The following is a 115343-nucleotide window of genomic DNA, read 5'->3' as shown; positions in this document are numbered from 1 at the left end:
CCGAAGCCGGCGTTCCCCGCCAGGTTCAGGTGCTCGCTGTAGGTCTTGTTGAACAGGTTGTCCACGCCCATCGACAATTGCACCTGCTTGTTGACCGCGTAGCCGCCGTTGATGGAGAAGATGCCGAAACCCGCGCTGGGGCCGAAGTCCTTGCCGACGACGTTGCCTTCGTTCAACGCGTAGCGCTTCTGCGCGGCGACGATGCGCCACAGCGCGCCGGCCGACCACGTACCGTCGTCGTAGGCGGCGCTGAGCTTGGCCTCCAGCGGCGGCATCTGGGGCAAGGCCCTGCCGTCGCTGCGGTTCTGCCCCCAGGCGTAGGCCAGCGTGGCGCCCAGCTTCCAGCTGGGCGCGATCTTGTAGGACGCCCCGAACTCGCCGCCCGCGATCCTGGCATTGACGTTGGTCGCCTGGGACGAAGCCCCCATCATGCCGCCTGAGGTGTAGTTGAACAGGATGTAGTCATCGATGTAGCCGGCATAGCCCGAGAACCAGGCATCCAGCGTTTCGGTCTTGTACTGCGCGCCGAAATCCAGCTGCGTCGTCTTCTCGGGCTTCACGCCCTTGAAGGCATTGGCGGATCCGGCCGGCCCCCGGTCCGGGGAAAACAGCTCCCAGTAATCGGGAAAGCGCTCTACGTGCCCGATGCCGACGTAGACCGTGGCGGGAACGCTTTCCAGGTCATGCTCGTACCGCAGGAATCCGCTGGGCAATGTATCGTTGCGGCGCTCGCCCGCCGTCGGGTTGGGCATGGGCATGGGCATCATCATCCCGCCATCGTCCTGGCGGAAATCCTTCGCGGAGGCCCAATCCACGCGTGCCCCGCCGATGACGCGGCTGTCGCGCGCCGCGCGCCAGGTCAGTTCGCCGAACAGCCCGGTATTGGAAAAGTCCGCGTCCTTGACCCAGGGCTGGCTGCGATACGAGACGGGGCCCATGCCGCTGCGGGACCGGTGGCGGCTCTGCTGGAAATCCAGGCCGGCCACGAGATGGACGTCCGCGGACAGGTTCCACGTGCTGGCGAAGCGCCCTCCCCAGGTTGCGCGGTCGACGTCGGAAGCCATCGCCATCGGCATCGCGCTCATCGGATCGGGCGCGCGCAGGGTGTAGTTGTCCATCACGTGGTCGGCGTAGTTGTAGTACAGCTGCGCTTCGATCTTGTTCAAGACGGCGCCGATGTTGCGCTTCTCGAACCGCAGGCCGAAGCTCTCGCGCTTGAACTGCGATCCGTCCATGCCGCGCCCGGCGTAGCGCGCCTCGCCGTCGCCGGTGCCCGCCGTCAGTTCGTAGACGGTATCGGCATCCGGGGTGAAGCCCAGCGTGACATCGGCGTTCCATTTGTCCCAGCGCGAAGGCACCTTGTTGCCGTCGCCGTCCTCGTAATCCTGCGAATGGGAGTGATTGGCCGTGATGCGCGTGTACACCTTTTCATTGCCCACGGTGAGATCCGCAGCCTGGTCATTGCGGCCGAAGGAGCCGCCAAGCAGGCTGCCGTCGAAGCGGACGCCTGCTTCGGTGAACCTTGGCGTGTCGCGATCGAATTTGATCGTGCCGGCCGAGGCGCCAGGCCCCCACAACACCGTCTGCGGCCCCTTGATGACCGTGAGCTGATCGAAGTTCTCGGGGGAAATATAGGAGCTGGGCGCGTCCATGCGGGCGGGGCAGGCCCCCGGCATGGAGGTCCCGTTGGTCAGCAGGTTCAGGCGCGAGCCGAACATGCCGCGCAGGACCGGGTCGCCGTTGGTTCCGCCGTTGCGGATCGAGGAAAAGCCCGGAATGGTCTTGAGGTAGTCGGTGCCATCGCTGGCCGGCAGGGGCTGGCGCGGGATCTTCGGGTCCGTCGTGAAGGTCAGCGGCGCGCTGGGCGCTACGCCGGTGATCACCACCGGATCCATCGTGGCGACGCCGTTGGCGCCGGCCGCCTGCGGCCAGGCGGGAAAGGAAACGGCCAACGCGGCCGCAAGGCAGGTCATCCGCAGAAAGTCATTTTGCTTGTACATGTCGGGATTCTTGGAAAGGTTCTTGACGCGCACCCGCCGCCGACCGCAGCGCCCGCGGGGCGCTGTCGCTGATCGACGGTGGTTCCGGAATGCGAAATCGGTCTGCGCCGCGCCGGCGTCGCCAGTACCCAGTCCGCCGCCCGGGCTAGGGCCGCCCGGGCTGGGGCTGAAAGCGGACTGGCGCGTGGCGATCCGCGCGCGGCCGCTGGCCGCGCACTCGGCGCACCGATAACGTTTGGAGAGGGTCAGGCCAGGAGAGGCGGCGCGCGCGATTTCTGCGGCAGTCGAGCCAGCGCGCTGGAGAATGGAATCTCGATGTTCGGCCGCGGCAGGACGGGCGTCGCCGCGGGCAGGAGCCAGGCAAGAACGAACAGTTCCGGAAGCGTGGAGCCGCCCAGCATCGCGCAGCCCGCGGTGCAACAATGCGGCAGGGCTCCGCTATGCTGCTCCATGTCCTGCCCGGGGGCCTGGATGTCGAGGGTAACGACGCGCGGCCCGCTGGCCGTGCAGATGATGGTGGTGGCGCCCGCCTTGCCCGATGCAAGGCCGGACGAGGCCAAGGCGGAAGAGGCGATCAAGGCCTGGAAGACGAACAGAAGCGCTGCGGCTAGCGCGACACATCGTCTCCTGGCGTTGGCTCCCGTGTACATTTGTATCCTTTGATCGGCGCAGATGGTATCACGCGAAAGCGGACCAGACGCCCCGCAAGCCGCCGCTGCGGGGACGAATTGGGCGTGACCATGATCTTCGACAATAGTCGGCCGCGCCAAGGCGATCGAGGCCGCGTTTGAGCCCCGGCCAGCCGCCTTTTACTATCCGTCTCACATCCGCGGCGATAGCCGCAACCCTGCCATCAGCCAATGGCAGTCCTTGTTTCCTGCTCCGGAGGCCATCTTGCTCCGTTCGTTCGAACGTCTTCTCGACCCTTTCCCGCCAGACGAGGCGCCGCCCCCGCCCAAGGGCCTGGCCTCTTTCCTCTGGGCCTGCACACGCGGGGCGCGCCGCTATATCGCCGCCCTCGCAGTGCTCAGCGCCTGCGTGTCCATCTACGAAGCCTGGCTGTTCTCCTTTCTTGGGCAGATCGTGGACCTGCTGACCGCCTGGCGCGCCGGCCAGGACGCTGCCGGGCATGAGCGCAGCGTGCTGTGGGGCATCGGCATCGTGCTGGTGACAAGCATCGTGCTGGTTGCGCTGCGCACCATGGTGCAGCATCAGGTGCTGGCCATCAACCTTCCTTTGCGGCTGCGCTGGGACTTCCACCGGCTCATGCTGAAGCAGAGCCTGTCCTTTTTTTCCGATGAATTCGCCGGACGCGTCACCACCAAGGTCATGCAGACGGCGCTGGCCGTCCGCGAAGTCCTGCTCACCTTCGTGGAGATCGCGCTCGGCATCGGCGTGTACTTCATCACCATCATCGCGCTGGCGGGCGGCTTCGATCCGCGGCTGATGCTGCCCTTCATCGCCTGGATCGCGCTGTTCGGGCTTGCCATGCTGTACTTCGTTCCGCGCCTTGGGAAAGTCGGACAGGAGCAGGCCCATGCCCGCTCTTCCATGACGGGGCGCGTCACCGACGCCTATACCAACATCACCACGGTCAAGCTGTTCTCGCACACCAAGCGCGAGGCTCACTTCGCCCGCGCGGCGATGGAGGATTTCAAGGAAACGGGCTTTCGCCAGATGCGCCTGGTGAGCCAATTCGAGATCGTCAACCAGGCGCTGGTGGTCGCGCTCATCCTGGCGGCGGGCGGCTATGCGCTGTGGCTCTGGGACGCGGGCGAAGTCGGCACCGGCGCCGTGGCCGCGGTCACGGCGATGGCGTTGCGGATCAATGGCATGTCGCACTGGATCATGTGGCAGATGGCCTCGTTGTTCGAGAGCATCGGCACGGTGCAGGACGGCATCGCCACGCTGACGCGCGCGGCCAAGGTACAGGACGCGCCGGGCGCGACCACGCTGGCGGTCACCCATGGCAAGGTCGAGTTCAGCAATGTCCATTTCAACTACAACGGCGAACGCCAGGTGCTCGACGGCCTGGACCTCACGGTCCGCCCCGGCGAGAAAATCGGCCTGGTGGGCCGCTCGGGCGCTGGGAAATCCACGCTGATCAATTTGCTGCTGCGCTTTTATGACCTGGACGACGGCCAGATCCGCATCGACGGGCAGGACATCGCCCAGGTCACGCAGGACAGCCTGCGCGGCGCGATCGGCATGGTCACCCAGGACACTTCCCTGCTCCACCGTTCGATCCGCGACAACATCGCCTACGGCCGCCCAGATGCCACCGACGAGGAAATCCGCAAGGCCGCCACGCACGCCCAGGCGGACGGCTTCATCCGCGAATTGAGCGACCCGCAAGGCCACACCGGCTACGACACTCTGGTAGGCGAGCGCGGCGTCAAGCTGTCGGGCGGGCAACGCCAGCGCATCGCCATCGCGCGCGTCATGCTCAAGAACGCCCCTATCCTGCTGCTGGACGAGGCCACCAGCGCGTTGGACTCGGAAGTGGAGGTGGCCATCCAGGAAAGCCTGGACGAGATGATGGAAGACAAGACCGTGATCGCGATCGCTCACCGCCTGTCGACCATCGCCGCCATGGATCGGCTCATCGTCATGGATCAAGGGCGCATCGTGGAACAAGGCACCCATGCCGAACTGCTGGCGAAGAACGGCATCTATGCGCGGCTGTGGCGGCACCAGAGCGGCGGCTTCCTGGGCGAAGAAAAGGACGAGGCGCTCGACGCGCTGCGGTGAGATCGCGCGTCTCGAAGCGCAACACATGGCCGCGCGCCAGCGCGCGGCCATGACGGAGCCTTCCTCAGGGCGTCACGATGTTGAACCAGAACTCGAAATTGTCGAGCGCGGCGAACATGTCCGTGATCTGCTGCTGGTCGCCCGTCACCTTCACATCCCCCTTGGCAATGGCGTCCTTGAGCGTCATTTCCTTGAGCATCATGCGATTGAGGGTATCGCGGCTGAGCGTCATGCTGGCCGTCGGCTCCTTCGACTGCTTGCCTTCGGTGTGGTTGAGCACGCTGTTCACCATTTCCAGCATGTACTTCTGCTGGGTATCGGTGAAGTCGAGATTGAGGACGACGTGCTTGCCCGCGGCCTTGTCGCGGTTCAGGCGCACTGCGAAGTAATCGAACAGCATGTCGAGCGTCATCGCGCGCACCGTGTCCGGGCTGGCCGTATCCGGAACGGGCAGCTTCTGCACGCCTTCGCGCAGCTCTTTGGCTCCGGTCAGGTAGAAATTGCGCCACGGCCCGCTTTCAGCCTGGTATCCCATCTGCTCCAGCGCGTCGGCCTGCAGATTCCTGGCCTCCTGGTTGTTTGGGTCGGCGAAAACCGCGTAATTCACGACTTCGGCCACCCAGCGGTATTCGCCCTTCTTGTAGTACTTGCGGGCTTTCTTCAGGATGGCCGGAATGCCGCCCATCATGTCCACGTAGCGCTTGGAAGCCTCCTGGATGGGCAGCGTATGCAGCGTGGCCGGGTTGCCATTGAACCAGCCGAGATAGAGCACGTAGGTTGCGCGCACATCATGGTTGACCGAACCGTAGTAGCCCCGGTTGGAGAACTTGGTGGCGATGGCCTCGGGCAGCTTGACCCGTTCGGCGATCTCCTCCTTGTTGTAGCCCATGTTGGCCAGGCGCAAGGTCTCGTCGTTGATGTAGCGGTACATGTCGCGTTGCATGCCCAGCTGCTCCTGGACCTCCTTCTTGCCCCACACGGGCCAATGGTGCATGGCGTACATCACCTCGACGTCGTCGCCCCACAGGGCCAGCGCTTCGTTCAGGTACTTCGACCACGCCAGCGGATCGCGGATCTTGGCGCCGCGCAACGAATAGGTGTTGTGCAGCGTATGGGTGGAGTCCTCGGCCGTGTTCAGCGCCTTCTTTTCCTTGATGTAGTACAGCATCTCGGCAGGCGCCTCGCTGCCCGGCGCATACAGGAATTCGTATGTGAGTCCGTCGATGGTGCGCGTTTCGCCCGTCTTCTCGATGATGTCCGTGGGCGGTATGAGCGTGACCGTGCCGGCGGAAGTTGTGGTGCCCAGGCCCGCGCCGACCTGCCCCGTGGCGCTGGGCGGCAGCAGGTTGCCGTACATATAGCTGGCGCGGCGGCTCATCGCGGTGCCCGCCATGACGTTCTCGGCCACGGCATGCTCCAGAAAGCCCAGCGGCGCGTAGATCTTGACCTTGCCAGCCTTGACGTCCGCCTCGTCCACCACGCCGCGCACGCCGCCGTAGTGGTCCACGTGGCTGTGCGTATAGATCACTGCCACTACGGGCTTCTTGGGACGGTGCTGATAGTAGAGATCCAGGGCGGCCTTGGCCGTTTCGGTGGAAATGAGCGGATCCATGATCGTCAGGCCTTCCTTGCCTTCGACGATGGTCATGTTGGACAGGTCGTAGTTGCGCACCTGGTAGATGCCGTCGGTGACCTGGAAGAGCCCCGAGATATTCAGCAATTGGGACTGCCGCCACAGGCTGGGATTGGCGGTGTCGGGAGCCGGCGCGCCCTCCTTGATGAAATCGTATTTGGCCGGATCCCACACCAGGTTGCCCTGCGCTCCCTTGATCATGCCCGCGGGCAAGGGAGCGATGAAGCCTTTGTGCGCCAGCTCGAAGGAGGTCTTGTCCGAGAACGGCAGCGCCTTCAACAACGCCGCGTTGGCATCCTTGGTCGCGGTCTCGGCGGGTTTGGGTTGCTCTGCCGCCCACGCGCCGGCTGCCATCGATACCGCGAACGCCGTCAGCGCCGCTTGCGCCAGCCGGTGCCTCGGCGCCTTGGCGCAAAGGGATCGGCGCGCCTGGAATTCGGAAGGGACGTACGCACTGCGGGGGGGCTTCATCATGACTTGCCTCCAGACGGGGGTTTGGATAAGCGGCGCGGTAGGGCCGCTCAGTCAGGCAATGAGGTCACGCGTATGCAGAAGGCTGTGCGCCTGGCCATTGCGCGAAACGCCCGGCGATGCATAAATCCTACACAAGTTTTCGATGGTATCAATCATGGATGCTACAAATGCAACTGCGCCCATGCGCTGCGCCAGCGTCGAATCGCTGCTGGCGGACCTGAGCCACGGCGCCTTCAATCCTTCGATGCAAGTCCAATGCGGGAGCACCGATGACCGGACAGCCAGGCGGGACATCCAGCGGCAGGCGCAAGGTCGGCCTGCTTGCCGTACTGACCGCGCTTGCGGTGCTCAGCGTCTCGGTGGGCTTCGTCAACGCCCTGTACTCAGGCTATCAGGTGCAGAAGGCGCAGGTGATCGCGAATTCGCTGGCGTCCAACCGCGCCTATGCCGAAAAGCTCGCCGAGGTCGTGAATATCTACGTTGGCGCGGTGCACCGGCTGTTGCACGCGGGCGCGCAGCGCCTGGCAGCGCAAGAGCACGATGCGCCAGCGCTGCAAGACGAATTGCATCGCCTGGCCAGCCAGGCGGATGCCGTGGACTCCGTATGGCTCGCCGACGGCGCGGGCCGCATCGCCGCAAGCACCGCACAGGCCGCAGCGCCAGAGGGCGGCATCCGGCGCCTTGCCGACCTGGGCGTGCGCGAGCTGCGCGCGGGCGAATGGGTGACGCGGCTCCCCGGCGATGCTGGCCCAGCCCTGATCCTGGTCGAGCCGGTGGCGCACGGGCCCGGCGGCTCCCCGGGCTTTTTGGCCATGCTGGTCGCCCTGGACGACGGCAGCGGCATGGACCGCGTGATCAGCGGCCAGGCGCCCACCGACGCTGCCTCGGTGTTCCTGGTCAGCAACACCGGCGAAGTGCTGTATCGCAGGCATGAAGCGCACACGGCGCTCGTGCTGGCCAATCTCGCTCCAATCCGGCAAGCCGGCGCGGCGTCCCTGGAGGATGCCGAGGGCAACACCATACTCACCGGTTACGCGCCCCTGGAAAAGGGCAATTGGGCGATCGTCACCCAGCGAACGCTCGACCAGGTTCTCTCCCCGGTTCGCGCCCTGCTGGCGGAATCGCTGCGCTTCTCGATACCGGCCTTCGTGTTCACGCTGGCGCTGGTCTGCGCCCTGGCCTATGCGATCGCCCGGCCCTTGTCGCGGCTCACCCGCGCCATGGCGGCCGGCAAGAATGCCGGCCAGGACCTGAACCGGCTCAATGCCTGGTACACGGAGGCCGACACGCTGCGCGAGGCGGTCAAGGCCAAGTTGGCGCAGCACCGGCGCGAAGTGGGACGACTGAACCGGCAGACGCTGACGGATCCGATGACCGGATTGATGAACCGCCGGGCCTTGGACGAAGCGCTCGCGGAGTATGCCGACAAGCAGACGCCCTTCGCGGTCATTGCCCTGGACCTGGACCATTTCAAGCGCATCAACGACACCTATGGCCACAGCATCGGCGACGAGGTGCTGATCGCGCTGGCGCATGCGCTGCGGGGCGGACTGCGCGGCCAGGACCGGCCCTTCCGGGTGGGTGGCGAGGAGTTCATCGCCTTGCTGCCTACCGGATCGGCCGAGCTCGCCGCCGAGGTCTCCGAACGCCTGCGCGCGGCCGTCGCGGGGCAGGAAATGCCAGAGGGCGTGGGCCGGGTTACGGTGTCGATCGGCGTCGCCTTGTGGCCCGCGGATGGCGCCACGAGCGCAGCCGTGATCCAGCGCGCCGACGAGGCGCTGTATGCGTCCAAGCAGGCCGGGCGCGATCGCGTCACCTTGTGGCGTGCGCCTGCCGGCGCGCCGCCCGTTCCGTGAGGCGGCGCGAGCGCCGTGGCCCCCATGTTGCAGGCGGGCGACAGCGCGCGCCGCGCGACAAAGTAACGACTGGTTGCCCTCTCTGCGGACGTCTTGCCGCCTCGGCCAGTGACCGCATATTTCGGCGCATCCATTTCTCAAGGAAATAATCCGTCACATATTACGAATGATTTCAATCCATAATCGACGCAAGTAAATGCCACTGGCGTTTGGAGGGCCGCTCTCGCGATGCAAGTCCTTTCCCTATTTGGCACGCGCGCCCGTGACGCACTTCAGCCCGGAGCCTCCATGCCCAACGCCTCCCATTCCTCCGCTGCCCGTACTCTCCGCCGCGCCTTGATGGCCGCCGGGCTGCTGCTCCCGTTGGGGGCCTTGGCCAGCCCCGCGGGCGATGCCTTGCGCCGCTTGCAGGACGACGGCTGGGTTACGCGGGACGTCAGCCTGCAAGACCTGGGCATCCGAGAGCCCGTGGTGCTGAGCAATAGCGATGCGCGCCAGGAGTTCTACCTGCCGGTGCCGCGCGGCGTGCCGATCTCGGACGCCGCTCTCAGTTTCGACGCCCGATACACCAAGGGCGAGCCAGGACGTACCAGCATGGTGCTGTGGGTGGACGGCGTGCCTCAAGCCGCGCAGCGCATCGCCGACGGCGAAGGCTCGGTCGCCCGCAGCCTGAACGTGGAACGGCGCAGCCGAGAAACCGGCTTCCTGCGCCTGGGCGTCGATTGGCAATCGGAGATCGCGTTGCGCCGCTGCGAGAGCAACCGCGCCACCGCCAACGCGCTGACGATTTCGCCGCGCACGCACTTGAGCTACCGCTACGACGCCTCGGCGATCGACAGCCTGGACGACGCCTGGGGCATGCTGCCGGGCAAGCCGGTGCTGATGGTGTCGGGCAACAAGCTCGATCAGCAGGCTTTCGACAGCGCCTGGCGCATGGGCGTGGCCATGGAGCGCAGCGGCAAGCACGTGGCGGTCAGGGGGTTTCCCGCCGTCGGCGACGAGATCGACACGCGCGGCCTCCAGGTCCCGAACGGGCTGGGGCAGGTTCCCGCATTTGCCGCGGTGGCTGGCAACGAAAAGCACAAGCTCGCCAATCCCGCCGAGATCGGCGCGCTGCTGGTCATGGGCGCCCCCGCCGTCAGCGGCGATGTGGTGATCGCGGACGCCAACCTGCGCGCCCGCTACAACGAAGCGCTGGACGCATTGCAGGCGCAGCTGGCGGCGGATGCCGATGCAGCCGAAGCCTTCAAGGCTTGGCGCGGCCGGCGCATGCCGCTGGCGGGCCAGGACCTGCAGTCCAGGGAAATCCGCGTGCTGCCGCTGGGCCGCCAGGCGGTTATCGCGGTGGCGGGCGATGCCGGGGCGCAGGCCGCCGGGGCCTTCGACACGGCCTGGCGCCGTATCCTGGTGACCCGCCAGGTGCAGGTCCACGCCGCGACGGCGCCGCAGGCGTTCGAGGACGGCGGCCTGCGGCTGACGACCCTCGGGGGCTCCCCGTCCAGCTTCGACGTGGTGGCCCGCGGCGACTGGAACATCACCTTTCCGCTGGCGGCCGTTTCCGCCGACGGCAACATGCCCGACGAGCTGGTCATGGACCTGGCGGCCGCGCCCGGCGCGTCGGCCACGCGCCCCGTGGCCTCGGTATTCTGGAATGGCGTTCTGCTGGCCGCCAAGCAGCTGGAGGCAACAGGCAAGCCCGAGCGCCTAACCGCGCGCGTGCCCGGCTATGCGCTGGGCGTGGCCAACGCCGTGCGGGTCACGTTCCAGCGCCAGCCGGTATCGGTGGACTGCAACGAGATCCCGCAGGGCTACCCGGTGAACGTGCTGCCGACCAGCTACGTGAAGTCCGGCAGCGCGGAGCCCGACGGCACCTTCGTCGGGCTGCTGCCGCTGCTGGCGGGCAATCCCCAGCTGATCGTTCCCGACAGCTACCTGGCCGACGCGCCCGGCAATATCAAGCGGGTCATCGGCATCGCCTCGGCCAGCGGCCTGTCGGCCACCCGCGCCCAGTTGTCCCTTGCGCCCGCCGGACAGGCGGCCAAGCCCGGCCGGCCGTTCCTGGCGATGGAGGTGGCGCTGGACGGCGCCAAGCCCTTGGTCAAGGTCACGGATCGCAAGCAGCTGACGGTGGACGGCAAGAACGCGCCCTGGCTGGATATCTCTGGCCTGGACCATCTGAGCACGGCCGAGGTCGTGAGCGCGGGAGGCCAGAGCGGCGTGCTGTGGCATGCGCTGGGCCAGCAGCCCGGCGTGCTGGACGCCCCCTTCGTGCTGAACCGCGGCAATGTCGCGATCATCGGCGCGGCGGGGCCGCTGGCCTGGATCGACAGCGCCAATCCGGCCGCCAGCCATCCGCCCGGCGCGGGCGAAAGCGCCTTCTTCGAATGGCGCCGCTACCTTTCGTGGAGCGTGCCCGCGATCAGCATCGGGCTGCTGGTTCTGCTCCTGATCCTGATCGTGGCCCTGCGGGTGAACCGCAAGAACAACAAGGAAAACAAATAACCCGGAGGCGCCGGCGCCATGTCCTCGCTCTACTGGCCCTACTTCGTCGCCGACTACTACCGCGGCCTGGAGATCGTGACCGCGGTGGTCGGCGTGATCATCCTGCTGTCGAGCCTGGACGACCTGTTCATCGACGGCTGGTACTGGTTCCGCCAACTGCGCCGGTCGCTGACGGTCAAGCGCCGCTACGCCCCGCTGACGGCCGAGCAATTGCGCGCCAAACCGGAGCAGCCGCTGGCGATCATGGTGCCGGCTTGGCTGGAGTACGACGTGATCGCGTCGATGCTCGAGACCATGGTGTCCACGCTGGAATACAAGAACTACATGATCTTCGCCGGCACCTACCAGAACGACGAGCGCACGATCAGGGAGGTGGAACGGATGCGGCGCCGCTACCGCCAGCTGATACGCGTGGAGGTGCCGCACGACGGCCCGACCTGCAAGGCCGACTGCCTGAACTGGATCGTGCAGGCCATCTTCGCGCAGGACGCGCGGCAGCCCGCGCCCTTCGCCGGGGTGATCCTGCATGACAGCGAAGACGTGCTGCACCCGCTGGAACTGAAGTACTACAACTACCTGCTGCCGCGCATCGACTTCATCCAGCTGCCCGTGACGTCGCTGGAGCGGCATTGGTACGAGCTGGTCGCCGGCACCTACATGGACGAATTCGCGGAATGGCACACCAAGGACCTGGTAGTGCGAGAAAGCCTGTCCAAGATGGTGCCTTCCGCCGGTGTGGGCACCTGCTTCTCGCGCCGGGCCCTGACCGAACTGGCGGCGGAGACCGACAACCAGCCCTTCAACACCGACACCCTGACGGAAGACTACGACATCGGCGCCCGCCTGGCCCAGCGCGGCATGCGCCAGATCTTCGGCAAGTTCCAGGTCGAGTACGTCACGCGGCGCCGCTCGTGGTTCGGCGCCGGGCCGGAAAAGATCTCGACGGTCGCGATGCCGCTGGGCGTGCGGGAGTACTTTCCCAATACTTTCCGCACCGCTTACCGGCAAAAGGCGCGCTGGACCCTGGGCATCGGCCTGCAGGGCTGGCAGCAGGTCGGGTGGACCGGATCGCTGGCCACCAAGTACCTGCTGTTCCGCGACCGCAAGGGGCTGGTCACCTCGTTCATCGCGATCCTGGCCTATCTGCTGCTGGCCAACTTCTTCGTCTTCTATCTGGCGGATCTCTTCGGCTGGTGGACGGTGTATTACCCGTCGTACTTCCGGCCGGGCGGCTGGCTGGTGACGCTGATGTGGGTCAATGCCGTGGCGCTGCTGCTGCGGGTGGCGCAACGCGCCTATTTCGTCCACCGCATGTACGGCTGGGAACATGCGCTGCTGTCCATGCCGCGGATGATCGTGGGCAACTTCATCAACGCCATGGCGGCGGCGAGGGCCTGGCGGCTGTTCATCGGCCACCTGATCACAGGCAAGCGCCTGGCCTGGGACAAGACCATGCACGACTTTCCCTCCACGGACCAGTTGACGCAGCAGCGCCAGCGCCTGGGCGATCTGCTGCTGTCCTGGCAGGCGATCGACCACGCCATGCTGGAGCGGGCGCTGGAGATGCAGGCGCGCGAGAAGCGGCCCTTGGGCGAGATCCTCATGGAGCAGGGCTGGCTCGATGAAAGCACGCTGCGCGAGGCCCTGTCGTTCCAGCAAGGTGCGCCGGCGCAGGGCGCGCCCTCCGCGGACCCGCTATCGCACAGGCCATCCCCTCCATGACCGCTCTTTCCCGCTCGCTGGCATTCGCCGCCCTGCTGACGTGCGCGGCAGCGGCGCCCGAGGCGGCCGCGCAAGCCAAGGCCGCCGCCGAGCGCCCGCTGGAAGGCGATGCCTACCAGCTCGCCGACCAGGCCTACAAGCAATACGACGCCGGACATTACGAAACGGCGCAGGTCATGGCCGAGAACGCCATCCGGCTGCGGCCCGACGTGGCACGACTGCGGCTGCTGCTGGTGTATTCCCTGGAAAAGCAGGGCAAGCGCCAGGAGGCGGCGCGCGCGGCCGACGCGGCGATCGCCGACGGATTGGGCACTTCCGAACTGCGCCAGGCCCAGGCCAACCTGCGGCGCCCGCCGGCCACGGCCGGCGCCGCGCAGCCTTCCCCGCCCGCGCCGCAAGCGGCTTCGAAGCCTGCCCCGAAGCCGGCGCCGAAAACCGCTTATCAGCGGGCCTATCCGATGGCGGCGCGGGCCTATGCGGACTATGCGCGCCAGGATTACGCGGCGGCGGCAGCCGGCGCCGAGCGGGCCTTCCGCGCCGCGCCCACGCAAGGCGAATGGGCGCTGCTATGGGTCGAATCCCTGGGCGCCCAGCATCAATACGAGGCAGCCAGCCGCGCGGTCGACAGCGCGCTGGCGCTCGGAGCTCCCAACAAGACCGCGCTGCTCTCCCGGCAGCAGGCGTTCGAGCGGCAGACCGAAGCAACCCGGGCGGCTTCAGCGGCTGCAGCGCCCGCCGCGGGCAGCGAAGCCGCCGCCGGCGCCTACGCAGCCTATGACAAGGGCGAGTTCCAGGGCGCGATCGCCCTGGCGCGCCAGGCCGTGGCGCAGGCGCCGGACAATGAGGGCTACGCCCAGTTGCTGACGACCACGCTGGCCGCCGGCAACCTGACCCAGGCCGCCGAGGCGGAAACGCGGCTCGACGGCGAGATTGCCCGCCAGCCCGGATCGGCGCAACTGCTGGCGCAACGCGGCTATGTGCGCCAACGCCTGGGCCGGCCCGATGCGGCGGCGGCCGACTTCGCCGCCGCGCGCGCAACGGGCCAGGCGCCGCCGCGCCTTATCCTGGACCAGGCCTATGCGCAATCGGCAATGGGCGACAACCGGGCCGCGACAGAGTCGCTCAAGCAGGCGATCGACCAGGACGATGCCGGCCAGATGGGCCTGACGCCGCTGGAACGCTACAACACACGCAGCGCCGTCGCCAATCTGTCGCGTGAATGGGGCGCCTCGTTTTCCGCGTCGTACCGCGGCGCGCGTCCAGCCAGCTCCAGCCTGGGCGGAGCCGCCATCAATACGCCCGGCGACGTGGTGTTCAGCACCGCGGAAATCTTCTGGCGCCCGCCGCAGCTGAACAACCGCTGGGGCATGCTGGAAGCCTATGCGCGCAGTTCCAACACACTGCACGACAGCGGCAGCAGGTACGAATCGCGCAGGAACGTGGACCCCTGCACCGGGCTGAGCACGCCCGACGAGCGCGACGACGAGGAGCGCTTCCGCGACAATCGCACGGCCTCCGGCATTCCTAGCACGATCGGCGCGCTGGGCCTGCGCTACCTGCTGGCCGATACCGGCGTGACCTTCGGCATCGAACGCCGTTTCTACCTGGGGTCGGGCACCCGCCAAGGCTATGCCTATCCAGAGTCCAGCGCGGTGCAGTGCAACGCGCAGCGGGCCTTCCACGACGCTTATCCGAACCTGCAGGACCAGAGCGCCGTGGCGCGCTACAAGCTCAACGGCAACGCCGGCGGCTGGATGACCTACATCACCTACGGCTACTACCAGGGCCGCGAACTGCGCGTGGACGTGCCCAGCTGGCTCACCATCGAAGGCTATGCGCAGGCCGGTTACGCCTGGGACGACAATAGCGCCCGCTACACCGCCTACTCGGTGGACTCCAAGGGCGACCGCCAGCAGGAACTGGGCAGCGCCTCCGGCCGTCTCAAGCGCGACCAGGCCTTCCTGTCCGGCGAGCTGCGCGTGGGCCGCAGCTTCCGCGCCACCGGCATCAGCGACAAGCTGGTCCTGTTCCCCTATGCGGTCATCGGCGCCGACTGGCTGTGGCAGAAAGACGTGGCCAAACTCAACGACCTGCCCGTCTACGGCAACCAGTCCGTCGTCCTTTCCAGCCACGACAGTTCCTGGTCGCTGGGCGTAGGCCCCGGCTTCAACGTGCGCTACTGGTTCCGCGAAGACCACTACAACGCGCCGCGCTCCTATCTGGACCTTGGGGTGCAATACCGCACCAGCATCGGCGGCGGCGCGACGGACCGCGCGAAGGGCTGGTTCATGAACATGACGCTGTCGTACTGAGCGGCAGATACACATCATTACATGGATTCATAAGCCTATAACAATGAATCGGGCATAGTGCTCCGCGCCACGCAGGCAGTGCGATCGCCGGGCGTGCAACCCCGATCCCTCTTACCGCGTTGGAGATTGAATTGCCGATTCTCAAACAAGTTCGTATCGCCCTGGCGGCCGCCACCCTGACCCTGGGCGGCGGCGCGCTCGCCCAGCAGGCCATGCCGGGCCAAATGCCCAACCTGGCCGCGCTGAGCGGCCAGATGCATGCCGCCGCCGAATACTGCAACGCCTACACGGCGGCGCAGCTCGAGCAGATGAAGCAACAGCAGAAAACCGCGACCGGCGCCCAGGGCATGTCCGCCGCGGACTTCGACTCCGCCTTCTCGCAGTCATACGGCGAGACGAAGGCGCAACTGGGCACGCTGAGCGCGGCCGACAAGGAAAAGACCTGCGCGCAGCTCAAGGCCATGGCGGCGGCGCAGCCGCGCTAAGGCCTGTCTACACGAACTGGAGCTTGAAGGCCTCCTATGGCGGCCATTCCCGCCTCAAGCGCTCGGCCTCGGGCGTAGGCCCGATCAGCCAGGGATCCGCGGCAAACGCGATCACGCTTTGCGCGCGGTAGCGCCGCGCGATGAGTAACTGGCGGCGCACGCGCGCAGCATCGGCCGAGCGCGCATTGAAGGTGGTGCCGTCTTGGCGTTCGGACGGCAGCTCCTCGAACAGCTCGACGACCAGGTCGAACGGCGCGCGCCGCGCCAGCAGCATGCGATGCAAAGGCGCCAGCGCCTCATATGCCGCCATGCCGGACACGCCCACCCCATCCTGCAGCATGGGCCTCAGCCTGACGGCGTCCAACAGTCCGCTCCACAGGTCGGCCAGGCTCAGCGCTCCCGGCAATTTGCTGTGATACGTGGAGATGGCGGAGGCGCGGCCGGTCTGTTGCGCGAGCGGATCGGACAGCGCGCGCAGCCATTGCGCAAGAAGCGACTGCCGGCCGGGTGCGGCCCAGCTGTGCTGCTCGATTTCGTAAGGGATGTACCAACCGCGGAACGCGGCGCGCCCTGTGGCGCCCGAGGCCTGGGCGTAGGCCAGCGCCTGCGACTGCGCGGCCCGTAGAAAGGCGGCCAGCGCGGCGTCGTCGGGATCATCCAACTGCCGCCACCAGCGCTCATCGTAGGGCAGGCCCAATTGCAGCCCCATCCCCAGGCGCTCAGCCTCGTCGAAGATCAGCGCCAGCGTGGACGCGGGCAACTGCCAAGGCTGGGAGCCGCCGCTCGTCCCCACCCATTGGATGATGATTTCGCGGAATCCCAGCCCATGCATGGCGGCAATGCGTTCACGCCACGCTTGCGGCGAGAGCGAGAGATGGCTGGACCACAATTGCCAGAACGTGCTTTGCACCGACCAGGGCGGCGCGCACGCGGACAGGCCGGCGGCGACCGCCGCCATGCCCAGGCCGCGCAACAGGCGCCGCCGGCCAGGGGAAGCAGGCGCTGGCGCCTGCACGGGCCGCCGGGCGATGGGTATTACCCTGCGCGGTTGCCGAACAGGCCCGACAACGAGGCCAGCAGGTCGGCCGGGTTGAACTGGGAATTCGACGGCACGGCGCCGTCGGGCGTGGCCTGGTCAACCAGCTGCGGCAGCAGCGAGGACAGCGAACCCAGCAGCGAATCCGAATCCTGGCCGGTCTTGGCCGCCAGTTCGTTCACGACGCCGGGATCCAGCACGGAACCCAGCTGGTCGGCGCTGACGGGCAGATTCTGGCCCGTGCCCACCCACGAGGCCACGATCTCGCTCAAGCCGCCCTTCTGGAAGCTTTCGATCAGGCCGGAGAGGCCGCCCGGGTACTTGTTCAATTGCTCGATCAGCGCGGGCAGCAGCGATGCCGAGCCCCCTTGCTGACCACCGCCGGCCATCGAGGCCAAGGAATCCAATAGGCTCATCATCGTGCTCCTGAAAAGTCGGAGGATCAGTATAGGCCCCTGCCCGCGGCCGTGGGCGTCATCCGGCGGCCCGGACGGCGGATCTTTGCAAAGCTTGTCCTTGTGCGCCGGTTCAGTCCGCCGCCTTGCCCGCAGTGCCGGCCTGCAGCGCTTGCAGCGACTTCAGCCCGGCCCGGCCGTCCGGGCGCAAGCCCAGCTCGCGCTGCGCCGCCTGCAGGGCGGTCCGCGTGCGGGCGCCGATCATCCCATCGGGTTCGCCCACGTCATAGCCCCTGGCAATCAGCAGCCGCTGCAGCTCGCGCCGCTGGGCCCGCGACAGGCCGGGGTCGTCGGTCGGCCAGGCCTGGACCAGCGGTCCGGCGCCGCGCAGCCGGTCCGACAGGTGAGCGATGGCGAGCGCATAGCTTTCCGCCGCGTTGTAGGAATACAGGGCGTCGAAATTGCGCGTGACCAGGAATGCGGGGCCATTCTTGCCCGCCGGCAGCAGCAGGCCGGCCGGGATGTCGCCCGCGGGCAAAGGCTGGCCGTCGGCGCGCGCCACGCCCTGCTTCATCCAATAGGACATCGGACGCTTGTTCTTGCGGCCTGCCCCGGCCGTGTCGAGCCCCGCGGGGAGCCTGACTTCGTACCCCCAGTCCAGCGCGCTGTTCCATCCTGCGCGCTTGAGGAAGTTGGCGGTGGACGCCAGCGCGTCGGGCACGCTGTCGACCAGGTCGCGACGGCCGTCGCCGTCGAAATCCACCGCCAGCCGCAGATAGGTCGACGGCATGAACTGGGTCTGGCCGAACGCGCCCGCCCATGAGCCCAACAGGCGGTCCGGCGCCAGGTGTTCGTCCTGGATGATTTTCAGGGTGGCGTAGAACTCGCCCCGGAAATAGGCCTGGCGGCGGCCGAAGCAGGACAGGGTCGACAGCGACGTCAGCAGCGGCCTGCCGCCCAGCGTGCGGCCGTAATTGCTTTCCACGCCCCAGACGGCCACGACCGTGGCCGGGTCCACGCCGTAGCGGGACGCCGCCCGGCCCAGTTCGGCCTGCCAGCGCGCCATGCCCGCCTGGCCGTCCGCCACGCGCTCATCGTCGACCAGGCCAGCCATGTAGTCCCAGATGGGCGTCTTGAATTCCGGCTGCGCGTCCAGCAGGCCGATCACCGCCATGTCCGGGACCAGGCCCGCGGTATGGGCATCAAACGTAGCGCCCGACACCCCGGCCTTGAGCGCCGGCCCGCGCAACTGCGCCAGGCACGCGGCTAACGGTTCGGCGGCTTGGGATGCCTGCGCCAGCAGCGCTAGCGCGACGCTTGCGAGCAAGGCGCCGGTATGGAAGGGAATAAGGATGGCCATGGTCTCAACCCGCCTGCAGCGCTGCGAGCTCGTCGTCGTCGAATCCTGCCGCCCGGCGCGCCTCCAGGTTGAAGGGGCCGCGCAGCCGGGGCGCATCGTAGCGCTGCGCTAGTTCAGCATAGCAAGCAACGGGGTCCTTGCCCGCCTGCGCGCATAGCTGCTTGTACCAGTGGTTGCCGATGGCTACATGGCCGATTTCATCAGCCAGGATAATGTCGACGATGGCGGCGCTGTCCGTGTCGCCTGCCCCCGCCAGCTTGGCGCGGATCGCGGGAGACGCATCCAGGCCGCGCGCCTCCAGCGTGCGCGGCACCAGCGCCAGCCGCGCCAGCAGGTCGTCCTGCGTGCGTTGCGCCATGTCCCATAGGCTGTTGTGGGCGGGAAAATCGCCATAGGCGTGGCCCATCGCGGCCAGACGCTGCCTGAGCAGATCGAAGTGATAGGCCTCTTCACGCGCCACGCGCAGCCAGTCGCGGTAAAAAGCTTCAGGCATGCCGGCGAAGCGCCACATGATGTCCAGCGCCAGATTGATGGCATTGAATTCGATGTGCGCCAGCGCGTGCAGCAGCGCCGCGCGCCCTTCTTGCGTGGCCATGGAGCGCTGCCGGACCTGGGAAGGCGCCACCAGCTCAGGCAGCGGCGGACGGCCCGGCAGGACGGCGGACGGCGCGAAGGTCTTGCCGCAATCCAGCGCGGCGGCATCGGAGATGGCCCGCACGCCAGCCAGCTTGTCCTGCCACGCCGTGGCAGCCAGCGCCGCCAACGCGAGTCCGCGCAGGCAGTCCTGCCCCTCTCCGCCCGAAGGCGGGACCGTCTTCATGTCCATGCTCGATTCCCTGCCGGGGGCGGCTCCCCGATAAAAACCGCAACGGCGTCAACACCGCGCAACCACGGAGACTTTATCATTCGCACATGGATTCCCTGAGCCTGACCATAGAAACCGACCTGTCCCGCATCGACGCCCGGCAATGGGATGCGCTGGCGGGCGACCAGCCCTTCCTGCGCCATGCCTTCCTGCGCGCGCTGCATGAAACCGGCTGCGCGGCCCAGGAAACGGGATGGGCGCCCCACTACCTGGCTCTCTGGCGCGACGACGCGCTGGCCGCGGCGGCGCCGCTCTATCTGAAATCCCACTCGCGCGGCGAATATGTGTTCGACTACGCCTGGGCCGACGCCTTCCAGCGCCATGGGCTGCGCTATTACCCCAAGCTGCTGTCGGCCATCCCCTTCACGCCAGTGACGGGGCCGCGGCTGCTGGCGCGCAACGACGAAGACCGCGACACCCTGGTTCGCGGGCTGGTCGCCTTCGCGGAGCAGATCAACGTCTCGTCGCTGCACCTGCTGTTTCCCGCGGACGCGGATATGCGGGCGCTGCGGGAGGCCGGTTTCATGGTGCGCGAAAGCGTGCAGTTCCACTGGACCAATCCGGGCTATGCGGACTTCGACGCTTTTCTTTCCGCCATGAGCCACGACAAGCGCAAGAAGATCCGCCAGGACCGCAAGAAGGTCGCGGCCGCCGGGCTGGCGTACCGCTGGCTCCGCGGCGCCGAGATCGGGGCCGACGAACTCGGCTTCTTCTACGAGTGCTATTGCCGCACCTATTTCAGCCATGGCAACCCGCCCTACCTGAGCCGTGAGTTCTTCGAACGCGCGCATCGCGAGCTGCCCGAGGCATTCGTGCTGATCCTGGCGCAGCGCGGCGATCGGCCGGTGGCCGCCGCGCTGAACCTGGCAGGAGGTGATGCGCTCTATGGCCGCTACTGGGGCGCCACCGAATATGTGCCGGGCCTGCATTTCGAGACCTGCTACATGCAGGCCATCGCCTATTGCATCGCGCACGGTTTCGCCCGCTTCGAGGGCGGCGCGCAGGGCGAGCACAAAATGGCGCGCGGCCTGCTGCCCACGCCTACATGGTCGGCGCACTGGGTCGCGCACCCGGGATTCGCCGATGCGATCCGGACGTTCCTGGACGAGGAGACGGAGGCGGTGGCGGACTATCTGGGAGAGCTGGAAACGCACACGCCGTTCAAGCGGCCCGCCGGGGATTGAACGGGCCAGGCCGTGCCTACAGGAAGCGGTCGAGCAGCTTGCGGCTGTGCTTGTCCAGCGACTGGATGTCGCGCACCAGGTAGAAAATGCCGTGGCTGTCGGCGATCAGCAGCGTCTGGGGGCTCAGGCGGCGGATGTCTTCTTCGCCGCGCAATATGAACGAGGTGGGCCCCCGGTCGGTATCGACCTTCCAGGTGCTGGGCGTGGCAAAGGTGGACACGCTGGCCAGTTTGCGGATCTCGGGCATGAACTCCCGGCTTTCCAGCTCTTCCTCGATCAGCGCGCGCTGCGGCGCGGGCACGTCGGACAGGCGTTCGATCCAGACCAGTTCGCGCCCGTCGGCGGTCACCAGGGACAGGCCGCGGCCCGCCTCGCTGATAGGAAACGCACGCACGGGGATGACCCCTTCATGGATGTCGCCGTCGGCAGCCTGGAATTCCAGGCGCCCGAAGGCATTGCGGCGCAGCTGAAAGGACGGCAAGGTCATGACGATAATCCTGGTTCCGCGTCAGGCCACGGCGGCCATGTCTTCGCTGCCCGACGCCTGCGCGTCGGCTTCGGCCTGGCGCGCCTGCGCCTGGTAGAGCCGATAGTAGGCGCCCTCCCGGGCCATCAATTCTTCGTGCGGCCCTTGCTCGACGATCTGGCCTCGGTCCAGCACCACCAGGCGGTCCGCCTTGCGCAACGTGCTCAGTCGGTGGGCGATGGCGATCGTGGTGCGTCCGCGCACCAGGTTGTCCAGCGCCTTCTGGATTTCCTTTTCGGTCGTGGTGTCGACCGACGAGGTGGCCTCGTCCAGGATCAGGATGCGCGGATCGATCAGCAGCGCTCGCGCGATGGAAATGCGTTGGCGTTCGCCGCCCGACAGCGCCTGGCCGCGTTCGCCGACCAGGGAGTCGTAGCCATGCGGCAGCCGCAGGATGAATTCGTGCGCGTGCGCGGCGCGCGCCGCGGCCACGATCTCGTCGCGCGTGGCGTCGGGCTTGCCGTAGGCGATGTTCTCGGCGATGGTGCCGAAGAACAGGAACGGCTCCTGCAGCACCAGCCCGATGTTGCGCCGGTAGTCGGCCACGCGCACCGACCGAATGTCGGCGCCGTCCACCAGCACAGCGCCTTCCGACACATCGTAGAAGCGGCAGATCAGGTTGATCAGGGTGCTCTTGCCTGAACCGCTGTGGCCCACCAGGCCGATCATCTCGCCCGGGGCGATATTCAGGTTCAGGCCGCGGATGACCTGGCGGTTGCCGTAGCGGAAACCTACGTCGCGCAATTCGATGCGGCCATTGATGTGCGGCAGCCTGGCAGGATTCTGCGGCTCCGGAACGCTGGAAACGTGATCCAGGATATCGAAGATGCGCTTGGCGCCGGCGGCCGCCTTCTGCGTGACCGACACGATGCGGCTCATCGAATCCAGCCGCATGTAGAAGCGCCCGATATAGGCGAGGAACGCGGCCAGCACGCCAACGGTGATCTGCTTTTGCGATACCTGCCAGATGCCGAAGATCCACACGACCAGCAGCCCGACTTCGGTGAGCAGCGTGACCGTGGGCGAGAACAGCGACCACGTGGTGTTGACGCGGTCGTTGACTTCGAGGTTGCGGTTGTTGGCCTCGCGAAAGCGCGCGACCTCGCGCTTTTCCTGCGCGAACGCCTTGACCACCCGGATGCCTGGGATCGTGTCGGCCAGCACGTTGGTGATCTCGGACCAGATGCGGTCGACCTTTTCGAAGCCGTGGCGCAGCCGGTCGCGCACGGCGTGGATCATCCAGATGATGAAGGGCAGCGGCACGAGCGTGACCAGCGCCAGCCAGGGGTTGATGGACACCAGGATGACCGCCGTCATGGTGATCATCAGGATGTCGGTGGCGAAATCCAGCAGGTGCAGCGAAAGGAACACGCAGATGCGGTCGGTTTCGCTGCCGATGCGCGAGATCAGGTCGCCGGTGCGCTTGCCGCCGAAATACTCCAGCGAAAGCTGCTGCAGGTGTTCGTAGGTGGTGGTGCGCAGGTCCGCGCCGATGCGCTCGCTGACCCAGGCCAGGATGTACGTCCGGGCCCAGCCCAGCCCCCACGCCAGGAAGGCCGACGCCAGCAGGCCGCCCAGATAGAGGCGGACCTTGTCGTAGTCGATGGGAGCGCCGTTCTGGAACGGGATCAGCACGTCGTCCATCAGCGGCATCGTCAGGTAGGGCGGCACAAGCGTGGCCGCCGTGCCCATCAGGGTCAGCAGGAAACCGGCCAGCAAGGGGCCGCGGTAAGGCCGCGCGAAGCGCCACAGGCGCAGCAGCGCCCAGGTCGACGACGGCGCCGCCTGTTCCTGGTTGCACGCCGGGCACTCTTCGGCGCCCGCGGGTATGACGTTATTGCAGATCGTACAGTGGCGCTGCTCCGGCTCTTGCGCCTGCAGGCCGGACAGGCGGATGGCCTGTTGGGCTTCGAACTGCGCCAGCAGGCGCAGCGCGGCGGGGTTCCGGGCGAGAGTGAAGCGCCACACGCCCAGGCGGGCGGAATCGTCGTGCAACTCCAGTTGCGCGGCGCCCGCATGGTCGGTCAGGCTGAGCCTCAATTGGGGGCCGTATGGCCAGGATTCCCAGCCGGCATCGTCGGGCCGCCGGGCCAGCAGGCGGCGGTCGGTGGCGGCAACCAGGCCCGGCTGGAACTTCAGGCGCTGATCCAGGTCTGTTTCAACCGAGGCCAGCAGTGTTTCGCCATCCGCCAGTTCGGCACGGATTTCATCCCGCCAGCGGGCAGGAAAGGCTTCGGCAAGGCCGGAAAGCAGGTGTGGTTTTTTCATTGGAACGCATACCGGGCCAGGACTCTGCCCTACGAGGCAACCGGTTCGCCACCGGGAGGGGCGGGAAACGTGTCCCTTCCTTACAACACAACGAGTTCACGCCCTGAAGGCGTCGTATAGTATCAGCCGATTTTTCTAATTAGGAATATCTGGGATCCCCCACTCGTTGGCATTATTCTAAAGTCGCAACCCCAATAAATTCGCGGTATTGCATAGGGGCGTCCGCGCGTGCCAACCTGCTTCTTCAGCAAATTAAAACATGAAAAAGAAAGACATTGAATTTCTCGATGTCGTGGCTTTGCGCGGCCCGAACATTTGGACGTATCGCCCGGTCCTGGAAGCATGGGTGGATATCGGCGAGCTGGAGGATTACCCTTCCAATACCATTCCCGGCTTCTACGAACGCCTGACCGAATGGTTGCCGACGCTGATCGAGCATCGCTGCAGTCCGGGGGTGCGGGGCGGGTTCCTGTCGCGCGTCAAGGAAGGCACCTGGCCGGGCCACATCCTCGAACATGTCACGCTGGAGCTGCAGAATCTCGCGGGGCTGCGCGGCGGGTTCGGCAAGGCCCGGGAAACGTCCGTCCGCGGCGTCTACAAGGTGGTCGTGCGCGCCTGGCAGGAACAGGTCACCCGCGCAGCCCTGAACGAAGCGCGCGACCTGGTCATGGCCGCCATCGAAGACCGCCCGTTCGACGTGCCCGCCACCATCGCGAAACTGCGCGGCCTGATCGACAGGCATTGCCTGGGCCCCAGCACCGCCTGCATCGTGGATGCGGCGGACGACCGCGACATTCCCTATATCCGGCTGTTCGAAGGCAACCTTGTGCAGTTCGGCTACGGATCGGCGCAACGCCGCATCTGGACCGCCGAAACCGACCGCACCAGCGCCATCGCCGAGGGCATCTCGCGCGACAAGGACCTGACCAAGGAACTGCTGTCGACCTGCGGCGTGCCCGTGCCGGAAGGCCGCCTTGTCGAGAACGAGGAAGACGCCTGGGAAGCCGCCGAGGACATCGGCCTGCCCGTGGTCGTGAAGCCGTATGACGGCAATCACGGCCGCGGCGTGTTCACCAACCTGACGACCCGCGATGAAGTGGTGTCGGCCTACCGCGTGGCGGTGGACGAAGGCAGCGGCGTGATCGTCGAGCGCTTCGTGCTGGGCAACGAGCACCGCCTGCTGGTCGTCGGCAACCGCATGGTGGCCGCTGCGGCCGGCGAGCCGGCCTGGGTGACGGGCGACGGCAAGTCCACCATCACCGAACTGATCGACAGCCAGATCAATACCGACCCGCGCCGCGGCCGCACCGAGAACCACCCGCTGAACCCGGTGCGCCTGGATTCCGCCGCCCGGCTGGAAATCGCGCGCCAGGGCCTGACCGAAGACGGCGTTCCGGCCGAAGGCCAGCGCGTGCTGGTGCAGCGCAGCGGCAACGTCGCCTTCGACGTGACCGACCGCGTGCATCCCAGCGTCGCCGCCACGGTGACCCTGGCAGCGCGCATCGTGGGCCTGGACATCGCCGGCGTGGATCTGGTGGCCGAGGACATCACCCGTCCGCTGGACGAGCAGCGCGGCGCCATCGTCGAGGTCAATGCCGGCCCCGGCCTGCTGATGCACCTAAAACCGGCCGACGGCACGCCGCGCCCCGTGGGCCGCGCCATCGTCGACCATCTGTTCCCCGACGGTGACACCGGCCGCATCCCCATCGTGGGCGTGACCGGCACCAACGGCAAGACGGTCGTGGCGCGCCTGGTGGCCCGCCTGCTGCACCTGTCGGGCAAGCGCACCGGCCTGGCGTGCAGCGAAGGCCTCTACCTGGACCGGCGCCTGGTGCAAAAGGGCGACCGCGCCGATTTCGATTCGGGCACCCGCCTGCTGATGAACCGCAACCTGGACGCCGCCGTCATCGAAAACGATAGCGGCGTGATCCTGGGCCAGGGCCTGGCCTACGACCGCTGCCAGGTGGGCGTGGTCACCAATATCGACGACGCCGACCATCTGGGCGACTTCGACATCAATGAAACGGAGCGCATGTTCAACGTGTTCCGCACTCAGGTGGACGTGGTGCTTCCGACCGGCGCCGCCGTGCTGAATGCGCGCGATCCGCGCGTCGTGGAGATGGCCGAGCTGTGCGACGGCGCCGTGATCTTCTTCGGCATCGACCCTGCCCTGCCCGCCATCGCCGAGCACCTGCGGCAGGATCGCCGTGCCGTGTACGTGCGCGACGGCAGCATCGTCCTGGCGCAGGGATCCCGCGAAGAAAAACTGGCCGCCGTGGCCGCCATTCCGCTGACCCACGGCGGCCGCGTGGCGTTCCAGGTCGAGAACGTGCTGGCCGCGGTCGGCGCGGCCTGGGCGCTGGACATCCCGGTAGAGCTGATCCGGGCCGGGATCGAAACCTTCGACATCGACCAGGCGGATGCGCCCTGGCAATTCACGCTGTTCGAACGCAACGGCGCCACCGTCGTGGTGGACGACGTGCACAACGCCTCGGCGCTGCGCCCGCTGATCGCCGCCATCGACCAGTTCCCGTCCACCGTGCGCGCCGCCGTCTATTCCGCCGGCGCCGACCGCCGCGACGAAGACCTGATCGAACAGGGCAGGCTGCTGGGCGACGCATTCGACCGGGTCGTGCTCTACGACGATCTCACCGTGCGCAGCAAGCGCCCTGCCGGCCAGGCTCGCGCGCTGCTGCGCCAGGGCCTGGAGCAAGGCGCCCGCGTGAAGGACATCCAGGACGAGCCCGATCACGGCAAGGCCATCGAAAGCCAGCTCGGCGGCATAGCCGCGGGCGACTTCGTGCTGCTGCAATCGGACGAAGCGTTCTCCGGTCCCACCATCGATCTGGTCCGCCGCTGGATTCAGCAATACTGACAATATCCGCGCGCCCTGCCCGAGCGCGGGCGCGCGTGAGCTAGACAGGAATACCTGCCATGGAAGTTTCCCGTATCCGAGCATTGCGCGGCCCCAACCTGTGGAGCAAGAACACCGCGATCGAGGCCATCGTCTCTTGCGCCGACGCCGAATGCTCCATCGACAACCTGCCTGAATTCGAAGCGCGCCTGCGCGCGCGCATGCCGCAACTCGGACTGCTGCGCCCCGAAGGCCACCAGGACGCGGTGTCCATCGCCCACGTGCTGCAGATCGTCGCGCTGACGATGCAGGCGTATGCGGGCTGCCCCGTCACGTTCGGCCGCACCGCCTCCACCATCGAACCCGGAGTGTTCCAGGTCGTCGTCGAATACAGCGAGGAGGAAGTGGGCAAGCTGGCGATGGAGCTGGCGCAAGTGCTGGTGCGCGCCGCGCTGGACGATGCGCCGTTCGACCTGGCCGACGCCCTGAAGCGCCTGCGCGAACTGGACGAGGACGTGCGCCTGGGGCCCAGCACGGGCTCCATCGTGAACGCCGCCGTCGTGCGCAACATTCCCTACCGCCGCCTGACGCAAGGCAGCATGGTGCAGTTCGGCTGGGGCAGCAAGCAGCGCCGCATCCAGGCCGCGGAAACGGACCGGACCAGCGCCATTTCGGAATCCATCGCGCAAGACAAGGACCTGACCAAAATGCTGCTGGACGCCGCCGGCGTGCCGGTCCCGATGGGACGTTCGGTGACCACCGCCGAGGAAGCCTGGGCGGCGGCGCAGGAACTGGGCGGCCCGGTCGTGGTCAAGCCGCGCGACGGCAGCCAGGGACGCGGCGTCGCCGTCAACATCGAAACGCGCGAACGCGTGATCCAGGCGTTCGAAGCCGCCGAGGAGATCAGCTCCGAGGTCATCGTGGAACGCTACATTCCCGGCCATGACTTCCGCCTGCTGGTGGTGGGCGGCGCTTTGGTGGCGGCGTCGCGCCGCGATCCGCCGCAGGTCACGGGCGACGGGCAGCAGACCATCCGCCAGCTGGTGGACCAGGTCAACGCCGATCCCTTGCGCGGCGACGGCCATGCCACCTCGCTGACCAAGATCCGCTTCGACGACATCGCGCTCGCCACGCTCAAGAAACAAGGCTTCGACGCCGACTCCGTGCCGCCCGCGGGCACGCTGATCTTCCTGCGCAACAACGCCAACCTGAGCACCGGCGGATCGGCCACCGACGTGACCGACGAGGTGCACCCCGAAATGGCGGCGCGCGCGGTATCCGCGGCCCGCATGATCGGACTGGACATCTGCGGCGTGGACGTAGTGGCCGAGAGCGTGCTGTATCCGCTGGAGGACCAGCATGGCGGCGTGGTGGAAGTGAACGCCGCGCCCGGCCTGCGCATGCATTTGAACCCCTCGTTCGGCAAGGGCCGGGCGGTGGGCGAAGCCATCATTTCCGCCATGTACGCGGATGGCGACGATGGCCGCATTCCCGTGGTGGCCGTGGCCGGCACCAACGGCAAGACGACCACCGTGCGCTTGACGGCCCACATCCTGGGCGCGGCGGGCAACCGTGTCGGCATGACGAACTCCGATGGCGTATACGTGGACAATCTGCGCATCGACACCGGCGATTGCAGCGGCCCGCGCAGCGCCCGCAGCGTGCTGATGCATCCGGACGTGGACGCGGCCGTATTCGAAACCGCCCGCGGCGGCATCCTGCGCGAAGGCCTGGCCTTCGACCGCTGCAACGTGGCCATCGTCACCAACATCGGCATGGGCGACCACCTGGGCCTGGGCTATATCAGCACGGTGGAAGACCTGGCCGTGGTCAAGCGGGTGATCGTGCAGCACGTGCACCCCGGCGGCACCGCGGTCCTGAACGCGGCCGACCCGATCGTGGCCGAGATGGCCGCCAGTTGCCCCGGCTCGATCACCTACTTCGCCGAGGACCGGAACCATCCCGTGATGGCCACGCACCGCGCGCAAGGCCTGCGCGCCGTGTATCGCGATGGCGATGCGATCGTCGCCGCGCAGGGCGCCGACGAGACCCGCTATCCGCTGTCCGCCATACCCCTCACGCGCAACGGCGCGATCACCTTCCAGGTCGAGAACGCCATGGCCTCGATCGCCGCCGCATGGGCGCTGGGGCTGGACGAGGACGTCATCCGCCGCGGCCTGGCCTCTTTCGTCAACGATGCCCAGACCGCGCCCGGACGCTTCAACGTCTTCGACTATCGGGGCGCCACCGTGATCGCCGACTACGGCCACAACCCCGACGCCATCCTGGCCCTGGTGCGCGCGGTGGACGCCATGCCCGCCAAGCGGCGCTCCGTGGTGATCAGCGGCGCGGGCGACCGGCGCGACGAAGACATCCGCATGCAGACCGAGATCCTGGGCGAGGCGTTCGACGAAGTGGTGCTCTACCAGGACCAGTGCCAGCGCGGCCGCGCCGACGGCGAGGTGCTGGCCCTGCTGCAGCAGGGCCTGGCCAACGCCACCCGCAGCAGGCGCATCGAAGAGATCCATGGCGAGTTCCTGGCGATCGACACCGCCCTCGCCCGCCTTGCGTCCGGCGACCTGTGCCTGATCCTGGTGGATCAGGTGGAAGAGGCCCTCGCGCACATCGCGAGCCGGATCGCGCAGGGCTGACCGCCCCCGCGGTTCAATGGAAACGGGGCGCACAGGCGCCCCGTTCCGTCTTCAGGCTACGGCTGGCGGCTCAACTGGTGGCCGACACCGCGGGCGCCACCGCCTGGTACCTGTCCGTCACATTCGTGCATCCCACCGCCGCCATGGCGGCCAGCGTCAACAAGATCGCGCTGCAAAGTCGTTGCGTCATGCGTGCCCCTCTCCTTTTCGTCATGATCGAACCGCGAGGATTCCTCACGACGACTATACCTTCGCGTCCGGGCCCGGGCCAGCCGCCACGGACAAATCGCGCGTGGCGCCTGTCCGCAGATCCCGTTACCAGCCTCCCGCAAAAGCCGACAAGACATTGCTGGAATGTAACTTCCGCCGCTAGTGCGCCTGCAACCCCTGCCGCCGGAAATCCGGCCATCCCGCCGCGCTGGCGCCGTTACATTTGTCCACAGCAAGGTTTGACAGGCCTTGCCGGCGACTCGTACGTTGAAGACATGGCCTGCACGACAGCATCCGCTACGCAGGCAGGCCTGGCTGATCGATGTCCCATTCAACCGCGGGGCCGGGTTTGCAAGCCACAAGCCCTCCTCGCACGCAAACGGAGAGATCACCATGAACAACGACGTTATCGCGGGCAAATGGAAGCAACTGGCAGGCAAGGCCAAGGCTGCCTGGGGCGAGCTCACCGACGATGAGCTGACCCGCACGGAAGGCAACGCCGAACGCCTGGCAGGCCTGATCCAGGAGCGCTATGGCAAGACCCGGGAGCAGGCGGAAAAGGAAGTCCGCGACTTCTTCGACCGCAATCCCTGATCCAGGCAACCACCAGGAGAAGCTGACATGCTGCACTACGCCGTAGTTTTCTTCGTCATTGCCATCATCGCGGCTGTCCTGGGTTTCGGCGGCATCGCCGCCGGCGCTGCGGGCATCGCCAAGATCCTGTTCTTCGTCTTCCTGGTACTGGCGCTGCTGTCCATATTGGGCGGCGCATTCCGCAAGAAATAGAACCCGTACCCAGGAGTTTCCCGAAACCCGTTGCGTCTCGAACGCGCCGAACCACACCAACAAGGAGCATGACTATGGAATTTCGCAAGCTGATCGCCGCCGCTGCGCTGGGCACGGGCGCCGTCTTCACTTCCATCGCCTTTGCCGCCGACGACGGCAAGCCGAAACAGTCCGTGGGTGAATATGCGTCCGACGCCACCGTGACCACCAAGGTCAAGGCCGCCTTCGTGGCCGACAAGCAGTTGAGCGCGCTGGACATCGCCGTGGAAACCAATGCCGGCGTCACGACGCTGACCGGCACCGTGGGGACCGCCGCCGAGGCCGATCATGCTGCCACCGTGACGCGAGGTGTCGAAGGCGTGAAACAGGTAATGAACAACATCAAGGTCGATCCCGCCAAGAACAAGCAGTAGAGCCAGCGTCGCTTCGGGCGAGCCCCGAAGAGAAACGGCGTCCGCATGGCGGGCGCCGTTTTTTTCATTTCACCATGACTCCAGTGCCGCATTTCGTTGGTACGCGCCTAGACCCGATACAGCAGGTTTATCAATAATTTAGGTGCGTTCAACATATGCCGGTGCTTTCCGAAACCTGACCCGCCTTCCCCTCTGCTGGCCCCTATGAGGCTCCTGGGAATCGGGTTGTTCCGAGGAGTCATCATGGCAAAGCTCAAGCTCACCAAGTCCGCCGTCGATGCGGCGCAACCTCAGTCGCAAGCCATCGAACTCCGGGACACGCTGGTGCCCGGCTTCCTGTGCAAGATTACCCCAGCGGGCCGCAAGGTGTTCATGCTCCAGTACCGCACGAACGCGGGCGAGCGCCGCAAGCCTGCCTTGGGCCAGTACGGGGAATTGACCGTCGAACAGGCCCGCTCGTTGGCGCAAGAGTGGCTGGCCCAGGTACGCCGGGGCGGCGACCCCGCCGCCGACAAGGCAGCTGCCCGCAAAGCACCCACGGTCAAGGAGTTGTGCGCGAAGTTCATGGAGGACTACTCCAAGCTACGCAACAAGCCCAGCACGCAGGAGGGCTACCAGAGCGTCATCGACCGCAACATCATTCCAATGATTGGCCGGATGAAGGTTCAGGATGTGAAGCGCCCGGACGTGGCGGCGATGATGAAGAAGATGGCCCACAAGCCTGCCGACGCGAACCGCACATTCAGCGTCATGCGCCGTATGTTCAATCTGGCCGAGGTGTGGGGCTATCGTCCCGACGGCACCAATCCGTGCCGTCACGTGCCCATGTTCCCCAACGGCAAGGCCACCCACCTCATCAGCGACGAAGACATGGGCAAGCTGTTCCGGCAGCTCGATAGGATCGAGGCCGAAGGACTGGAGAACTACGTCATCCCGTTGGCAATCCGCCTGCAATTCGAGTTCGCCGGTCGGCGCGGCGAAATCGTCACGCTCCAATGGGATTGGGTGGACTTCGAGAACCGGCGCGTCGTCTGGCCCGACAGCAAGACCGGCGGCATGTCCAAACCCATGAGCGAGGAAGCCTACCGGCTTCTATCGACAGCACCGAAGCAGGAAGGCAGCCCCTACGTGCTGCCATCCCCGAGCCATCCCGGCCAGCACCTGACCACGGGCGAGTATTACAACGGCTGGAGCCGTGCGCTCAAGGCCGCAGGCGCAGCGCATGTCGGCACCCACGGTATCCGCCACCGTTCCGCAACCGACATTGCCAACTCGGGCATCCCGGTCAAGGTCGGCATGGCGCTGACGGCGCACAAGACCGTGGCGATGTTCATGCGCTATGTCCACACCGAGGATGATCCGGTGCGCAAGGCTGCGGAATTGGTAGCGTTGCGCCGCCAAACGGTGGTCATGGGTAAGCGGTTAAAGGTACGAGAAAATACCGTCAGCGCTGACTGAGTTAGTCCAGTTGTGGTCATTCGGTGTGACTGCTTTGGAGGCGCATTCAATGCTGTCGGCTGGGCGGTATTGACAAACTCAGCATGATTGCCGTACATTTGTACGGTAAGCCGGCAATTTGCCGGGAAGCCGGAGATTTGCCATGGGAAAAGCCGAACGACTTGAACTACGCCTTGATGAAGAGCTCGTCGAACGTATCGACATCTGGATGAATGAGACGGGCCAAGCCAGTTCCCGCTCTGATGCTATCCGTCAGCTAGTGGACATCGGCCTCGGCACGATGACGGGCAAGAGTATTCACCTCACGGATGGAGACAAGCTGAACTTCATGATGCTGCGAGACATCATGAAGCACCTGAATATCAAGAATGCCGAAACCGATGTCGATTTTGTCGCCGAGACCATCTATGGGGGGCACTACTGGGCTCCAACGTGGGAGATGCAGGGGTTGTTCCATACACACGCAGATCGACCCGCAGACGTTACTCTGGTAGTTGATACGCTGGACATGTGGGACTTCATCGAAAGCAGCATCGAAAAGCTGACGCCAGAAGAAACTGAGCGCCTAAAGGCTGCAAACCATGGCTACCTGCCCAAGTTCGCTGGCTTCGACGGCAATAACGAGAGCTCTTTAATGAGCATTGCCCGCTTCCTTGTCGAAAAAATGGATCGTTTTTCCCGATTCAAGAAGCGTGACTTCAACTCGCACTCACCGACCGCCGCTCGCTATAGCCGCATGAGCAAAGCGTTCCAACCGATCCGGGCGACTCTAGGCTTTGGTCGAGACCTCGGCGTTGACCAGATCATTGAGTTGCTCAAGGTCGAGCGCTGAGTAGTAAGGCGCGGCTGTGAGGGTTCGAACGGCTGTTTTGCGACGATAAGATTAGGGGGGAGCGGGTGTCTCCTTCGGGTCGTTTTATGTCGGCGGTCGGCACTCGCAGTTGCAAAGATTCCGCCCCTGTTTCACGCACGCTTGTATGCGTGAAACAGGGGCGGAAGCATTTCAAAACCATGCCAGTGTGAAGCATGGCCGTTGGCATCGGCGCTGCACGTCATGCGGTCACTCCCATGCTTGGCAACGTGCTATCGGCCTGTCATTGCGCGCGCATTCGCACTGTATGCCGAACTGCACTCGGCGCAGCCGTCCAACGTGCAGGCGACAGGCTTGACGCGCCGCCGCTGCATCAAAATTGCGTGCCGTTTGACATGAGAGCGGCGGAAGGCAAGATTAAAGGGCGCGGCACTACGGTGCGCGCAAAGCCTGTCTGCACATAGAGTTGGCACGGCACGCACCATATTGCGGCACCGTGCCGTCAGGAGGCGCAAAGCCGCATGGTGACGGGCTTGGCCGCGTGCTGCCTACGCCGAGGTATGCCCTGCTGCGCCAGAGCAGCAAGGCATCGAATGAGTGGAATCAAGGTTAACGGGATGAATCAGAAGCGTCCGGAATGGCGCGTTCGATGAAGCGGGACAGCGGCTCGGAAGGGACTGCATCGGCTCGCAGGAGATAGGTCGTGAGCACAGGCGACATGCCCGCCAGCGGACGGCTAGTCACGTCTGGCGAACGGCAGGCCGCGATCTGCGACGCCCCGACCAGCGCCAAGGCATAACCAGCGGAAACCAAGGTCAGCATCAGATCAAGCGAAGCGACTTCTTCCGCCACTAGCGGCTCCGTTTCCACCTTGCGCAGTACCCGCGCAATCTGCCGACAGTAGCCCTCGCAAGCGTGCGGATCGCCCATCACTATGGGATAGCGCAGGACTTCTTCCAGAGGAATACGTTTACGGGTCAGCAGCGGATGCTTGGCCAGAACCGCGATCACAAGCGGATCACGCCAAGCAGGTACAGCAAGCAAACCATCGCCCACGTCGTCAGACTGTGCGAATCCTGCGTCGTAGAGGTCTTCGCGAAGCCCCTTGATCTGCTGCGACAAGGGGACTTCAATTAAATGGATATCGACTTCTGGATCATCGTCCCGGCACTTCGCCAGGAAGGCGCTCAGGTGTGGTGGCGTGATGCCGTCGGACAAGGCAATGCGCAGTTGGCCGTCATAGCCAGCAGCAACGGATCGGGCTCCATCGCGGGCCTGTTGCAAGGAGGTAAAGATGCGCGGCACATGCTCCTTGAAGACCTCCCCGGCACGCGATAGGCGAGTGCTGCGAGTGTTGCGAATGAATAGGCGCACGCCCAGGTCTTCTTCCAGTTCCTTGATGGTGCGCGACAGTGGCGACTGTTCAATGTGCAGCTTCTCCGCCGCACGGGCGAAGTGGAGTTCTTCGGCCACGGCCAGGAAGCATCGAAGATGACGTAGCTCCATTCAGTGCCTCCCATGCCTCAGAACGTCAATGCGTCGCCGCTGTTTGTGCGGCGGGGCCTTCGTCGGATTGAAAGAGCAATGCCCTGTCCGTCCCTCCCGCGCCCAGCGCCTTGTACAAGGCAATGCCGCCTTGCAACTGCGCCAGTTGGCTGAGGGCAAGCGCATCGCGTGCCTGGTTCAGGCTGCGCTGCGCCACCAGCACCGGCAAGTAGGCGCTCAATCCCCGCGCGTAGAGTTGGGTGGTCTGTTCCAAAGCTTGTTGGCTGTCGACCACTGCTTTCTGTAACGCGGCTTGCCGCTGGCGTTCGCTGGTCCATGCAGTCAAGGCGTCTTCCACGTCGCGCAGGGCCGACCTCACGTCCCGCTCGTAGACGCGCCGCACGGCGTCGGCGTTGGCCTGCGCCGCTGTCACGCCTGCCCTCGCGCGGCCGGCATCGTAGAGGGACTGGCTGCCTTGCATCGCCGCCGACCACGCCAGGCTGGCGCCCGAGAACAGGTCGTGGATGACGCTGGCGGTGGTGCCGATTCCCAGGGGAATGCGGAACGTGGGAAAGCGTGCGGCCTCGGCTACGCCGATCTGCGCGGTGGCGGCGGCCAGGCGTCGTTCGTCCGCACGCAGGTCGGGGCGTTGGCGAATAACTTCCGAAGGGAGTGACAGCGGCAAGTCGGCCGGCATGGGCAATGCCGGTGCGGACGTGGCGAGGTCGGCGTACCAATCCCCGGGAAAGCCGCCCGCCAGCACGCCGATGGCATGGCTGAAACGGGCGATGTCTGCTTCCAGCAAAGGCGGTTGCGCCTCGGCCGTTTCGCGCTCAGCGCGGGCCTGGGTAACGTCGGCCAGCGTGCCCAGGCCGCTGCGGTGTGCCTGTTCGGCCAGGCGTTCGGCTTCAGCCAGCGTGCGGATACTATCTTGCGCGATGGCCAGACGCAGTTGCGCGGCGCGCAGTCCGGCGTAATCGGATACCAGTTCGGCTACCAAGCTCACTTGCAGCGCGCGATGGTCTTCGGCGAGCGCCTGGATGCCGGCGTCAGCGGCTTCGACCGCGCGGCGCGTGCCTCCGAACAAGTCCAGTTCCCAACTGGCATCGAATCCCAGGTGCCAGGTTCGTGCCCGTCCGCCGGGCTGCGCGCTGAGTGCCTTGCTACTGCGCACCGTCTGGCCAGTGGCGCCGACCGAGACTTCGGGCAAGGCGGCTGATGCGATCTGCACACGTTCGGCGCGTGCCTGGCGCAGGCGCGCCAAGGCGATATCTAGGTCCTGGTTATGCGTCAGGGTCTGATCGACCAGGCGGTCGAGCAACGGATCTTGGAAGGCGCGCCACCAGGTGCGCAGGCCATCGTGGTCGCCGTCGGACATGGCGACGTTGGCGTCGATCCAGTGCGCGGGCACATCCAGCGTCGGCGTGCGGTAGTCCGGGCCCACGGTGGTGCAGCCGGCCAGGACGGCCAACAGTGAGGCCAGCATTGCCTGCCGAAGGCGCGGCTGTGTGCAGGGGATGGGTGCAGGCATGGCTTTGTCCTCACATCCAGCGGTGTAGCAGCGAAATCAGCCGGCCCTGCGGCACCGGCGTGCCTGCTGAAGGCGTGACCTCGATGCTGCCGGTCATGCCGGCGGCCAGCACGACCTCCTGCGGGACATGCTCGAACTCGACGCGCACGGGAATGCGCTGCGCCAGCCGGACCCAACTGAAGCTGGGCTCCACGCTCGGCAGGCCCTGCGCGTCGGCCTGCTGGTTGCTGTCGGTGATGCCGCGCCCGATGCTGGCCACCCGTCCTGGCAACACTTGGTCGAAGCCCATCAGGCGGATTTGCGCCGCCGCGCCGGGCTTGATGCCGCGCAGTTTGGTTTCCTCGAAATAGCCGGTAATCCAGAAGCTATGGGCGTCGATCAGGGCCAGGTTCGGCTGGCCCGCCACGGCGTAGTCGCCCTTGTTCAGGCGCAGGCGCGTGATGTAGCCATCGGTTGGCGCACGCAGTTCGGTGCGCGCCAGATCCAGCTTCGCCCTCTCCACGGTGACCCGTGCACCGCGAAGTTCGGCCTGGGCGATGGCTACGGCCTGATTCGCTCGCTGGATGTCCTCGGCAGGCACCAGGCTTTCCATACCCCGGCGGCGGCGCGCCTCCTCAGTCTTCTGGCGCAAGGACACCTCGGCCGCCGCCAGCTGGGCCTCGGCCTGGGCCAATGCCAGCGCGAAGCTGGCATTGTCGATGCGATAGAGCACTTCTCCGCGTTTGACGTATTGGTCGTCCGCGACCGAAACCTCGGCGACGGTGCCTGACACTTCGGGGGCGATGCGCACGATCTGCGCGCTGACACGGCCATCGCGGGTCCAGGGAGCGACGACGTAGGCGCGCCACAGCGCACTGACCAGAAAGCCGGCGGCAACCACCACCACGAGGGTGAGTCCTGCCCGCAGCAGGTGCTGGGCGGAAATTGAGCGTTCAGACATAAAGCACCAAGAGGGAAACAAGACAAATGGAAATGGCGAACTCGAACAGGCCCGGATGCCAGACCCAGCGCAGCACGCCGCTGCGTGCGAACACGAAGCGAAGGCCCAGATAGATCGGCAGCGCCAGGCAGGCGTAGGCAAAGAACGGCGGCAGGTAGATGCCGGCGAACGAGAACTCACTGAGCATGGGCTTGGCCTCCAGAGGGGGACGGAACGCCGTTCGCATGACGCTCCAGCAGCGCGGCGATGTCGAAAAGAACGGCCGTCACGCGCCTCATTTCATCCATCGCGGCGCTGGATCGCACCGGCAAACGCGCCAGAGACGTCGCCGCACGGCGGGCATGACGAGCGGCACTCACGGGATCACCGGCCCGTTGACGCATGTAGCGCAGCGAGCGCTCCACCGCATGCGGCCATTCGGCGTCTGGAGAGGCTTGGCGCAGCCAGCGGCGAAGGCGTAGCACCTCTCGGCCCAGGTGCAGACTGGTCAGTGCCTGAGCAATGGCACGATCCATCGCCTGCGGCTGCGCTTTGAGCAAGGCGCCGAGTTGCGCGATGCGGTGCTGCTGACGCCATTGCCAAGCCGGCGCATCCGTCGGCTCCCCGCGTAAGGTGCTCAGCGCCGAATCGCGGATTCGCAGGCGCAAGCGCATGACGTCACGCCCCCCGTTGCGCGGCAGCACGATCCTGAAGCCCAACAGCGTGAAACACGTCGCCAGGATCCAGGCCACGGCCCCATTGAGGAACAGCGCAAAGTCGTAGCGCATCGGGTTGTCCGCCGCCGCCAGCGTCGTGAATGCCACCAGATAGGCCACGCCCGCCAAGGCATAGCGCGGCATCGTGGTGGCATACACACCTGGCAGCCAGAACAGACTCAGGATCACCAGCAACAACGGCAGGCCCGAGACGTGCGGCAGCACGATGAAGGTGCACAGGAAGGCCATCGCCACGGCTGCCACCGTACCCTTAATGAACTCGACCGCACCCAGCGCGGGATTGGGCGCGGTGGACAGCAGCGCGCAGGCTGCCGCCAACCCCGCCAGCATCATGTTGCCTTCCGTCCAACCGGTGGCGATCCAGAAGGCGCCGCCCATCAGCACGGTCAACAGTGCGCGCACGCCGTTCTGGAGGGCTGCCGTGGTGTCACGATGGAACGGCACGGACACGTGAGCCGGCGTCGGCCTGGGTTGGTGGAAACGTTCGATGCCTTCAAGGGCTTGTAGGTAATCGTCGAGTTGCTCGATCAAGCGATCGCCCGCGATCATCAGTGTGGCTTGCTCGGAGGCGTCGTCGAACGAGGTGGCGGTGAGCACGTCCACCAGTCGGGCGCGCAGGTCGGTCAATAGCCGGATAGCTCGTGCTCTTCCGGCCGTGCCAGATTCCTGCCCCAGCGACCGGCCGACCTCCCGCCATGCCTTTTCCCAGTCCGGTTGCAACACTCTCAGTACAGCTAGGCTGGCGCTTTGCCCGTGCAGGGGCGGCGCACCGCCCACAAGAGCGGAAAAAAGCGACACCATTGCGTGCCGCACCGTGCCGGCACGATGGGCTAGGTCGGCGGATTCGGCCTTGCCCAGAGCCAGCAGATCGTCCACGCCATAGACCTCGGTGATGAGCGAGCGCCGTCCGGCATCGAGGGGCTTGGCATCTGGTCCGTCGCTACCTTGAATGGCCTGGTGATGCGTCGCAAGCACGCCCGCCGTGGCGACCGCAAGGCGGTCGAGCAACGCCGCCAGGCGGCTGTGCACGCTGCGGCTGCTGAACAGGGCCGAGACCAGCGCTAGGCAGACCACGCCGATCATCACGGATGCTCCGCGCCCCATTACTTGGTCGAAGGTGCGTTCCGGATGCTGCATGGCGCCGTAGGCCGCCAGGCCCACGGTATAGCCTGCCAGCGTGGCACCATAGGCTCGGAAATGACGCAGCAGGGTCATGCCCACCACGCACACCCCCAGCCACAGGCCGAAACCGAGCAGGAACAGCCAGGGCATCTGGCCGAAGGCGCTCATCAGCACGAAGGCCGCCAGCATGCCGACCAGCGTACCCAGCACTCGCCACACTCCCTTGCCGATTACGCCGCCCTGGACGGGGTTGATGACCAGCAGCACGCTGGAAGCCGCCGCGTAGGGCGCGTGCAGATCGAGCAAATAGGCGACCACCAAAGCTAGGCAGGCAGCCAGGATCGACCGCATCACATAGGTCGCGCGTGGCGTAGTCAGATCGAGACAAAGCAGGCCACGCGCCAACCGCTCCCTCAACCAGGAGTGGCGTAAAGAGGCGCCTGAATCCGCGTCAGGCACGTTCGCCGAATGCACGATGTAACCCTTCTACAGTGATCAATACGCATCACTGTAGGCAGGGCGGATCATTCCGAAAAGTGAATTTATTGCACTCAGATGAGTGCGTAATACGCACGAATAGGGGGCGATCGTCGCTAGGGCTTGGCGCGCTTTGCCGCTTGCGCCTGGCTCTCGTTGCAGAGCGTATGGATGGTCTGCCGCAGCCATTGATGGGCCGGGTCGCCCTCCAGGCGCGGATGCCAGGCCTGGGTCAGTAGCACCGTTTCCAGCGGTGTCGGCAGGTCGAACACGCGAATATGCAAGCCCGCGGACAGCGCAGTACTGGCCAGATGCCGGGGCAACGGCAATAGCAGATCCGAATCTTGCAATGCAAACAGTGCCGTGTACGGATTGGGCAGTACCAGGGCGACGTGTCGGCGCAGCCCCTGCGCCTCCAGCGCAGCATCGACCGGCCCGACGGCCTTGCCGCGCCGCGACACGTTGATGTGCTCCCAGCGCGTGAGGTGCTCGGGCGTGATCTCGTCGTCGAAAATCGGATGGTTGGCGCGCGCGACGCCCACGAACGTGGTGGTGAACAGCGACTGCACGCGAATCTCCGGCCCCAGCTTGCGCGATGCGCTGATGAATAGGTCGATGCGGCCGCTACGCAGCGCCTCCTCGTCCACGTCATCTTCCTCCGGCGAAAAGCGCAGCATCGCCCGCGGCATCTCCCGCGCCATCGCATCAAGGAGATGACCAAGATGGATGCTCACGAACTCGTCGGTAGCACGCACGTTGAAACGCCGATCCAGCGATTTCAGGTCGATCTCTGCATCGGAGGCGAACACCTGCGAGGCCTGTTCGACCGCCAGCCGCACCTGCTCGCGCAGCGCCATTGCTCTAGGCGTGGGTACGAGCTTGCGACCGACCTGGACGAATACCGGATCGCCCAAAGCCTCCCGGATACGGCTCAAGGTGCGGCTCATCGCGGGTGCGCTCAAGTGCATGCGGCGCGCGGCGCCGATGACGCTGCCTTCGTCGAGCAACGCGTCCAGCGCAAGCAGGAGATTGAGATCGGGGCGCGACATCTTTGGCCCTCCTATGATTTACCTACATGCAATCATAGGCCCTTTCGAATGGCGAATGAAGTACTCATCAGCAAGCTTGCATTCTGTGCTGAATCAACTGATGAATGCGCTCCAATGTGGCTAAAAGCATCACAGGCTGATCGCCGCGATTCCGATCAGCACGACCACGGCACCCACGATGCGGCGCGCGAGATGGTCCTCACGAAAGAGCAGATACGCGAAGAGGGAACCGATGATGATAGACGACTCACGCAGAGGGGCGACGAGCGCGAGCGGTGCCGTCAGCATGGCGGTTAGCACGAGGATGTAGGCCAGTGGAGAGAATACGGCCACTATAAGAATAGGCACGGCATCAGCACGGATAACTGTGTGAATGTGATGCCACCGGCGCAGTGCGCTTGGAGTCAGGATCAGGGTTTGCAGAAGCAGTGTGGCAGCGTAGTAGCTCACGGGCGCCAAATGCAGCGACGTGACTGCGTAGCTGTCCCAGACGGTATAGCTTGCGATGGTGGCCCCCGTAGCACCTCCCCAAAACATCCCCTGGAGCGGGCGGCGGCTTCCGCTTCCAAAAGGGTTGCCGGTAACGATGAGGATGCCTGAGACGACGAGAAGCGCGCCTAAAAGCGCGACGACGGAGAGCCACTCCCCCAAAATAAGAATCGCAAACAGCATCGTCAGCACCGGCCCTGTGCCACGGGCGATCGGGTAAACCACCCCGAGTTCGGCACGATCGTAGCCAGCCTGCAAGGTCAGGGAATACGCAATGTGCAATGCCGCCGAAACGGCCGCCCCCACCCCGAGCCGCCAATCGACCGCCCCTTGGTCCTGAACCATAAGAACGAGACCGATCGGGACCCACAGCAGCGTCGAAGCACAGCTATAAGCCCAGACGAACAGTAAAGTGTCTCCCCGCTTGTACTTCGAGGCCAGGTTCCACACCGCATGGGCTACCGCTGCGGCGAGAACCATTGCGATGGTGCCGGGCTGCATCAGGAAATGTCGGGAAGATCGATGCCCGCCCGCTCCGCCAAGCGGGTCCGCTCTTGATCGTGCAGCGCCAGGGATGCGACCAACGCATCGATAACGACGAGCTGAGCCAATCGACTTCCCGCAGCGGCCATCTGTGCCGGTAGTGGTACGCCGCCGACGACAAGCGCGACGTCGGCGAGGGTCGCCAGGGGCGTGTCGTACTGATTGGTGACGGCGATCAGCGAGGCGCCAGCCGAGGACGCCGCATCCGCGACGGCTAGCGTTGAAGACGTGCGGCCGGTCGAGCTGACCGCGATGACGACGTCTTCTGCGCCCAGGAGCCGTGCCGCAATCATGGCCGACAAATGATCCGTGATGCCCACGGTCATCACACCGATCGTACGCAGACGGAAGACCGTATCGGCGGCAACCGTCGAGGAAGGTCCAGCACCGAACGCAAACACCTGGCGCGCGCGCTGGATCAAGCCGACGGCCTTATCAAGCGCAGAGAGTTCGATGGCCCCACTAAGCGCGGTCAGTGCATCGGTACCAGCACGAATGGATGTTTCAAGCACTGAGGCCGACGTCGCATCCGCGGCGAGTGCTTCAGGAGGCGCGAAGAATCGGGCTGTGCCGCGAGCACGCGCGATCTCGATCTTCAGCTCGGTAAACCCGCCGAACCCGAGCGCACGCGCGGCGCGAATCACCGTCGGCGGAGAAACGCCGGCACGGGCGGCAACTTGGGCGGTAGTGCTTGCTCCGACAAACAAAGGATCGGTGAGGAGGAGATCGACAACTTTCGCCTCGCTTGCGGCGAGGTCGCCGCTTCGGGCTTGAATGCTGCCGATCCATTGCTGCAACCGTTGCTCAGTCTTTGAAACGCTGTTACCAATTTCATTTTTCATATGTAATATATTACCTGCTCCGCGTGAAGGGCACAACCAACACGTGGGCAGATGCCGTTAAAGGAGTCCGCTCTCATGAATCCTGAAATCAACCCTGGCGTCGCTGTCGTCGGTCCCGGTGCCATTGGCACCACGATCGCGGCGGCGCTACACGAGGTCGGCCGCACGCCGTTGCTGTGTGGACGTAGCCCCCGCGATCACCTGACCCTCCAAGATGGCGACCGCTTTATCACCGTACCTGGCCCTGTTCGGACGAATCCGACACAAATCGCTCGCACGGCTGATCTTGTCTTTTTGGCCGTCAAGGCAACACAAATCGAAGCGGCAGCAGAATGGCTTGCGGCGTTGGTCAGGCCGGAAACGGTGGTGTGCGTTTTGCAGAACGGGATCGAACAGTTGGATAGGGTTCGCCCGTACTCGCCACACGGGCAAATCGTTCCTGCCGTCGTGTGGTTCCCTGCGCAGGCGCAATCCGACGGCTCGGTACGCTTGCGTGGTGACGCGCGCCTCAGCCTGCCGGACACGTCAGCTTCCCGCGTAGTCGCCGCAGCGCTACAAGGCACACGGTGCGCCGTAGGTTTGGCCGCGAACTTTAGCTCGCTGGCTTGGCGCAAGCTGATGCAAAACGCGGTGGCTGGACTCATGGCACTCACGCACCGCCGCTCAGGCATGTTCGGTCGCGCTGATATCGCCAGACTTACGCTGGCTTATTTGCAGGAATGCCTGGCCGTGGCACGTGCCGAGGGCGCTGAACTCGGCGACGAAGTGCCGCAAGAGATCCTCGACAAGTTCCGGGCGGCGCCCACAGACATGAGCACCTCCATCCTCACAGATCGAGAAGCTGGCCGACAGCTCGAATGGGATATCCGCAACGGCGTCATTGCGCGTCGCGGCCAGGTTCACGGCATTCTGACCCCGATCAGCGACATCCTGGTGCCGCTTCTTGCGGCTGCGAGCGACGGCCCAGGTTGACCCTAGAGTCGATGATCGCGCTGTTGTTTCTCTTCTTTCTCGCCCTTGGCGCTGGTGTGCTCAGCGGCGTCGTCGGCACCGGCTCGTCGCTCATCATGTTGCCCGTCCTCGTCACGCTGTACGGGCCACGGATCGCTGTACCTGTTATGGCGATTGCGTCCTTGTTCGGGAACATCGGGCGGGTGATTGCCTGGTGGCACGAGATCCGTTGGCGGCCGGTGTTTGCCTATTCGTTGGCGGGAGTTCCTGCGGCTGTGCTCGGGGCGCACACGCTGCTGACGATCTCTCCTGCCACTGTGGACGTGTTCCTGGCAGCTTTCTTCCTTGCGATGATCCCGCTGCGCCGCCTCATCAGACGATCGAACCTCCATCTGAACCTCTGGCACATAAGTTTTGCCGGGGCGATTGTCGGGTTCCTGACCGGATTCGTGCTGTCCACCGGGCCGCTCAGCGTGCCGGTATTCACCGGGTACGGAATGAGTGGCGGTGCATTTCTGGGATCGGAGGCCGCAAGCGCTATCCTGCTCTATGCCGGCAAGCTTGGTACGTTTGGTGTGTCAGGCGTACTTACGCAGCCCGTCATCGCACGTGGACTTGCCATCGGCATCGCATTGCTCGTCGGTTCGATGATTGCGAAACGTCTCGTCCAGCGACTCCAGACGCACACATTCGAGCTTCTTATCGATGCGGTTCTCGTCGCTGGGGCGGCAGGAATGATCCTCTCCTTCAGCGGATGAGCGGAAGTGGCAAAAGGTGTACTCGCTCGCTTGAATGCACGCCGTTTCAACCAACGGTTGGCCTACGCTGCCGTCCAATCTCCCACGACACACCACCGCCGTGTACCGTTGCGGCGATCTGCTGTCCCAGCCGCTGTTCGATCGCGGGTCGCCACGGCACCAACGAGAAACCCATGCCGTCATCGACCATCGCGTAGCGTCCGCTAGCGAGCATGACGAAATGCCGGTAGAGGCCGACCCGCGTTGCCCGAGTCGTTGAGTCATGACTGGATTGTCTGGAAGTTCTGGCGTTTCCGGTCGTACGAAGCACACGGACACGCCTGTGTTGGTGCGGGCTTTACGCACCATACGGCACGGTGGTGAAACCGCTCTGTGCCGCGTCCTCCTCACGTGCAGACTGACTTTCGACGCGGCACGGTGCCGCGTCCTTTTGTCTTGCCTTCCGCCTTTGCCCCTCGCTATCGCTCCTGGCAGCGGCGGTCTAGTGTTGCCGCGATGCATACGGCCAGTCTGTTGGCGAGTGCAGTGGTAACCGCTGGCAAGGCCAGACAACTGAGCGTGGGATGGTCACGGAGGCGAGCGCCACGGCTATGATGGTGTGACCGTGCACGCCGCAATACCTCTGGGCTTGCCACCGCGAAGCGCCTATGCAGCACCTGGCTCGAAAAGCGGCAGCGGCAAACAGGGGGCGAAATCAGACCTAGCCTTTTGATCTGAAATACCTTTCACGCCGCTGCATGGCTTCACAAAGAACTTGACACCGGACATTTTTCATGGGGACTGCGGCCCTCTGCTTCAGACGTCCACCGTGCCGCGGCCGATCTCGAGGGCGCGTCCGCCCACCTGGATCCGTCCATCGGCCAACACATCCAGCAGCAGCCGGCATGGCCTGCCCATCTGGTCGCCCTGCTCCACCAGGATGCTGGCGGGCAAGGCATGGCCCCGGTTCCGCAGCCATCCGCCCAGGTTCGCGCAGGCCGAGCCGGTGCCGGCATCCTCGTACACCCCGCCGCCCGCCTTGGCATAGAAGTACCGCGCCACCACGGCCTGCCGGCCGTCGCGCGCCGCGCCTTCGTCGAAGGCAAACACATACATCACCTTGCGGCCCAGGCTGTTGGCCTGCCAGCGATCCAGCCGGGACGCGTCAGGCGCCGCACGGCGCACCGCGTCCACGGTGGCAAGCGGAACCAGCAGCTGGTCGGCACCGGTGTCGACCCAGACCGGGTCGGCCAGCAGGTCCCCGGCCTGCAGGCCCGCCAGGCTCGCGATCTCCGCCCGGTCCAGGACAGGCGGCGCGGTGCGCACGCCGTCCGGGCACGGCGCGGTGAAGGTCCAGGCGTCGCCACGGGCCGTCACCGGCACGACGCCGGCGGCGAACTCCAGCCTCAGCGCGTCGCCGGTATTGAACAGATCGCGCACCACCTGCGAGGTGCCGATGGTGGGATGGCCGGCGAACTTCATTTCGTAGCCCGGCGTGAAGATGCGCACCCGCGCGTCCGCCCGCTCCGAGGGCAGGATGAACGTGATTTCGGACAGGTTGAATTGCGCCGCCAGGTTCAGCATGGTGGCGTCGTCCATGCCTCGGGCGTCCTCGAAGACGCAGAGCTGGTTGCCGCTGAAGGTGGAGGAAGCGAAGACGTTGAGCAGGCGGAATGCGTAGGAAGCCATGGCGGGTAGCGAAGTAATGGAGGCGGACCGGCAGCAAGCCGGCACGGCCCCACACTTTATCCCAGCGCCCTTGCGCGGACTACCAGATGGCGAAGAACAGCACCCAGGCCAGGCAGAACGGCGCCAGCCCCGCCAGCAGCACCAGCCACGCCAGGCCTTTGCGCAGGGCGCTGGCTTCGCGCGGCTTCAGCAGGCGCGCATACAGGCGCAGCGTCCAGAGCACCGCCAGGCTGAGCAGGGTGAAGCGCACGGGCGCAGCCCACGCGGCCTGCACGCCTTCATGCTTGAGCAGGTTGACCGTGGTGGCCGACAGGCCCAGGAACACGCCGATGCCGGCCGACGGGATCAGGGCCTGGGCCAGCTTGTGCAGCCCCGCCCGGCCCCAGCGCCCGGCGTAGTCGCCCGCCACGGGCGCGGCAGGCGCCAGACGGTCGGCGATCCACAGCGAAAGGTAGGCCGCGCCCCCCACGCACACGGTGGCGCCGACGACGAACATCAGGATGCCCGCGCTGTCCAGCCAGGAAAAACTGTCGTTCACTTCCGGATAGTGCGTCAGGATGAACCACGGCGCGTTGTCCAGCAGCGGCCACATGATGTCGTGCTCGACCAGCCAGGTCGCGGCCCATTGCTTGGCGGTCACGTACCAGGGGCTGGCGCTCCAGAGGAAGGCGCCGATCGCGATGCCCATCAGGCCGAAGCACAGCAGCGCGGTCTGCCAGGGATCGCCATGCGCGACGCGGACGATTTCCTCTTCAGGCGAACGCGGCGTCAGCGCGATCGCGCCGCGGTAGCCGCTGCAGCGCCCGCATACGTGGCAATCGCCCGCGCCCTTCATGTGGCGCAGCGGCACCAGCGGCGCACAGTTGATGGGCTCGATCCGGATGACGGGATGGCGCCATTTTTCTTCGTCGACCTTGAAGTGCCAGGGAGCCAGCTTGGCCAGCAGGTTGAACACCCCATTGACTGGGCACATGTACTTGCACCACACCCGCTTGCTGCGGCCATAGCGCCAGCCGACGATCATGGCGGCCACCGTGGACCCGCCCAGCACGGCCAGCACGGCCAGCGGATACTGGTAGACGCTCACGAGCTGCCCATAGATGGTCGTCAGCGCAAACGCCACGAAAGGCCAGCCGCCCCAGCGGAGCCATTTCGGAATCGCAAGCCCCTTGCCGCGTTCGCTGGCCCACTCCGTCAGCATGCCCTCGGGGCATAGCCAGCCGCACCAGGCCCGCCCCAGGATCGGCATGGATATGAGCACGAACGGCCACCACACGCCCCAGAACGCGAACTGCGCAACGATCGTCAGATTGTTGAAAACCGACGACGCGTTGTCCGGCAGCGGCAGGATCGCGGGCACGATCAAAAGGAAAGCGTATATCGCGACAATGCCCCACTGCAGCTTGCGCAACAGAGGGGCATGGTCGCGGAGGAAGTCGGCGATACGGGAGGTCGCCCTCCCGAGTGCAGCTGCCATGGTCAAACCTTCGAATATTCGGTCCGGTGAAAGTCCGGGTCAGGAAACGCTGCGGGCCGCGGCTGCCGCCGGGGCGGACTTGGCGCCCACCCAGCGCAGCAGCGCCCAGACGACCACCCAATAAGCCACCCACAGCAGCACCGAGATCAGCGCGGGGAAGGCGCGGTAGCCGGCGAAGTCGGCCAGGACCTTGCCAAAGCCGGTGCTGTCGCTCAACAGCCACGAGCTGTCCCAGACTGGGTCGATGATGGTGGGCAGGACGTCCAGCGAAATGAGGTGGTCCAGGCCGCCCACCAGCAGCGAGCCGGCAAGCAGCAGCAGCAGGATTTCGGTCACGCGGAAGAAGCGGCGCCAGGTGATCAGCTTTCCGCCCAGCTGCAGCAGCCAGAACGTCAGCAGCGCCACGGCAAAGCCCGCGACCCCGGCCAGCGCCAGCATCAGCATGCTGCTGCCGTCGGCGCCCGCGGACACGGTGCCGTACAGGAACACCACGGTTTCGCTGCCTTCGCGGGCCACGGCGATGGCCACGAGCACGAACAGGCCCCACCAGTTGTCGTTGGCGACGGAAGTGCGCGCGCCGCTTTCGAGTTCGCCCTTCAGCGTACGGCCGTGCTTCTTCATCCACACGACCATCTGCACGACCAGCGCGCATGCCGCCAGCGACATGATGGCCTGGAACCACTCCTGGCCTTCGTCGCTGAGCCAGGACGACACGCCCAGCAGCACCAGCGCCAGCGCCACCGCCAGCGCCAGGCCCGCGGCGACGCCGCCCCACAGGTAGTTCAGACCGCGCTTGCCCTCGGGCGTGGAGCGCAGCCAGGTATACAGGATGCCCACCACCAGCATGGCTTCGACGCTTTCACGCCAGACTATGAAAAGGACCTGTTCCATGTATCGGTACCGCGTTATTCCTTGGGCTTGACGACCAAGGTGCCTTTCACGCTTTGGTGAAAGTCGTCAAAAAAGGGATATTCGCCCGGGCGGGAAATGGTGATCACGACGAAGGACTTCACCCCCGGCCCCAGGACTTTTTCCTTGCGCAGCGGAATGCTTTCGAATTCCACGGGCTCGTTGCTCTCGTTGATGAGCTCGATCTTGAAACGGCCCGCCGGCACTTCCAGCGTGGCGGGCTCGAACGTGCCGTCGGGCTTGAATTTCAGCGTGAAGGTAGGCAGCTCGGCCGCCTGCGCGGGCGCGATGCCGGCCAGGCCGATCAGCAATGCGGCGGCAAGGCGAAGCAGGCGGCTCACGATCAGTAACCGCCCTTCTTGCCGGTGCCGGCGAAGACGAATTCATATTCCAGGTCGAACGGCTCGAACCATGGGCCCACCCCGGTCTCCTTGTCGACGTGGCGGCCGAAGTGGCTCATCTTGTCGGCGGTCGGCGGCAGGATCGAATACTTCAGTTTGTACTTGCCCGGGCCTTCCAGCTTGACGTTCTCGCCGTAGTGCGGGCCGTCGTTGGCGACCATGGGCATGAAGGTGCCCTTCTGCACGTTCTGGCTGCCGACCTTCTGGATTTCGTACTTGACGACCAGATAAGGCACCCATTCGCCTTCGGGGAAGCCCGTCTTGTTGCCGGCCGTCGCGTGGATGTCGGCCTCGAGGTGCACATCCGAATCCTTGGCGGGACGCATCATCCCGGGCGGGTCCATTTCGATCGGCTGCAGATACACCGCGCCAATTTCCATGCCGCCCTTTTCCGCCGGCTTGCCGATGGGGTATTCGGCCGCATGGGCAGCGGAAACGCTCAGAGCGACAATGGCCAGCGCCAAGGCTTTCTTGATCATGTGCATAATCCTTGAGACACAAATGAAATGACGGCTCTTAAAATACAAACAAGAACCGTTTTCATTAATGTAACCAAAACAACTGACAGATCCCTGAACCTGAAGCCCCGAAATCTCTCGGATCATTGCGTTTGGTCAAGCAGTGAAGAGCCCGCGGGACATTGCTCAGAGGCCGAGGAACTTGAACGGCGCCGCGGGCTGAAAGGCCCGCGTGGCGTTCCCCGCGTAGGTGTGGCGCTGGTCCGGGCCCAGGTCGAGCTTGAGCACCCTGCCGCTCTCGGAGCTGAAGTCCACTGCCTTGAGATCTACCCAGAACGTGTTGGGCGTCAGGGCCGACTCGAAGAAATACAGCCCGCGCTGGTGATCGAAGACCGTGCGCCAACGGGTGGAGGAAATATTCGGCTGCCCCGGCGTGCTGATGCCATAGGGCACCGAAACGTTGCGGATCACGCTGAAGACGCTGGCCAGCGCCTTGTCGGGATCCGGATCCTTGGGAATTGCGTTGATATAAAACGACGCCCGGACAAAGCGGTCGGCGGCGCGGTTGGTGCCCGGCAGCATGGTCGTGCCGCCGATCTGCCGCCAATAGGCGTCGAGCGCGAGCTGCTGTTCGAACGCGGGCGAGTTGGTCATCACCTGGTACGCGCGGCTGTGATGGATCACCTGGCGCCCGCCGATGTACTCGACGATCGCGCTATCGCCGCTGGCGTCCGAGATCGACAGGTGCAGAGTGGTCAGCCGGTTTTCCCCCGGCACGTTGTCGCTGACGATGGTGTAGGGCTCTTTTTCCAAGGCCGCCACGGCCTCCTCGACGGAGGCGAAATTATCCAGCACGTACTGCGCCCAGGCTGCGATCGTCAGGCCGGGCTTGCTGTGCGCGCCGAATTCCGGGTATTGCGACTCGGCCAGCCACAGCAGGTTGGCGCTCAGGCCCGCTTCGTTCACGCCGTCGGTGGTGGAAACGTCGTAGCCCGACGTGACGACGCTGCCATAGCGCGAAGTCCAGCGCAGGGAATTCGGGCCGGCCTCGCCGCTGCGGGCCATGCCGCGCGGCAGCACCCACAGGTTGCTGGTGATGTCGTTCTTCCAGTCCATCGACCGCGCCGTCACCACCTGGTTGTTGGCGCCATGGAAAACCACGCGCGTGCAGGCCCACGCGCCGGATGCCGCGGACAATCCTGCCGTGCCGGCCACTACCGTCTTGGCCAAGAGAGAGAAAAACCTGTCCCGCCTCATTCCACACTCCTGGAAATCTGCCTCGATGATGAAAAACACCCCAAAGGCCGGACCGTCATCCGGCGTTTGGGGTGCTGTTCGGAATCGGGGCTGCGCCTGGCGCGGCCCCGGCAGCGCGCTTACTTGCGCCCGGAACCCGGCGTGCCGCCAGGCGTGAACGGGAAGGTGGAGAACATCGCGCGCGTCTGGTCTTGCATCTGGTCCTGCATCTGCACGAACAGGTTCTTGCTCTGGTCGATGTAGTTGTTCATCATGTTCTGCAGCATGGGCGTCTGCACGTTCATGAACTGCGCCCAGGCCTCGGGGCCGAACTGGCTTCCATACAGGCCCTTGGACTGCTCGGCCATGCGCTGCTGGATTTCCATGAAGGCCTGGATGTTCTTTTCCAGGTACGAACCCATGATTCCCTGCATGGCATGGCCGTAGAAACGGATGATCTGCGACAGCATGTTCGAGGAGAACATGGGCATGCCGCCGCTTTCCTCTTCGAGAATGATCTGCAGCAGGATGCTGCGGGTCAGATCTTCGCCGCTCTTGGCATCGACGACCTGGAATTCCTCGTTCGCCAGGACCAGTTGCTTGACATCTGCGAGAGTGATGTAGGTGCTGGTCCGGGTGTCGTACAGGCGACGGTTGGGGTACTTTTTAATCAGGCGCAGGCTGGCGCCGGTTTGTGCTTGCGTCATGGTTGTCCCCGGATCGGGCGATCTCTAAGGCTTCGGATAGGGTTAGTGTAATCCGGAGAGCCCTCTCCCCGAGGCTCTCCGGCGCCTGAGGGCCGCCCATGGGCGGCCCGCGATGCGTCAGCCCATGTGCAGGCCGCCGTTGAGCGAGAAGTCCGCCCCCGTCGAAAAGCCAGACTCTTCCGAGGCCAGCCACGACGTAATGGACGCGATTTCCTCCGGCGTGCCGAGGCGGCGCACCGGAATGGTGGCAACGATTTTTTCCAGCACGTCGGGGCGGATGGCCCGGACCATGTCCGTGCCGATGTAGCCGGGCGACACCGTATTGACGGTGATGCCCTTGCTTGCCACTTCCTGCGCCAGCGCCATGGTGAAGCCATGGATGCCGGCCTTCGCCGTGGAATAGTTCGTCTGGCCGAACTGCCCCTTCTGCCCGTTCACCGAGCTGATGTTTACGATGCGGCCCCACTGCCGCTCGACCATGTCATCGATCACCTGCTTGGTCACATTGAAGAGGCTGTTCAGATTGGTATCGATGACCGCGCGCCAATCGTCGGCGCTCATTTTGCGGAACAGGCCATCGCGGGTGATACCCGCATTGTTGACCAGCACGTCGACCGGGCCCAGATCCCTCTTGACCCGCTCGAAGGCCTCTACCGTGGAGTCCCAATCGGACACATTGCCCACGGATGCGTAGAACGTATAGCCCTGCGCTGCCTGTTCATCCAGCCATTGCTGGTAGTTGCGGCTTGGGCCGCAGCCTGCCACCACGCGAAAGCCATCTTTGGCCAGGCGCTGGCAAATTGAGGTGCCGATACCGCCCATCCCGCCTGTAACGTAAGCCAGTTTTCCGCTCATTGGATTTCCTCCTGTGTGCGACGGACGCCTCTTTGGTTAACTTACTGTCCTGGGCCACCGCAACCGCGGTTTCAGGCTGCCCGGACTTTCACATATCTGCCAGGCGCCGGCTCTATCGGCCCATGCCTGGCATTGCCCAACTTCGTACGCGCCTTGACCTGCTTGCCGGAATGGCCAGCCAGCCAGGCAGTCCAGTCCGGCCACCAGCTGCCGGGCTTCTCGGCCGCCTGGGCGAACCAGGCGTTCGGATCGCCGGGCAGGTGATGACCCGACCGCTCAAGTTCGTCCGCCACCCAGTAGCTGCGGCGCTTCTTCGCAGGCGGATTCACCACGCCCGCGATATGTCCCGACGCCCCCAGCACGAAGCGCTGCGGCCCGCGCAGCACCTGCGTGGACGCATAGGCCGACACCCAGGGCACGATGTGATCCTCGCGGGAGCCGAAGATATAGGCCGGCATCTCCAGGCGCGTCAGGTCCAGCGGCATGCCTGCGGCTTGCGCCCGGCCGGGAACTTTCAGATTGTTTTCCAGGTAGGTATTGCGGAAGTACCAGGAAAAGAAAGGGCCGGGCAGATTGGTGCTGTCGCCGTTCCAGAACAGCAGGTCGAAGGCAGGCGGCTTCTGGCCCTTGAGGTAATTGCCGACAACGTAGTTCCAGACCAGCTCGTTGGGCCGCAGGAACGAGAACGTAGTGGCAAGCTCGCGGCCGGGCATCAGCCCGCCCTTGCCCAGTTGATGGTCGCGCAGCAGCGCATGAGCCTCGTCCACGAAGACGTTCAGCACCCCGGTGTCGTGGAAATCCAGCAGCGAGGTCAGCAGGGTCAGCGAGGCCACGGGATGTTCGCCGCGCGCCTCGGCCAGCGCCAGCGCGGACGCCAGCATCGTGCCGCCCACGCAGAACCCCAGCGCGTTGACCTGCGGCTGCCTGGTGATGTCGCTTGCCACCCGCAAGGCCTGCAGCACCGCATTGTCGAGATAGTCGGACCAGGTGGCGCGGTCCACGCCGTCGGTGTCGCTGGCGACGGGATTGCGCCACGAGATCAGGAAAACCGTGTAGCCCTGCTCCACCGCGTGCCGCACGAAGGAGTTCTCGGGCTGCAGGTCCAGGATGTAGAACTTGTTGATGTTCGGCGGCACGATGACGATCGGACGCTCGTGCACGGTCGCGGTGGACGGCGCATACTGGATGAGCTGGAACAGCGCGTTCTCGTACACGACTTCGCCGGGCGTGATCGCCACGTTGCGGCCGATCTCGAACTGGGTTTCATCCGTTTGCGTGATGCGCCCTTTCTTGACATCGCCAAGCAGGTTCGCAAGGCCCTCGTTCAGCGCCCGGCCCGCGCTTTCCACGATGGACTGCTGGGCGTCCGGATTCAGCGCCAGGAAATTGGACGGAGACAGCGCGTCAACCCACTGCATGATGGAAAAGCGCAGCCGGTCGCGCATCGGTTCGCTGACTTGCGCGGCATCCACCATGCGCGACATCGCGCGGGCGGACAGCAGATAGGTATGCGCCAGCAGCAGGTGCGAATGATTGGCGGCCCAGGCTGCGCCGGCAAAACGGCGGTCTGGCGGCGGCACGAGCGCGCCGCGGCGGGCGTCATCGCAAAGGCGTTGCCATTCGCGAGAGAACTCGGCCTGTATGTCGGCCAGGACTTCCGGTGCCACGCTCACCGGAATGGGCCCTGCGGAGAGATTGGCATTCACTTCGACACCTTGTTATCGAAACTACGCGATTGATGTTGCATTCCGTGTCCAGGCCTGTCAATGCGGGTATTCAAGGAGACCTGCCCGGGCAAGCCGCGGGCGCAAGCGCCGCGCTTGCGCTGGATCAAGCCGGACCGAGCCAGGCAAGCAGGGCCATGCGACCGGTTTCTCCATCGCGCCGGTACGAAAAGAACCGGTCCGCCTCCGCCACGGTGCACATCCTGCTCAAGGACACCTCTTGTACACCGGCCCGGCGCAGACGGAAATCGGCCAATCCGGCGAGGTCGGCCAGCCATTTCCCCGGCTTGCCAGGCCGTTCCACGAAATAATGGAGGGCGGCAGGGTCGTCCGCTTCGAAGGCGTCCCGCACGTCTTGCCCGACTTCGAATGCCTCGGGCCCGATGCCGGGACCTACCCACGCTCGCCAGGCCGCGGCCTGCGGCGCCTTGGCGCGCATGGCCGCCAGCGTGTGTTCGAGCACGCCGCCCGACAGGCCGCGCCAGCCGGCATGCGCCGCGCCCAGCACCGTGCCCTTTGCGTCGGCGATCACCACGGGCAGGCAATCGGCCACCATGACGGCCAGGACGCGGCCGGGACGCGCGGTGACGCTGGCGTCGACGGCCGGCTCTTCCGGCAGGCCGGCCTGATCGGCATCCACGACTTCGCTGCCATGCACCTGGCGCAGCCACAGGGGCTCGGCAGGCACCGCGGCGCGCACGCGGCGCCGGTTTTCGGCGACGGTGTCCGGATCGTCCCCGGCGCGGCGGCCCAGGTTCAGGGTGTCGTGCGGTGCGACGCCCACGCCGCCCGCGCGGGTCGTGCAGAAATAATTCACGCCGGCCCATTGGGGGCCGGTCACGACCGGCAGGCCTGCCGCTACGCGTTCCATGCGATGTTTTCCTGTACCAGGGTCATATCGGCGGGCGGAGCCGCGGTGAATTCGACCTCGCCGCGGCCGCCCGGATCGTCGAAATGCAGGGCCCGCGCATGCAGCATCTGCCGCTGCGCGCCCGCGATGTTCTTACCGCCATAAAGCGTGTCGGCCAGCAGCGGATGCCCCAGGCTGGCCAGGTGCACGCGGATCTGGTGGGTGCGGCCGGTTTCCAGACGGCACACCACTTCCGTGACGCGCCCGCCCGGTTCGGCCTGCCCGCGGCGGCCGGGTGCATAATGGGTGACGGCGGGCTTGGGCGCCACCGGCCGCTCCACGCTCATGCGAACCGGCACGCGGGAGTCGCGGCCGATCGGGCGGTCGACTTTGCCGGCGGCCGCCAGCCAGCCATGCGCCAGCGCCACGTACTCGCGGCCCATGCTGCGCGCCTGCAATTGCCGCACCAGGTGGGTCTGGGCCGTCTCGTTGCGCGCCACGACCATCAGCCCGGAGGTGTCCTTGTCCAAGCGGTGCACGATGCCGGCGCGGGCCACCTGGACCAATTCGGGATAGCGGTGCAGCAGGCCATTGAGGAGCGTGCCGCTCCAGTTGCCCGCCCCGGGGTGCGTGACCAGCCCCGCGGGCTTGTTCACGACGATCCAGTCGGGGCTTTCGTCCACCACCCCGAACTCGACGGGTTCGGGCGCGAAGGCCAGCGTTTCGGGCGCGGGCTGCGGCCATACGGCGATCTCGTCGCCGGGGCCGACGGTCTGGCGGACCTTGCCGGGCGCGCCGTTCACATGGACATTGCCCGCCTCGATCCAGCCTTGCAGCCGGCTGCGGGAATGATCGGACAGCAGCCCCGCCAGCACCTTGTCCAGCCGGTCGGCCCGCGTGCCGTCAGGCACGGTTACAAGTTGCGGCTCCCCTCTGGGATTTTCATCGGGAAGACCCAGGAATTCATCGTCGGAAACGAGATCTGCGCCGGCGGCTGTATCAGACATGGAGACAAATCATATAATCAGCCTGCCATGCTAACACCAAGGATACGATTCTCGTGATTCACCACCCCGCAGCTCCCTCGAACCCCGCCTCCCGCAGCGGGCCGATCTTGCGCGTGGTCATCGCGCTAGTTGCCGTCGTCGCGATCGCCGGTTGCGGCTCGTCCGACGGCAAGTACGACAAGACCACGAATTGGAGCGCAGAACAGCTCTACGCCGATGCCAAGGCGGAAATGTCCTCGGGCGGCTGGAAAGAAGCGCGCGAACGCCTGACCGCGATCGAAAGCCGCTATCCTTTCGGCGTGTATGCGCAGCAGGCCCTGCTCGAACTGGCCTATGTCAACTGGAAAGACGGCGAAAACGAACAGGCCCTGGCCGCCATCGACCGTTTCCAGCAGCTCTACCCCAACCATCCCGGCACGGACTACGCGCTGTACCTGAAAGGCCTGATCAATTTCACGCCGGCCAGCGCCTTCATGAGCAACATCACCGGCCAGGATCCGGCCGAGCGCGATCCGAAGGGCCTGCGCGCTTCCTACGAAGCCTTCAACGAGCTCATCAAGCGCTACCCCGACAGCAAGTATTCGGCCGACGCCGAAAAGCGCGTTGCCTGGCTGGTCAACACCATCGCCATGAACGAGGTGCACGTCGCCCGCTACTATTACGAGCGCGGCGCCTACGTGGCCGCCGCCAACCGCGCGCAGACCGTCATCACCGACTTCGAAGGCGCTCCCGCCACCGAAGAAGCGCTCTACCTGATGGTCGAGTCCTACGACAAGCTCGGCATGACCGAACTGAAGAACGACGCGCAGCGCGTCTACGACAAGAACTTCCCCAACAGCGAGTTCCGCACCACGGGCCTGAAGGCCGACAAGAGCTGGTGGAATCCGTTCAATTGATCCGGTTCCGGCATGGAAAGGAAGCCCCTCGTTCGAGGGGCTTTTTCATGGAGCCGCGCCTCGCCGCATGGCTTGGGGCGGCTGCCCGTAGATGCGGATGAAGGCGCGGCGCATGCGCTCCGTATCGCCAAAGCCCACCCGGCGCGCGATGGCGTCCATGCCGGTCCCGCCCTCCTCGACCAGCTCGCGAGCGGCCTCGGCGCGTATTCGCTCTACCGCCTTGGCCGGCGTCTGGCCGGTTTCCTGTTTGAACTGACGGCAGAACTGGCGCGGGCTCAGGCATGCCACGCCGGCGAGGCGCTCGATGTCCAGGACTTCATCCAGGTGCTGCCCCACGTGCGCCAGGACCTCGCGCATGCGTCCGCTGGACGGCGTCAGGTCCTGCAACGCCGAGAACTGCGATTGCCCGCCCGTGCGGCGGTGATAGACCACCATTTCCCGGGCCGTGGCGCGTGCGACCGCCTCGCCATGGTCCGCCTGCACCATGGCCAGCGCCAGGTCTATGCCGGCCGCGATCCCCGCCGACGTCCACACCGACCCGTCCTCGACATAGATGCGATCCGCCTCTACCGTCAGAGCCGGGTGGCGCTGTTGCAGCTCGGAGGCGTGGCGCCAGTGGGTGGTCGCACGGCGCCCCTCCAGAAGGCCGGCCTGCGCCAGTACGAAAGCGCCCGTGCAAACGCTGGCGACGCGCCGGCCGCGCGCATGCGCGGCGCGCAGATAGGCCAGCATGGCTGGCGCCGCCCTCGGCTCGCGCGCGCCCTGGCCGCCCGGCACCAGCACCGTATCGGCGCGCAGGCCGCGCCAAGGCCGGGTCAGCACCGGCACGCCGGCCGAACAACGGACCTGACCGCCATCGGCCGACGCCACGGCCACCTCATAGGCGCCCGGCAGCAGCTCGGCCGCAATCTGGAAGACTGACAGCGGCCCAGCCATGTCGAGCAGCTGGAAGTTGGGCATAGGCAGGATGCAGACGCGGTGGGTCATGGCAAGAAACGAGGGAAAATGGTCATTCTTGTCAAATTCTCCGGCGCTAGAGTGGGGCCTGTCAATCCTCCAGATCTCCCCTCGCCATGACCTCCCCCTCGCGCGGCCTGCGCAATGCCCGCATCCTCGCCATCTGCCAAGGCCTGTACATCGCGGCGATCTCCATCGACCTCACCTTGACGGCGCTGACCGGCCAGATGCTGGCGCCGCATCCGGCGCTGGCGACGTTGCCATTCGCGCTGATCACGGTGGCGGGCGCCGCGGTCACCTGGTATGCCTCTTTGCTGATGCAGCGCATCGGCCGCCGCGCGGGCTTCGTGCTGGGCTCGCTGGCCGGCGCCGCTGGCGGGCTGATCTCCGTGGCCGCGGTGTTCGCCGGCGATTTCTGGCTCTTCTGCCTGGGCACGGCGCTGGTCGGCGTGTTCCAGGCCTTCGCGCAGTATTACCGGCTGGCGGCCGCCGACGCGGTGCCCGCCGAAGCCAAGAGCCGCGCCATCTCCGTGGTGCTGACGGGTGGCGTCATCGCGGCCATCGCCGGGCCGGCCCTGGCGGCGTGGGCCAAGGATTTATTCCCCGCGGCAATCTTCTCCGGCGCCTATCTGATGGTGGCCTTGCTGGGCGCGGCCAGCGCGCTGCTGCTCGTGGCGTACCGCGACCAGGACGGCGATGGCGGCCAGCCCGCTGAAGCGCAGGCCGGGGGCCTGCCGGCCCGCCCCTTGGGCGAAGTCATGCGCCAGCCCATCTTCGTGGCGGCCCTGGCCAACAATGTCGTGGGTTCGGTCTCGATGATGTTCGTGATGACGGCTGCCCCGCTGGCCGCCGTCGCCTGCCAGCACAGCATCGCCGACGGCGCCAGCATCATGCAGTGGCATCTCATCGGCATGTACGCCCCGGCCTTCTTCGCGGGCGCGCTGATCAATCGGCTCGGCCTGCCCCGGGTGCTCGGCATGGGCATGGCATTGAACGCGGCCTGCTCGCTGATCGCCATGCAATCGAGTTCGCTTGCGGCTTTTCATGCGGCGCTGTTCTGCCTGGGAGTGGGCTGGAACTTCATGTTCGTCGGCGGCACCACGCTGCTGGCGCAGTCCTACCGCCCCGCCGAACGGGCCCGCGTGCAAGGAGCCGCCGAGATGCTGCGCTATGCCACCACCGCCCTGGCCACACTGGCCGCCGGCCCCGCGCTGGCGCGGATGGGTTGGGAAGCCCTGAATGCCGCCATGCTTCCCATCGTAGGCCTGGCCGCCGTCATGACCGGCTGGTGGGCGCTGTCGCGACGGACCGAACGGGCCGCCGCCTGAGCATTCCTGCCCGAGGGCCTGTTCACACTAAATCGAGCCTTGCACAGGCCCTAGTCTCGCGGCTCCTGCTTGCGCCGGTAGAACGCCAGCACCTCTTCCAGCTCGCGGGTCCGCGCAAACGGCGGCAACCCGCGCCACAGGCGCTTGCCATAGGGCTTTTCGACCAGGCGGCCATCGCCCACCATGAGCACGCCCCAATCCAACTCCGTCCGGATCAGGCGGCCGGCACCCTGCTTGAGCGAGATCGCGGCCTCGGGCAATTGGTACTCGGAGAACGGATTGCCGCCCTGAGCCCGGCAGGCCCGCAGGCGCGCCTCGATGACCGGGTCGTCGGGCGGCGCGAAGGGCAGCTTGTCGATCGCCACCAGGGTCAGCACGTCGCCAGGCAGGTCGATGCCTTCCCAGAAGCTGGCGCTGCCCACCAGCACGGGATGCTCCAGCCGGCAGAAGCGGTCCAGCAGATCGCGGCGCGTGCCGTCGCCCTGCTTGAGCAGCGGCCACTCATGCCCGGCATCGTCGAACTGGTCGGCCAGCAGGTTCGCCACCTTGTCCACCGCGCGCAGGGTCGTGCACAGGACCAGCGTCCCGCCAGGACTCGCTTCCAGCAAGGGCATCAGCGTCTGCACGAAGCGGTCGAGGAACTGCGGCGACTGCGGCTCCGGCATGCCGCGGGGCACGAACAGCAGGGCCTGCTCCGGATAGTTGAACGGCGATTCCCATTTGCCGGTGCGCGCCTTTTCCAGCCCCAGCTGGCTCGTGAAATGGGTGAATTCCCCGTTTATCGACAGGGTGGCCGACGTCATGATCCAGGCCTGGCCCGGCTTGCGGTACTTGGAGAAGGCCTGGGCCACGGACAACGGCGCGGAATGCAGGCGCACATGGTGCTGTCCGTGCTCGACCCAGCGCACCGCCGGACCTGTCCATTGCTCCGCGGCGGCGGCGCCCGCCAGGATGGCGGCCGGCGTGGGCAGGCCGTCGCCCAGCGCGGACGGGGCCGCGGGCTCGGGCGCCTGGTCGTCGCGGCCCCAGCCTTCGTCATCCAGCGCTGCGCCGCTGCGACCCGGCGTGGCCCAGCGCTTGAGCCGCGCGGATATCTCCGCGCCGCTGCGCGCCGCGGCCATCAGGTCAGGATGCTTTTCGGACACGGCGGCCAACGCTTGCGCCGCGCTGTCCACGGCCTCGCGCAGCGCCTTGAGCGCTTCGTCGAATTCTTCGGGATTGGGAATGGCCTCGAAGGTGGCCTTGCGGCCCGGCATTCTGTCCAGGGGCGCGCAGACCAGCCGCAGTTCGCGCGCGGCCGTCTCCAGGTGACGACTGACGTCGCTCCATTTGGCCGCCTCGCGCGCATAGGCCAGGCCGGCGACTTCCAATGCGCGGCCGAAGTCCATCAGCTGGTGCGTGGACACGCTGCTGCCCAGGAAGCGCGTAGCGGTGTCGGGGAGCTGGTGCGCCTCGTCGAAGATGACGGTATCCGCCTCCGGCAGCAGGTCGGTGACGCCCTCTTCACGCAGCACCAGATCGGCCATGAACAAGGCATGATTGACGACCACCACGTCGGCCTCCTGGGCCTGCCGGCGGGCCTTCACGACGAAGCAGTCGCGGATGCGCGGGCATTCCTGCCCCAGGCAGTTCTCGCGGGTGGAGGTCACCCGCTGCCAGATGTCGGCGTCTTCCGGCACCTGCGCGAGATCGCTGCGGTCGCCGGTCTTGGAGATGCCCGCGAACACCTGGATCTGGCGCAGCTGCTGAATCTCGCTGCGGGACTTCAAGGCGCGCTCGTCGCCCTGCAGGCGATCCAGGTGATAGTGGCAGACGTAATTGCCCCGGCCCTTGAGCAGCGCGGCCGTCACCGGGGCGGCCAGCGCGGCGCGCACACGCGGGAGATCGCGGGCGAAAAGCTGGTCCTGCAAAGTGCGGGTGCCGGTGGAAATCAGCACCTTGCCGCCCTGGATGAAGGCGGGTACAAGATAGGCCCACGTCTTGCCGATGCCCGTGCCGGCCTCGGCCACCAGCGTGGCGCGGTCCTGGATGGCCTGGCCGATGGCCTGTGACAGCTCTACCTGGGCCGGTCGCGGCTTGTAGCCGGGCAAGGCCGTGGCCAAAGGCCCGTCCTCGTCGAAGAATTCGGAAATATCCAGGTCCAGCATCGGAATAGCCTGGCCGGTGCCGCTTGCGGTTCGGACGCCAGGCGCTTAGGTGGGAAAGGACCAAATGATACCCGCTGCCGCATGCCCTCCGCGTCTCGAAGCTGCCGCAATAGGGACGTATCCGTCCGCTTTGGCACGTCTTGTAACAGGCGCTTATGGCACAATCCGCCCCTTGTTTTCCCTTTTTGTCGTCGTATAGAGATGTCTGAAACTTCCACTATCACGAACGTCGCCGCCGGCGTCGACAACGCCCGCATCGTCGCGCAGCTCGCCACCGAGCTCGAAGCGCGCGCCTCCCAGATCGCTGCGGCGGTGGAACTGCTGGACGATGGCGCCACCGTCCCCTTCATCGCCCGCTACCGCAAGGAAGCCACCGGCGGCCTGGACGATACCGTGCTGCGCAACCTGGAAGTGCGCCTCGGGTATCTGCGCGAACTCGAAGAGCGCCGCGGCGCCATCCTCGAATCGATTTCCCAGCAGGGCAAGCTCACGCCCGAGCTGCAGCAGGAAATCGGCGCCGCCGATACCAAGCAGCGTCTCGAAGACCTGTACGCGCCGTACAAGCCCAAGCGCCGCACGCGCGCCCAGATCGCCCGCGAGGCCGGCCTGGAGCCTTTGGCCGACGCCATCCTGGCGGATCCCGCCTGCGACCCGGCCGCGCTGGCCGCCCAGTACCTGAATCCCGAAGCGTCCATCAATGACGCCAAGGCCGCGCTCGATGGCGCGCGCGACATCCTGGCCGAGCGCTACGCCGAGAACGCGGACCTGCTGGCCGACCTGCGCGAGCACCTGTGGTCCACCGGCCTGCTGTATTCCAAGATGGTCGAAGGCAAGGAGGCCGAAGGCGCCAATTTCCGCGACTGGTTCGACTTCAGCGAGCCGCTGCGCACCCTGCCCTCTCACCGCATCCTGGCGCTGCTGCGCGGCCGCCAGCAAGGCGTGCTGGAACTGCGCCTGGGCCTGGAGGCCGAGCTGGAAGCCCAGGTGCCGCATCCCTGCGTGGCCCGCGTCGCCAACTTCCTGAAGCTGGGCAACGGCCTGTTCGCGCTTGACGCCTCGCCGCGCGCCCGCTGGCTCGGCGAGGTCTGCCGCTGGACCTGGCGCGTGAAGCTGCTGACCGCTTTCGAAAGCGAACTGATCGGCCGCCTGCGTGAAAGCGGCGAAGCCGAGGCCATCCGCGTGTTCGCGGCCAACCTGAAGGACCTGCTGCTGGCCGCGCCGGCCGGCCCCAAGGCCGTGCTGGGCCTGGACCCCGGCATCCGCACGGGCTGCAAGGTCGCCGTCATCGACGTGACCGGCAAGGTAGTGGACACCACCACCGTCTACCCGTTCGAGCCGCGCCGCGACCGCGATGGCACGATCAACACGCTGGCCGCGCTTGTCGCGCGCCACAAGGTGGACCTGATCGCCATCGGCAACGGCACCGCCTCGCGTGAAAGCGAAAAGCTGGTCGGCGACATGATGGAACGCTTCCCCGACCTCAAGGTCACCCGCGTGGTGGTCTCCGAAGCCGGCGCGTCGGTGTACTCCGCATCCGAAACCGCCGCGCAGGAATTCCCCGACCTGGACGTGACGCTGCGCGGCGCCGTGTCCATCGCGCGCCGCCTGCAGGATCCGCTGGCCGAACTGGTCAAGATCGATCCGAAGGCCATCGGCGTGGGCCAGTACCAGCACGACGTGAACCAGCGCGAGCTGGCCCGCTCGCTGGACGCCGTGGTCGAAGACTGCGTGAACGCCGTGGGCGTGGACGTGAACACGGCCTCGGCCGCCCTGCTGGCCCGCGTGTCCGGCCTGAACTCGCTGCTGGCCAAGAACATCGTGGCCTGGCGCAACGAGAACGGCGCCTTCCCCACTCGTGACATCCTGCGCAAGGTGCCGCGCTTCGGCGACAAGGCGTTCGAGCAGGCCGCGGGCTTCCTGCGCATCCCCAACGGCGACAACCCGCTGGACGCGTCGTCCGTCCACCCCGAAGCCTACCCGGTCGTCGAGCGCATCGTTGCCAAGATCAAGGCAGAGGTGAAGCAGATCATCGGCCAGCGCGATGCGCTCAAGGGCGTCTCGCCGTCCGACTTCACCGACGAACGCTTCGGCTTGCCCACGGTGCGCGACATCTTCGCCGAACTGGAAAAGCCCGGCCGCGACCCGCGCCCCGAATTCAAGACGGCGCAGTTCAAGGAAGGCGTGGAAACGCTGAACGACCTGTACCCAGGCATGGTGCTGGAAGGCGTCGTGACCAACGTCGCCAACTTCGGCGCGTTCGTCGACATCGGCGTGCACCAGGACGGCCTGGTCCACATTTCGGCCCTGGCCGAGAAGTTCGTGAAGGATCCTCGCGACGTCGTGCGCGTGGGCCAGACGGTCAGCGTGAAGGTGCTGGAAGTGGACGCCGCGCGCAAACGCGTTGCGCTGACCATGCGCCTGAATGACACCGCGGCCCCCGCCCGCCGCAGCGGCGACGCCCCCAAGGGCGGCGACCGCGGCAACCGCCGGCAGCAAGGCGACGGCGGCCGCGGCGGCGCGGGCGGCGGCATGATGAACAGCGCGATGGCGGACGCCTTCGCGAAGCTCAAGCGCTGATCGCCAGCGCTCGGCCGCGCCCTGACGCTCGGCTGCATGGTCCAAAAAAAAGCCCGGCGCATGATGCGCCGGGCTTTTTTTGTCGCCGGGCGGCCGGCCTATTCCTGGGACAGCGAGTCCAGCGCTTCGCGCGCGCGCGCCAGCAAGGCGCCCTCCGGCGCGGTCGCGACGGTCACGCCGTCGATGATGGCGGCATAGCCCTGTCCGTCTGCCTGCAGCACCGCATCCGCGGGTTCCGACTGCAGGCGGCGCATCAAGGCGCCGGCTTCCTTGGGATCGGCGAAGCGCTGCGACAGGAGCAATTCCTCGCCGTCGGCGGCCAGCAGGCGGAAACGGAAACCGCCATCTTCGTCGCGGAAGCTGACGAAACGCGCGCCCTTGCCCTTTTCCTTCTTGGGCTCCGCGCCCCTGGCGCCCGCGGATGCGGCTTCCAGGTTGCGCAGGCCAACTGCCTGGCGCAGTTCGCGCATGAACGGCTCCGACAGCTTGCGGGCCTTGGCGGCGCCCGCCTGCAGGATGTCTTCGATACGGCCGGGATTGGCCATCAGGTCGAAGTACTTCTCCCGCATGGGCGCGAGCAGGTTTTCCAGGTGGTCGTAGAGGGCCTGCTTGGCGTCGCCCCAGCCCAGCCCTTCTTCCAGCTGCTTGCGGAATGCGACGGACTGCTCCGGCGTGGCGAACGCGCGGTAGATCGTGTACAGGTGCGAGTTCTCGGCGTCCTTGGGTTCGCCGGGCTGGCGCGAATCGGTCACGATGCGCATCACCGAAGCGCGCAGCGCGCGGGCGCCGCCCTCGAACAGCGGGATCGTGTTGTTGTAGCTCTTGGACATCTTGCGGCCGTCCAGTCCAGGCAGCGTCGCCACGTCTTCCTCGATCACCACTTCCGGCAGGGTGAAGTAATCACGGCCATAGAGGTGATTGAAGCGCTGGGCGATGTCGCGCGCCATTTCCAGGTGCTGGATCTGATCGCGGCCCACCGGCACCTTGTTGGCGTTGAACATCACGATATCCGCGGCCATCAGCACCGGATACGAGAACAGCCCCATCGTGACGCCGTCGTCCGGCTCCACGCCCTTCGCCTCGTTCTGGTCCACCGCCGCCTTGTAGGCGTGCGCCCGGTTCATCAGGCCCTTGGCCGTGACGCAGTTCAGCATCCAGGTCAGTTCGGGGATCTCGGGGATATCCGACTGGCGATAGAAGGTCACGCGTTCGTGGTCCAGCCCCACGGCCAGCCAGGTGGCGGCGATTTCAAGGCGCGAACGCGCCACGCGGGCAGGGTCGTCGCACTTGATCAGCGCGTGGTAATCGGCCATGAAGAAGAATGCGTCCACGCCGGGCTGCGTGCTGGCCTGGACGGCGGGACGGATCGCGCCCGCGTAGTTGCCGAGGTGGGGTGTTCCAGAGGTGGTGATGCCGGTGAGGACGCGGGTATTCATGAGGCGAAGAGGCGTTTAGGGGAAAACACCCAGTGTAACGTGCCGGACGGACGCCGCGCCCGCAGCGCTACAGAACGGCCAGAACCGGCGCCGCCAACGCGCACAGGCCGCCCGCCGTCAATGCGGCGCGCGGCCGGAAGGTCAGGAACCAGATCAGCAGCAGGCCGGCAATGCTGAGGATGCCGATCCATTCGACCGTGCCGTAGCTCCAGCCCCAGACCGCCGCCGAAGCGCACAGGGACAAGGCCAACGCGAGCCATCCGAACGCGCGCAGCGGCACGCGATGCCGCCGCGGCAGCGCGCGGTCGAAGAGATCCTCGTAGTGGCGGTCCATGCCCAGGCACAGGGCGGAGAACCCCGCATAGGCCAGGCAGAAGGCGGCAAGCGTCATGGCGTATCACCTCTGGGTTCATAAACGGCGCGGCCCGGGGCGGCCTCGGCAACGCGGGAGGAGATGGAGCTGGCGGCGACGGGCTTTCCGGCGACGGGTTTCCCTGCCCGCGCCTTGGCCGCCGCTTTTGCCGGCGCCTTGCCGGCCTTGCGCGCCATCCAGCCGAACAGCGCCGCGCCGGCCAGGCAGGTCAGGTCGAAACCGGCCATGACCCAATCGCCGGCGGGCAGCGACACCCCAAGGTGGCGCGAGGTGGTGCATGCATTGGCCAACGGCACCAGGGCAAGCGCCACGGCGGCCACGGCCAGCAGGTCCGGCCATTTGCGGCGCTGGAACAGGAAGGCATAGATCAGCGACAAGCCCCAGGCCGAGAAAAAGGCGCGGACTTCCCAGACCTGGCGGCCGGGCATGTCTGCCGGCAACAGGCGATTGGCCAGGAAGAAAGCCGCAACCCCGAAAACCACGCCTGCGATGGTGCCGGCATTCAGGCCGTCTACCAGGCGCAGCGAAAATGCCTCGCGCGCATCTCCCGGCCGGGCTTTCTGGCGACGCTTGGCGATCCACAGGACCAGCCCCGTGCCCACCATGCCCGTGCCCGCCAGGCTCACCAGGAAATACAGCCATCGCAGCAGCGGTTCGGCGAACAGCCCCAGGTGCAGCCCGGTGATGATACCGGCGGTTTGCACGGTGGCGCTGAGTTCATCCTCGCCTTCCTGCAATTCGCCCGTCACGCCATTGAAGCGCATGTAGGGCGCCAGCCGGCCATACGACACGCCGTCGGCGGCGTTGCGGACCAGGGTCACGATGGCGCCGGCATCGCCGGGGTTGTTGACCGTGACGCGGCCCACGCGGCCCTGCCAATGCTGTTCGGCCTGGGCCACCAGCGGCGCGAGCGGGACCGTCGGCGCCGGTTGGTTCAACGGCGGCGTGATCTTGAACGATTTGAAGACCTCGTCGGTGTATTGCCGCGGGTTCTCGTAAACGGCGTGGATGCCGGCGGGCATCAACATGACCATGAACAGCACGAGCCCGCTGAACGTGATCATCAGGTGGAACGGCAAGCCCAGCACCGACAAGGCGTTGTGCCCGTCCATCCAGGCGCGCTGCCCGCCCTTTCTTGGGCGGAAGGTAAAGAAATCGGCGAATATCTTCTTGTGGGTGATGATGCCGCTGATGATCGCCACCAGCATGAACATGCCAGCGATGCTCGCCAGCCAGCGCCCCCACGGGAACGCGGTTTCCAGTTCGAAGTGGAATCGGTAGAAAAAATCGCCGCCGCGCGTTTCGCGGCCGGTAACGGCCTGCCCGCTCTGCGGATCCAGCTTCACGCGCACGAAACCGCGTTCGCCCGGTTTGGGCTTGGGCACCTGGTACAACAGCTGGATGAGCGGCTCGCGGTTCGACGGCGGCGTGATGAACCAGCGCTTGGCGTCCGGCGCGTGCTCGTTCAAGTAGCGTTGCGCCTGCTCCACCGCCTGCACTGAAGCGATCGGGCGCGCCTGGATCTCCGGCTGCATCCAACCCGTGATCTCGGGCCGGAAAAACGCCAGCGTGCCGGTCAGGAACATCGCGTACAGCACCCATCCGAAGATCAGGCCGGCCCACGTGTGCAGCCAGGACATGGACTGGCGCAGGCCTTCCTCGCCCTGCGCCTTGGGTTTCGCCGCCTTCATGCCATCCCCATCGCCCGCCCGACCAGGAACATGGCGCCGAGCACGGCAGCCGGCAGCAGAATGCCGGCCCAGGCCCGCCACGCATTGCGCGTGGCGAATACCCAGATCACGCCGCAGGCGTAGAACACGAAGGACAGCATCTGCGCCGTGGTCACGGCGTCCGCCCTGCCCATCGGCAACCAGACGGCCAGGCAGGCCGCAGCCGCCGAGGCCAGGGCATAGCCGCCCAGGATGGCCGCCGCCATGCGGGAGAAGACGGCCAGACGGTAGCGCATCATGCCTGCGCCGGCAGCGGGCGCTTTCACAGGGACACGTTGCCGGTCAGGATGGATACGTAGCGGGTCCTTGCGCAGGACCTGCCGCCGGCGCCCGTCGCGCCCGCGAAGGCGGCCGGAGTTCTTGCGAATGCCATTGTTGATTTTCCTTTGGTCCAGCCCAGGTGTTTGACTGGACCTAAATTATAACCATTCTCACTACGTTATGAAGCGAGGCGCGGAAATCAGGACTACCAGCGATACCGCAGGCTCGCCTTGATCGAACGCTGGTAGCCATACCAGCACCAGGAATCGCCCGCGCACGATGCGATGTATTCCTTGTCGAAGAGGTTCTGCACGTTCAGCGCCACCTGCATGCCCTTCAACGAGGGCGACGCGCGGCCGAGGTCGTAATCCAGCATCAGGTCGAACAACGTGACCGACGGGACCTTCAGGCTGTTGGCCTCATCCCCGTACGACGAACCGATGTAGCGCACGCCGCCGCCCACGCCCAGGCCGGCCAGCGGGCCTTCCTGCAACTGGTAGCGGGCCCAGGCGGACGCCTGTTGCGACGGCACGCCCACGGGCGTCTTGCCCTTCAGGTTCAGGCCCGCCGCATTGGGATAGGCCTTGGAGTACTCGTTGTCCATCAGCGAATACGCCGCCACCAGCGTCAGCCCGCGCATGGGCTCGGTCTTGGCCTCCAGTTCGATGCCCTGCGTGCGCAGCTCCCCCGCCTGGATGGAGCAGCGCCCGCCGGCCGTTCCGCAGACATGGGTGGGGTCCGGATCCGTGGTCGTCATGTTCTCGCGGCGGATATCGAAGGCGGCGGCCGTCAGCATCGTGGCGCTGCCCGGGGGCTGGTACTTGATGCCCACTTCGTACTGCTTGCCCTCGATCGGCTTGAACGGCGTGTTGTTCCAGCCCGTGCCCGATTGCGGTTCGAACGATTCCGAATAGCTGAAGTACGGCGCCACGCCGTTGTCGAAGTTGTAGATGACGCCCATGCGGCCCGAGAACGCTTCGGCGTTCAGCGACGAAGGAGCGACGCGGCCGGTCGCGAGCGTCGTGGTTTCGCCGACGGTGCGCGACCAATCGTAGCGTCCGCCCAGCAGCACCGAAAGGCGGTCGATCCTGATCTGATCCTGGAAATACACGCCCGTCTGGTATTGCTTGGACGTGGCGTCCGTGGAAAACGCCGGAGCGGGGATGTTCTGATGGTTGTCCGGATTCAGCACGTCCAGCGTCGGCGCGGTGCCGAACCCCGACAGGGTGTCGGTCTTGACGTGCTGATAGTCCAGGCCCAGCAGCACGGTATGGTTGAAGGCGCCCGTGTCGAAGCGCGCCTGCAGATTGTTGTCGAGCGTCAGCGCCCCCACGTCCACGTCCGTCGCGATCGACGAACGCTGCTGGTACAGGTACGTTTTGTCCGTATAGCCGTAGTTGCTCGTCATCGCGCCGTAGATGCTGCGGTAGCGCGCTTCGGAACGCGTCCAGCGCAGGCTTTGCGAGGCCTTGAACGTGTCGTTGAAGCGATGGTCCAGCACGTAGCCCAGCGAATAGCTCTTGCGGTCGCTCTCTTCGAAATTGGCGTCCCCGTCGTAATAGTCGGCCGGCAGCCGGATTCCGTCCGGCGCCGAGCGCAGCGTGCGCATCGAGGACACGCTGCCGTACGACCCCATGTCCGGATCGTGCTGGAAATTCGTCAGGATGGTCAGCGACGTGTCGCCGTTGGGCCTCCAGGTGAAGGCCGGCGCTACGAAGTAGCGGCGCTCCTTGGTGTCCTTGACCTGGCCATCGGACATATAGCCCGACCCCACCAGGCGATACAGATACTTGCCATCGTCGTCCAGCGAACCGCCGAAGTCGAAATTGGCGCGGCGGTAATCGTAGTTGCCGACCTGCACTTCGACCTCTCGCAGCGTCTCTTCCAGCGGACGCTTGCTCACCTGGTTCACCACGCCGCCCGGACCGCCTTGCCCGTACATGACCGACGCCGGCCCCTTCAGCACGTCCACGCGCTCCAGGCGGTAGGCATCCACCTGCGGCAGCGCGTCGCGGCCGCCGAACACGCGCAGGCCGTCCAGGTAGGTCGACGCGGAGAACCCGCGCACGCTGAACTGGTCCAGCCGCGTCGCCGTGGCGCCGCGCGTCTCGGTCGCCACGCCCGCCGTATAGCGCAGCACCTGGTTCAATGTCTGCGCGCCCTGCTCCGTGATCTGTTCGCGGGTAACGACGGACACGGACTGCGGCGTCTCGATGAGGGGGGTGTCGGTCTTGGTGGCGCTGGCACTGGCCGTGGCCACGTAGCCCACCGTGGGCGCGAACGCGCTGTCGGCCATGCCCGATACGGTCACCGGAGCCAGCGTCGTCGTGCCGCCCTCGAACGAGGACGCCGGCTCCAGGGTCCACGCATTGCCCGATTGGGCGCGCGCCTGCAGCCCGCTGCCCGACAGCAGGCGGGCGAATCCGGCGCTCACCGAATAGGCCCCTTCCAAGCCCTCCGAGCGGCGATTGCGCACAAGCGCGGGGTCGAACGACAAGATCACGCCCGCGCTGCGCGCGAACTGCGTCAAGGCGTCGGCCAGCGGGCCGGCGGCGATCCGGTAGCTGCGCGCGGCATCGGCGGCCGCGGAAACGGCCTGGGCCCGGGCCTGCGGCATGCCTGCGATGAACGCGCCCGCGCAGGCGGCGGCCAGCACGGCGAGGCGGCCTGCGGCCATGGGTGCGCGCACGCGCGAGTGGGGTGAAGCGGACACGAAACTCTCCCTGTACGGTGATGTCTATTTCTGCTTTCCGTACGGGATCCGAAAACCTGCAAGGCGCGAACGGGGAAATTTGTAACTGTCAGGTCTCGCGGGGGCCAACCCACAGCAGGTACCGCGTATGGCGCGTCACGCTGATGGGCAAGGCGGGCTCAAGCGCCTTGAGCGCCCGCTCGGCGTCGTCCAGCGGGAACACCCCCGACAGCCTCAGCCCCGCCACCGCCGGGTCCACGCGGATCATGCCGACGCGTTGGCGGGCCAGGTAGCGCGCGAACTCGTCCAGGCGCCAATCCTTCGCCACCACCATGCCGTCGATCCAGGCCAGCCGGTCCGGATCCGAGGGCAGGCGGCTGATTTCGCCGTAGTCCGAGAACGCCAGACGCTCCCCCGCGGCCGCCAGCGTCATCGCGCCCGCGCGCAGCAGCTGCACGCTGCCTTCGTAGACGCCCACACGCGCGCCGTCGCCGGTACGCCGCAGATCGAAGCGCGCCGCATCCGCGCGCAGCTCGCCGTAGCCGGTGTCCACGCGCAACGGCGCAACGCCGGGACGCGCCTCGGTGCGCACCAGCATTTCGCCGCGCAGCAGATCGATGCCGCGGGCCTCGCGCCCCAGGCTCAGGCGCACCGCGCTGTCGCTGTTCAAGGTGATGTGCAGCCCGTCGGCCACCGCAACCGCGCGCCGTTCGCCGATGCCGGTGCTGAGGTCCGCGGCCAGTCGCTGCCACGGAGCATGGCGATAGCCCGCCCAACCAGTGACGGCCACGCCGGAGAGCGCCAGCAGCCCGCGCAGAACCGCCCGGCGGCCTTCCGGCGGCGACGCGGCCAACGCCGAATGCGCCAGGGCGGAAGGCACGCGGCGCGCGTCCCGCCCGATGCGCTGCAGGCGCTCCCAGGCCTGGCGATGCGCGGGGTCCTGCGCCAGCCAGGCCTCGCACGCCTGGCGCTCATCGGGGCCAGCCACGCCGGACTGCAGCCTGGCCCACCAGGCGATCGCCTGGTTCACGACGGCGTCCGGCGGCGCGGCGGCGCTATCCATAGAACGCCGCATAGCATGCGGACATCGCGCGCACCATGTACTGCTGCACGGAACTCAGGGAAACGCCCAGGCGCTCGGCGATTTCGGGATAGGTCAGGCCGTCCAGCTGGGACAGCAGGAAGGCCGAGCGCGCCTTGGGAGGCAGGCCGTCCAGCAGCCGGTCCAGCTCCGCCAGCGATTGCAGCTGCTCGGCCTGGGCTTCGGGAGAAGGCGCATAGGCCTCCGGGATGGCGGCCAGGTAGGCGAGATAGGCGCGCTCGAGGGCGGCGTGCCGCTGGTGGTCCACCACCAGGCCCTTGGCGATCGTGGTGAGCAGCGCCCGCGCCTCGCATGCGCGCACCGCCTTGCGGCCCTGGATCAACCTGAGGAATACGTCCTGCGCCAGGTCTTCTGCGCGGTGCTCGCACCCCAGCCTGCGGCGCAGCCATCCGAACAGCCAGGGGCGATGATCGCGGTACAGGCCGTCGACGGGCGCGGGCGGAGCATCAGCGCCCGGGGCCGAAGTGGACAGAAAGGTGGAAGGCACGGTAGAGACAGCGGCACTGGACCAGAAGTCTCAAAATCTTAATTGATAATGACTTGCATTACTAATTCAATCTATGCCAGGCCCGGAAAATCCGGGCGAATGCGGCATAACTACAACGACACGGCCAGCCGGCGTTCGGACTCGAGGTATTCGCGCGACTGCATTTCGAGAATACGCGAGACCGTGCGATGGAACTCGTTCGCCAGCGCACCTTCGGTATAGATTTCCTCGGGTTCGCATTCGGCGGACATAATGAGCTTGACGCGATGGTCGTAGAACACGTCGATCAGCCAGGTGAAGCGACGCGCCTCGGACGCCTGGCGCGGCCCCATCCTGGGCACGCCGGACAGGATCACGGCGTGGAAGCGGTTGGCCAGTTCCAGGTAGTCGTTCTGCGAGCGCGGGCCGCCGCAAAGCGTGGCGAAGTCGAACCACACCACCGAACCCGCCAGCGCCAGCGCGCGGATCTCGCGGTGCTCGATATGCAGCAGCGGCTCCTGGGGCGGCGTGTCGGCCAGGGTGTCGAAGGCTTTCTGCAGCGCTTGCTGGGCATGCTCGTCCAGCGGGGTGTGGTAGCACTGCACCTGTTCGAGCGAACGGCGGCGGTAGTCGACGCCGGCGTCCACGTTCATGACGTCCATGCGCGTCTGGATCAGCTTGATGGCGGGCAGCACGCGGTCGCGGTGCAGGCCGTCGGGGTACAGCGTCGAGGGCTCGTAATTGGAAGTCATCACGAACGACGTGCCGTACTCGAACAGCTTGAGCAGCAGGCGGTGCAGGATCATGGCGTCCGCCACGTCGGAGACGTGGAATTCGTCGAAGCAGATAAGGCGGTAACGCTTCGCCACCCGCCTGGCCACTTCGTCCAGCGGGTCCTGCATGCCCTTCACCTCTTCCAGTTCACGGTGCACGCCTCGCATGAATTCATGGAAGTGCAGGCGCGTCTTGCGCACCACGGGCACCGTGGCGTAGAAGGCGTCCATCAGGAAGCTCTTGCCCCGCCCCACTCCGCCCCAGAGGTACACGCCTCGCGGCACGTCGGGACGGTTCAGCAGCTTCTTCAGCGCGTTCGAGCGCATCGATTTGAACTTGACCCAGTCGTCGTAGTAGCGCTGCAGCCGGTCGATCGCCAGCTTCTGGGCGCTATCGGGCTTGTAGCCGCGTTCGGCCAGGGCGTGTTCGTAGTATTCGCTGACGTTCATGTGGGAAAGCAGGATTTGCTGCCCGCTGGGGGCGGTTTCATCTTGGGGCGTTCGTCCGACTATAAAAAAAAGGGCGGATCCTTGAACCCGCCCCGTCTTGCATCGGCTACGCGTCGATCAGAAGTTCAGCGCGCGCTTGTCCACGGCCAATGCGGCTTCCTTCACGGCTTCCGACAGCGTCGGGTGCGCGTGGCAGATGCGGGCGATGTCTTCGGCGGCGCCGCGGAATTCCATGATGGTCACGGCTTCCGAGATCAGTTCCGAGGCCATCGGGCCCACGATGTGCACGCCCAGGACCTCGTCGGTCTTGGCATCGGCGATCACCTTGGCGAAGCCGGTCGTGTCGCCCAGCGCGCGGGCGCGGCCGTTGGCCAGGAAGGGGAAGCTGCCGGCCTTGTACTCGCGGCCTTCGGCCTTGAGCTGCTGCTCGGTCTTGCCCACCCAGGCGATTTCCGGCGAGGTGTAGATGACCCACGGCACGGTGTCGAAGTTGACGTGGCCATGCTGGCCGGCGATGCGCTCGGCAACCGCGACGCCCTCTTCCTCGGCCTTGTGCGCCAGCATCGGGCCGCGCACGACGTCGCCCACCGCCCACACGTTCGGCAGGTTGGTCTTGCAGTCGCCGTCCACGGCGACGAAGCCGCGTTCGTCGAGCTTCAAGCCCACGGCATCGGCGTTCAGGCCGCCGGTGTAGGGCACGCGGCCGATCGAGACGATCAGCTTGTCCACCACCAGCTTCTGCTCGGCGCCCTTGGCATCGACGTAGGGCACCGTCACCGACTTGGCGGTGGCCTTGATCTCACCGATCTTGACGCCCATCTGGATGTTCAGGCCTTGCTTGGTGAAGGCCTTGAGGGCTTCCTTGGCCACTTGCTGGTCGGCGGCGGCCAGGAATTCCGGCATCGCTTCCAGGATGGTGACTTCCGAACCCAGGCGGCGCCATACGCTGCCCATTTCCAGGCCGATCACGCCGGCGCCGATCACGCCCAGCGTCTTCGGCACGGCGCCGATGTTCAGCGCGCCGTCGTTGGAGAGCACGACCTTTTCATCGAACGGCAGGCCGGGCAGTTCGCGCGCCGACGAGCCGGTCGCGACCACGACATGCTTGGCCACCAGGTCGGCTTCGGCCGTGCCGGTGACCTTGATGGCCCAGCCGCCGTCCACCTGGCCGGCGAACGCGCCCTTGCCATGGAAGAAGGTGACCTTGTTCTTCTTGAACAGGTACAGGATGCCGTCGTTGTTCTGCTTGACCACCGTGTTCTTGCGGCCGATCAGCGTGTCGAGCTTCAGGCTGACGCCCTTGACCTCGATGCCGTGCTCGGCGAAGTGGTGGTTGGCCTGTTCGAAATGCTCGGACGATTGCAGCAGCGCCTTGGACGGGATGCAGCCGACGTTGGTGCAGGTGCCGCCGGGAGCCGGGCCGCCCTGGCCGTTCTGCCAGGCGTCGATGCAGGCCACCGACATGCCGAGTTGGGCCGCGCGGATGGCTGCGATGTAGCCGCCGGGGCCGGCGCCGATCACGACGACGTCAAATTGTTGGGACATAGTGTTCTCGCGAAGAGGTATTGAGTGAAACACGCCCCGCCCTGCGGGCCGGCCGGAAGCCGGCCGGGGCGCCGCGGCGGGCGCCGGGCCGGGGCGTCGAGATTACAGGTCCAGCAACAGGCGCTGCGGATCTTCCAGGGCGTCCTTCATGGCGACCAGGCCCAGCACGGCTTCGCGGCCGTCGATGATGCGGTGGTCATAGGACAGGGCCAGGTAGTTCATCGGGCGGATGACGATCTGGCCGTTTTCGACAACCGGGCGCTCCTTGGTGGCGTGCACGCCCAGGATGGCCGATTGCGGCGGGTTGATGATCGGGGTGGACAGCATCGAGCCGAACACGCCGCCGTTGGAGATCGAGAACGTGCCGCCGGTCATCTCTTCGATGCCCAGCTTGCCGTCGGCGGCGCGGCGGCCGAAGTCGGCGATGGTCTTTTCGATGTCGGCGATCGACAGCTGATCGGCATTGCGCAGGATCGGCACGACCAGGCCGCGCGGGCTGCCCACGGCGATACCGATGTCGAAGTAGCCGTGGTAGATGATGTCCTTGCCGTCGATCGAGGCGTTGATCAGCGGGAACTTCTTCAGCGCGGCCACGGCGGCCTTGACGAAGAACGACATGAAGCCCAGCTTGATGCCGTGCTCTTTCTCGAACTTGTCCTTGTACTTGTTGCGCAGATCGATGACCGCTTGCATGTTCACTTCGTTGAACGTGGTCAGGATCGCGTTTTCCTGCTGCGATTGCAGCAGGCGCTCGGCGATGCGGGCGCGCAGGCGGCTCATCGGCACGCGCTGTTCCGGACGGCCGTCCAGCGACAGCGTGGCCGGGGCGGGAGCGGCGGCCGGAGCAGCCTTGGCGGGCGCGCTGGCGGCCAGGGCGTCGCCCTTGGTCACGCGGCCATCGCGGCCGGTGCCGGCGACGCTGGCGGCGTCCACGCCCTTCTCGGCGAGGATCTTGGAAGCGGCGGGCGAAGCCACGCCGGCAGCGGCCGACGAGGCGGGCGCGGCGGTCGGGGCGGCGGCGGCCTGTTCGGCGGCCTTGGGAGCCTCGGCGGGCGCGGTCGCGGCAGCGGCGGCGGCCTTGCCGGCGGTGTCGATGCGGGCCAGCACTTCGCCCGAGGTGACGGTGCTGCCGTCACCCTTGACGATTTCAGCCAGCACGCCCGAAGCCGGGGCCGGCACTTCCAGCACGACCTTGTCGGTCTCGACTTCGATCAGGATTTCGTCCGCTTCGACGGCTGCGCCCGGCTGCTTCTTCCAGGTCAGCAGGGTCGCTTCGGAAACGGATTCGGAGAGTTGGGGAACGACGACGTCGGTGATAGCCATTTTGTTTATTCCGTAAGGTGTTTGTTCTGGACCGCGCAGCGCGGGCAAAGTTCGAAACGGGGTTCCTGGAACTTGCCGCGCGCCGCGCGCGCATCGGGTTGGGTTACTTGGTCAGCATGACCTTGAACTTGGGCGCGAAGGCCGTTTCGATCAAGGCCTTCTGCTGCTCCTGGTGCTTGGCCAGGTAGCCCACGGCCGGCGAAGCGGACGCGGCACGACCGGCGTAGCCCAGCTTCTGGCCTTCGACCATGTTCTCGTACACGTGATGCTGAACATAGAACCACGGGCCCTGGTTCTGCGGCTCGTCCTGGACCCAGATCACTTCGGTTGCCTTCGGGTACTTGCGCAGTTCGGCCTCGAAGGACTTGTGCGCAAACGGGTACAGCTGCTCGACGCGGATGATGGCGACGTTGTCGGCGCCACGTTCGCGGCGGGCATTGACCAGATCGTAGTAGACCTTGCCCGAGCAAGCCAGCACGCGCTTGACCTTTGCGGCGTCGATGGCCTCGTCGACCTCGCCGATCACCGGACGGAAGCTGCCGCCGGCCAGATCGGTCAGGGGCGAGCCGGCGTCCTTGTTGCGCAGCAGCGACTTGGGCGTGAACAGCACCAGCGGCTTGCGGAACGGCCGGATCATCTGGCGGCGCAGCACGTGGAAGATCTGCGAGGCCGAGGTCGGCTGGACCACTTGCATGTTGTTGTCGGCGCACAGTTGCAGGAAGCGCTCGATGCGGCCCGACGAGTGCTCGGGGCCCTGGCCTTCGTAGCCGTGCGGCAGCATCAGGGTGAGGCCCGACTGGCGGCCCCACTTGGCTTCGCCGGAGCTGATGAACTGGTCGATCACGACCTGGGCGCCGTTGACGAAGTCGCCGAACTGGCCTTCCCAGATGGTCAGCGTGTTGGGCTCGGCGCTGGAGTAACCGTATTCAAAGCCCAGCACCGCCTCTTCGGACAGCACGGAGTCGATCACGGTGAACGGAGCCTGGCCTTCCGAGACGTTCTGCAGCGGAATGTAGGTGCCATCGTTCCAGCGTTCGCGGTTCTGGTCGTGCAGCACGGCGTGGCGGTGCGTGAACGTGCCGCGGCCGGAGTCCTGGCCGGTGATGCGGATGGCGTAGCCCGAGGACACCAGGGTGGCGAAAGCCAGATGCTCGCCCATGCCCCAGTCCAGGTTCATTTCACCCTTGGCCATGGTGCGGCGGTCGTTCAACAGCTTGGCGACCAGCGGGTGCACGGTGAAGCCTTCCGGCACCGTGGTGATGCGTTCGCCGATGCGCTTGAGTTCGGCCAGCGGCACGGCGGTGTCGGCCTGGTCGGTCCACTTGGCGCCCAGGAACGGCGACCAGTCGATGGCGTACTTGCTCTTGTAGTCGGTCAGCACCGGTTCGATGGTGCGCTGGCCGTCTTCCATCAGCTGGCGGTAGTCCTTGACCAGCTGATCGGCTTCGCCTTCGGCCAGCACGCCTTGCGTGGTCAGCTTGTCGGCGTACAGCTTGCGCGTGCCGGGGTGGTGGCCGATGCGCTTGTACATCAGGGGCTGCGTGAGCGACGGGGTGTCCTGCTCGTTGTGGCCCAGCTTGCGGAAGCAGACGATGTCCACGACGATGTCGTGGCGGAACTGCAGGCGGTAGTCCAGGGCCAGCTTGGTCACGAACACCACGGCTTCGGGATCGTCGCCGTTGACGTGGAACACGGGCGCTTCGATCATCTTGACCACGTCGGTGCAATACAGCGTCGAACGCGTATCGCGCGGGTCGGACGTGGTGAAGCCGATCTGGTTGTTGATGACGATGTGCAGCGTGCCGCCCGTGCCGTAGCCGCGGGTCTGGGCCAGGTTCAGGGTTTCCATGACCACGCCCTGGCCGGCGAAGGCCGCGTCGCCGTGCACCAGCACCGGCAGCACTTGCTTGCCTTCGGCGTCGCCGCGGCGTTCCTGCCGGGCGCGGGCGCTGCCCTCGACCACGGGGTTGACGATTTCCAGGTGGGACGGGTTGAACGCCAGCGACAGGTGGACCGGGCCGCCACGGGTGGACAGGTCGCTCGAGAAGCCGTTGTGGTACTTCACGTCGCCGTCGGTCAGGCCTTCGGCGTGCTTGCCTTCGAACTCGGCGAACAGGTCGCCGGGCATCTTGCCCATGATGTTCACGAGCAGGTTCAGGCGGCCGCGGTGGGCCATGCCGACCACGATTTCCTGGACGCCGTTTTCACCGGCGTGGTTCACCACTTCGTCCATCGAGGCGATGAAGCTTTCGCCGCCTTCCAGCGAGAAGCGCTTCTGGCCGACGTACTTGGTGTGCAGGAAACGCTCGAGGCCTTCGGACTCGGTCAGTTGCTGCAGGATGTGGCGCTTTTCTTCGGCCGTGTAGGACGGCGCGCCCAGAGTGGCTTCCAGGCGTTCCTGGATCCAGCGCTTGGCGGCGGGGTCGGAGATGTGCGTAAATTCGGCACCGATGCTGCGGCAGTAGGTGTCGCGCAGCGCCTTCAGGATGTCGCGCAGCGTCATGGTGCTGGCGGTCGTGAAGTAGGTGTTGGTTGCGGAGTAGGTCTGGTCCAGGTCCGCTTCGGTCAGGCCGTAGAAGGCCGGATCGAGTTCCGGGATCGGCGGACGCTCCTGGCGCTTGAGCGGATCCAGGTCGGCCCAGCGCGAACCCAGCGAGCGGTAGGCGGCGATCAGCGATTGCACCGAGACCTGCTTGCTGGCGACGCTGAGGTCGGGTTCGGCCGCGCGTTGCACGAAGGCATTGGCCTTGGCGCGCTGGGCGAACGATTCGACGATGGGAGCGTGGGCCTGGTCGCGGGTGGATTCCTGGCCGTCGGTCGCGGGAGCGTGCTGCAGCTGGTCGAAATATTCGCGCCAGTTGTCAGGTACCGAACCGGGGTTATCGAGGTAGGCTTCGTAAAGCTCCTCGACATAGGGGGCATTACCCCCGAATAAATAAGACGTGGATAGAGATTCCCATTCCGAAGACATATCGCTTCACCTTTACGAGTGCTTCACTCGACACGATGCAGGAAAACCTTCCGCGACACGGGCTTCCCGGTTAGCGGATAGCAGGGGCAGAAGGCGCGTACAAGCCTTGAAAGCCGTATGGCCGAGAGTATAACCCTTTGAGTTTATGGGCGTCTTCCTGCGTTTGCGTGACGCAAAAGCGAATTGGGAATGCCTTCATGCGGCGCCGGAATGTCCCGCGAACCCCGTCCATTGCGCCGTCTACGCGCCATCAAATTCCGTCAATCCAAAATGCGGCGGCGCGTCATTTTTTGCGCGGCGCGCACAAGTGTTGCGCGTACGCCTCGGTCACACCGGCAATTCGGTCGTGGACAGAATCTCTTTCAGGACGAAAAAGGTGCGGATCTGGCGCACGCCGGGAAGCTTGATGATCTCGCCGGCGTGCAGTTTGTTGAACCGCTCTAGGTCGCGGATGCGCAGCATCAGGAAGTAGTCGAACTCTCCCGCCACCAGATGGCACTCCAGGCAGCCGCTGATGCCGCGCGCCGCCTCTTCGAAATCGGTGAAGGACTCGGGCGTGGAGCGGTCCAGCACCACGCCCACGATGACCAGCGTGGCCATGTCCACATCGGCGGGTTCGAGCAGCGCCACGGTCTTCCTGATGATGCCCTCGCCTTTCAGCTTTTCCACGCGCCGCAGGCAGGCTGCGGGGCTCAGGTGGACCCGCGCGCTCAGCTCAAGATTGGTGATCTGGGCGTCCTGCTGCAGCACGCGCAGGATCTGGCGGTCGATGCGGTCCAGGCTGGAAATGGCTGCCATTCGATATGTCCCTGAAAATTAAATTTCGTTCTTTATTTTCATGACCAAATAATAGATCCCAATCTTGATTTCCTAAAAACATTAACCACATTAATCACGAAAAATACGCAATTGACCAGATATCCAGGCCATTCCTATGATTTTTACGTCCAAGCCATTCCGGCCGGCATGGCGGGACTCAACAGGAGCCAGCATGGATCTGCAACGATTTCCCCGCTATCGCCTGACCTTCGGCGATACCCCGATCGAAAAGCTCGACCGCCTGTCCGCCCATCTGGGCGGCAAGGTCGAGATCTACGCCAAGCGCGAAGACTGCAATAGCGGCCTGGCCTTCGGCGGCAATAAGCTGCGCAAGCTGGAATACCTGATCCCGCAGGCCCTGGAACAAGGTTGCGACACCCTGGTCACGATCGGCGGGATCCAGTCCAACCACACCCGCATGGTCGCCGCAGTGGCGGCAAAGCTTGGGCTGGCATGCGTGCTGGTGCAGGAAAACTGGGTCGACTATTCGGACGCCGTCTACGACCGGGTCGGCAACATCATGATGAGCCGCCTGATGGGCGCCGACGTGCGCCTGGTGGACCAGGGATTCGATATCGGCTTTCGGCGCAGCTGGGAAGACGCGCTGGAAGAAGTGAAACGGCGCGGCGGCAAACCCTATGCGATTCCGGCGGGCGCCTCCGACCACGAACTGGGCGGCCTGGGTTATGTGGGCTTCGCCGAGGAGGTGCGGCGCCAGGAGGCCGAACTCGGATTCAAGTTCGACTACATCGTGGTGTGCGCCGTCACCGGCAGCACGCAGGCCGGCATGGTGGTGGGCTTTGCCGCCGACAGCCGCGCGGACCGGGTCATCGGCATCGACGCCTCCGCCACCCCGGAGCAGACGCGAGCGCAGATCCTGCGCATCGCGCGGCGCACCGCCGACATGGTGGGCCTGGGCAAGCCCATTGAAGACGGCGACGTGGTGCTCGACACCCGCTACGCCTACCCGGCCTACGGCTTGCCCTCGGCCGAAACCAATGAAGCCATCCGCCTTTGCGCCAGGCTGGAAGGCATGATGACCGACCCCGTCTACGAGGGTAAATCGATGCAGGGCATGGTGGACCTCGTCCGCCGTGGCGAAATCCCGGCCGGCTCGCGGGTCCTGTACGCGCACCTGGGAGGGGTGCCGGCGATCAACGCCTACAGCTTTCTCTACCGCAACGGATAAGGGCGCCTACGGCCCCCTCGGGTGGCCCTGCGGGGACCTGCGCTGAAGCGCCCTCCCCGGGCTTGCCAGCCCCGTGGGCAGCGCCCATGATTGCATGCACGCCAGCCCCGCCGGCCCCTGCCTCCGGCGGGGCCAGGCGCGTCCGGACCGCCCCTGCGCCCGCAGTCCGGCCGGATCCCGCACAATCATATACATAATTTGTATACAAAACTGCGGTTTCCGGCTATGGTGCGGGTCAGTACGAGATCGCCCGCCAACCCCACGCCGGCCGCCCCGCGCCCGGACCCATCGCCCGTCCGTTCATGAGCTCCTACGACGCCACACGCTCCTACCCGCGCGACCTGATCGGCTACGGCCGCAACCCGCCGCACGCCGGCTGGCCCGGACAGGCCCGCATCGCCGTGCAGTTCGTGCTGAATTACGAGGAAGGCGGCGAAAACAGCGTCCTGCACGGGGATGCCGGTTCCGAACAATTCCTGTCCGAAATGTTCAACCCCGCCAGCTACCCCGAGCGCCACCTCAGCATGGAGAGCATTTATGAATACGGCTCCAGGGCGGGGGTATGGCGGATCCTGCGGGAGTTCGAAAAGCGGGGCTTGCCCTTGACCGTGTTCGGCGTCGGCATGGCCCTGCAGCGGCATCCCGACGTGGCCTCGGCCTTCGTGGAGCTGGGCCATGAAATCGCCTGCCACGGCTGGCGCTGGATCCACTACCAGCACATGGACGAAGCCACGGAGCGCGAACACATGCGCCTGGCCATGGACGCCATCACGCGGCTTGCCGGCAGCCGCCCGCTGGGCTGGTACACCGGGCGCGACAGCCCGCGCACCCGCAGGCTCGTGGCCGACTACGGCGGCTTCGAATACGACAGCGACTACTACGGCGATGACCTGCCCTTCTGGATGCTGGTGCAAAAAACCGACGGCAGCGCTGTCCCGCAACTGATCGTGCCCTATACGCTGGACTGCAACGACATGCGTTTCGCGCTGCCGCAGGGCTATTCGCACGCCGATCCGTTCTTCCAGTACCTGAAAGACAGTTTCGACGCGCTCTACGCCGAAGGCGACGAAGCGCCCAGGATGATGAGCATCGGCATGCATTGCCGCCTGCTGGGCAGGCCGGGCCGCATCGTCGCGCTGCAACGCTTCCTGGATCACATCGGCCGCCACGACCGCGTCTGGGTCTGCCGCCGGATCGACATCGCGCGCCACTGGACGGCGACGCACCCCTACACTCCCAACGCCTGAAGAGGACGGTCATGGCCCACACCCTAGCCCAACTCAACTCGGCCTCGCCCGCCGCGGCCGCCGCCATGCTCGATGGCCTGTACGAGCAGGCGCCCTGGATCGCCGCGCGCGCCGTCCAGTTCCGCCCGTTCCGCTCCCTGGCCGACCTGAGGCAGCGCCTGCGCCAGGCCGTCGACGAGGCGGACGCCGGCCCCAAGCTGGCGCTCGTGCGCGCCCACCCCGAGCTGGCTGGCGCGGGCCCCTCCTCCAGCGAGGAATCGGCCCGCGAACAGGAACTGGCCGAGCTGGCGAGGGGAACGGCGGACGAGCACGCCCGCCTGCGCGAATTGAATGCCGCCTACGGCGCCAGGTTCGGCTTCCCCTTCGTCCTGGCCGTGCGCGGTCCGCGCGGGGCCGGGCTGGCGCGCGGGCAGGTCATCGAGGAATTCGAGCGCCGCCTGGACAATCCTCCCGAGGTCGAGCTCCAGGAAGCGCTGCACCACCTCCATCGCATCGCCGAGATCCGGCTGCAAGACAGGTTCGGCGACGTCCCCGCCCTGGGCAACGACATCTGGGACTGGGGAGAACGGCTTGCCGCCCACAGCGACCCGGGCTACGCGGAAAGAGGCCTGTTGACCGTCACCTACCTGACCGACGCACACCGCGCCTGCGCGCGGCTGCTCTCACAATGGATGGACGAGTGCGGTTTCGACGAGGTCGGAATCGACGCCGTGGGCAATGTGGTGGGCCGGTACCTGGCCGACCGTCCCGATGCCCCGACCCTCATGACCGGCAGCCACTACGACACAGTGCGCAACGCCGGCAAATACGATGGGCGGCTGGGCATCTTCGTGCCGATGGCCTGCGTGCGCGAACTGCACCGGCGCGGCAAGCGCCTGCCCTATCACCTGGAAGTCATCGGTTTCGCGGAAGAGGAAGGCCAGCGCTACCGCGCCACCTTCCTGGGCTCCGGCGCCCTGATCGGCGGCTTCCGGCCCGAATGGCTGGACCAGAAAGACGCGGACGGCATCAGCATGCGCGAGGCGATGGCGCATGCCGGCCTGCGCCCAGAGGACATCCCCGCCCTGCGCCGCGATCCCGCCCGCTACCTGGGCTTCATCGAAATCCATATAGAACAGGGGCCCGTGCTTTACGAAATGGGGCTGCCGCTCGCCGTCGTTACCTCCATCAACGGCTGTCTGCGCTACCAGGTCCAGATCTCCGGCATGGCCTGCCATGCCGGCACCACGCCAATGGACCGGCGCCGCGACGCCGCCGCCGCGGCGGCCGAGATGGTTCTGTACGTGGAACGGCGCGCCGCCCTCGATGGCGATTCAGTGGGCACCGTCGGCATGCTGGAAGTGCCCAGCGGCTCGATCAACGTGGTGCCCGGCGAGTGCCGTTTCAGCCTGGACCTGCGCGCCCCCAGCGACGCCCAGCGCGATGCGCTGGCCCGCGACGTGCTGGCCGAACTCGAAGCCGTCTGCCAGCGCCGCGGGCTGCGCTACACCCTGGAAGAATCCATGCGCGCCGCGGCGGCGCCCAGCGATCCGGCCTGGCAGCGGCGCTGGGAACAGGCCGTCGACGCGCTGGGGCTGCCTGTCCACCGCATGCCCAGCGGCGCCGGGCACGACGCCATGAAGCTGCACGAAGTCATGCCGCAAGCCATGCTCTTCGTGCGCGGCCAGAACTCGGGGATCAGCCACAACCCGCGCGAGTCCACCACCAGCGACGACATCCAGCTCGCCGCGCTTGCGATGCTGGAGCTGCTCGACTCGCTCGCCAACGATACGAAATGACCGCCATGACCGACTACGCCCGACTCGACGCCTGGATCGACGCCCACTTCGACGAAGAGGTCCGCTTCCTCCAGGAGCTGGTGCGAGTGCCCACCGACACGCCTCCCGGCAACAATGCTCCCCACGCCGTGCGCACGGCCGAACTGCTGGAAGGCTACGGCCTGCGGGCCGAAGCCCACCCCGTGCCGGTCCAGGACGTCCGGGACTACGGGCTGGAATCCATCACTAACCTCATCGTCCGTCGCGAATACGGCGCCGGCGGCCCGCGCATCGCGCTGAACGCCCACGGCGACGTGGTGCCTCCCGGCGATGGCTGGCAGCATGACCCCTACGGCGGCGAGATCGACGGCGGCGCCCTCTACGGCCGCGCGGCCGCCGTCAGCAAGAGCGACTTCGCCAGCTTCACCTTCGCGCTGCGCGCGCTTGAAGCCGTCGCCAAGCCCGGCCGCGGCGCGATCGAATTGCATTTCACCTACGACGAAGAGTTCGGCGGCCTGCTGGGCCCCGGTTGGCTGCTCGCCCAGGGCCTGACCAAGCCCGACCTGCTGATCGCGGCGGGCTTCAGTTATGAAGTCGTCACCGCGCACAACGGCTGCCTGCAGATGGAAGTGACCGTGCACGGGAAAATGGCGCACGCCGCCATCCCCGCCACCGGCGTGGACGCGCTGCAGGCCGCGGTCAGGATACTTGGAGCGCTGTATGCGCAGAACGCGCGCTACCAGGACATCCGGTCCCAGGTGCCCGGCATCAGCCACCCTTACCTGAACGTCGGCCGCATCGAGGGCGGCACCAACACCAACGTGGTTCCCGGCAAGGTGGTGTTCAAGCTGGACCGGCGCATGATCCCCGAGGAGAACGCCGCCGAGGTCGAGGCCGATATCCGCCGCATCATCTCAGACGCCGCCGCTTCCCTGCCCGGCATCACGGTGGACATCAAACGCCTGCTGCTGGCGAATTCGATGCGCCCGCTCCCCGGCAGCGAGCCCCTGGTGCAGGCCATCCAGAAGCACGGCGAGGCGCTGTTCGGCCAACCCATACCCGCCATGGGCACCCCGCTCTACACCGACGTGCGCCTCTATGCCGAAGCCGGCATCCCGGGCGTCATCTACGGCGCGGGGCCGCGCAGCGTGCTGGAATCGCACGCCAAGCGCAACGATGAGCGCGTGGAACTGGAAGACCTCCGGCGCGCCACCAAGGTCATCGCCCGCACGCTGGCTGACTTGCTAGAAGCGGCTTGTGTCTGACACCCCACGAGCCGCCCTTCGACTTGCCCGTCCGCTTCCCGGGTGTCAGACACCCCAACAGACCTGCCTCCGAATTGCCAGAAGTGGCTTGTGTCTGACCCCCCACGAGCCGCCCTTCGACTTGCCCGTCCGCTTCCCGGGTGTCAGACACCCACACATAAGTGACGCCCGGAAAGGCCCGCGTCGACCCGAACGGCATTTCGCAAGGGTGTCACGCACCGTCGCGTATGCGGCAACGCGCTACGCCAACTTCAATACCCGCCGCCAGAACAACATCGCCACCAGCACGAAAACCGCAAGTCCCAGGAACGAGGCGGTGCGCGCAAATTCCTCGCCCGCGATGGCCAGCGGAGCCTCGGTGCCGGCCGCGCCGATGATGGCGGCCATCAACACGCCCACCAGGCTCTCGCCCACGATCAGGCCCGAGGCGATCAGCACGCCGCGCCGGTTGGCGGCGTCGGCGAACGATTCATAATCCTTGCCGGCCGCCGCCGCGCGGCGGCGCAGCGCCCGCTCCAGCAGCCACGCCAACAGCGCGCCCACCACGATCGGCGCCGCCACCGTCGGCGGCAGGTAGATGCCGATGCCCACCGCCAGCACCGGAATACGGGCCACCTTGCAGGTGCGCTTGAGGATCTCGTCCACCACGATCAGCCCAACGCCCACCGCCATGCCGATCAGGATCATGGTCCAGTTCAGCTGGTGCGTGAAGATGCCGCGCGCGATCGCCAGCATCAGCGTGGCCTGCGGCGCCGACAGCGCCTGGGACGGGTCCATGCCTTCACGCGGCATGGCGTCGGCAAAGCCGTAGGCGTTGTACAGCAGTTCCAGCACCGGCGAGATCACGGCCGCGCCCAGCACGCAACCGATCAGCAGCGCCACCTGCTGGCGCCACGGCGTCGCGCCGACCAGCCAGCCGGTCTTCAGATCCTGCAGGTTGTCATTGGAGATCGACGCCACCGCCACCACCGCCGAGGTGCTGAAGATGGCCAGCGCGATCGTCATCTGCACGCCGTTCTGCGCCGCCAGCAGTTCGCCGCCCAGCACCAGCATCAACAGCGACACCAGCACGATGGCCACAATGCCCACGCCCGAGATCGGGCTGGTCGAGGTGCCCACCAGGCCGGCCATGTAGCCGCAGGCCGCCGCCACCAGGAAGCCGAACACGAAAGCGAACAGCACCGCGTAGGCCACCAGTTTCCAGATGGCCGCGGCGGACAGCGGCGCGTCCGCCAGGAACACCTGGAACGTGACGACCAGCACCGCCACCAGCACCAGCGTGACGACCGAGATCCATCCCGCCGACAGGTCGCGCTCGGTGCGCGGCGCCTGGCCGGCACGCGCCGCGCCGGCCTTGGTCAAGGCCGAGAACGAGGCCTTGACGCCGCGAGCCATCGGCATGAACAGCGTCGCCAGCGTCCAGATGGCGCCCACGCCGATCACGCCGGCGCCGATGAAGCGCACCTGCGAGGCCCACAGCCCGGTGGCGTACGTGGCCAGCGACATGTCGGCGGGCATGTCGCCCATTGCGCTCAGGATGGGCACCGCGATGCCCCAAGAAATCACCAGCCCGGTCAGCATGGCCAGGCCGGCGACGATGCCGATGAGGTAGCCGGCGCCCAGCAGCGCCAGCGAGAAACCCATGGGCAGTCGGAACACCGCGCCGCCCAGCGCGAACCAGCCGCTGACGCTGTCGCCCAGCACCCGCAGGCCGCTGGCCGCGAAACTGACCACAGCGGCGGTCAGGCCGCCCGCAACGATGTCGCCCATGCCCGTGGCGGCCTTGGCCGGCTCCCGGCCGGACTCTTCGGCGGTGCCCTGGGCGCGCTCCGCGCTGCCCACCCGCAGGATCTCGGCCGCAGCCACGCCTTCCGGGTAGGGCAGATCGCTCTGCACCACCATCACATGGCGCAACGGAATGGTGAACATCACGCCCAGCATGCCGCCGGCGGCGCAGATGCCCAGAGTCTGCCAGAACGGAAAGCCCTGCCAGTGCCCCATCATGACCAGGGCGGGCAAAATGAAAATGATGGCGGACAGCGTGCCGGCCGCCGAGGCCTGCGTCTGCACCATATTGTTTTCGAGGATGTTGGCGTCCTTGAACAGGCGGAGGACGGACATCGAGATCACCGCGGCGGGAATGGCGGACGAAAATGTCAGGCCCACCTTCAGGCCCAGGAAAACATTCGACGCCGTGAATATGACGGTGATCAGGGCGCCCAGCAGGACGCCGCGGAACGTCAGTTCCGGCAACGTGACCTCTGCGGGGACGCGGGTGGGTTGGGTCATGGAATTCTCCCTGTCTGCTAGCCGCGAATTCTAGCGCCTCGCGGGCGTGGGCCTCGGTGGCGGTCATCGGGCGATTCGGCGGCATAAGCTGCCGCGGGCAATCCATCCTGCAAAAGATTATGCTGAAACCATGGCGATTCCTCCAAAATTTCGATTACCCATGCCGGGGGCAAGGGTCTAGCATGGGCCTTAAACCAGGAGACAACAAGACCATGCGCGACACCAGCTCCCTTCGCCCCGGGCAAGACACGGAACCCGATATCGACCCCGCCGAAACCGCCGAATGGCGCGACTCGCTGCAATCGCTGGTGCAGGCGGAAGGCGCCGGACGGGCGGGCTACGTGCTCGACAACCTGCTGGGCCACGCGGCATCGCTGGGCCTGCGCGCGCGCAGCCAGACCCGCACGGCCTACCTGAACACCATCCCCGCCGACCAGGAGCCGCCGTTTCCCGGCAACCTGGCGGTCGAGGAACGCATCGCCCGCATCAACCGCTGGAACGCGCTGGCCATGGTGGTGCGCGCCAACCAGGCGCATGGCGAACTGGGCGGCCATATCGCCAGCTACGCCTCGGCCGCGGACCTGTTCGAGGTGGGCTTCAACCACTTCTTCCGGGCGCGGACCGAGAACGGGCCCGGAGACCTGGTCTACATGCAGCCTCACTCGGCGCCGGGCGTATATGCCCGCGCTTACCTGGAAGGCTTTCTCAACGAAGACGACCTGGCCCATTTCAGGCAGGAAATCACCGCGACCGCGCGCGGGCTGCGCGGGCTGTCCTCCTACCCCCACCCGTGGCTGATGCCCGATTTCTGGCAGTTCCCCACGGGTTCAATGGGCATCGGCCCGATCAACGCCATCTACCAGGCGCGCTTCATGCGCTATCTCGAGCACCGCTCGCTGATGCCCGCCGCCGACCGCAAGGTCTGGGGCATTTTCGGCGACGGCGAAATGGACGAGCCCGAATCCATCGCCGCCCTCACGCTGGCCGCTCGCGAAAAGCTCGACAACCTGGTCTTCGTGGTCAACTGCAACCTGCAGCGCCTGGACGGCCCGGTGCGCGGCAACGGCCGCATCATCGACGAGCTCGAAACGCTGTACGCCGGCGCCGGCTGGAACGTCATCAAGCTGGTCTGGGGCAGCGACTGGGACGCCCTCTTGCGCCGCGACACGGGCGGTGCGCTGGCCCGCGCCTTCGCCAACACCGTCGACGGGCAGTTCCAGACCTTCGCCGCCAACGACGGCGCATTCAACCGCGCCCACTTCTTCAACCAGAATCCCGAACTGGCCGCGCTGGTGGCCGACTGGACCGACGAAGCCATCGACCGGCTGCACCGCGGCGGCCACGACATGGTGAAAATCCATGCCGCATATCACCGCGCCGTGCGCCATCGCGGCCAGCCCACCGTCATCCTCGCCCAGACCAAGAAGGGCTTCGGCATGGGCTCCGCGGGCCAGGGCAAGATGACCACCCACCAGCAGAAGAAGCTTGACGACGAAGCCCTGCTGGCCTTCCGCGACCGCTTCGCGCTGCCGATCTCGGACGCCGACTGCCTGGCGCTGAAGTTCTACCGGCCCGCCGAGGACAGTGCCGAACTGCGCCACCTGCAGGCGCGCCGCGCCGCGCTGGGCGGGCACATTCCCCGCCGCGGCACCCAGGCCCCCCGCCTGGCGCCGCCCGAGGCCGAACACTGGGCACGCTTCGCGCTGGCCGCGGACGGCAAGGAAATGTCCTCCACCATGGCCATCGTGCGCATGCTGACCGCGCTGCTCAAGGACGCTACGGTGGGGCCGCGCATCGTGCCCATCGTCGCGGACGAGGCCCGCACCTTCGGCATGGCCAACCTGTTCCGGCAGATCGGCATCTATTCGGCGCAGGGGCAGCTCTACGAGCCCGAGGATATCGGCTCGGTGCTGTACTACCGCGAGGCCCGCGACGGCCAGATCCTGGAAGAAGGCATCACCGAGGCGGGCGCGATCTCCTCCTGGACGGCCGCCGGCACCAGCTATTCGGTCAACGGCCTGCCGATGCTGCCCTTCTATATCTATTACTCGATGTTCGGCTTCCAGCGCATCGGCGACCTCATCTGGGCGGCCGCCGACCAGCGCACGCGCGGCTTCCTCATCGGCGCCACGTCCGGCAGGACCACGCTGGGCGGCGAGGGGCTGCAGCACCAGGACGGCTCCAGCCACATCATGGCGGCCGCCGTTCCCAACTGCCGCGCCTATGACCCCGCCTACGCCTACGAAGTCGCCGTCATCGTCGAACACGGCATGCGCCGCATGCTCGACGAGCAGCGCGACGAGTTCTTCTACCTGACCGTCACCAACGAGAACCTGCCGCAGCCGGACATGCCGGCGGACGCGGGCGCGCGAGAGGGGATTCTGCGCGGCATGTACCGCCTGCGCTCCGCCCGCGGCCAGGCCCAGGTGCGCCTGCTCGGCGCGGGCCCGATGCTGAGGGAAGCCGAGATGGCGGCCGAGCGCCTGCTGGCCGACTACGGCGTGGACGCCGAAGTCTGGAGCGTCACCAGCTTTTCCGAGCTGTCCCGGGACGGCCGCGAAGCCGAACGCGCCCGCGTGCTGGGCCTGGAAGCCGGCGCGTCCGACTGGGTCCGGACCTGCCTTGGAGGCAGCGACGCTCCGGTGATCGCCGCCACCGACTATGTGCGCGCCGTGCCCGAGCAAATACGAGCCTGGGTGCCGGCGGCCTACCGCACGCTGGGCACCGACGGGTTCGGACGCAGCGACACCCGGGCCCAGTTGCGCGACTTCTTCGAAGTCAGCGCCGATTGGATCGCCCTGTATGCGCTGGACAGCCTGGGCCGCCAGGACGAAGCCGGGGCGCTGCGCGCCCGCTTGAATGCCGGCGCCCGCCAGACCCCGCCCTGGGAAGCGTAAAACGGAAAGAACGCGCGGGCGTAATCGCCAGGCCCGCGCGTTCGCTGCACTGCAACAACCAAGCTTCCACGCTTTCTGGTGAAATACGGGTGTTCCCAAGCATTGCCAAATAAATAACGGCGGGCCGCGAGCCCGCCTTTTGCAGTCCGTTTTCTTTTTCCGTTTTACGCCCCAGAGGCCTGTATCCCATGGACGAAACTCTCACCAAACTGGCGTTGGACTACCACGCCTACCCTACGCCGGGCAAAATCTCGGTCACCCCCACCAAGACCCTGGCCAACCAGGATGACCTGTCCCTGGCGTACTCCCCCGGCGTGGCGGCCGCGTGCATGGCCATCTTCGACCAGGGCGACGACGCCGCCTCGAAGTACACCTCGCGCGGCAACCTGGTGGGCGTGATCACCAACGGCACCGCCGTGCTGGGCCTGGGCAACATCGGCCCGCTGGCCGCCAAGCCCGTCATGGAAGGCAAGGGCTGCCTGTTCAAGAAATTCGCCGGTATCGACGTGTTCGACATCGAACTCGCCGAAAACGACCCCGACAAGCTGGTCGACATCATCGCGGCGCTGGAGCCCACGCTGGGCGGCGTCAACCTCGAGGACATCAAGGCGCCCGAGTGCTTCTACATCGAAAAGAAGCTGCGCGAGCGCATGAAGATCCCCGTCTTCCACGACGACCAGCACGGCACCGCCATCATTTCGTCGGCCGCGATCCTGAACGGCCTGAAGGTCGTGGGCAAGGACATCGGCTCGGTCAAGCTGGCTTGCTCGGGCGCCGGCGCCGCCGCCATCGCGTGCCTGGACCTGCTGGTCCACCTCGGCGTCAAGCGCGAGAACATCTACGTGGTGGACTCCCGCGGCGTGATCTGGGATGGCCGCGATGAGAACATGGAGGCCAACAAGAAGCGCTACGCTCAAAAGACCGACGCGCGCACGCTGGCCGACGTGGTCAACGGCGCCGACGTGTTCCTGGGCTGCTCCACCGCCGGCGTGCTGACCGCCGACATGGTCAAGACCATGGCAGCCAGCCCGCTGATCCTGGCGCTGGCCAATCCGGAACCCGAAATCCGCCCGGAAGTCGCCAAGGCGGCGCGTCCCGACTGCATCATCGCCACCGGCCGTTCGGACTATCCGAACCAGGTCAACAACGTGCTGTGCTTCCCCTTCATCTTCCGCGGCGCGATGGACGCTGGCGCCTCGCGCATCACGGAAGAAATGAAGCTGGCCTGCGTGAAGGCCATCGCCGAACTGGCTCAGGCCGAGCAGAACGATGAAGTGGCGCGCGCCTACGCCGGCCAGGAACTGTCCTTCGGCCCTGACTACATCATCCCGAAGCCGTTCGACCCGCGCCTGATCGTCCAGATCGCCCCGGCCGTGGCCCAGGCCGCCGCCGACTCCGGCGTGGCGGCGCGTCCCATCGAGGACATCGAAGCCTACCGCCAGAAGCTGATGGGCTTCGTGTACCACTCCGGCCAGCTGATGCGTCCGCTGTTCGCCCAGGCCAAGAAGGCGCCCAAGCGCGTCATCTACGCCGACGGCGAAGACGAGCGCGTGCTGCGGGCCGTGCAGACCGTCAGCGACGAAAAGCTGGCGTTCCCGATCCTGGTCGGCCGCCCGTCCGTGATCGAGATGCGCATCAAGAAGTTCGGCCTGCGCCTGGTGGCCGGCCAGGACTTCGAGATCGTGGATCCCGAGGACGACAGCCGCTTCAACGAAACCTGGAATGCCTACTACCAGCTCAAGGGTCGCGAAGGCGTGACGCCTGCCATCGCCAAGGCGATGATCCGCAAGCACAACACGCTGATCGGCGCAATGCTGCTGCGCCGCGGCGACGCCGATGCGCTGCTGTGCGGCGTGGCCAGCAAGTACGACAACCAGCTCAAGTACGTCGACGAGATCATCGGCCGGAAGGAAGGCCAGACCTACGCCGCCCTGAACGTGCTGATGCTGCCCGACCAGACCTTGTTCGTCACCGATACGCACGTCAACGAAAACCCGACCTCGGAAGAAGTGGCCAACATCACAATCCAGGCCGCCGACGAAATGCTGCGCTTTGGCGTGGTTCCGAAGATCGCCCTGCTGTCGCACTCCAACTTCGGCAGCCGCGCGACGGACTCCTCGCGCAAGATGGCCGCCGCCAGCCAGCTGGTGCGCGATCGCGCCCCCGACCTGGAAGTTGACGGCGAAATGCACGCCGACGCCGCCCTGTCGGAAAAGATCCGCATGCTGGCCTATCCGGACAGCACGCTGAAGGGTCGCGCGAACCTGCTGGTCATGCCCAACCTGGACACCGGCAACATCACGTACAACATGCTGAAGATGACCGGCAGCAACGGTATCGCGATGGGCCCGATCCTGCTGGGCGCGGCGCGTCCCGTGCACATCCTGACCACCAGCGCCACCGTGCGCCGCATCGTCAACATGACGGCGCTGGCCGTGGTGGACGCGCAGCAGGAAGCCGCCGAGGCCGCCAAGAAGCGCCGTTGATCGGCCCGCTCGGGCGCCTGCGGCGCCTGGCATGCAAAGCGCCCCCTCGGGGGCGCTTTTTTCTTGGCGGTTCGGCGGGGAATGGTACAACCATGCTTGTCCCGCCTTTCTGGAGCCGACATGCTGCAAGACGCCCTGCTCGCCTGGTTTCACTACTTGGCCATTTTCGTGCTCGTAGTCATCATGACGGCCGAGGCCGTCCTGCTGCGCCCCGGCCTGGCGCCCGACGCGGTTCGCCGCCTTGCCCTGTACGATCGCTTCTACGGAGTTTCGGCGGTGGCCGTGCTGGTCACCGGCGTGCTGCGCCTCACGCTCGGCGCCAAGGGCGCTGCGTTCTACATGGCCAACCCCTGGTTCCACGCCAAGATCGCGCTCTTCGTCCTGATCGCCCTCTGTTCGATCCCGCCCACCCTCGCCTTCATCCGCTGGCGCAAGCAGGCCGCCTCCCAGCCGGGTTTCGTGCCCCCCGAGGCCGACATCCGCCGCGCGCGCCGCTGGGTGATGATCGAATCCCACCTGTTCATCTTCCTGCCGTTGTTCGCCGTGTTGATGGCGCGCGGAATCGGCATGTAGCGCCCGGCCCCGCTCGGGGCCGGCACGTTCAGGAGGGGCAGCGCACCGGCTCCCGCGGTGGCGCCCCTTCCACCTCGATGGTCGGGAACAGCATCACGCCCGCCTCCGCGTTCGGCAGCGTGGCCAGCACCTCGCCGTCACCGCGCTGCACCACCGACATGCCTTCGGACAGCGCCTCGCCATCGTCGCGCAGCGCCGTCATGCCATGGTCCGGGCTGAGCACCCAGGCGTCCGGCAAGCGCCGGTTCAGCGGATAGGCTGTGGACTGGACCCGCGTGCCAGCGGGATACCGATAGGGCCCCAGCCGCAGCGGGCAGGCCAGCGCCGCGCTCGCCACGCCCAGCAGGCGATGCGCCTCGTCCAGGCGCAGCCCGGGACGCCCGAGCAGCATCCCGGACACGGCCAGGGGTTCGGGCGAATCGACGCTCACGTACCAGCTCAGCGGCTCCACGTGCCCGTTCGTGTAGGTCTCGCCATTTCTCGCCCGGGCCTCGGCTCCGGCCGGCAACGCGATCTCTCCCGCGCGATTGCCCGCGGCCAGCGTGCAGGATTCGAACTCGGGCCGGGCGCCCTTTTTCCCCACCCTGAATTCGACCTTTTCCGCAGTGTCGCAGCGCCAGCCCGCCACGTCCTGAACACCGGCTCCCCAGAGGTACAGCGTGTGCGGATGCGCCCCGAGTTCCTCGTAGGTTTCCCGGTCGTACTCGGTGCGCAGATAGCGCACGATACGCGTGGCTTGCATGCCGAATGCCGAGACCGGCGCGTCGAACGTCGCCTCGGTGTAGCGTTCGGGCTGGCCTTCCCTCTCCAGCACGAGGCGCGCCCCCGCGGGCATGGCCACGCCGCCCAGCGTTTGCGGCTGCTCCAGCGTCACGCGCCGCGCCGCCTCCAGGCGGTCGTATTCGCGGTCCACGGCCCAGAACACGTAGCGGATGAAGATATAGAAGCCAGACAAGGCGGCCAGCGCCAACAGCGCGCCGCCGTGCAGCCAGGGGCGGCGCCCGAACCGCTGCCTTGCGCCGCGGCTGACGGCCAGCACCGCCAACCATCCCAGCAACGCCAGGCCCGCGAGTTGAGAAACGAAAAGAAAGACGAAAAATTCCGTCGACGGCAGTGAAATCGGGATCATGGCGGCGATGATACGCGAACCGCCGCCTCGGCCCGGACGCCGCGGCGGGTCCGGGCCGACAGCCCTTTTCCGCGCCGTTCAGGTGAAATGGTCCAGGACGGATTCGTCGGTCAATTCATCGGGTTGCAAGGCCCGCTTGATGGCGCCCTTGTGTATCAACAGCACGCGGTCCGACAGCTGGCGAATGAAATCGATGTTCTGCTCCACCAGCACGATCGCCAGCCCCAGGCGCTCGCGTATGTCCTTCAGCTTGTCCACGATTTCATCGATGATGGAAGGCTGGATGCCCTCGGTGGGTTCGTCGAGCAGCAACAGCCTCGGCCGCGCAACCAGAGCCCGCGCCAGCGCCAGCAGTTGCTGCTCCCCGCCGCTGAGCGCGCCGCCGGGGCGCCCAGCCAACGGTTTCAGGCGCGGGTACTCATTCAGGATTTCTTCTACGTCCATGCTTCGGCCGGGGTTCGCCTTGGCCGAAAAACTGAGGTTTTCCAGCACCGACAAGCCCGGAAAAATGCCCCGCCCCTGCGGCACATAGCCCATCCCCATCCGCGCGCGCACGTGGGACGGCAATCGGGTAATGTCCGTGTCCTGCAAACGTGCGCCGCCGGCCGTCGCCGGCAGCACGCCCATCAGCGTCTTCAGCAGCGTGGACTTGCCCATGCCATTGTGACCGAGCACGCCCAGGAACTCCGCCTCGGCGACGTGGAATTGGACGCCCTCCAGAACCGGGATGCGGCCGTAGCCGGAAGATAGATTGTTGACCGTCAGCAAGTTCATGCGCCGCGCCCCCGTCCCAGATAGACATCGCGTACCCGCGGATCGGCGATGATCTGCTCAAACGAGCCTTCCGTCAGGATGCCGCCTTGATGAAACACGGTGACCTTGCGCGCGATCTTGCCGATGAAGGCCATATCGTGCTCGACCACCACTACGGCCGCCCGCGCATTCAGCTCGTGTATCAGGTCCGCCATGCGCTGCGTTTCCTCGTCGCTCATCCCGGCCGCGGGTTCGTCGAGCAGGATGACCTTCGGATCGCGCGCCACGACCATGCCGATTTCCACCCACTGCCGCTGGCCATGGGCCAGCTCGCCCACCAGCTTTCGGGCAACGCCCTCCAGCCCGAGACGGGCCTTTATCTGCCCTGCCCGGTCCAGCGCCTTGCGGGAGCCGCAGGCGCTCCAGGCGGCCAGCCACAGGTTCTCGTCCACCGTCAGCCCGTCCAGCACGGTCGGCACCTGGTTCTTGATACCCATGCCGCGCTTGGCGATGGCGTGCTGCTGCGCATGCCGGATGCTGCGTCCGTCGAATAGGATGTCTCCCTCCGAGGGCGCGAGCTGGCCGCTGAGCAGCTTGAAGAACGTGCTCTTGCCGGCGCCGTTGGGCCCGATCAGGCACCTCAGCTCGCCCCGGCGCAAGGCGAAATCGATATTGCCCAGCGCCTTGACGCCGCCGAAGCGCTTGCCCACGCCCCTGGCCTCCAGAATGATGTCCTGATCCGTCATCGCTCGCCTCCCGCGCGCCGCTGCGGCGCAAGGCGGGCAATCAGGCTTCGGCACGCCGGCGCCAATCCCTGCGGAAACAGCAGCACGCAGACGATCAATATGAATCCCAGCGCCAGCGTGACCTGGCCGACGCCCACCGTGCCCAGCCAGGTGGTGAGGTACTGGATGAGCAGCGTGCCGATGATCGGCCCCACCAGGATGGAACGTCCGCCCACGATTACCCAGATGACCACCATCGCGGCCTGATTGAGGCTGAACATCTCCGGGCCGACGAAACTTCCCCACAGCGCATACAGGCCTCCGGCCAGGCCGGCCAGCCCGCCGGCGATGACGAAGGCCATCAGCTTGTACAGCCGGCTGTCGTACCCCAGCAATTCCATGCGCTTGTCGTTTTCCCGCAGCCCCACCAGCACGCGTCCCGTCGGGCTGGCCAGGAACAGGCGGATGCCCACATACGCCAAGGCCAGGAAGAACAAGGCCAGGTAAAAAATGCCTTCGATGGATTGCAGGTCGATCGGCCCGATCCGCAAAGGCAGCCCCGGCACGCCGGGTATGCCGTTCTGCCCGTTGAGCCGCACGCTGCCGATGACGTATTCGGGCCCCGAGGTGGCGCGCACGCCCTTCTCGAAAATCAGCGTGACGACCAGCGTGATGACGCTCAGGTAAATATCGCTGATCCGGCCGAACATCATGAAATAGCCCAGCAGCACCGCGAAGAGCATGGGCACAATGGCCGCCAGCGCGAATGCCACCAAGGGCAGATCGGTATTCAGGCTGAACAAGGCATAGGCATAACCGCCGAGCCCGAAGAAAATCGTCTGGCCGAAACTCAGGATCCCCACGTAGCCCCATAGCAACCCCATGCTCAGCGCCAGCAGCGACAGGATCATCACCAGCGACAGGTCCAGCTGGAGCGCCGTGTCGCCATACCAGGGCACGGCCAGCATCAGCGCCACGCAAACGCCCACCGATGCCCACCAGGGCCATCGGGGCCGGCGTCCGGCATGCGCGTCGAAACTCATGGAAAACGTGTGGCTGCTCATGCTACATACCTCGCTTCATTCTGCCTGTGATGCCCAAGGGGAGCATGCGCAGTAGGAGAACCGCCGCGATCAGCATGCTGACCTCGCCCAGGACCGAGCTGTAGGCATAGGACACCACGCCGTCGATCGCGCCGAACAGGGATGAGGCCGCGCTCGCGCCCACGAGAGGCAGGTGGCCGCCGACTATCACCGTGATGAACGCCTTGGCCACGAAAAAGCCGCCCATGACGGGGCTCACCCCGGTCAACGGCGCCAGCGCCGCGCCGGCAAGCCCGGCCAGGCAGGAACCCAGCCCGAACGTCGCCATATATACCCGGTCTCGATCCACGCCCAGGCACGCGGCCATCTCCGACGCCTGCATGGTTCCGCGCACGATCAGGCCCGCCTTGGTGCGCACCGCCAGCCACCAGCACAGCGCGACCAGCGAGAAGGAAAACGCGCAGATCGCCAGGTTGTAGGAAGAGATGCTCATGCCTCCCAGTGAGACGTTGGCGAAATCCGTCGACATCCCCATGCTGGATGCGCCGAACACGGTCGTCGCCGCTCCGACAAACAACAGCGACAAGCCCCAGGTGGCCAACAGCGTGTCGACCATCCGTCCGTAGAGAAAGCGGATGACGAACCGCTCGACCACGATGCCGGCAAGGCCCGCGACCGCCCCGCCGGCCAGTACGCCCAGCCACAACGGCGCGCCGGCGTTGGCGGACAGCACGCACGCGTATCCTCCCACCATCATGAACTCGCCGTGGGCCAGGTTGATGACCTTCATCATGCCGAATATCACTGCCAGGCCCAGGCTGATCAGCAACATCAGGGCGATCGAAAATACGACTAGGTATAGACCGGTGTATAGCGATGTCACGCGGCTCTCCGAAGCTGATGGTTGAGGTCCGCCAGGGCCGTCAGCGCAGCGGCGGCGCCGGCACTCCCGGCATCTAGAGCTTGGGCTCGTATTGCTTGGTATCGTCGGGGTTGCGCCTCAGGTCGCATACCGCCTGCGTATCGGTGGGCTGGCGCTGGGGAAACGACTTGACGACGTCGAAGCCCTTGTCCTTGTTGCCGACGGCGATATGGATATCCATGATGACGTGATTTGACTGCTCATCGATGGAATACAGTCCGCCTGGACCGTCATACCGGGTTCCCGGCAACGCGGCGATAACCTTGTCCGGCTCCACGCTGCCGGCGCGCCGGACGGCTTCGGCCCACAGCATCATGCCGCGGTAGCCGTATTCCCCATACTCGCCGATGTAGTCAGATTCGCCGGTGAAGTCCGCGAAGCGCTTCACGAATTTCCTGGCTGCATCGGTGGGCAGAGTGTCGATGAAGGACGCGGCGATGATGGTGCCGTCGTTCTCCTGCGCGCTGAGCATGGAGTTCTCCCTCGCGGCGCCGTATACCGTGCCGACCAGCGTCATGTTCTTCTTTCCTATGGTCGATTCGAACTGGCGGTAGAAGCTCATGTGGGCATCGCCGACCAGGGCGGACCACACAGCATCGGGCTTGGCTGCCTGGATGCGGCTGAGCGCGGGCGCGAAGTTGGTCACGTCCAGGGGAAAGAACTCGACGGCCACGTCCTTGCCGCCCTTTTCCCGGATGAACTTCTGCAGCCACTTGCTGGTGATCTGGCCATAGTTGTAGTCGGCAGCCAGGATGTAGTGCGTCTTGGCGTTGCGCTCCTTGATCACATAGTCGACCAGCGGATCCAGCTCCTGCCCCGGCACCATACCGGGGCACACGTGGCGGCGATCGCACACGCCGCCTTCGTACAGGGCGTTGTAGAAGTACAGCCCCTTGAAGCGCTGCACGATCGGCCTGACCACCTCGCGCGCGGAACTGGCGACGGCGCCGTGGATGACGTCGGCCTTGTCGCGGACGAATGCCTGGGTCGCGTATTGCGAATAGAGCCGGTTGCTGGACTGGGTATCGTAGAAATTGACCTCCACTTTCCGGCCCAGCAAACCGCCTGACGCATTGATTTCGTCGGCCGCCATGGCTACCGCCTTGATCTGCTTCAGGCAGTAGTTGTTCAAGACGCCGGTCTTGTCCAGCAGGTTGGCCACCTTGATCGGCTTGGACGAATCAATTTGCGCCTGCGCAAGCAGATCGAAGCTGCTGGCGTACGCGAGCACGCCCGCCGCGGTTTTGATGAAACCCCGTCGATTGAGGGACATGGACACTCCTTCGTTGAATTGTCCGCGCCGGCGCCTCCGCCGGCGGCGATCCTACCGCTGCGATCCGGCCCGACGCCGACGCGCGCCCGCTCAGGCACCCGCCAGGTCGGGATGCCTGCGATGCCAATCCGTCATTTGCTGATACGCATGCGCGGCGCGCACGATCAGGTCTTCACGAAAATCGGCGCCCACGAACTGGAAGCCGATCGGCGTGCCGGCCCCGTCGAGGAAGCCGCCGGGCAAGGTAATGGTGGGCACGCCCGCCATGTCCAGCGGAGCCGTGTATCGCATCATGGCGAACCAGATGTCCACATACGCCTGGCCGGTGACGTGCATTTGCGCCACCGTCGGCGAGGCGATCGGCGTGGTGGGAATCAACAGCACGTCCACTGTTTGCATCAAGGCCCGCATCTTGCCCGTGTACGCGGCGCGCTGCAGCAGGATTTTCTGGTAGTCGATGCCGCTCTGGGCCATGCCCATCTCGATCAGGTTGGCCAACGCCGGACCGTAGGAGCTCTTGTGCCGCGCATAGGTTTCTTCATGGGCCACGGCCGCTTCGACGCTGCACAGGTTGAACCAGTTGCGCTGCACGTCGGCCGCATCCGGCGCCTTGACCTCGACGATCTCCGCGCCCAGCTTCGCCATTACGGCAACGGCTTCGTCCATCATCTTGCGCGTCGGCGCATCGACATCGTCATGGTTCCACCGGGAATCGACGCCGATGCGCAGCCCCTTGACGCCCCGCTCCATCTCGCTCAGATAGTCGGGAACCGGCGACTGGCTGGCCGTCGGATCGTTCTCGTCGGCACCCGCGATAGCCTGCAGCATCGCGGCCGAATCCTCCGCGCTGCGCGTCATCGGCCCCAGGTGATCCAGCGACGCCGCCAGTTCGAACGCGCCATAGCGGCTGACGCGCCCCCAGGTCGGTTTGATCCCGGACAGTCCGCAAGCCGCGGAAGGGAAGCGGATCGAACCGCCGGTATCGGTGCCGATCGCGCCGTAGCAAAGCCCGGCCGCCGGCGCCACGCCCGACCCGCTGGAAGACACGCCGGTCCAATGCGCGGGATTCCAGGGGTTGACGGGCGGATCGACATCCGGATGGTGGTCGGTGAGCGCGCCCTCGGTCAGCTGGACCTTGCCCAGCAGGACGGAGCCGGCTTCCCGCAAGCGTTTCACCACCGTGCCGTCTTCATGGGATTGAAACTCCCGGTAGACCGTCGTTCCAAACGCCGTCGGCGCGTCAGCGGTCCAGCACAGGTCTTTCACGGCCACGGGCACCCCGTGCAATGGGCCCCGCACCTGGCCCTGGGCGATCTCCCGGTCCGCCTGGCGGGCCGCCGCCATCGCCCCGTCCTTCATGAGCAGGACGTAGCTCTTGAGACGGCCGTCCAATCTGTCGATGCGTTCGAACTGCCGCTCAGTGACCGTTTCGGAAGAGACCTCGCCGGATTGAATGGCCTTGCCGATTTCGCGCAGTCCCATGTAGTGCAGATCATCGTGATTCATTCCGTCCTCCTTGACGTCAACCGACAGAAACCGCCAGACGCTGTCGTCTTGAGCGGCTTGAAATAGCCTGATGCGTGTCTGAAGGCAGATTACGGCGCGTGCCGGACGGTTTCTTGTTCGTGACCGCCAGCAGACTTGACTGTGACAGCCACGCCTTCCGAGCGCGGAATCGGAAATGGAAAAAAAGCAGCCAGCTGGCTCCCTTGACTGGCTCCAGCTGACTGCCGGACTGGCGCCGCTCAGCGCCGTGTTCTATTCAGCAGGTCTTTGGGCGAATGGCCGTAGCAGAGCTTGAAGATGCGGCTGAAATGCGAAACGTCGTTGAATCCATTACGGAACGCCGCCTCGGTCACCTGGCGCGCCCTGCCCTCTTTCAGCGAACAATAGGCGGCTTCGAGCCGCCGTTGCCAGACCCAGCGCATGGGCGTGGTGCCGCTCTCGGCGAACATGCGGGTGAGCGTGCGCTCCGACACTCGCAGGGCGACGGCGATCCGGTCCACCGTAAGCTGGGGATCGTCCAGGTGGGACTCCACGTACTGCTTGGCGTTTCCGAGCAGTTTCTCGCGTTCGCTGGCGGCCGAGTCGGTGCCTGCCATCTGCATCTGGATCGTCGCCGCCAGCAAGTCGAGCAAGGACGCCGCAAACTGGGTTTGCACGCCGGGAGGCAGATCTTCGGAAAAATTGATGTCGGCGGCGGACCGGATCGTGTGGAACAGCAAGCCGGTGATGGGCTTGTCCGGCATGAAGCGCATGGCTGTATAGCGTTCCGCCAGCGGCGCGCGATACAGCAATTGCTTGCGAGGAATGCGCAGCAGCAAGACCGACTCGGGCGTCATATCGTAGGTGAACAGGCGCTCGGCGTCGTACAGCGCGATGTCCCCATTGTTGATTTGCGTGGAACGGCCCGATTGCGACAGATGGCCGGTTCCGGACTCCATCAGCGTCAACAGAAACGCTTCGTTAGCATCCTTGCGCACGTGCCTGGCTGCGCGCTGCCATACATGGCGAGGAGAAGACATCCGCGATATCTCGATCTGGTCGATCGACTTGGCGGCGTACTTGCCGATGAAACTGCCTGAGCTGTCGATGGTGCTGTCGGCCTGCACGCAGTGTTTGCAGACGACTTCGTTCCAGTACTCGGGCCGCTGGCGCTCACTCACCTTCTCGGTCGAATAGTTCAGCTTCATTTCCCCTCCGGCGGGGCCAGTGCCAGAGATTGACACGGATTTTGCGGTAATACGGCTTATCGATCTGCTGCCTGCTGCTCCTTGCGTGCTGCCGGGCGGGGAGTTCGCCCCCCGCTTTGTCCCGAAGATTCTGCCAAAAGGCAACTGCCTTTGAATTGGTATTTACCCGTTGCCCTATCGGATTCTCCGACTGGGGCTTCTCCGCTTCCAGAGGGGGGCGGGGGCGGACTGTGCCCGCAAAAAAACAAACCCGCCACAAGGGCGGGTTTGTTCGGTGCGGACTAGCGTATCAACGCTTGTCCATCGGGGGCACGTCGCGCGTGACCGAACCCGTGAACAGCTGACGCGGACGGCCGATCTTGTAATCGGGATCCGACAGCATTTCGTTCCACTGGGCGATCCAGCCCACCGTGCGAGCCAGCGCGAAGATGGCCGTGAACAGCGAGGTCGGGATGCCGATGGCGCGCTGCACGATGCCCGAGTAGAAGTCCACGTTCGGGTACAGCTTGCGCTGCACGAAGTACGGATCTTCCAGGGCGATGCGTTCCAGTTCCATGGCCAGCTTGAACAGCGGGTCGTTTTCCAGGCCCAGGGCCGAGAGCACTTCCTTGCAGGTTTCCTGCATCAGCTTGGCGCGCGGGTCGTAGTTCTTGTAGACGCGGTGGCCAAAGCCCATCAGGCGCACGCCCGAGTTCTTGTCCTTGACCTTCTCCATGAACTCGCCGACCTTGGCGATGCCGCCGTTGGCTTGCAGGTCTTCCAGCATCTGCAGGCAAGCTTCGTTGGCGCCGCCGTGGGCCGGGCCCCACAGGCAAGCCACGCCGGCCGAGATGGCGGCGAAGGGGTTGGTGCCCGACGAGCCGCACAGGCGCACGGTCGAGGTCGAGGCGTTTTGCTCGTGGTCGGCGTGCAGGATGAAGATGCGGTCCAGCGCGCGTTCGACGACTTCATTCACCTTGTAGTCTTCGCACGGCGTGGCGAACATCATGCGCAGGAAGTTGCCCGTGTAGGACAGGTCGTTCTGCGGGTAGATGAAGGGCTGGCCTTGCGAGTACTTGTAGGCCATCGCGACCAGCGTCGGCATCTTGGCGATCAGGCGGATGGCCGAGATGTGGCGGTGCTGCGGGTTCGTGATGTCGGTGGAGTCGTGGTAGAACGCGGACAGCGCGCCGACCAGGCCCGTCAGGACGGCCATCGGGTGCGCGTCGCGGCGGAAGCCGCGCAGGAAGAAATGCAGCTGCTCGTTCACCATCGTGTGATGGGTGACTTGCGAGTCGAAATCGGCCTTCTGGTCCTTGTTGGGCAGTTCGCCGTTCAGGATCAGGTAGCAGATGTCCATGAAGTCGCAGTTCACGGCCAGCTGCTCGATGGGGAAGCCGCGGTACAGCAGTTCGCCCTTGTCGCCGTCGATGTACGTGATGCCCGATTCGCAGGCGGCGGTGGACATGAAGCCCGGGTCAAACGTGAACATGCCCGTCTGGCCGTAAAGCTTGCGGATGTCGATCACATCCGGACCGACCGTGCCCTTGTAGACAGGGAACTCAATGGGGGCGCTGCCATCCGAGAAGGATAGCGTGGCTTTTTTGTCAGACAGGTTCATGTTTTTTCCTCTCAATTAATCAGAGCGCGCGCATCTGGCCAATAATGCCGCGGAGCCTGGGCGTGTCCAGCTCGCCTTCGAGCTCCTTGCGGGCCAGCAGCAGGTCGAGCAGGTCGTTGTCTCCCAATTCGAAAAGCTGCGTCAATGCGGCTACGTCATCATCGGTAAGCTCGGCCTCGTGGGCGTCCAGATACCGGGTGATGATCAAGTCGTTTTCGAGCAGACCGCGACGCGCCCGCCAACGCAGACGTGCCCGCTCTAGTTCAGTAAGCCTGCTCATCGTTACACCTTAATAAAAGCCCCCACGCCGCGCCCGCCATGCGGGCTTTCCGTCCCCCGAGGGGGCGTATTGCCTTGGGGCGGCCCGGCGGCAAACGCATCCGGACCACGCCGCCTGGCGGGCTTGCTCCCTCCGGAAGGGCCAAACTCCGGAGGGGCGGCGATAAAAATACCGCTTGAAACTAGACCGTGCGGCGGACCAACAGTTCCTTGATCTTGCCGATCGCCTTGGTCGGGTTCAGGCCCTTGGGACAGACGTCGACGCAGTTCATGATGGTGTGGCAGCGGAACAGGCGGTACGGATCGTCCAGGTTGTCCAGGCGCGAACCCGTGGCTTCGTCGCGGCTGTCGGCGATGAAGCGATAGGCTTGCAGCAGGCCGGCCGGGCCGACGAACTTGTCCGGATTCCACCAGAACGACGGGCAGGAAGTGGAACAGCACGCGCACAGGATGCACTCGTACAGGCCATCCAGCTCTTCGCGCGCCTCGGGCGACTGCAGGCGCTCTTTCTCGGGCGGCGGCGTGTCGTTGATGAGGTAGGGGCGGATCGAGTGGTACTGGTTGAAGAAGTGCGTCATGTCCACGATCAGGTCGCGGATCACCGGCAGGCCGGGCAGCGGACGCAGGACGATGGGTTCCTTCAGCTCGCGCAGGTTCGTCGTGCAGGCCAGGCCGTTCTTGCCGTTGATGTTCATGGCGTCCGAACCGCACACGCCTTCACGGCACGAGCGGCGCAGGGCCAGGCTGTCATCCACGTCGTTCTTGATGCGCACCAGCGCATCGAGCAGCATCTTGTCGGTAGGCTGGAGTTCGACTTCCAGCTTCTGCATGTAGGGGCGCTCGTCCTTGTCCGGATCGTAGCGGTAGATTTCGAACTTGACGATTCTCTTGGTGCTCATAGTAGGCTCTATCCGGACTTAGAAGGTACGCGCCTTGGGCGGGAAGGACTCGACCGTCAGCGGCTTCATCTGCACGGGCTTGTAGTCCAGGCGGCTGCCTTCGGAGTACCACAGCGTGTGCTTCAGCCAGTTCTCGTCGTCGCGGTTCGGGTGGTCGTTCAGCGCATGGGCGCCGCGGCTTTCGGTGCGGTTGGCGGCCGACTTGATGGTGGCGCGGGCCACTTCGGTCATGTTGGCCATTTCCAGCGCCTCGACGCGCGCGGTGTTGAACACCTTGGACTTGTCCTTGAAGTAGATATTCTCGGCTTGCTTGGCCAGGTCCTCGATCTGCTCCACGCCTTCGTTCAGCAGGTCCAGCGTGCGGAACACGCCGCAGTGGCGCTGCATCGAGAAGCGGATGGCGTTGCCGATGTCCTGCGTCTTTTCGCCGGAGGTGCGCGATTCCAGCTTGTTCACGCGGTCCAGCGAGAATTCGACGGCTTGTTCCGGCACGGGCTGGTGCGCGTGCTGGCGTTCCGGATGCGAATTCACGATGTGGTTGCCGGTGGCGCGGCCGAACACGATCAGGTCCAGCAGCGAGTTCGTGCCCAGGCGGTTGGCGCCGTGCACCGACACCGCGGCGCACTCGCCGATGGCGTACAGGCCGTTGACGATCTTGTTCTCGCCGTTTTCGCGCGTCAGCACCTGGCCGTGGTAGTTGGCCGGGATGCCGCCCATCTGGTAGTGGATGGTCGGGACGACGGGGATCGGTTCCTTGATCGGGTCCACGTTGCCGAACTTGATGGCGATTTCGCGGATCGAGGGCAGACGCTTGTTGATCACGTCGGCGCCCAGGTGATCCAGCTTCAGGACCACGTAGCTGCCGTCGGGACCGCAGCCGCGGCCTTCCTTGATTTCCTGGTCCATCGAGCGGGACACGAAGTCGCGCGGGGCCAGGTCCTTCAGCGTGGGCGCATAGCGCTCCATGAAGCGTTCGCCATCCTTGTTCAGCAGGATGCCGCCTTCGCCGCGCACGCCTTCGGTGATCAGCACGCCGGCGCCGGCCACGCCGGTCGGGTGGAATTGCCAGAATTCCATATCCTGCAGCGGGATGCCCGCGCGGGCGGCCATGCCCAGGCCGTCACCGGTGTTGATGAAGGCGTTGGTGGAAGCGGCCCAGATGCGGCCGGCGCCGCCGGTGGCCAGCACCGTGGTCTTGGCTTCCAGGATGTAGATTTCGCCCGTTTCCATTTCGAGGGCGGTCACGCCCACGACGTCGCCGGCTTCGTTGCGCAGCAGGTCCAGCGCCATCCATTCGACGAAGAACTGGGTGCGCGCGGCGACGTTGCGCTGGTAGAGGGTGTGCAGCAGCGCGTGGCCGGTGCGGTCGGCAGCGGCACAGGCGCGCTGGACCGGCTTTTCACCGAAGTTGGCGGTGTGGCCGCCGAACGGACGCTGGTAGATGGTGCCGTCGGGGTTGCGGTCGAAGGGCATGCCGAAGTGTTCGAGTTCGTACACGGCATTCGGCGCTTCGCGGCACATGAATTCGATGGCGTCCTGGTCGCCCAGCCAGTCCGACCCCTTGACGGTGTCGTACATGTGCCAGTACCAGTTGTCTTCGCTCATGTTGCCCAGCGAGGCGCTCACGCCGCCTTGTGCGGCGACCGTGTGCGAACGCGTGGGGAACACCTTGGACAGCACCGCAACGGACAGGCCCGCTTGGGACAGTTGCAGCGAACAACGCATGCCGGCTCCACCGGCACCGACGACCACCACATCAAACTGGCGGCGCGGCAGGGATTTCAGGACAGAGACCACGGCTTAAATGCTCCAGAGGATTTGCGCGAAGTAAACGACCGAACCGACCAGCCAGAGGATCGTCAGCACTTGCAGCAGCAGGCGCACGCCCACCGACTTGACGTAGTCCATCCAGATGTCGCGCACGCCAATCCAGGCGTGCCAGGCCAGCGCAACGAATGCAAGGGTGGCCAGGATCTGGCCGACCGGAAGAACGCCCACGTAGAAATTGAACAGCGCGGTCCAGTGCTCGTACGTGAAGGCCGGCATCATCAGGATGCCGATGAGCAGCACCAGCGTGTACACGGCCATGATGACGGCGGTGACGCGCTGGATGATGAAGTCCATGACGCCGTAGTGGGCGCCCACGACCAGACGCTTGGGTCCGTAGTTTTTGACGTCGGCCATTACAGCACTCCGAACAGTTTGAGGGCGAACACCAGGGTCAGAGCCAGGCTCACCCCGAAAACCACGCCGGCGCTCTTCTTCGCCGACAGCTTGTCGATGCCGATGTGCAGGTCGAGCAGCAGGTAGCGGATGCCGGCACAGAAGTGGTGCAGGTAGCCCCAGACCAGGACCAGGAAGACAAGCTTGACGATCGGGTTGCCGGCGTACGCGGCCACGGCGGCGAACGTCTGCGGAGCGGCCACGCTGGCCGCGAACAGCGGCAGGATGACCAAGGGAAGACAGAGGAACAGCAGCGCGCCGCTGACGCGGTGCAGGATGGACAGCTTGCCGGCCAGGGGCAGGCGGTAGCTGGCGAGTTGCGCAATGCCAATATTGCGAAACTGCGGACGTGGCTTGGCAGCGGTGTCGGACATGACGGCCTCGGTGTTTCGGAACTAGGGAATCGTGACGGCAAGAATGCCGTGGCCCTTTCGGGCAAGCACGGTATTTTCGCCCAGAGATAGGGTCGGTATCAAATCGTAGTCAAAAAGCTCATCAATTCAAACTATTGCGGTAATGGTATCGATCGGTCAAGTACAACCCCCGGCGAATTTCCATGGGGCGGTCACCGTAGGTGTAGGACACCCGATCCACCTGCAACAACGGCGTCCCGGCGGCAACATTAAGCAGCGGACAGACCTCGGCCGGCGCGGCGACCGCGCGCAGCTTTTCGTCCGCGCGCACCATGCTCACGCCGAATTCGGATTCGAACAGGCCATAGAGGGGCGCCTTGTTGGCCGCCAGCAGCTCCAGGGTCAGTCCGCGGAAAATGGAACCAGGCAGCCAGATGTCGTCCACGACGGTGGGCACGTGCCCCAGGGACAGCAGGCGGCGGATCATCACGACGGTTTCGCCGGCCCGCAAGTCCAGGGCGCGCGCGATCTCCGCCGGGGCCCGCAGGCGGCGGCATTCCAGGATGCGGCTTTCCGCCCGGCCGGCTTCGCCCTCGTCATCGGGGGCCAGGCGCAGGAAGCGGTAGCGCACGCGCGCTTCGTGGTGGGTGGCGACAAAAGTGCCCTTGCCCTGGCGGCGCAGCAGCATGTGCTCGGCCGCAAGCTCGTCGACCGCCTTGCGCACCGTGCCCTGGCTCACCTGGAAACGGGCGGCAAGGTCGATTTCGCTGGGGATGAGCTCGCCCGGCTTCCATTCGCCGCGCTCCAGGCTTTGGACCAGCAGGTCCTTGATCTGGCGGTAGAGCGGACTGAAAGCGGCCCCCTCGCCCGAAGGACGGGCGGCGCGAGTGCGTAAGGAGGTTTCGGGCCGAGGCTCTGCCATGGATCTTCTTGGTTGTGTCATGTTTATCCGGAGAATGGGAGGGCGGCGCAAGGGCCACGAACCCATCCGCAATGCACCGCTGCCGCCGGCCTTCTGGCTTGATACAGGCGCGCGGCCAGACAAGGCTGCGGCGCATTCGAATAAACGCACTATTGTGGCATATCGCGAGGGACGCTGTCCAACGTCTTATGTCTTATATAAGATAGAAGAGCAATTGACGCATACGTAAAATCGATCTAGGATTCACCGCTGCCCGGGCCCCGCGCGCCCAGCCGCGTGCGCGTCGATTTCCGCGCCCCAACGATTACACTGATTGGTGAGATTTTTTTCTCGCCAAACCATTACGGAGAACGTCCATGTCCAAGCCTGCCTTGCGTGTCGCCGTCACCGGCGCCGCCGGCCAAATCGGTTACGCACTGCTATTCCGCATCGCCTCGGGCGAAATGCTGGGTAAAGATCAACCCGTCATCCTGCAACTGCTGGAAATCCCCGACGAGAAGGCGCAAAAGGCCCTGAAGGGCGTCATCATGGAACTGGATGACTGCGCTTTCCCGCTGCTGCAAGAAGTCACCGCGCACAGCGATCCCCGCACCGCCTTCAAGGATGCCGACGTGGCCCTGCTGGTTGGCGCCCGCCCGCGCGGCCCCGGCATGGAACGCAAGGACCTGCTGTCCGTCAACGCCCAGATTTTCACGGCTCAGGGCAAGGCCCTGAACGACGTGGCCAGCCGCAACGTCAAGGTCCTGGTCGTGGGCAACCCGGCCAACACCAACGCCTACATCGCCATGAAGTCGGCGCCGGACCTGCCCGCCAAGAACTTCACCGCCATGCTGCGCCTGGACCACAACCGCGCCCTGTCGCAACTGGCCGCCAAGTCGGGCAAGGCCGTGGCCGACATCGAGAAGCTGGTCGTGTGGGGCAACCACTCGCCCACGATGTACCCCGACTACCGTTTCGCCACCGTCGGCGGCGAATCGCTGTCCAAGCTGATCAACGACGACGCCTGGAACCGCGACACGTTCATCCCCACCGTGGGCAAGCGCGGCGCCGCCATCATCGAAGCCCGCGGCCTGTCCTCGGCCGCCTCGGCCGCCAACGCCGCCATCGACCACGTCCGTGACTGGGTCCTGGGCAGCAACGGCAAGTGGGTCACGATGGGCATCCCGTCCGACGGCTCCTACGGCATCCCCGAAGGCATCATCTACGGCGTGCCGGTCACGACCGAAAACGGCGAATACAAGCGCATCGAAGGCCTGGAAATCGACGCCTTCTCGCGCGAGCGCCTGGACTTCACGCTGAAAGAGCTCCTCGAAGAGCGCGACGGCGTCAAGGACCTGCTGAAGTAAGCAGCGCATGAGTCAAGGATTGGGCCCGTTCGCGGGCCCAATTCCTAGGGGGCAACCCCATAGCGTCCGCAACATAAACCTGTCTCTTTGCTCCCGCGCAAGGGAGTGTCGCCCAGGGGACAGATTTATTTTCCGGGCCCGCGGTAAGGTCGGAATCCAGGGCGGGGCACGCCGTCCCGGCCGGCAGGCAGGCCGCCAGTCCGCAGTCCAGTCGTTTCATCCGGGGCTTACGAGAACACCCGGCCCAATATACGGAGACCACCCATGTCCAGACCCGAATCCGCCGGCGCCCTCTTCCGCCGCGCCCTCGCCGAAGAAAGCCCGCTGCAGATCATTGGCGCCATCAACGCCAACCACGCCCTGCTGGCCAAGCGCGCCGGCTACCGCGCCATCTACCTGTCCGGCGGCGGCGTCGCGGCCGGCTCGTTGGGCCTGCCCGACCTCGGCATCAACACGATGGACGACGTCCTCACCGACGTGCGCCGCATCACCGACGTGTGCGACGTGCCGCTGCTGGTGGACATCGACACCGGCTTTGGCCCGTCGGCGTTCAACATCGCCCGCACCGTCAAGAGCCTGATCAAGTTCGGCGCCGCCGCCTGCCACATCGAAGACCAGGTCGGCGCCAAGCGTTGCGGCCACCGTCCCGGCAAGGAAATCGTCTCGACCGAGGAAATGGCCGATCGCGTCAAGGCCGCGGCCGACGCCCGCACCGACAGCGACTTCTACCTGATCGCCCGCACCGACGCGATCGCCTCGCATGGCGTGGACGCCGCCATCGAGCGCGCGCTCGCTTGCGTGGAAGCCGGCGCCGACGCCATCTTCGCGGAAGCCGCCTACGACCTGCCCACCTATGACCGCTTCGTCAAGGCGGTCAAGGTGCCGGTCCTGGCCAACATCACCGAGTTCGGCAAGACCCCGCTCTTCTCCGTCGAAGAGCTGAAGAGCGTCGGCGTGGGCATGGTGCTCTATCCCCTGTCCGCGTTCCGCGCCATGAACAAGGCCGCCGAAGCCGTCTACACGGCCATCCGCCGCGACGGCCACCAGAAGAATGTGGTGGACCTGATGCAGACGCGCGAAGAGCTGTACGACCGCATCGGCTACCACGAATTCGAATCGAAACTGGACGCGCTTTTCCAGAAAGGCAAGGCGTAACCGCGATAACCGGCGCCGCGGCCACCGCCCGGCGCCATGCATGCCATCCCATTGCAACGACCCCGCGAAAGGAAAGGAGTAGAGACATGAGCACGGCTCCCAAGAAGCAGGAAGCGAAAACGGACGCCAAGCCGGAAGAAAAAGCCGGTTTCAAGCCCAAGAAGTCGGTCGCGCTGTCCGGCGTCGTCGCCGGCAACACCGCGCTTTGCACGGTCGGCCGCAGCGGCAACGACCTGCACTACCGCGGCTACGACATCCTCGACATCGCCCACACCAGCGAGTTCGAGGAAATCGCCCACCTGCTCGTCCACGGCAAGCTGCCCAACAAGGCCGAACTGAAGGCCTACAAGGAAAAGCTGCGCAGCCTGCGCGGGCTGCCCGCGCAGTTGCAGGCCGCGCTGGAAGCCCTGCCCGCCGCCAGCCATCCCATGGATGTGATGCGCACCGCCGTCTCCGTGCTGGGCTGCGTGCTGCCTGAAAAAGACGACCACGGCATCCCGGGCGCGCGCGACATCGCCGACCGCCTGATGGCCAACCTGGGCTCGGCGCTGCTGTATTGGTACCACTACAGCCACAACGGCCGCATCATCGACGTGCAGACCGACGACGACAGCATCGGCGGCCACTTCCTGCACCTGCTGCACGGCGAGAAGCCCAGCGAAGACTGGGTCAAGGCCATGCACATCTCGCTGAACCTGTACGCCGAGCACGAATTCAACGCGTCCACGTTCACGTCCCGCGTCATCGCCGGCACCGGCTCCGACATGTACTCCGCCATCACCGGCGCCATCGGCGCGCTGCGCGGCCCGAAGCACGGCGGCGCCAACGAAGTCGCCTTCGAGGTGCAGAAGCGCTACGAGACCCCCGACGAAGCCGAGGCCGACATCCGCCGCCGCGTGGAAGCCAAGGAAGTCGTCATCGGATTCGGCCACCCCGTGTACACGGTGTCCGATCCCCGTAACAAGGTCATCAAGGACGTGGCGAAAAAGCTGTCCAAGAAGGCCGGCAGCACCAAGATGTTCGACATCGCCGAACGCCTGGAAACCGTCATGTGGGACATCAAGAAGATGTTCCCCAACCTGGACTGGTTCTCGGCCGTCAGCTACCACATGATGGGCGTGCCCACCGCCATGTTCACCCCGCTGTTCGTCATCGCGCGCACGGCGGGCTGGTCGGCCCACATCATCGAACAGCGCGTCGATAACAAGATCATCCGTCCCACCGCCAACTACGTGGGTCCGGAAGACCAGAAGTTCGTGCCGATCGAAAAGCGCAAGTAAGGCGACCCATGGGCCCGCGCATCCAACGAGCAGCGCCGCGCGGGCCCCGGGCCTCCTGTACTCACTCAGGAGAGGTTCCGACATGTCTGCCCCGATATCCAACGTCCGTCCCGATCCCGACCAGGTCCTGGTCGACATCGCCGACTACGTACTGAACTATGAGATCCAGAGCGGCACGGCCTACGAGACGGCCCGCAACTGCCTGATCGACACCCTGGGCTGCGGCCTGGAAGCGCTTGAATACCCCGCGTGCAGGAAACTGCTGGGCCCGGTCGTGCCGGGCACGGTCGTGCCCCACGGCGCCAAGGTGCCGGGCACCCAGTTCCAGCTGGACCCCGTCCAGGCCGCGTTCAACATCGGCGCGATGATCCGCTGGCTGGACTTCAACGACACCTGGCTGGCCGCCGAATGGGGCCACCCGTCGGACAATCTCGGCGGCATCCTGGCCACCGCAGACTGGCTGTCGCGCACCGCGGTCGCGGCCGGAAAGCCGCCCCTCGTGATGCGCGATGTGCTGACCGGCATGATCAAGGCGCACGAAATCCAGGGCTGCATCGCGCTGGAAAACTCCTTCAACAAGGTGGGGCTGGACCACGTGGTCCTGGTCAAGGTGGCGTCCACCGCCGTGGTGGCGCAGATGCTGGGCCTGAGCCGCGAAGAACTCATCAACGCCGTGTCCCTCGCCTGGGTCGACGGCCAGAGCCTGCGCACCTACCGCCACGCCCCCAATACCGGCAGCCGCAAGAGCTGGGCCGCCGGCGACGCCACCAGCCGCGCCGTGCGGCTGGCGCTGATCGCGCGGACCGGCGAAATGGGCTATCCGTCGGTGCTGACGGCCAAGACCTGGGGCTTCTACGACGTGCTGTTCAAGGGCCAGCCTTTCCGGTTCCAGCGTCCTTACGGCAGCTATGTGATGGAAAACGTGCTGTTCAAGATCTCGTTCCCGGCCGAATTCCACGCGCAGACCGCCGTCGAGTGCGCCATGGACATCCACCGGCAGCTACAGGCCACCGGCAGGCGTCCCGAGGACATCGCAAAGATCACGATCCGCACCCACGAGGCGTGCATCCGCATCATCGACAAGAAGGGCCCGCTCGCCAATCCCGCCGATCGCGATCACTGCATCCAGTACATGGTTGCCGTTCCGATGCTGTTCGGACGCCTGACCGCAGGCGACTACGAAGACGCGGTCGCCCGGGACCCGCGCATCGATGCGCTGCGCGACAGGATCGTCTGCGTCGAAGACCCCGCCTACACCCGGGACTACCACGATCCCGACAAGCGTTCGATCGCCAACGCGCTGACGGTGGAATTCAATGACGGCACGCGCCTGGACGAAGTCGTCTGCGAGTATCCCATCGGCCACAAGCGCCGCCGCGCCGAAGGCATTCCGCTGCTGGAAGCCAAGTTCCGCGTCAACCTGGCGCGCGTGTTCCCCGCCCGGCAGCAACACCGCATCCTGGACGCGTCCCTCGACCAGGAAACCCTGGAAGCCATGCCGGTGCACGAATACGTGGACCTGTACGTGATCTGAGCCAGCGCCACGGCCCATGGGGATCTACGCACACCGGAAGCGTCAACGGCGCCGGCCTTACAATGCGGCTTTCCTCGGACGGATCGCGCCATGGCCATGCTTTGGGTCAAGACCTTTCATATAGTCTTCATCGCCTCCTGGTTTGCCGGCTTGTTCTACCTGCCGCGCATCTATGTGAACCTGGCGCAGCAGTCGGATCCTTCGGTCCAGGCCACGCTGCTGGGCATGGCCCGCAGGCTGTACCGCTTCACCACCATCCTGGCCGTGGCCGCCGTGCTGCTCGGCGCGTGGCTCTACCTGGGTTACGGCATCGGCATGGGTCCCGGAAACGGCTGGATGCATGCCAAGCTCTTTTTCGTCTTGCTCGTGATCGGCTACCATCACGCCTGTGGCTCGATGCTGCGCAAATTCGAACAGGGCAAGAACGTCCGTTCGCACAAGTTCTACCGCTGGTTCAACGAAGTTCCCGTCTTGCTGCTCTTGGTGGTGGTGGCGCTGGTCGTCGTCAAACCCTTCTGATACCCCTACCTTTGCACATTCGCCAGGATTCGTATGTCCTCTGATGAACAGGACCGCCCGCGCAAGACGCTGACAATCAAGAAAACGGCGCGCGACGCCCATGCCGAAGGCTCGCCCAAGCGCGTGCGCTCCGGCGCCCGCGCCCGCCTGGTCGCGCAGCAGGAGCGCGCCAAGGACAACATCGAGCGCCAGAAGGACCCCGAAGGCTATCAACGGCGCCAGCAGGAATCCGCGCGCGGCCGCAAGCCCGCGGCCGACGGCGGGCGCAGCGCGCCCGGCCGGGGGCAGGATGCCCGCGGCTCCGCAAGCCGCGGCGGCAGCCCTCGCCGCGACGCCCCTTCGGGTTCGCGGTCCGGCCGAGCGCCGCAGCGCGCGCCGCGCCTGGACGATCAGTACATCGCGCCCGCCACTCCGGCCGGACGCTTCTACGATCCCTTCGAAGACGACGGCCCCGCGCCCACGTTCGCGCCCGAGCCGGATTACGAAGACGCGGCCCCGGAACCGTTCCACCAGCGCGAGCCCCAGGTCGAGGTCCGCAGCCGCCGGCCGCGCGAGCCGCGGCAGGCCGAAACGTTCAAGGTGTTCGCGCCCTGCCCCCAGGGCCTGGAAGAAGCCTTGACCGCCGAAATGCAGGCCCTGGGGTACGAGGATGCGCAGGCCGGCCGTGCCGGCTGCTCCTTTACCGCCGACTGGTCGGGCGTGCAGCGCGCCAACCTCTATTCCCGCCTGGCTACCCGCATCCTGGTGCAGGTCGCGCATGCCGAGATCTCGCACGAAGACGACATTCTGGACCTCGCCCGCGACACCCCCTGGGAACGCTGGTTCGGCGCCGAACAGACACTGCGCGTGGACACCTCGGCCATCAAGAGCCCGGTGCAAAGCCTGCAGTACTGCAATCTGCGCGCCAAGGACGGCATCTGCGACCGCCTGCGCGAACGGGAAGGCGAGCGCCCCAACATCGACACGGTGCGTCCGGACGCGCGCGTGCACCTGTTCCTGACCGGGCACACCGCCACGCTCTATCTGGACACCTCCGGCGAATCCCTGTTCAAGCGCGGCTGGCGCCTGGACAAGGGCGAGGCTCCGCTGCGCGAGAACCTGGCCGCCGGCATGCTGGCGCTGGCGGGCTGGGATCCGGCCGCGCCTCTGCTGGATCCGTTCTGCGGCTCGGGCACCATCCTCATCGAGGGCGCCTGGATCGCCCTGGGCGTGCCGCCGGGCATTTCGCGCCCCTTCGGCTTCGAGCGCCTGCGCGGCCATGACGCCTACCGCTGGCGCGACCTGAAGGACGACGCCCGCTCGCGCATCCTGCCCCAGCTGGACGCGCCGCTGGTCGGCTACGACCTGGACCCGCAAGCCATCGAGTTCGCCCGCAACAACGCCGAACGCGCCTGGCTGACGGCGGATTCGATCCGTTTCGAAGTGGGCGACGCCCGGCAGATCGCGGCGCCCGCCGACCACGGCTGGATCGTCACCAACCCGCCCTATGGCGAACGCATGGGGACGGAACAGGATCCGGACCTCTGGCGCGATTGGGCGGCCTGCCTGAAGCGCAATTTCGCCGGCTGGCAGCTGCACGCCATCACCAGCGACCTGACGCTGCCCAACCAGATGCGCCTGAAACCGAAGCGCCGCGTGCCTCTGCACAACGGCTCGCTGGACTGTCGCCTGTTCGGTTTCGAACTGGTCGCGGCCGGCTACCGCGACGCCTGACCCCCTGTTGCGGCGCGTTGTAAAAGCGCCGCAACATGGTGCACGTATCTTTGCTTATGGTGCCTCGCTGCGCGATTTTGGGGCATCATCGAACCAAGGTGTTGCCAATATGCACCGGCCCCTTGCACATGTTCAGGGTTAACCCCTATAATTCGGGTTATCCCTAGTAGCTAAACAACTGTGCAAGCCCGTGGAGGCTATTGTGATCAACCCGAACAACACCATCCGCCTGACCGACGAACTCGAGCGCCAACTGATGCTCCAGGCGATTGAAGAACAATTCCGTCCGCACCCGATGCGGGCGCTGGCCGCCGGGCTGCGCAAGCTGGCCCACGGCATCAAGGCCCTGGCCGGCAAGACGAGCGCCAAGAACGCGCACTCCGCTGCCTAAGCTGGACGCCCCAGGCTCCATGGCCTGAAAAGTTTTCCCCTTGGGGGCTGCATAGCCCCTTTTATAGACCCGCCCTTACCGGCGGGTTTTTTTTGCCCCCACGCTACGCGCGCGTTGCGCGCTTGCTGCCCCCCGAGGGGGCTGGCCCGCCTTGGGGCGGCCCGGCGGCGGGCCGGCTATTCTTGCCAAGTCCGTGCACAACAGGCGATTTGTTGAGAGATCGCGCGTTGCGCGCTTGCTGCCCCCCGAGGGGGCTGGCTGTACAGACCGGGGACATAGGTAACAGGTGTACGGG

General features: G+C 65.9%; 91 protein-coding genes and 1 pseudogene (1 of these 92 running past the window's edge). 33 read left to right on the top strand and 59 right to left on the bottom strand.

What is annotated here, in order from left to right:
* Together JL37_RS07310 and JL37_RS07305 are read right to left on the bottom strand one after the other, a co-directional pair.
* Positions 1-2000: the 5' portion of a TonB-dependent copper receptor gene (locus tag JL37_RS07310; protein ID WP_043543055.1), read on the bottom strand. It extends 70 nt beyond the left edge of the window; 2000 of the gene's 2070 nt are visible here — the first part of the coding sequence; it begins with the start codon at positions 1998-2000; its stop codon lies off the left edge, out of view.
* A 245-nt stretch (positions 2001-2245) separates the two neighbouring features.
* The gene (locus JL37_RS07305) at positions 2246-2650 is read right to left on the bottom strand and encodes a DUF2946 family protein (RefSeq protein WP_043542972.1); all 405 of its coding nucleotides are present in this window, start codon (positions 2648-2650) and stop codon (positions 2246-2248) included.
* Between the two features lie 244 nt (positions 2651-2894).
* Here JL37_RS07305 and JL37_RS07300 point away from each other — a divergent pair, with 244 nt between their 5' ends.
* Positions 2895-4751 carry an ABC transporter ATP-binding protein gene (locus JL37_RS07300; RefSeq protein ID WP_043542970.1) on the top strand — a complete coding sequence of 619 codons (1857 nt, stop codon included), beginning with the start codon at positions 2895-2897 and terminating at the stop codon, positions 4749-4751.
* A gap of 64 nt (positions 4752-4815) precedes the next feature.
* Here JL37_RS07300 and JL37_RS07295 read toward each other — a convergent pair whose 3' ends face one another.
* Positions 4816-6738, bottom strand: a complete 1923-nt coding sequence (locus tag JL37_RS07295; RefSeq protein ID WP_052096934.1) for an alkyl sulfatase dimerization domain-containing protein — start codon at positions 6736-6738, stop codon at positions 4816-4818.
* Between the two features lie 389 nt (positions 6739-7127).
* Here JL37_RS07295 and JL37_RS07290 point away from each other — a divergent pair, with 389 nt between their 5' ends.
* The 5 genes from JL37_RS07290 to JL37_RS07270 all read left to right on the top strand — a co-directional run bounded on the left by JL37_RS07290 (position 7128) and on the right by JL37_RS07270 (position 15735).
* Complete coding sequence (locus tag JL37_RS07290) at positions 7128-8714, top strand: diguanylate cyclase (RefSeq protein WP_052096921.1); 1587 nt, start codon at positions 7128-7130, stop codon at positions 8712-8714.
* A gap of 288 nt (positions 8715-9002) precedes the next feature.
* Positions 9003-11216 (top strand): cellulose biosynthesis cyclic di-GMP-binding regulatory protein BcsB, encoded by a 2214-nt coding sequence (locus tag JL37_RS07285; protein WP_043542968.1) that lies wholly within the window; start codon positions 9003-9005, stop codon positions 11214-11216.
* A gap of 18 nt (positions 11217-11234) precedes the next feature.
* Positions 11235-12938: a glycosyl transferase family protein gene (locus JL37_RS07280; RefSeq protein WP_043542966.1), complete on the top strand. Its 1704-nt coding sequence runs from the start codon at positions 11235-11237 to the stop codon at positions 12936-12938.
* On the top strand, positions 12935-15250 hold the full coding sequence (locus JL37_RS07275; protein WP_043542965.1) for a hypothetical protein: 2316 nt from the start codon (positions 12935-12937) through the stop codon (positions 15248-15250). Before JL37_RS07280 ends, JL37_RS07275 begins: the two co-directional genes overlap by 4 nt.
* 131 nt (positions 15251-15381) lie before the next feature.
* Positions 15382-15735, top strand: coding sequence for a hypothetical protein (locus JL37_RS07270; protein ID WP_231570309.1), 354 nt, complete (start codon positions 15382-15384; stop codon positions 15733-15735).
* 34 nt (positions 15736-15769) lie between these two features.
* Here the strand turns inward: JL37_RS07270 and JL37_RS07265 are convergent, their stop codons facing one another.
* The 4 genes from JL37_RS07265 to JL37_RS07250 all read right to left on the bottom strand — a co-directional run bounded on the left by JL37_RS07265 (position 15770) and on the right by JL37_RS07250 (position 19352).
* Positions 15770-16693, bottom strand: a complete 924-nt coding sequence (locus JL37_RS07265) for a DUF4434 domain-containing protein (RefSeq protein WP_052096932.1) — start codon at positions 16691-16693, stop codon at positions 15770-15772.
* 77 nt (positions 16694-16770) lie between these two features.
* Complete coding sequence (locus JL37_RS07260) at positions 16771-17187, bottom strand: YidB family protein (protein WP_043542963.1); 417 nt, start codon at positions 17185-17187, stop codon at positions 16771-16773.
* Between the two features lie 112 nt (positions 17188-17299).
* Positions 17300-18526: a lytic murein transglycosylase gene (locus JL37_RS07255; RefSeq protein ID WP_043542962.1), complete on the bottom strand. Its 1227-nt coding sequence runs from the start codon at positions 18524-18526 to the stop codon at positions 17300-17302.
* A gap of 4 nt (positions 18527-18530) precedes the next feature.
* Positions 18531-19352 (bottom strand): ferritin-like domain-containing protein, encoded by an 822-nt coding sequence (locus tag JL37_RS07250; RefSeq protein ID WP_043542961.1) that lies wholly within the window; start codon positions 19350-19352, stop codon positions 18531-18533.
* An 86-nt stretch (positions 19353-19438) separates the two neighbouring features.
* On the opposite strand from JL37_RS07250, the gene JL37_RS07245 reads away from it, so the two are divergent.
* Positions 19439-20575 carry a GNAT family N-acetyltransferase gene (locus tag JL37_RS07245; RefSeq protein WP_043542960.1) on the top strand — a complete coding sequence of 379 codons (1137 nt, stop codon included), beginning with the start codon at positions 19439-19441 and terminating at the stop codon, positions 20573-20575.
* Between the two features lie 16 nt (positions 20576-20591).
* On the opposite strand, the gene JL37_RS07240 is transcribed toward JL37_RS07245, so the two are convergent.
* Positions 20592-21062 carry a DUF1854 domain-containing protein gene (locus JL37_RS07240; protein ID WP_043542958.1) on the bottom strand — a complete coding sequence of 157 codons (471 nt, stop codon included), beginning with the start codon at positions 21060-21062 and terminating at the stop codon, positions 20592-20594.
* Positions 21063-21083: 21 nt separating this feature from the next.
* The gene (locus JL37_RS07235; protein ID WP_043542957.1) at positions 21084-23369 is read right to left on the bottom strand and encodes an ABC transporter ATP-binding protein; all 2286 of its coding nucleotides are present in this window, start codon (positions 23367-23369) and stop codon (positions 21084-21086) included.
* 259 nt (positions 23370-23628) lie between these two features.
* Here JL37_RS07235 and cphA (JL37_RS07230) point away from each other — a divergent pair, with 259 nt between their 5' ends.
* The 7 genes from cphA (JL37_RS07230) to JL37_RS07200 all read left to right on the top strand — a co-directional run bounded on the left by cphA (JL37_RS07230) (position 23629) and on the right by JL37_RS07200 (position 32573).
* Entirely contained in the window at positions 23629-26244 is a 2616-nt protein-coding gene (gene cphA / locus JL37_RS07230; RefSeq protein WP_043542956.1) for a cyanophycin synthetase, read from the top strand.
* 59 nt (positions 26245-26303) lie between these two features.
* Positions 26304-28874 (top strand): cyanophycin synthetase, encoded by a 2571-nt coding sequence (gene cphA / locus JL37_RS07225; RefSeq protein WP_043542955.1) that lies wholly within the window; start codon positions 26304-26306, stop codon positions 28872-28874.
* A 603-nt stretch (positions 28875-29477) separates the two neighbouring features.
* Positions 29478-29678 (top strand): CsbD family protein, encoded by a 201-nt coding sequence (locus JL37_RS07220; protein WP_043542954.1) that lies wholly within the window; start codon positions 29478-29480, stop codon positions 29676-29678.
* 27 nt (positions 29679-29705) lie between these two features.
* A complete protein-coding gene (locus tag JL37_RS29945) occupies positions 29706-29870 on the top strand; it encodes a DUF1328 domain-containing protein (protein ID WP_006389411.1) in 165 nt (54 codons plus the stop codon).
* Between the two features lie 74 nt (positions 29871-29944).
* Positions 29945-30283, top strand: a complete 339-nt coding sequence (locus JL37_RS07210) for a BON domain-containing protein (protein WP_043542953.1) — start codon at positions 29945-29947, stop codon at positions 30281-30283.
* Positions 30284-30526: 243 nt separating this feature from the next.
* Complete coding sequence (locus JL37_RS07205) at positions 30527-31741, top strand: site-specific integrase (RefSeq protein WP_023090467.1); 1215 nt, start codon at positions 30527-30529, stop codon at positions 31739-31741.
* A gap of 142 nt (positions 31742-31883) precedes the next feature.
* Complete coding sequence (locus JL37_RS07200; RefSeq protein ID WP_023090468.1) at positions 31884-32573, top strand: YfbU family protein; 690 nt, start codon at positions 31884-31886, stop codon at positions 32571-32573.
* Between the two features lie 588 nt (positions 32574-33161).
* Here JL37_RS07200 and JL37_RS07195 read toward each other — a convergent pair.
* From JL37_RS07195 to JL37_RS07160, 8 genes are all read right to left on the bottom strand, one after another.
* Entirely contained in the window at positions 33162-34058 is an 897-nt protein-coding gene (locus JL37_RS07195; RefSeq protein ID WP_023090469.1) for a LysR family transcriptional regulator, read from the bottom strand.
* Positions 34059-34083: 25 nt separating this feature from the next.
* The gene (locus JL37_RS07190; protein WP_043542950.1) at positions 34084-35568 is read right to left on the bottom strand and encodes an efflux transporter outer membrane subunit; all 1485 of its coding nucleotides are present in this window, start codon (positions 35566-35568) and stop codon (positions 34084-34086) included.
* Between the two features lie 10 nt (positions 35569-35578).
* Positions 35579-36508: an HlyD family secretion protein gene (locus JL37_RS07185; protein WP_079278323.1), complete on the bottom strand. Its 930-nt coding sequence runs from the start codon at positions 36506-36508 to the stop codon at positions 35579-35581.
* Positions 36501-36695: a DUF1656 domain-containing protein gene (locus tag JL37_RS07180; protein WP_031764534.1), complete on the bottom strand. Its 195-nt coding sequence runs from the start codon at positions 36693-36695 to the stop codon at positions 36501-36503. Before JL37_RS07180 ends, JL37_RS07185 begins: the two co-directional genes overlap by 8 nt.
* Positions 36685-38820 carry an FUSC family protein gene (locus JL37_RS07175; protein WP_231570308.1) on the bottom strand — a complete coding sequence of 712 codons (2136 nt, stop codon included), beginning with the start codon at positions 38818-38820 and terminating at the stop codon, positions 36685-36687. Before JL37_RS07175 ends, JL37_RS07180 begins: the two co-directional genes overlap by 11 nt.
* A gap of 119 nt (positions 38821-38939) precedes the next feature.
* Positions 38940-39872 (bottom strand): LysR family transcriptional regulator, encoded by a 933-nt coding sequence (locus JL37_RS07170; protein ID WP_023090473.1) that lies wholly within the window; start codon positions 39870-39872, stop codon positions 38940-38942.
* A gap of 129 nt (positions 39873-40001) precedes the next feature.
* On the bottom strand, positions 40002-40862 hold the full coding sequence (locus tag JL37_RS07165) for a DMT family transporter (protein WP_023090474.1): 861 nt from the start codon (positions 40860-40862) through the stop codon (positions 40002-40004).
* On the bottom strand, positions 40862-41746 hold the full coding sequence (locus JL37_RS07160) for a MurR/RpiR family transcriptional regulator (RefSeq protein WP_023090475.1): 885 nt from the start codon (positions 41744-41746) through the stop codon (positions 40862-40864). Before JL37_RS07160 ends, JL37_RS07165 begins: the two co-directional genes overlap by 1 nt.
* 75 nt (positions 41747-41821) lie before the next feature.
* Between JL37_RS07160 and JL37_RS07155 the strand changes: the two genes are divergently transcribed.
* Together JL37_RS07155 and JL37_RS07150 are read left to right on the top strand one after the other, a co-directional pair.
* Positions 41822-42718 (top strand): oxidoreductase, encoded by an 897-nt coding sequence (locus JL37_RS07155; protein WP_023090476.1) that lies wholly within the window; start codon positions 41822-41824, stop codon positions 42716-42718.
* Positions 42719-42729: 11 nt separating this feature from the next.
* Positions 42730-43455 (top strand): sulfite exporter TauE/SafE family protein, encoded by a 726-nt coding sequence (locus tag JL37_RS07150; protein WP_023090477.1) that lies wholly within the window; start codon positions 42730-42732, stop codon positions 43453-43455.
* Positions 43456-43501: 46 nt separating this feature from the next.
* On the opposite strand, the pseudogene JL37_RS29940 reads toward JL37_RS07150, so the two are convergent.
* From JL37_RS29940 to JL37_RS07095, 12 genes and pseudogenes are all read right to left on the bottom strand, one after another.
* Positions 43502-43702, bottom strand: a pseudogene (locus tag JL37_RS29940) (DUF3363 domain-containing protein); the annotation flags it as partial.
* Positions 43703-44250: 548 nt separating this feature from the next.
* A complete protein-coding gene (locus JL37_RS07145; protein ID WP_043542947.1) occupies positions 44251-45123 on the bottom strand; it encodes a PhzF family phenazine biosynthesis protein in 873 nt (290 codons plus the stop codon).
* 79 nt (positions 45124-45202) lie between these two features.
* Complete coding sequence (locus JL37_RS07140) at positions 45203-46600, bottom strand: 4Fe-4S binding protein (RefSeq protein ID WP_043542946.1); 1398 nt, start codon at positions 46598-46600, stop codon at positions 45203-45205.
* Between the two features lie 39 nt (positions 46601-46639).
* The gene (locus JL37_RS07135; RefSeq protein ID WP_043542945.1) at positions 46640-47491 is read right to left on the bottom strand and encodes an FTR1 family protein; all 852 of its coding nucleotides are present in this window, start codon (positions 47489-47491) and stop codon (positions 46640-46642) included.
* 14 nt (positions 47492-47505) lie between these two features.
* A complete protein-coding gene (locus JL37_RS07130; RefSeq protein WP_369798524.1) occupies positions 47506-47850 on the bottom strand; it encodes a cupredoxin domain-containing protein in 345 nt (114 codons plus the stop codon).
* 2 nt (positions 47851-47852) lie between these two features.
* On the bottom strand, positions 47853-48389 hold the full coding sequence (locus JL37_RS07125; RefSeq protein ID WP_043542943.1) for an iron transporter: 537 nt from the start codon (positions 48387-48389) through the stop codon (positions 47853-47855).
* 165 nt (positions 48390-48554) lie between these two features.
* Positions 48555-49625 carry a linear amide C-N hydrolase gene (locus JL37_RS07120; RefSeq protein WP_043542942.1) on the bottom strand — a complete coding sequence of 357 codons (1071 nt, stop codon included), beginning with the start codon at positions 49623-49625 and terminating at the stop codon, positions 48555-48557.
* A 119-nt stretch (positions 49626-49744) separates the two neighbouring features.
* Positions 49745-50311, bottom strand: coding sequence for a polyhydroxyalkanoate synthesis repressor PhaR (gene phaR / locus JL37_RS07115; protein WP_043542940.1), 567 nt, complete (start codon positions 50309-50311; stop codon positions 49745-49747).
* Positions 50312-50428: 117 nt separating this feature from the next.
* On the bottom strand, positions 50429-51166 hold the full coding sequence (gene phbB, locus JL37_RS07110; protein WP_043542939.1) for an acetoacetyl-CoA reductase: 738 nt from the start codon (positions 51164-51166) through the stop codon (positions 50429-50431).
* 71 nt (positions 51167-51237) lie between these two features.
* Positions 51238-52872, bottom strand: coding sequence for an alpha/beta hydrolase (locus tag JL37_RS07105; RefSeq protein WP_043542938.1), 1635 nt, complete (start codon positions 52870-52872; stop codon positions 51238-51240).
* A 124-nt stretch (positions 52873-52996) separates the two neighbouring features.
* A complete protein-coding gene (gene pgeF, locus JL37_RS07100; protein WP_043542937.1) occupies positions 52997-53761 on the bottom strand; it encodes a peptidoglycan editing factor PgeF in 765 nt (254 codons plus the stop codon).
* Positions 53749-54747, bottom strand: coding sequence for an RluA family pseudouridine synthase (locus JL37_RS07095; protein ID WP_043542936.1), 999 nt, complete (start codon positions 54745-54747; stop codon positions 53749-53751). The genes pgeF and JL37_RS07095 overlap by 13 nt, the downstream gene beginning before the upstream one ends.
* 107 nt (positions 54748-54854) lie before the next feature.
* Here JL37_RS07095 and JL37_RS07090 point away from each other — a divergent pair, with 107 nt between their 5' ends.
* Complete coding sequence (locus JL37_RS07090) at positions 54855-55643, top strand: outer membrane protein assembly factor BamD (protein WP_043542935.1); 789 nt, start codon at positions 54855-54857, stop codon at positions 55641-55643.
* A 45-nt stretch (positions 55644-55688) separates the two neighbouring features.
* On the opposite strand, the gene JL37_RS07085 is transcribed toward JL37_RS07090, so the two are convergent.
* The gene (locus JL37_RS07085) at positions 55689-56630 is read right to left on the bottom strand and encodes a GlxA family transcriptional regulator (protein WP_052096918.1); all 942 of its coding nucleotides are present in this window, start codon (positions 56628-56630) and stop codon (positions 55689-55691) included.
* A gap of 86 nt (positions 56631-56716) precedes the next feature.
* Here JL37_RS07085 and JL37_RS07080 point away from each other — a divergent pair, with 86 nt between their 5' ends.
* Positions 56717-57928: an MFS transporter gene (locus JL37_RS07080; protein WP_043542933.1), complete on the top strand. Its 1212-nt coding sequence runs from the start codon at positions 56717-56719 to the stop codon at positions 57926-57928.
* Between the two features lie 50 nt (positions 57929-57978).
* Here JL37_RS07080 and JL37_RS07075 read toward each other — a convergent pair whose 3' ends face one another.
* Positions 57979-60075, bottom strand: a complete 2097-nt coding sequence (locus tag JL37_RS07075) for an ATP-dependent DNA helicase (protein ID WP_043542931.1) — start codon at positions 60073-60075, stop codon at positions 57979-57981.
* 201 nt (positions 60076-60276) lie between these two features.
* Between JL37_RS07075 and tex the strand changes: the two genes are divergently transcribed.
* A complete protein-coding gene (gene tex / locus JL37_RS07070) occupies positions 60277-62652 on the top strand; it encodes an RNA-binding transcriptional accessory protein Tex (protein WP_043542930.1) in 2376 nt (791 codons plus the stop codon).
* Between the two features lie 98 nt (positions 62653-62750).
* Here tex and JL37_RS07065 read toward each other — a convergent pair whose 3' ends face one another.
* The 12 genes from JL37_RS07065 to JL37_RS07010 form a co-directional block, all read right to left on the bottom strand.
* Positions 62751-64088: a tryptophan--tRNA ligase gene (locus JL37_RS07065; protein WP_043542929.1), complete on the bottom strand. Its 1338-nt coding sequence runs from the start codon at positions 64086-64088 to the stop codon at positions 62751-62753.
* 67 nt (positions 64089-64155) lie between these two features.
* Positions 64156-64479 (bottom strand): DUF3325 domain-containing protein, encoded by a 324-nt coding sequence (locus JL37_RS07060; RefSeq protein WP_043542928.1) that lies wholly within the window; start codon positions 64477-64479, stop codon positions 64156-64158.
* Positions 64476-66152 carry a PepSY domain-containing protein gene (locus tag JL37_RS07055; protein ID WP_043542927.1) on the bottom strand — a complete coding sequence of 559 codons (1677 nt, stop codon included), beginning with the start codon at positions 66150-66152 and terminating at the stop codon, positions 64476-64478. Before JL37_RS07055 ends, JL37_RS07060 begins: the two co-directional genes overlap by 4 nt.
* Positions 66149-66430, bottom strand: coding sequence for a DUF3649 domain-containing protein (locus JL37_RS07050; protein ID WP_043542926.1), 282 nt, complete (start codon positions 66428-66430; stop codon positions 66149-66151). The genes JL37_RS07055 and JL37_RS07050 overlap by 4 nt, the downstream gene beginning before the upstream one ends.
* 227 nt (positions 66431-66657) lie before the next feature.
* Positions 66658-69129 (bottom strand): TonB-dependent siderophore receptor, encoded by a 2472-nt coding sequence (locus JL37_RS07045; protein ID WP_043542925.1) that lies wholly within the window; start codon positions 69127-69129, stop codon positions 66658-66660.
* A 124-nt stretch (positions 69130-69253) separates the two neighbouring features.
* Complete coding sequence (locus tag JL37_RS07040; RefSeq protein ID WP_052096915.1) at positions 69254-70207, bottom strand: FecR domain-containing protein; 954 nt, start codon at positions 70205-70207, stop codon at positions 69254-69256.
* Entirely contained in the window at positions 70200-70733 is a 534-nt protein-coding gene (locus JL37_RS07035) for a sigma-70 family RNA polymerase sigma factor (protein WP_052096913.1), read from the bottom strand. Before JL37_RS07035 ends, JL37_RS07040 begins: the two co-directional genes overlap by 8 nt.
* Positions 70734-70843: 110 nt before the next feature.
* Positions 70844-71935, bottom strand: a complete 1092-nt coding sequence (gene zapE / locus JL37_RS07030; RefSeq protein ID WP_043542924.1) for a cell division protein ZapE — start codon at positions 71933-71935, stop codon at positions 70844-70846.
* Between the two features lie 117 nt (positions 71936-72052).
* Positions 72053-73480 carry a dihydrolipoyl dehydrogenase gene (gene lpdA / locus JL37_RS07025; protein WP_043542923.1) on the bottom strand — a complete coding sequence of 476 codons (1428 nt, stop codon included), beginning with the start codon at positions 73478-73480 and terminating at the stop codon, positions 72053-72055.
* A gap of 102 nt (positions 73481-73582) precedes the next feature.
* Positions 73583-74803, bottom strand: coding sequence for a 2-oxoglutarate dehydrogenase complex dihydrolipoyllysine-residue succinyltransferase (gene odhB / locus JL37_RS07020; protein ID WP_043542922.1), 1221 nt, complete (start codon positions 74801-74803; stop codon positions 73583-73585).
* A 103-nt stretch (positions 74804-74906) separates the two neighbouring features.
* A complete protein-coding gene (locus JL37_RS07015) occupies positions 74907-77774 on the bottom strand; it encodes a 2-oxoglutarate dehydrogenase E1 component (protein ID WP_043542921.1) in 2868 nt (955 codons plus the stop codon).
* Between the two features lie 327 nt (positions 77775-78101).
* Positions 78102-78572 (bottom strand): Lrp/AsnC family transcriptional regulator, encoded by a 471-nt coding sequence (locus JL37_RS07010; protein ID WP_043542920.1) that lies wholly within the window; start codon positions 78570-78572, stop codon positions 78102-78104.
* A gap of 193 nt (positions 78573-78765) precedes the next feature.
* On the opposite strand from JL37_RS07010, the gene JL37_RS07005 reads away from it, so the two are divergent.
* The 4 genes from JL37_RS07005 (at position 78766) to JL37_RS06990 (ending at position 84051) form a co-directional block, all read left to right on the top strand.
* Positions 78766-79782: a 1-aminocyclopropane-1-carboxylate deaminase gene (locus JL37_RS07005; protein WP_043542919.1), complete on the top strand. Its 1017-nt coding sequence runs from the start codon at positions 78766-78768 to the stop codon at positions 79780-79782.
* A gap of 302 nt (positions 79783-80084) precedes the next feature.
* Entirely contained in the window at positions 80085-81029 is a 945-nt protein-coding gene (puuE, locus tag JL37_RS07000) for an allantoinase PuuE (RefSeq protein WP_043542916.1), read from the top strand.
* 11 nt (positions 81030-81040) lie between these two features.
* Complete coding sequence (gene uraD, locus JL37_RS06995) at positions 81041-82807, top strand: 2-oxo-4-hydroxy-4-carboxy-5-ureidoimidazoline decarboxylase (RefSeq protein ID WP_043542914.1); 1767 nt, start codon at positions 81041-81043, stop codon at positions 82805-82807.
* Positions 82808-82812: 5 nt separating this feature from the next.
* A complete protein-coding gene (locus tag JL37_RS06990) occupies positions 82813-84051 on the top strand; it encodes a M20/M25/M40 family metallo-hydrolase (protein WP_043543048.1) in 1239 nt (412 codons plus the stop codon).
* Between the two features lie 240 nt (positions 84052-84291).
* On the opposite strand, the gene JL37_RS06985 is transcribed toward JL37_RS06990, so the two are convergent.
* A complete protein-coding gene (locus tag JL37_RS06985; RefSeq protein ID WP_043542912.1) occupies positions 84292-86340 on the bottom strand; it encodes an OPT family oligopeptide transporter in 2049 nt (682 codons plus the stop codon).
* A 212-nt stretch (positions 86341-86552) separates the two neighbouring features.
* Here JL37_RS06985 and mdeB point away from each other — a divergent pair, with 212 nt between their 5' ends.
* From mdeB to JL37_RS06970, 3 genes are all read left to right on the top strand, one after another.
* Complete coding sequence (gene mdeB / locus JL37_RS06980; RefSeq protein WP_043542911.1) at positions 86553-89237, top strand: alpha-ketoglutarate dehydrogenase; 2685 nt, start codon at positions 86553-86555, stop codon at positions 89235-89237.
* A 188-nt stretch (positions 89238-89425) separates the two neighbouring features.
* Positions 89426-91723, top strand: a complete 2298-nt coding sequence (locus tag JL37_RS06975; RefSeq protein WP_043542910.1) for an NADP-dependent malic enzyme — start codon at positions 89426-89428, stop codon at positions 91721-91723.
* A 120-nt stretch (positions 91724-91843) separates the two neighbouring features.
* Entirely contained in the window at positions 91844-92296 is a 453-nt protein-coding gene (locus JL37_RS06970; protein WP_043542907.1) for a DUF2214 family protein, read from the top strand.
* Positions 92297-92324: 28 nt separating this feature from the next.
* Here the strand turns inward: JL37_RS06970 and JL37_RS06965 are convergent, their stop codons facing one another.
* The 15 genes from JL37_RS06965 to JL37_RS06895 all read right to left on the bottom strand — a co-directional run bounded on the left by JL37_RS06965 (position 92325) and on the right by JL37_RS06895 (position 107110).
* Entirely contained in the window at positions 92325-93425 is a 1101-nt protein-coding gene (locus JL37_RS06965; RefSeq protein ID WP_043542906.1) for a hypothetical protein, read from the bottom strand.
* Between the two features lie 78 nt (positions 93426-93503).
* Entirely contained in the window at positions 93504-94199 is a 696-nt protein-coding gene (locus JL37_RS06960) for an ABC transporter ATP-binding protein (RefSeq protein WP_156124240.1), read from the bottom strand.
* Positions 94196-94924 carry an ATP-binding cassette domain-containing protein gene (locus JL37_RS06955; RefSeq protein WP_043542904.1) on the bottom strand — a complete coding sequence of 243 codons (729 nt, stop codon included), beginning with the start codon at positions 94922-94924 and terminating at the stop codon, positions 94196-94198. Before JL37_RS06955 ends, JL37_RS06960 begins: the two co-directional genes overlap by 4 nt.
* Positions 94921-95967 carry a branched-chain amino acid ABC transporter permease gene (locus JL37_RS06950; RefSeq protein ID WP_081954994.1) on the bottom strand — a complete coding sequence of 349 codons (1047 nt, stop codon included), beginning with the start codon at positions 95965-95967 and terminating at the stop codon, positions 94921-94923. The genes JL37_RS06955 and JL37_RS06950 overlap by 4 nt, the downstream gene beginning before the upstream one ends.
* Position 95968: 1 nt before the next feature.
* Positions 95969-96829, bottom strand: a complete 861-nt coding sequence (locus JL37_RS06945) for a branched-chain amino acid ABC transporter permease (protein WP_043542903.1) — start codon at positions 96827-96829, stop codon at positions 95969-95971.
* A gap of 73 nt (positions 96830-96902) precedes the next feature.
* Positions 96903-98141 carry an ABC transporter substrate-binding protein gene (locus JL37_RS06940; RefSeq protein ID WP_043542902.1) on the bottom strand — a complete coding sequence of 413 codons (1239 nt, stop codon included), beginning with the start codon at positions 98139-98141 and terminating at the stop codon, positions 96903-96905.
* Between the two features lie 90 nt (positions 98142-98231).
* Entirely contained in the window at positions 98232-99647 is a 1416-nt protein-coding gene (locus tag JL37_RS06935) for an amidase (RefSeq protein ID WP_043542900.1), read from the bottom strand.
* A gap of 239 nt (positions 99648-99886) precedes the next feature.
* Positions 99887-100834 carry a helix-turn-helix domain-containing protein gene (locus JL37_RS06930; protein WP_043542899.1) on the bottom strand — a complete coding sequence of 316 codons (948 nt, stop codon included), beginning with the start codon at positions 100832-100834 and terminating at the stop codon, positions 99887-99889.
* Positions 100835-101123: 289 nt separating this feature from the next.
* A complete protein-coding gene (locus JL37_RS06925) occupies positions 101124-102434 on the bottom strand; it encodes a citrate synthase (RefSeq protein WP_043542898.1) in 1311 nt (436 codons plus the stop codon).
* Positions 102435-102453: 19 nt separating this feature from the next.
* The gene (locus JL37_RS06920; protein WP_043542897.1) at positions 102454-102714 is read right to left on the bottom strand and encodes a succinate dehydrogenase assembly factor 2; all 261 of its coding nucleotides are present in this window, start codon (positions 102712-102714) and stop codon (positions 102454-102456) included.
* Positions 102715-102895: 181 nt separating this feature from the next.
* Complete coding sequence (locus JL37_RS06915) at positions 102896-103612, bottom strand: succinate dehydrogenase iron-sulfur subunit (protein ID WP_043542896.1); 717 nt, start codon at positions 103610-103612, stop codon at positions 102896-102898.
* 18 nt (positions 103613-103630) lie between these two features.
* Positions 103631-105409: a succinate dehydrogenase flavoprotein subunit gene (sdhA, locus tag JL37_RS06910; RefSeq protein WP_043542894.1), complete on the bottom strand. Its 1779-nt coding sequence runs from the start codon at positions 105407-105409 to the stop codon at positions 103631-103633.
* Between the two features lie 3 nt (positions 105410-105412).
* Entirely contained in the window at positions 105413-105796 is a 384-nt protein-coding gene (gene sdhD, locus JL37_RS06905) for a succinate dehydrogenase, hydrophobic membrane anchor protein (protein ID WP_043542892.1), read from the bottom strand.
* Entirely contained in the window at positions 105796-106209 is a 414-nt protein-coding gene (gene sdhC, locus JL37_RS06900; RefSeq protein WP_008161845.1) for a succinate dehydrogenase, cytochrome b556 subunit, read from the bottom strand. Before sdhC ends, sdhD begins: the two co-directional genes overlap by 1 nt.
* 121 nt (positions 106210-106330) lie before the next feature.
* On the bottom strand, positions 106331-107110 hold the full coding sequence (locus tag JL37_RS06895) for a GntR family transcriptional regulator (protein ID WP_043542891.1): 780 nt from the start codon (positions 107108-107110) through the stop codon (positions 106331-106333).
* A 356-nt stretch (positions 107111-107466) separates the two neighbouring features.
* On the opposite strand from JL37_RS06895, the gene JL37_RS06890 reads away from it, so the two are divergent.
* The 7 genes from JL37_RS06890 to JL37_RS06860 all read left to right on the top strand — a co-directional run bounded on the left by JL37_RS06890 (position 107467) and on the right by JL37_RS06860 (position 115048).
* Positions 107467-108456, top strand: coding sequence for a malate dehydrogenase (locus JL37_RS06890; protein WP_013392305.1), 990 nt, complete (start codon positions 107467-107469; stop codon positions 108454-108456).
* 264 nt (positions 108457-108720) lie between these two features.
* The gene (prpB, locus tag JL37_RS06885; RefSeq protein ID WP_043542890.1) at positions 108721-109611 is read left to right on the top strand and encodes a methylisocitrate lyase; all 891 of its coding nucleotides are present in this window, start codon (positions 108721-108723) and stop codon (positions 109609-109611) included.
* 86 nt (positions 109612-109697) lie between these two features.
* Complete coding sequence (gene prpC / locus JL37_RS06880; RefSeq protein WP_043542888.1) at positions 109698-110891, top strand: 2-methylcitrate synthase; 1194 nt, start codon at positions 109698-109700, stop codon at positions 110889-110891.
* Positions 110892-110973: 82 nt separating this feature from the next.
* Positions 110974-112425 (top strand): bifunctional 2-methylcitrate dehydratase/aconitate hydratase, encoded by a 1452-nt coding sequence (locus tag JL37_RS06875; protein WP_043542887.1) that lies wholly within the window; start codon positions 110974-110976, stop codon positions 112423-112425.
* 90 nt (positions 112426-112515) lie between these two features.
* The gene (locus JL37_RS06870; RefSeq protein ID WP_197064579.1) at positions 112516-112944 is read left to right on the top strand and encodes a CopD family protein; all 429 of its coding nucleotides are present in this window, start codon (positions 112516-112518) and stop codon (positions 112942-112944) included.
* 33 nt (positions 112945-112977) lie between these two features.
* The gene (locus tag JL37_RS06865) at positions 112978-114657 is read left to right on the top strand and encodes a class I SAM-dependent RNA methyltransferase (protein ID WP_043542886.1); all 1680 of its coding nucleotides are present in this window, start codon (positions 112978-112980) and stop codon (positions 114655-114657) included.
* 202 nt (positions 114658-114859) lie between these two features.
* Positions 114860-115048, top strand: a complete 189-nt coding sequence (locus tag JL37_RS06860) for a hypothetical protein (RefSeq protein ID WP_008161862.1) — start codon at positions 114860-114862, stop codon at positions 115046-115048.
* The last annotated feature ends 295 nt before the right edge of the window (positions 115049-115343 follow it).

The sequence above is a fragment of the Achromobacter sp. RTa genome, assembly GCF_000757485.1.
Classification (GTDB): Bacteria; Pseudomonadota; Gammaproteobacteria; order Burkholderiales; family Burkholderiaceae_B; genus Achromobacter.
This window is presented reverse-complemented; position numbering and strand designations above follow the sequence as displayed.

Coding starts and splice junctions, on each gene's coding strand:
- JL37_RS07305 (WP_043542972.1), bottom strand. CDS start 2,650: ATGTACACGGGAGCCAACGCCAGGAGACGATGTGTCGCGCTAGCCGCA.
- JL37_RS07295 (WP_052096934.1), bottom strand. CDS start 6,738: ATGGCAGCCGGCGCGTGGGCGGCAGAGCAACCCAAACCCGCCGAGACC.
- JL37_RS07290 (WP_052096921.1), top strand. CDS start 7,128: ATGACCGGACAGCCAGGCGGGACATCCAGCGGCAGGCGCAAGGTCGGC.
- JL37_RS07285 (WP_043542968.1), top strand. CDS start 9,003: ATGCCCAACGCCTCCCATTCCTCCGCTGCCCGTACTCTCCGCCGCGCC.
- JL37_RS07280 (WP_043542966.1), top strand. CDS start 11,235: ATGTCCTCGCTCTACTGGCCCTACTTCGTCGCCGACTACTACCGCGGC.
- JL37_RS07275 (WP_043542965.1), top strand. CDS start 12,935: ATGACCGCTCTTTCCCGCTCGCTGGCATTCGCCGCCCTGCTGACGTGC.
- JL37_RS07265 (WP_052096932.1), bottom strand. CDS start 16,693: ATGGCGGCGGTCGCCGCCGGCCTGTCCGCGTGCGCGCCGCCCTGGTCG.
- JL37_RS07260 (WP_043542963.1), bottom strand. CDS start 17,187: ATGAGCCTATTGGATTCCTTGGCCTCGATGGCCGGCGGTGGTCAGCAA.
- JL37_RS07255 (WP_043542962.1), bottom strand. CDS start 18,526: ATGGCCATCCTTATTCCCTTCCATACCGGCGCCTTGCTCGCAAGCGTC.
- JL37_RS07250 (WP_043542961.1), bottom strand. CDS start 19,352: ATGGACATGAAGACGGTCCCGCCTTCGGGCGGAGAGGGGCAGGACTGC.
- JL37_RS07245 (WP_043542960.1), top strand. CDS start 19,439: ATGGATTCCCTGAGCCTGACCATAGAAACCGACCTGTCCCGCATCGAC.
- JL37_RS07240 (WP_043542958.1), bottom strand. CDS start 21,062: ATGACCTTGCCGTCCTTTCAGCTGCGCCGCAATGCCTTCGGGCGCCTG.
- JL37_RS07235 (WP_043542957.1), bottom strand. CDS start 23,369: ATGAAAAAACCACACCTGCTTTCCGGCCTTGCCGAAGCCTTTCCTGCC.
- cphA (WP_043542956.1), top strand. CDS start 23,629: ATGAAAAAGAAAGACATTGAATTTCTCGATGTCGTGGCTTTGCGCGGC.
- cphA (WP_043542955.1), top strand. CDS start 26,304: ATGGAAGTTTCCCGTATCCGAGCATTGCGCGGCCCCAACCTGTGGAGC.
- JL37_RS07220 (WP_043542954.1), top strand. CDS start 29,478: ATGAACAACGACGTTATCGCGGGCAAATGGAAGCAACTGGCAGGCAAG.
- JL37_RS29945 (WP_006389411.1), top strand. CDS start 29,706: ATGCTGCACTACGCCGTAGTTTTCTTCGTCATTGCCATCATCGCGGCT.
- JL37_RS07210 (WP_043542953.1), top strand. CDS start 29,945: ATGGAATTTCGCAAGCTGATCGCCGCCGCTGCGCTGGGCACGGGCGCC.
- JL37_RS07205 (WP_023090467.1), top strand. CDS start 30,527: ATGGCAAAGCTCAAGCTCACCAAGTCCGCCGTCGATGCGGCGCAACCT.
- JL37_RS07200 (WP_023090468.1), top strand. CDS start 31,884: ATGGGAAAAGCCGAACGACTTGAACTACGCCTTGATGAAGAGCTCGTC.
- JL37_RS07195 (WP_023090469.1), bottom strand. CDS start 34,058: ATGGAGCTACGTCATCTTCGATGCTTCCTGGCCGTGGCCGAAGAACTC.
- JL37_RS07190 (WP_043542950.1), bottom strand. CDS start 35,568: ATGCCTGCACCCATCCCCTGCACACAGCCGCGCCTTCGGCAGGCAATG.
- JL37_RS07185 (WP_079278323.1), bottom strand. CDS start 36,508: ATGTCTGAACGCTCAATTTCCGCCCAGCACCTGCTGCGGGCAGGACTC.
- JL37_RS07180 (WP_031764534.1), bottom strand. CDS start 36,695: ATGCTCAGTGAGTTCTCGTTCGCCGGCATCTACCTGCCGCCGTTCTTT.
- JL37_RS07170 (WP_023090473.1), bottom strand. CDS start 39,872: ATGTCGCGCCCCGATCTCAATCTCCTGCTTGCGCTGGACGCGTTGCTC.
- JL37_RS07165 (WP_023090474.1), bottom strand. CDS start 40,862: ATGCAGCCCGGCACCATCGCAATGGTTCTCGCCGCAGCGGTAGCCCAT.
- JL37_RS07160 (WP_023090475.1), bottom strand. CDS start 41,746: ATGAAAAATGAAATTGGTAACAGCGTTTCAAAGACTGAGCAACGGTTG.
- JL37_RS07155 (WP_023090476.1), top strand. CDS start 41,822: ATGAATCCTGAAATCAACCCTGGCGTCGCTGTCGTCGGTCCCGGTGCC.
- JL37_RS07150 (WP_023090477.1), top strand. CDS start 42,730: ATGATCGCGCTGTTGTTTCTCTTCTTTCTCGCCCTTGGCGCTGGTGTG.
- JL37_RS07145 (WP_043542947.1), bottom strand. CDS start 45,123: ATGGCTTCCTACGCATTCCGCCTGCTCAACGTCTTCGCTTCCTCCACC.
- JL37_RS07140 (WP_043542946.1), bottom strand. CDS start 46,600: ATGGCAGCTGCACTCGGGAGGGCGACCTCCCGTATCGCCGACTTCCTC.
- JL37_RS07135 (WP_043542945.1), bottom strand. CDS start 47,491: ATGGAACAGGTCCTTTTCATAGTCTGGCGTGAAAGCGTCGAAGCCATG.
- JL37_RS07125 (WP_043542943.1), bottom strand. CDS start 48,389: ATGATCAAGAAAGCCTTGGCGCTGGCCATTGTCGCTCTGAGCGTTTCC.
- JL37_RS07120 (WP_043542942.1), bottom strand. CDS start 49,625: ATGAGGCGGGACAGGTTTTTCTCTCTCTTGGCCAAGACGGTAGTGGCC.
- phaR (WP_043542940.1), bottom strand. CDS start 50,311: ATGACGCAAGCACAAACCGGCGCCAGCCTGCGCCTGATTAAAAAGTAC.
- phbB (WP_043542939.1), bottom strand. CDS start 51,166: ATGAGCGGAAAACTGGCTTACGTTACAGGCGGGATGGGCGGTATCGGC.
- pgeF (WP_043542937.1), bottom strand. CDS start 53,761: ATGGAACGCGTAGCGGCAGGCCTGCCGGTCGTGACCGGCCCCCAATGG.
- JL37_RS07095 (WP_043542936.1), bottom strand. CDS start 54,747: ATGTCTGATACAGCCGCCGGCGCAGATCTCGTTTCCGACGATGAATTC.
- JL37_RS07085 (WP_052096918.1), bottom strand. CDS start 56,630: ATGACCCACCGCGTCTGCATCCTGCCTATGCCCAACTTCCAGCTGCTC.
- JL37_RS07080 (WP_043542933.1), top strand. CDS start 56,717: ATGACCTCCCCCTCGCGCGGCCTGCGCAATGCCCGCATCCTCGCCATC.
- JL37_RS07075 (WP_043542931.1), bottom strand. CDS start 60,075: ATGCTGGACCTGGATATTTCCGAATTCTTCGACGAGGACGGGCCTTTG.
- tex (WP_043542930.1), top strand. CDS start 60,277: ATGTCTGAAACTTCCACTATCACGAACGTCGCCGCCGGCGTCGACAAC.
- JL37_RS07065 (WP_043542929.1), bottom strand. CDS start 64,088: ATGAATACCCGCGTCCTCACCGGCATCACCACCTCTGGAACACCCCAC.
- JL37_RS07060 (WP_043542928.1), bottom strand. CDS start 64,479: ATGACGCTTGCCGCCTTCTGCCTGGCCTATGCGGGGTTCTCCGCCCTG.
- JL37_RS07055 (WP_043542927.1), bottom strand. CDS start 66,152: ATGAAGGCGGCGAAACCCAAGGCGCAGGGCGAGGAAGGCCTGCGCCAG.
- JL37_RS07050 (WP_043542926.1), bottom strand. CDS start 66,430: ATGATGCGCTACCGTCTGGCCGTCTTCTCCCGCATGGCGGCGGCCATC.
- JL37_RS07045 (WP_043542925.1), bottom strand. CDS start 69,129: ATGGCCGCAGGCCGCCTCGCCGTGCTGGCCGCCGCCTGCGCGGGCGCG.
- JL37_RS07040 (WP_052096915.1), bottom strand. CDS start 70,207: ATGGATAGCGCCGCCGCGCCGCCGGACGCCGTCGTGAACCAGGCGATC.
- zapE (WP_043542924.1), bottom strand. CDS start 71,935: ATGAACGTCAGCGAATACTACGAACACGCCCTGGCCGAACGCGGCTAC.
- lpdA (WP_043542923.1), bottom strand. CDS start 73,480: ATGTCCCAACAATTTGACGTCGTCGTGATCGGCGCCGGCCCCGGCGGC.
- odhB (WP_043542922.1), bottom strand. CDS start 74,803: ATGGCTATCACCGACGTCGTCGTTCCCCAACTCTCCGAATCCGTTTCC.
- JL37_RS07015 (WP_043542921.1), bottom strand. CDS start 77,774: ATGTCTTCGGAATGGGAATCTCTATCCACGTCTTATTTATTCGGGGGT.
- JL37_RS07010 (WP_043542920.1), bottom strand. CDS start 78,572: ATGGCAGCCATTTCCAGCCTGGACCGCATCGACCGCCAGATCCTGCGC.
- JL37_RS07005 (WP_043542919.1), top strand. CDS start 78,766: ATGGATCTGCAACGATTTCCCCGCTATCGCCTGACCTTCGGCGATACC.
- puuE (WP_043542916.1), top strand. CDS start 80,085: ATGAGCTCCTACGACGCCACACGCTCCTACCCGCGCGACCTGATCGGC.
- uraD (WP_043542914.1), top strand. CDS start 81,041: ATGGCCCACACCCTAGCCCAACTCAACTCGGCCTCGCCCGCCGCGGCC.
- JL37_RS06990 (WP_043543048.1), top strand. CDS start 82,813: ATGACCGACTACGCCCGACTCGACGCCTGGATCGACGCCCACTTCGAC.
- JL37_RS06985 (WP_043542912.1), bottom strand. CDS start 86,340: ATGACCCAACCCACCCGCGTCCCCGCAGAGGTCACGTTGCCGGAACTG.
- mdeB (WP_043542911.1), top strand. CDS start 86,553: ATGCGCGACACCAGCTCCCTTCGCCCCGGGCAAGACACGGAACCCGAT.
- JL37_RS06975 (WP_043542910.1), top strand. CDS start 89,426: ATGGACGAAACTCTCACCAAACTGGCGTTGGACTACCACGCCTACCCT.
- JL37_RS06970 (WP_043542907.1), top strand. CDS start 91,844: ATGCTGCAAGACGCCCTGCTCGCCTGGTTTCACTACTTGGCCATTTTC.
- JL37_RS06965 (WP_043542906.1), bottom strand. CDS start 93,425: ATGATCCCGATTTCACTGCCGTCGACGGAATTTTTCGTCTTTCTTTTC.
- JL37_RS06960 (WP_156124240.1), bottom strand. CDS start 94,199: ATGAACTTGCTGACGGTCAACAATCTATCTTCCGGCTACGGCCGCATC.
- JL37_RS06955 (WP_043542904.1), bottom strand. CDS start 94,924: ATGACGGATCAGGACATCATTCTGGAGGCCAGGGGCGTGGGCAAGCGC.
- JL37_RS06950 (WP_081954994.1), bottom strand. CDS start 95,967: ATGAGCAGCCACACGTTTTCCATGAGTTTCGACGCGCATGCCGGACGC.
- JL37_RS06940 (WP_043542902.1), bottom strand. CDS start 98,141: ATGTCCCTCAATCGACGGGGTTTCATCAAAACCGCGGCGGGCGTGCTC.
- JL37_RS06935 (WP_043542900.1), bottom strand. CDS start 99,647: ATGAATCACGATGATCTGCACTACATGGGACTGCGCGAAATCGGCAAG.
- JL37_RS06930 (WP_043542899.1), bottom strand. CDS start 100,834: ATGAAGCTGAACTATTCGACCGAGAAGGTGAGTGAGCGCCAGCGGCCC.
- JL37_RS06925 (WP_043542898.1), bottom strand. CDS start 102,434: ATGAACCTGTCTGACAAAAAAGCCACGCTATCCTTCTCGGATGGCAGC.
- JL37_RS06920 (WP_043542897.1), bottom strand. CDS start 102,714: ATGAGCAGGCTTACTGAACTAGAGCGGGCACGTCTGCGTTGGCGGGCG.
- JL37_RS06915 (WP_043542896.1), bottom strand. CDS start 103,612: ATGAGCACCAAGAGAATCGTCAAGTTCGAAATCTACCGCTACGATCCG.
- sdhD (WP_043542892.1), bottom strand. CDS start 105,796: ATGGCCGACGTCAAAAACTACGGACCCAAGCGTCTGGTCGTGGGCGCC.
- sdhC (WP_008161845.1), bottom strand. CDS start 106,209: ATGTCCGACACCGCTGCCAAGCCACGTCCGCAGTTTCGCAATATTGGC.
- JL37_RS06895 (WP_043542891.1), bottom strand. CDS start 107,110: ATGGCAGAGCCTCGGCCCGAAACCTCCTTACGCACTCGCGCCGCCCGT.
- JL37_RS06890 (WP_013392305.1), top strand. CDS start 107,467: ATGTCCAAGCCTGCCTTGCGTGTCGCCGTCACCGGCGCCGCCGGCCAA.
- prpB (WP_043542890.1), top strand. CDS start 108,721: ATGTCCAGACCCGAATCCGCCGGCGCCCTCTTCCGCCGCGCCCTCGCC.
- prpC (WP_043542888.1), top strand. CDS start 109,698: ATGAGCACGGCTCCCAAGAAGCAGGAAGCGAAAACGGACGCCAAGCCG.
- JL37_RS06875 (WP_043542887.1), top strand. CDS start 110,974: ATGTCTGCCCCGATATCCAACGTCCGTCCCGATCCCGACCAGGTCCTG.
- JL37_RS06870 (WP_197064579.1), top strand. CDS start 112,516: ATGGCCATGCTTTGGGTCAAGACCTTTCATATAGTCTTCATCGCCTCC.
- JL37_RS06865 (WP_043542886.1), top strand. CDS start 112,978: ATGTCCTCTGATGAACAGGACCGCCCGCGCAAGACGCTGACAATCAAG.